The organism is Streptomyces sp. NPDC050085 (genome assembly GCF_044460595.1).
GTDB lineage: Bacteria > Actinomycetota > Actinomycetes > Streptomycetales > Streptomycetaceae > Streptomyces.
Genome location: NZ_JBITJZ010000020.1, coordinates 1 through 115,343, shown reverse-complemented (window position 1 = coordinate 115,343; position 115,343 = coordinate 1). Strand labels below are relative to the sequence as shown.

80 protein-coding genes and 5 pseudogenes (1 of these 85 running past the window's edge) are annotated in these 115,343 nt (G+C 71.3%); 51 read left to right on the top strand and 34 right to left on the bottom strand.

Annotation, left to right across the window (positions count from 1 at the left end):
* Positions 1–117: pseudogene (locus tag ACIBUY_RS39515) on the top strand (VOC family protein) (its annotated part extends 66 nt beyond the left edge of the window); the annotation flags it as partial.
* A 48-nt stretch (positions 118–165) separates the two neighbouring features.
* Here the strand turns inward: ACIBUY_RS39515 and ACIBUY_RS39510 are convergent.
* Positions 166–492, bottom strand: a complete 327-nt coding sequence (locus ACIBUY_RS39510) for a hypothetical protein (protein ID WP_365573472.1) — start codon at positions 490–492, stop codon at positions 166–168.
* Positions 493–628: 136 nt separating this feature from the next.
* Between ACIBUY_RS39510 and ACIBUY_RS39505 the strand changes: the two are divergent.
* Positions 629–1,231 (top strand): annotated as a pseudogene (locus ACIBUY_RS39505) (transposase family protein); the annotation flags it as partial.
* Positions 1,232–1,257: 26 nt separating this feature from the next.
* Here ACIBUY_RS39505 and ACIBUY_RS39500 read toward each other — a convergent pair.
* Positions 1,258–2,316: a DUF6461 domain-containing protein gene (locus tag ACIBUY_RS39500; RefSeq protein ID WP_399155238.1), complete on the bottom strand. Its 1,059-nt coding sequence runs from the start codon at positions 2,314–2,316 to the stop codon at positions 1,258–1,260.
* Between the two features lie 32 nt (positions 2,317–2,348).
* On the opposite strand from ACIBUY_RS39500, the gene ACIBUY_RS39495 reads away from it, so the two are divergent.
* Together ACIBUY_RS39495 and ACIBUY_RS39490 are read left to right on the top strand one after the other, a co-directional pair.
* Complete coding sequence (locus ACIBUY_RS39495; protein ID WP_365573242.1) at positions 2,349–2,804, top strand: helicase associated domain-containing protein; 456 nt, start codon at positions 2,349–2,351, stop codon at positions 2,802–2,804.
* Between the two features lie 296 nt (positions 2,805–3,100).
* The gene (locus ACIBUY_RS39490) at positions 3,101–5,998 is read left to right on the top strand and encodes a SpaA isopeptide-forming pilin-related protein (protein ID WP_399155237.1); all 2,898 of its coding nucleotides are present in this window, start codon (positions 3,101–3,103) and stop codon (positions 5,996–5,998) included.
* Positions 5,999–6,028: 30 nt separating this feature from the next.
* Here ACIBUY_RS39490 and ACIBUY_RS39485 read toward each other — a convergent pair whose 3' ends face one another.
* Positions 6,029–7,081, bottom strand: coding sequence for a Dyp-type peroxidase (locus tag ACIBUY_RS39485; RefSeq protein WP_399155236.1), 1,053 nt, complete (start codon positions 7,079–7,081; stop codon positions 6,029–6,031).
* A 101-nt stretch (positions 7,082–7,182) separates the two neighbouring features.
* Between ACIBUY_RS39485 and ACIBUY_RS39480 the strand changes: the two genes are divergently transcribed.
* Positions 7,183–8,550, top strand: a complete 1,368-nt coding sequence (locus ACIBUY_RS39480; RefSeq protein WP_399155235.1) for a right-handed parallel beta-helix repeat-containing protein — start codon at positions 7,183–7,185, stop codon at positions 8,548–8,550.
* Here the strand turns inward: ACIBUY_RS39480 and ACIBUY_RS39475 are convergent.
* Complete coding sequence (locus ACIBUY_RS39475; RefSeq protein WP_399155234.1) at positions 8,523–9,326, bottom strand: hypothetical protein; 804 nt, start codon at positions 9,324–9,326, stop codon at positions 8,523–8,525. The two genes, ACIBUY_RS39480 and ACIBUY_RS39475, sit on opposite strands and share 28 nt — an antisense overlap.
* A 137-nt stretch (positions 9,327–9,463) precedes the next feature.
* Here ACIBUY_RS39475 and ACIBUY_RS39470 point away from each other — a divergent pair, with 137 nt between their 5' ends.
* Together ACIBUY_RS39470 and ACIBUY_RS39465 are read left to right on the top strand one after the other, a co-directional pair.
* A complete protein-coding gene (locus ACIBUY_RS39470) occupies positions 9,464–10,156 on the top strand; it encodes a L,D-transpeptidase (RefSeq protein ID WP_399155233.1) in 693 nt (230 codons plus the stop codon).
* 151 nt (positions 10,157–10,307) lie between these two features.
* On the top strand, positions 10,308–10,640 hold the full coding sequence (locus ACIBUY_RS39465) for a hypothetical protein (RefSeq protein WP_399155232.1): 333 nt from the start codon (positions 10,308–10,310) through the stop codon (positions 10,638–10,640).
* Between the two features lie 56 nt (positions 10,641–10,696).
* Here the strand turns inward: ACIBUY_RS39465 and ACIBUY_RS39460 are convergent, their stop codons facing one another.
* The 5 genes and pseudogenes from ACIBUY_RS39460 to ACIBUY_RS39440 all read right to left on the bottom strand — a co-directional run bounded on the left by ACIBUY_RS39460 (position 10,697) and on the right by ACIBUY_RS39440 (position 17,930).
* On the bottom strand, positions 10,697–11,680 hold the full coding sequence (locus tag ACIBUY_RS39460; protein WP_399155231.1) for a DUF11 domain-containing protein: 984 nt from the start codon (positions 11,678–11,680) through the stop codon (positions 10,697–10,699).
* Positions 11,681–11,845: 165 nt separating this feature from the next.
* The gene (locus ACIBUY_RS39455) at positions 11,846–13,978 is read right to left on the bottom strand and encodes a hypothetical protein (RefSeq protein WP_399155230.1); all 2,133 of its coding nucleotides are present in this window, start codon (positions 13,976–13,978) and stop codon (positions 11,846–11,848) included.
* Positions 13,979–14,062: 84 nt separating this feature from the next.
* Complete coding sequence (locus ACIBUY_RS39450; protein ID WP_399155229.1) at positions 14,063–16,324, bottom strand: DUF11 domain-containing protein; 2,262 nt, start codon at positions 16,322–16,324, stop codon at positions 14,063–14,065.
* 602 nt (positions 16,325–16,926) lie between these two features.
* Positions 16,927–17,369 (bottom strand): annotated as a pseudogene (locus ACIBUY_RS39445) (nuclear transport factor 2 family protein).
* A gap of 5 nt (positions 17,370–17,374) precedes the next feature.
* A pseudogene (locus ACIBUY_RS39440) lies at positions 17,375–17,930 on the bottom strand (MBL fold metallo-hydrolase).
* A gap of 745 nt (positions 17,931–18,675) precedes the next feature.
* Here ACIBUY_RS39440 and ACIBUY_RS39435 point away from each other — a divergent pair.
* From ACIBUY_RS39435 to ACIBUY_RS39420, 4 genes are read left to right on the top strand one after another with little or no spacing between them, the layout of a single operon-like run.
* Positions 18,676–19,464 (top strand): methyltransferase domain-containing protein, encoded by a 789-nt coding sequence (locus ACIBUY_RS39435; RefSeq protein WP_399155228.1) that lies wholly within the window; start codon positions 18,676–18,678, stop codon positions 19,462–19,464.
* The gene (locus ACIBUY_RS39430) at positions 19,461–20,852 is read left to right on the top strand and encodes a salicylate synthase (RefSeq protein ID WP_399155227.1); all 1,392 of its coding nucleotides are present in this window, start codon (positions 19,461–19,463) and stop codon (positions 20,850–20,852) included. The genes ACIBUY_RS39435 and ACIBUY_RS39430 overlap by 4 nt, the downstream gene beginning before the upstream one ends.
* A 41-nt stretch (positions 20,853–20,893) precedes the next feature.
* The gene (locus ACIBUY_RS39425) at positions 20,894–21,337 is read left to right on the top strand and encodes a nuclear transport factor 2 family protein (RefSeq protein ID WP_399155247.1); all 444 of its coding nucleotides are present in this window, start codon (positions 20,894–20,896) and stop codon (positions 21,335–21,337) included.
* A 19-nt stretch (positions 21,338–21,356) separates the two neighbouring features.
* Complete coding sequence (locus ACIBUY_RS39420) at positions 21,357–22,223, top strand: LysR family transcriptional regulator (RefSeq protein WP_365573278.1); 867 nt, start codon at positions 21,357–21,359, stop codon at positions 22,221–22,223.
* A 79-nt stretch (positions 22,224–22,302) separates the two neighbouring features.
* Here ACIBUY_RS39420 and ACIBUY_RS39415 read toward each other — a convergent pair whose 3' ends face one another.
* From ACIBUY_RS39415 to ACIBUY_RS39400, 4 genes are all read right to left on the bottom strand, one after another.
* Positions 22,303–23,538: an FAD-dependent monooxygenase gene (locus tag ACIBUY_RS39415; protein ID WP_399155226.1), complete on the bottom strand. Its 1,236-nt coding sequence runs from the start codon at positions 23,536–23,538 to the stop codon at positions 22,303–22,305.
* Complete coding sequence (locus ACIBUY_RS39410; RefSeq protein ID WP_365573284.1) at positions 23,535–23,792, bottom strand: hypothetical protein; 258 nt, start codon at positions 23,790–23,792, stop codon at positions 23,535–23,537. The genes ACIBUY_RS39415 and ACIBUY_RS39410 overlap by 4 nt, the downstream gene beginning before the upstream one ends.
* Positions 23,789–24,397, bottom strand: coding sequence for a VOC family protein (locus ACIBUY_RS39405; protein ID WP_365573288.1), 609 nt, complete (start codon positions 24,395–24,397; stop codon positions 23,789–23,791). Before ACIBUY_RS39405 ends, ACIBUY_RS39410 begins: the two co-directional genes overlap by 4 nt.
* Positions 24,398–24,495: 98 nt before the next feature.
* Complete coding sequence (locus tag ACIBUY_RS39400; protein WP_399155225.1) at positions 24,496–25,908, bottom strand: MFS transporter; 1,413 nt, start codon at positions 25,906–25,908, stop codon at positions 24,496–24,498.
* A 233-nt stretch (positions 25,909–26,141) separates the two neighbouring features.
* Between ACIBUY_RS39400 and ACIBUY_RS39395 the strand changes: the two genes are divergently transcribed.
* Positions 26,142–27,017 (top strand): LysR family transcriptional regulator, encoded by an 876-nt coding sequence (locus ACIBUY_RS39395; protein WP_365573294.1) that lies wholly within the window; start codon positions 26,142–26,144, stop codon positions 27,015–27,017.
* Between the two features lie 11 nt (positions 27,018–27,028).
* On the opposite strand, the gene ACIBUY_RS39390 is transcribed toward ACIBUY_RS39395, so the two are convergent.
* The gene (locus ACIBUY_RS39390; protein WP_399155224.1) at positions 27,029–28,660 is read right to left on the bottom strand and encodes a class I adenylate-forming enzyme family protein; all 1,632 of its coding nucleotides are present in this window, start codon (positions 28,658–28,660) and stop codon (positions 27,029–27,031) included.
* Between the two features lie 493 nt (positions 28,661–29,153).
* On the opposite strand from ACIBUY_RS39390, the gene ACIBUY_RS39385 reads away from it, so the two are divergent.
* The 4 genes from ACIBUY_RS39385 to ACIBUY_RS39370 all read left to right on the top strand — a co-directional run bounded on the left by ACIBUY_RS39385 (position 29,154) and on the right by ACIBUY_RS39370 (position 32,661).
* Entirely contained in the window at positions 29,154–29,963 is an 810-nt protein-coding gene (locus tag ACIBUY_RS39385; RefSeq protein ID WP_399155223.1) for a hypothetical protein, read from the top strand.
* A 112-nt stretch (positions 29,964–30,075) separates the two neighbouring features.
* Positions 30,076–30,768, top strand: coding sequence for an O-methyltransferase (locus ACIBUY_RS39380; RefSeq protein WP_365573303.1), 693 nt, complete (start codon positions 30,076–30,078; stop codon positions 30,766–30,768).
* 205 nt (positions 30,769–30,973) lie between these two features.
* On the top strand, positions 30,974–32,137 hold the full coding sequence (locus tag ACIBUY_RS39375) for a 3-deoxy-7-phosphoheptulonate synthase (RefSeq protein WP_365573460.1): 1,164 nt from the start codon (positions 30,974–30,976) through the stop codon (positions 32,135–32,137).
* 107 nt (positions 32,138–32,244) lie between these two features.
* A complete protein-coding gene (locus ACIBUY_RS39370; RefSeq protein WP_365573306.1) occupies positions 32,245–32,661 on the top strand; it encodes an antibiotic biosynthesis monooxygenase family protein in 417 nt (138 codons plus the stop codon).
* Between the two features lie 78 nt (positions 32,662–32,739).
* On the opposite strand, the gene ACIBUY_RS39365 is transcribed toward ACIBUY_RS39370, so the two are convergent.
* Complete coding sequence (locus ACIBUY_RS39365) at positions 32,740–33,762, bottom strand: alpha/beta fold hydrolase (protein ID WP_399155222.1); 1,023 nt, start codon at positions 33,760–33,762, stop codon at positions 32,740–32,742.
* Positions 33,763–34,047: 285 nt separating this feature from the next.
* Here ACIBUY_RS39365 and ACIBUY_RS39360 point away from each other — a divergent pair, with 285 nt between their 5' ends.
* Positions 34,048–36,090 (top strand): histidine kinase, encoded by a 2,043-nt coding sequence (locus ACIBUY_RS39360; RefSeq protein WP_399155221.1) that lies wholly within the window; start codon positions 34,048–34,050, stop codon positions 36,088–36,090.
* Here ACIBUY_RS39360 and ACIBUY_RS39355 read toward each other — a convergent pair.
* Positions 36,087–36,695, bottom strand: a complete 609-nt coding sequence (locus ACIBUY_RS39355; RefSeq protein ID WP_365573315.1) for a response regulator transcription factor — start codon at positions 36,693–36,695, stop codon at positions 36,087–36,089. The two genes, ACIBUY_RS39360 and ACIBUY_RS39355, sit on opposite strands and share 4 nt — an antisense overlap.
* A 122-nt stretch (positions 36,696–36,817) precedes the next feature.
* Between ACIBUY_RS39355 and ACIBUY_RS39350 the strand changes: the two genes are divergently transcribed.
* From ACIBUY_RS39350 to ACIBUY_RS39325, 6 genes are all read left to right on the top strand, one after another.
* Entirely contained in the window at positions 36,818–37,549 is a 732-nt protein-coding gene (locus ACIBUY_RS39350; RefSeq protein WP_399155220.1) for an ABC transporter ATP-binding protein, read from the top strand.
* Positions 37,549–39,981, top strand: a complete 2,433-nt coding sequence (locus ACIBUY_RS39345; protein ID WP_399155219.1) for an FtsX-like permease family protein — start codon at positions 37,549–37,551, stop codon at positions 39,979–39,981. Before ACIBUY_RS39350 ends, ACIBUY_RS39345 begins: the two co-directional genes overlap by 1 nt.
* 243 nt (positions 39,982–40,224) lie before the next feature.
* Positions 40,225–41,274 carry a zinc-binding dehydrogenase gene (locus tag ACIBUY_RS39340; RefSeq protein ID WP_365573324.1) on the top strand — a complete coding sequence of 350 codons (1,050 nt, stop codon included), beginning with the start codon at positions 40,225–40,227 and terminating at the stop codon, positions 41,272–41,274.
* 52 nt (positions 41,275–41,326) lie between these two features.
* Complete coding sequence (locus ACIBUY_RS39335) at positions 41,327–42,292, top strand: hypothetical protein (RefSeq protein ID WP_365573327.1); 966 nt, start codon at positions 41,327–41,329, stop codon at positions 42,290–42,292.
* Between the two features lie 4 nt (positions 42,293–42,296).
* The gene (locus ACIBUY_RS39330; RefSeq protein WP_399155218.1) at positions 42,297–43,589 is read left to right on the top strand and encodes a hypothetical protein; all 1,293 of its coding nucleotides are present in this window, start codon (positions 42,297–42,299) and stop codon (positions 43,587–43,589) included.
* Positions 43,586–44,467: an EamA family transporter gene (locus tag ACIBUY_RS39325; protein ID WP_399155217.1), complete on the top strand. Its 882-nt coding sequence runs from the start codon at positions 43,586–43,588 to the stop codon at positions 44,465–44,467. The genes ACIBUY_RS39330 and ACIBUY_RS39325 overlap by 4 nt, the downstream gene beginning before the upstream one ends.
* 34 nt (positions 44,468–44,501) lie before the next feature.
* Here ACIBUY_RS39325 and ACIBUY_RS39320 read toward each other — a convergent pair whose 3' ends face one another.
* A complete protein-coding gene (locus tag ACIBUY_RS39320) occupies positions 44,502–45,560 on the bottom strand; it encodes an FAD-dependent monooxygenase (protein ID WP_399155216.1) in 1,059 nt (352 codons plus the stop codon).
* An 83-nt stretch (positions 45,561–45,643) separates the two neighbouring features.
* Between ACIBUY_RS39320 and ACIBUY_RS39315 the strand changes: the two genes are divergently transcribed.
* Positions 45,644–46,135 (top strand): TetR/AcrR family transcriptional regulator, encoded by a 492-nt coding sequence (locus ACIBUY_RS39315; protein ID WP_365573338.1) that lies wholly within the window; start codon positions 45,644–45,646, stop codon positions 46,133–46,135.
* Between the two features lie 5 nt (positions 46,136–46,140).
* Here ACIBUY_RS39315 and ACIBUY_RS39310 read toward each other — a convergent pair whose 3' ends face one another.
* Complete coding sequence (locus ACIBUY_RS39310) at positions 46,141–46,782, bottom strand: ScbR family autoregulator-binding transcription factor (protein WP_365573341.1); 642 nt, start codon at positions 46,780–46,782, stop codon at positions 46,141–46,143.
* A gap of 283 nt (positions 46,783–47,065) precedes the next feature.
* Here ACIBUY_RS39310 and ACIBUY_RS39305 point away from each other — a divergent pair, with 283 nt between their 5' ends.
* Positions 47,066–47,710: a JmjC domain-containing protein gene (locus tag ACIBUY_RS39305; protein ID WP_365573344.1), complete on the top strand. Its 645-nt coding sequence runs from the start codon at positions 47,066–47,068 to the stop codon at positions 47,708–47,710.
* A gap of 17 nt (positions 47,711–47,727) precedes the next feature.
* On the opposite strand, the gene ACIBUY_RS39300 is transcribed toward ACIBUY_RS39305, so the two are convergent.
* The 3 genes from ACIBUY_RS39300 to ACIBUY_RS39290 form a co-directional block, all read right to left on the bottom strand.
* Entirely contained in the window at positions 47,728–48,117 is a 390-nt protein-coding gene (locus tag ACIBUY_RS39300; RefSeq protein WP_365573347.1) for a DUF6009 family protein, read from the bottom strand.
* A 148-nt stretch (positions 48,118–48,265) separates the two neighbouring features.
* Positions 48,266–49,849 (bottom strand): phage/plasmid primase, P4 family, encoded by a 1,584-nt coding sequence (locus ACIBUY_RS39295; protein WP_365573350.1) that lies wholly within the window; start codon positions 49,847–49,849, stop codon positions 48,266–48,268.
* Positions 49,846–50,868 (bottom strand): bifunctional DNA primase/polymerase, encoded by a 1,023-nt coding sequence (locus tag ACIBUY_RS39290; RefSeq protein ID WP_365573463.1) that lies wholly within the window; start codon positions 50,866–50,868, stop codon positions 49,846–49,848. The genes ACIBUY_RS39295 and ACIBUY_RS39290 overlap by 4 nt, the downstream gene beginning before the upstream one ends.
* A gap of 902 nt (positions 50,869–51,770) precedes the next feature.
* Between ACIBUY_RS39290 and ACIBUY_RS39285 the strand changes: the two genes are divergently transcribed.
* Positions 51,771–53,276, top strand: a complete 1,506-nt coding sequence (locus ACIBUY_RS39285) for a LuxR C-terminal-related transcriptional regulator (RefSeq protein ID WP_365573352.1) — start codon at positions 51,771–51,773, stop codon at positions 53,274–53,276.
* Positions 53,277–53,321: 45 nt separating this feature from the next.
* On the opposite strand, the gene ACIBUY_RS39280 is transcribed toward ACIBUY_RS39285, so the two are convergent.
* From ACIBUY_RS39280 to ACIBUY_RS39270, 3 genes are all read right to left on the bottom strand, one after another.
* On the bottom strand, positions 53,322–53,942 hold the full coding sequence (locus ACIBUY_RS39280) for a hypothetical protein (RefSeq protein ID WP_399155215.1): 621 nt from the start codon (positions 53,940–53,942) through the stop codon (positions 53,322–53,324).
* A complete protein-coding gene (locus tag ACIBUY_RS39275) occupies positions 53,939–54,865 on the bottom strand; it encodes an AAA family ATPase (protein ID WP_365573357.1) in 927 nt (308 codons plus the stop codon). The genes ACIBUY_RS39280 and ACIBUY_RS39275 overlap by 4 nt, the downstream gene beginning before the upstream one ends.
* A 3,078-nt stretch (positions 54,866–57,943) precedes the next feature.
* Positions 57,944–58,714 (bottom strand): TetR/AcrR family transcriptional regulator, encoded by a 771-nt coding sequence (locus ACIBUY_RS39270; protein ID WP_365573360.1) that lies wholly within the window; start codon positions 58,712–58,714, stop codon positions 57,944–57,946.
* A 116-nt stretch (positions 58,715–58,830) separates the two neighbouring features.
* Between ACIBUY_RS39270 and ACIBUY_RS39265 the strand changes: the two genes are divergently transcribed.
* The 4 genes from ACIBUY_RS39265 to ACIBUY_RS39250 all read left to right on the top strand — a co-directional run bounded on the left by ACIBUY_RS39265 (position 58,831) and on the right by ACIBUY_RS39250 (position 63,433).
* Positions 58,831–59,928: an alpha/beta fold hydrolase gene (locus tag ACIBUY_RS39265; RefSeq protein ID WP_399155214.1), complete on the top strand. Its 1,098-nt coding sequence runs from the start codon at positions 58,831–58,833 to the stop codon at positions 59,926–59,928.
* Between the two features lie 600 nt (positions 59,929–60,528).
* Complete coding sequence (locus tag ACIBUY_RS39260; RefSeq protein WP_399155246.1) at positions 60,529–61,533, top strand: bifunctional DNA primase/polymerase; 1,005 nt, start codon at positions 60,529–60,531, stop codon at positions 61,531–61,533.
* Positions 61,530–63,053, top strand: coding sequence for a phage/plasmid primase, P4 family (locus ACIBUY_RS39255; RefSeq protein ID WP_399155213.1), 1,524 nt, complete (start codon positions 61,530–61,532; stop codon positions 63,051–63,053). The genes ACIBUY_RS39260 and ACIBUY_RS39255 overlap by 4 nt, the downstream gene beginning before the upstream one ends.
* A complete protein-coding gene (locus ACIBUY_RS39250; protein ID WP_365573370.1) occupies positions 63,050–63,433 on the top strand; it encodes a DUF6009 family protein in 384 nt (127 codons plus the stop codon). Before ACIBUY_RS39255 ends, ACIBUY_RS39250 begins: the two co-directional genes overlap by 4 nt.
* Positions 63,434–63,681: 248 nt before the next feature.
* On the opposite strand, the gene ACIBUY_RS39245 is transcribed toward ACIBUY_RS39250, so the two are convergent.
* Positions 63,682–64,668: a ScbA/BarX family gamma-butyrolactone biosynthesis protein gene (locus ACIBUY_RS39245; protein WP_399155212.1), complete on the bottom strand. Its 987-nt coding sequence runs from the start codon at positions 64,666–64,668 to the stop codon at positions 63,682–63,684.
* A 342-nt stretch (positions 64,669–65,010) separates the two neighbouring features.
* Here ACIBUY_RS39245 and ACIBUY_RS39240 point away from each other — a divergent pair, with 342 nt between their 5' ends.
* On the top strand, positions 65,011–66,252 hold the full coding sequence (locus ACIBUY_RS39240; protein ID WP_399155211.1) for a cytochrome P450: 1,242 nt from the start codon (positions 65,011–65,013) through the stop codon (positions 66,250–66,252).
* Here ACIBUY_RS39240 and ACIBUY_RS39235 read toward each other — a convergent pair.
* Positions 66,210–67,169, bottom strand: a complete 960-nt coding sequence (locus tag ACIBUY_RS39235) for an NAD(P)-dependent oxidoreductase (RefSeq protein ID WP_365573379.1) — start codon at positions 67,167–67,169, stop codon at positions 66,210–66,212. The genes ACIBUY_RS39240 and ACIBUY_RS39235 overlap by 43 nt on opposite strands.
* Before the next feature lie 156 nt (positions 67,170–67,325).
* On the opposite strand from ACIBUY_RS39235, the gene ACIBUY_RS39230 reads away from it, so the two are divergent.
* From ACIBUY_RS39230 to ACIBUY_RS39165, 14 genes are all read left to right on the top strand, one after another.
* Positions 67,326–68,009: a ScbR family autoregulator-binding transcription factor gene (locus ACIBUY_RS39230; RefSeq protein ID WP_366078559.1), complete on the top strand. Its 684-nt coding sequence runs from the start codon at positions 67,326–67,328 to the stop codon at positions 68,007–68,009.
* A 315-nt stretch (positions 68,010–68,324) separates the two neighbouring features.
* On the top strand, positions 68,325–68,951 hold the full coding sequence (locus ACIBUY_RS39225; RefSeq protein ID WP_365573385.1) for a ScbR family autoregulator-binding transcription factor: 627 nt from the start codon (positions 68,325–68,327) through the stop codon (positions 68,949–68,951).
* A gap of 190 nt (positions 68,952–69,141) precedes the next feature.
* Positions 69,142–69,999 (top strand): AfsR/SARP family transcriptional regulator, encoded by an 858-nt coding sequence (locus ACIBUY_RS39220; RefSeq protein WP_365573388.1) that lies wholly within the window; start codon positions 69,142–69,144, stop codon positions 69,997–69,999.
* A gap of 24 nt (positions 70,000–70,023) precedes the next feature.
* Positions 70,024–71,019, top strand: a complete 996-nt coding sequence (locus tag ACIBUY_RS39215) for an SRPBCC family protein (RefSeq protein WP_365573391.1) — start codon at positions 70,024–70,026, stop codon at positions 71,017–71,019.
* 44 nt (positions 71,020–71,063) lie between these two features.
* Positions 71,064–72,407, top strand: coding sequence for a hypothetical protein (locus ACIBUY_RS39210; RefSeq protein WP_399155210.1), 1,344 nt, complete (start codon positions 71,064–71,066; stop codon positions 72,405–72,407).
* A 26-nt stretch (positions 72,408–72,433) separates the two neighbouring features.
* Positions 72,434–73,216, top strand: coding sequence for a 4'-phosphopantetheinyl transferase superfamily protein (locus ACIBUY_RS39205; RefSeq protein ID WP_399155209.1), 783 nt, complete (start codon positions 72,434–72,436; stop codon positions 73,214–73,216).
* On the top strand, positions 73,213–75,240 hold the full coding sequence (locus ACIBUY_RS39200) for a condensation domain-containing protein (protein WP_365573400.1): 2,028 nt from the start codon (positions 73,213–73,215) through the stop codon (positions 75,238–75,240). Before ACIBUY_RS39205 ends, ACIBUY_RS39200 begins: the two co-directional genes overlap by 4 nt.
* 1,575 nt (positions 75,241–76,815) lie before the next feature.
* Positions 76,816–77,028: an acyl-CoA carboxylase epsilon subunit gene (locus tag ACIBUY_RS39195; RefSeq protein WP_365573405.1), complete on the top strand. Its 213-nt coding sequence runs from the start codon at positions 76,816–76,818 to the stop codon at positions 77,026–77,028.
* A gap of 42 nt (positions 77,029–77,070) precedes the next feature.
* Positions 77,071–78,663, top strand: a complete 1,593-nt coding sequence (locus ACIBUY_RS39190; RefSeq protein WP_399155208.1) for an acyl-CoA carboxylase subunit beta — start codon at positions 77,071–77,073, stop codon at positions 78,661–78,663.
* 208 nt (positions 78,664–78,871) lie between these two features.
* Entirely contained in the window at positions 78,872–79,717 is an 846-nt protein-coding gene (locus tag ACIBUY_RS39185) for an AfsR/SARP family transcriptional regulator (RefSeq protein WP_365573410.1), read from the top strand.
* A gap of 22 nt (positions 79,718–79,739) precedes the next feature.
* The gene (locus tag ACIBUY_RS39180; RefSeq protein WP_399155207.1) at positions 79,740–80,477 is read left to right on the top strand and encodes a phosphopantetheine-binding protein; all 738 of its coding nucleotides are present in this window, start codon (positions 79,740–79,742) and stop codon (positions 80,475–80,477) included.
* 21 nt (positions 80,478–80,498) lie between these two features.
* Entirely contained in the window at positions 80,499–82,292 is a 1,794-nt protein-coding gene (locus ACIBUY_RS39175; protein ID WP_399155206.1) for a polyketide synthase, read from the top strand.
* Positions 82,289–83,137, top strand: a complete 849-nt coding sequence (locus ACIBUY_RS39170; RefSeq protein ID WP_365573419.1) for a 4'-phosphopantetheinyl transferase superfamily protein — start codon at positions 82,289–82,291, stop codon at positions 83,135–83,137. Before ACIBUY_RS39175 ends, ACIBUY_RS39170 begins: the two co-directional genes overlap by 4 nt.
* 224 nt (positions 83,138–83,361) lie before the next feature.
* Complete coding sequence (locus tag ACIBUY_RS39165) at positions 83,362–84,183, top strand: AfsR/SARP family transcriptional regulator (RefSeq protein ID WP_365573469.1); 822 nt, start codon at positions 83,362–83,364, stop codon at positions 84,181–84,183.
* Between the two features lie 165 nt (positions 84,184–84,348).
* Here the strand turns inward: ACIBUY_RS39165 and ACIBUY_RS39160 are convergent, their stop codons facing one another.
* The gene (locus ACIBUY_RS39160) at positions 84,349–85,191 is read right to left on the bottom strand and encodes a hypothetical protein (protein ID WP_399155205.1); all 843 of its coding nucleotides are present in this window, start codon (positions 85,189–85,191) and stop codon (positions 84,349–84,351) included.
* Positions 85,192–85,547: 356 nt separating this feature from the next.
* Here ACIBUY_RS39160 and ACIBUY_RS39155 point away from each other — a divergent pair, with 356 nt between their 5' ends.
* Genes ACIBUY_RS39155 through ACIBUY_RS39145 form a run of 3 tightly spaced genes read left to right on the top strand, consistent with a single transcriptional unit; the run spans position 85,548 to position 88,491 of the window.
* On the top strand, positions 85,548–86,879 hold the full coding sequence (locus ACIBUY_RS39155) for an MDR family MFS transporter (RefSeq protein ID WP_399155204.1): 1,332 nt from the start codon (positions 85,548–85,550) through the stop codon (positions 86,877–86,879).
* Complete coding sequence (locus ACIBUY_RS39150) at positions 86,876–87,106, top strand: hypothetical protein (RefSeq protein ID WP_399155203.1); 231 nt, start codon at positions 86,876–86,878, stop codon at positions 87,104–87,106. The genes ACIBUY_RS39155 and ACIBUY_RS39150 overlap by 4 nt, the downstream gene beginning before the upstream one ends.
* Entirely contained in the window at positions 87,106–88,491 is a 1,386-nt protein-coding gene (locus ACIBUY_RS39145; RefSeq protein WP_399155202.1) for a YcaO-like family protein, read from the top strand. The genes ACIBUY_RS39150 and ACIBUY_RS39145 overlap by 1 nt, the downstream gene beginning before the upstream one ends.
* Before the next feature lie 47 nt (positions 88,492–88,538).
* Here the strand turns inward: ACIBUY_RS39145 and ACIBUY_RS39140 are convergent, their stop codons facing one another.
* Entirely contained in the window at positions 88,539–89,030 is a 492-nt protein-coding gene (locus ACIBUY_RS39140; RefSeq protein WP_399155201.1) for a hypothetical protein, read from the bottom strand.
* Between the two features lie 172 nt (positions 89,031–89,202).
* On the opposite strand from ACIBUY_RS39140, the gene ACIBUY_RS39135 reads away from it, so the two are divergent.
* Both ACIBUY_RS39135 and ACIBUY_RS39130 read left to right on the top strand, forming a co-directional pair.
* Complete coding sequence (locus ACIBUY_RS39135) at positions 89,203–89,994, top strand: alpha/beta fold hydrolase (protein WP_365573436.1); 792 nt, start codon at positions 89,203–89,205, stop codon at positions 89,992–89,994.
* 135 nt (positions 89,995–90,129) lie between these two features.
* Positions 90,130–92,352, top strand: coding sequence for an MMPL family transporter (locus tag ACIBUY_RS39130; protein ID WP_399155200.1), 2,223 nt, complete (start codon positions 90,130–90,132; stop codon positions 92,350–92,352).
* Positions 92,353–92,618: 266 nt separating this feature from the next.
* On the opposite strand, the gene ACIBUY_RS39125 is transcribed toward ACIBUY_RS39130, so the two are convergent.
* Positions 92,619–93,719 (bottom strand): FAD-dependent oxidoreductase, encoded by a 1,101-nt coding sequence (locus ACIBUY_RS39125; RefSeq protein ID WP_399155199.1) that lies wholly within the window; start codon positions 93,717–93,719, stop codon positions 92,619–92,621.
* Positions 93,720–93,959: 240 nt separating this feature from the next.
* Between ACIBUY_RS39125 and ACIBUY_RS39120 the strand changes: the two genes are divergently transcribed.
* Positions 93,960–95,576, top strand: a complete 1,617-nt coding sequence (locus ACIBUY_RS39120) for an MFS transporter (RefSeq protein WP_365573445.1) — start codon at positions 93,960–93,962, stop codon at positions 95,574–95,576.
* Between the two features lie 65 nt (positions 95,577–95,641).
* On the opposite strand, the gene ACIBUY_RS39115 is transcribed toward ACIBUY_RS39120, so the two are convergent.
* From ACIBUY_RS39115 to ACIBUY_RS39095, 5 genes and pseudogenes are all read right to left on the bottom strand, one after another.
* On the bottom strand, positions 95,642–96,187 hold the full coding sequence (locus ACIBUY_RS39115) for a hypothetical protein (protein WP_365573448.1): 546 nt from the start codon (positions 96,185–96,187) through the stop codon (positions 95,642–95,644).
* A 45-nt stretch (positions 96,188–96,232) separates the two neighbouring features.
* The gene (locus ACIBUY_RS39110; protein ID WP_365573451.1) at positions 96,233–97,666 is read right to left on the bottom strand and encodes an FAD-dependent monooxygenase; all 1,434 of its coding nucleotides are present in this window, start codon (positions 97,664–97,666) and stop codon (positions 96,233–96,235) included.
* A gap of 26 nt (positions 97,667–97,692) precedes the next feature.
* Positions 97,693–100,941: pseudogene (locus ACIBUY_RS39105) on the bottom strand (type I polyketide synthase); the annotation flags it as partial.
* A gap of 8 nt (positions 100,942–100,949) precedes the next feature.
* Entirely contained in the window at positions 100,950–112,505 is an 11,556-nt protein-coding gene (locus ACIBUY_RS39100) for an SDR family NAD(P)-dependent oxidoreductase (RefSeq protein WP_399155198.1), read from the bottom strand.
* A gap of 25 nt (positions 112,506–112,530) precedes the next feature.
* The coding region (locus tag ACIBUY_RS39095) for a type I polyketide synthase (protein ID WP_399155197.1) at positions 112,531–115,343 on the bottom strand (2,813 nt) is incomplete at its 5' end.

Here is a 115,343-nt window from a genome sequence, read left to right as displayed (position 1 = left end):
GCTCCTTCTGGAGCCGCCCGCCACCCGGCCGCCAGGACGTACCGGGACGTGCTCGTCGCGGACGGCATTGCCCTGGCCCAGTTCGCCGTCGACGACGTGCGGGCGGTGCAGGAACAGGCAACTCCATGACGGAGAACGGTTCTTGTGTTAGGGGCTTGCCGGGAATCAACACGTTGGTTTGATCTTGGTTTTGTTGGGGTCGAGGAACCTCGCGACGTCTTCCGGCGTGCGGAAACGGGCTGTTGAGGCCGAGACGTGGACGTCATGGGCTTCAAGGAGGGGGCAGACGTCTTTCGCTGCGCGGCTGACGGTCATGGCGGTGGTGTTGAAGAGCTCGCCCAGGAGGTCCATGGTCGCGAGTTTTCGCAGGTGGAGCACGGTGACCAGGATTCGGTCGGCTGAGGTGAGCTCGGCTTTGGCACCCGCGCCGGGGGCCACCAGGCGCTCGTGGCCACGACGCGTGCGGAGCACTTGCTCGCGTTGGATCTCCATCGCTGGAGTTGACGAGTCGATGAACCCATCTCAACCTGCCGTCGCGGTCCGCCAGTTGGTCGGCTCTGTAACGTGGTGAAGGTCCTGGCAGACGGTGTCACGACCAAGATCCACCGTGCACCACCAGGAGCTTCACGTGCTCGTCCATCCGTCGGCGATCGATCTGTCGACCGCACACCTGCGGCATCTGGCATGCCAACTGGCCAAGCACCGCCGGGAGACCGGTACACGATGGCGGCGGCTGAGCGTCGGCCGTCAGGCCCTGCTCGTTCTGGCGCACCTGCGCTGCGGTGACACTTACGCCCAGCTCGCCGCCGGGTACCGCTACGTTCGCGAGGAAATCGAGGGGCCGGCCGACCTCGCACCGACGCTCGACGAGACGACGGCACCGGCGCGGAAGAAGGCGTATCCGATCCTGGACGGCACCGTTCTGCCGATCGACCGGATCGCCGCCGACCGTCCGTACTGCTCCGGTAAGAAGAAACTCCACGGCAGATACGTGCAGGTCCTGACCGGTCCCTTCGGCCGGCTGCTGTGGGCCTCACCCGCATTGCCCGGCGCGACCCACGATCTCACCGCAGCCCGAGAGCACGGGATCATCAACGCACTCGCCGCGGCCGGTCTTCCCACCTATGCCGACAAGGCGTACCAGGGCGCGGGCCGTCCCGTCCGCGTCCCTTTCCGAGGACGCCACCTCAAGCGGTGGCAGCGCCGACCCAACACTGTCCAGCGGGAGATGCACTGATCTGTGGTGGGCCGTTCCGCTCAAGCCTCTCGCCCTGCTGCGTTGTGCAGATGGTCGACCATCCAGAACTCCTCGACCCGTTCGCTGTCTCCCGTCATCGCCATGACCAGGGAGCTGAGGATGTCGGGGAGGCCGTCCGTGGTGGTGGGCAGGTGTGCCGCAACGCACTGCGCGAGGACACCGAAGACGATGGCCTGCCGATAGGCGAGGTGGGACGGGCGCTCCCACTCGGGTGCGAAGTCATCATCCTCGTCAGCCCGCAGTGCGTGGGACTGGGAGAGAGCCATCTCGTGGGCGACGGTGAGGTCGTCTCGCAGCCGCTCCCGCGCGGCGGCCAGGATCTCATCCGCCGCGAGGGCCGCAAGGGCCAAGGGGTGTGCGCGCAAATCGGCATGAGCCAGGGCCAGGTCCAGAGCGTGGCGCCGCATCTGTCCCACCAGCGCGGGCCCCAAGTCGGCCAGGTAGCTCACGAAGGGCTCCCTCTTGAGCAGCGGAGAGTCGATGAGCCCCTGCCCCAGCAGGTACTGCGGTACCGGCGTGATCGCCACGGCGCGGTGCGGGCCGCGGACCCAGGCGGAGTCGAACCGTGCGCCCGTCGCGCGCTCGACGGCCGCAAGGCCTTCGCCCCAGCCGGAGCCGACCCCGAAGGCAAGACCCTCCAGCAGAGGCTGCCAGGCCTCGGGGCGCGCTCCGAAGGCGTCCTCAGGCATGACCATGTCGAGCATGGACAAGACCAGTCCGTCCTCGGCCAGGCTCAGCTGGGACACCGCGTTGACGTTCCAGAAAGCGCTGGCGCTACGGCCGAGGCGGGAGAGCGGGCGCAGCACCTCCTCGCGGGCGCCCTGATAGTTGTTGTTCTCCACGACGACGACCGCCGGCCCCGACCGGGAGACCAGGATGAGGTCACCGTCGTAGTGCTCACGCAGTTCCTCCAGGTACATGGGGCTGGCCTGCCCAAGGTCACCGCCGAAGAGGCGGATCACCGCGTCCTCGTCGGCACCGCGCACCGCCGTGAACGTGGCCGCCTCCGCCAGCCCTAGGTCGGTGAGGAGGCCATCGAGGTGTTGGGGTGAAGTCATGCCCGGATTGTCACCGCCGCCACTGACAACGGGTGTCCGTCAACCGGGCCGGGACCCTGGAGGCCGAACGCATCGACGAGATCGATCCCGACTGGCGCCCGGCCTGGGACATCGCCTGGCAGCGTGCCCTGCGCCTCGTCCAGATCCACGTACAAGCCGGTGGGATCGTGCCGACGGCAGCGGGTGAACTGCCCGCCCAGCAGGAACTCCTGACCGGCGGGCTCCGGCTCTTGCCGGCCGCCGCCGACGAACGGCCCGTACGCCGCACGCAGGACCACGAATGGGAACTCAACCTCGCCGCCGCGAAGCAGTTCCACACCCGCGAAGGACACCTCAACGTGCCCCGCAAACACATCGAGCACCTGCCCGTCGTAGACGCCGGACCCGCGGCCACCGGACGCGAGACCACCCCCGAGGGCACCGTCCCCACTGCACGACTTTCGCGTCCCGCGCACGTCATGCATTACCACGTGCGCCGAAGTGCTTGACGAATTCCTGGGAAATCCATCTCGTTTTCCCGTTGGGCCATGTGCCGCAATTCTGCACCGCTTTCATGTAGAGGTGCCACTGGGACTGACGTCGCAGGTTGGCGCCGTTCTCCTGCCTGGAGGGTGATGTGAAATCGCCGCAAAGCAAGTAATCCGGATGGGTCGATTAATCGCTTCCCATTTCCCGTATATATCTGCTCGTCACTCTGGGGGAGACGAGGAAGAAGAGACCTTTGAGAAGACGGCTATCGAGACCGGGAGTACGCGGCCCCGCGCTGCTGGCAGCGGGGGTGCTGGTGATCGGCGCGCTGGGATCCGCCCCCGTCGCGGCGCAGGAGTCCGCGCAACCGGGCGACGGGAACGTCAGCGTCCGGGTGGTGCGTGAGGTCGATGCCGACGGCGCCTGGGACCAGGTGCTCGAACCGGGGCTGCCCGGCGTGCGGGTCACGCTCAGGGACGACGCGGGCCGGACGATCAGCGCGGTCACCGGCAGCGACGGGGTGGCCGTGTTCACCCCGTCCACCAGTGCGCTGACCGGGGGCAAGTACCGCATCGCCGTGAGCAATCCGGACCCGGACACGCTCACCCCGGCGATCGCGGGGCTGGGTTCGGGCGCCGACGTGGTGCGCAGCAACACCGGGTTCGTGGACGTCGGCGGCGGCACCGACGCCACGTACACCACCGGCTTCTGGGAACCGGACACGTACTGCCAGCAGAACCCGAAACTGGTCACCTGTGGTCTGGCCCGGGGCGACGCGACAAGCGAGAAGGGGCTGGTCTCCTTCGGCAGCGAGCTGGACACCACCCACCCGGGTGGACCGCTCGAGGACCTGACGGAGAACCAGGAGCAGGGCGCCGTCTTTGGCGTCGGCACCGACCGCGACGGCAACGTGTTCACCGGCACCTACGTCAAGCGGCACACCGAGTACGGCCCGGCCGGCCCGGTCAACGCCGTCTACCGCTACAACGCGACGAGCGACGCGGTCACCACCTTCACCACGCTGCCCGGCGCGCTCACCGCGCACGAGCCAGGACCCACGGACCCGCACTACATCTCGGACGACGCGGTGTACGGCCGCGTGGGCCGCGAGGGCCTCGGCGACGTGGACGTGTCCGGTGACGGCAAGACCCTGTACGCGGTCGACCTCAACGACTCCACCTTCTACACGGTGCCGATCAACGGCTCCGGGGACGGCGTCACCGCCGGCGCCCCCGTCGCCCACCCGATTCCGAAGCCGACGGCGAACTGCGCGGGCCAGTGGCATCCCTTCGGCATCGGGGTGCGCGGCAAGCGGGTCCTGGTGGGCGGCGTGTGCGGGGCCGAGAACACGGTCACCGCGAGCGCCCCGTACGGGGATCCGGCCCAACTGCGCGCCCACGTCCTCACGTTCACCGGATCCGGCTTCACCCCGCTGTTCGACACGGCGCTGAACTTCGAGCGCGGCTGCGTCTACCGCTTCCTCGGGTCTCCCGCCTCGGCGTACCGCTGCGACGACTCGACCACCGTCGGCGAGGTCATGAGCGCCGACTGGGAGGCCTGGAACGAGCGCGTGCCCGGTATGGAGTCGCACGGCTTCGTCAGCGCGCCGCAGCCGATGCTCTCCAACATCGAGATCGCCGACAACGGCGACCTGGTCCTCGGCTTCCGCGACCGCTTCGCCGACATGCAGGGCCAGGCCGCCGAGCAGTTCGGCGGGTCGACCTTCGTCAATGCCGTGGCCGCGGGTGACGTGTTGCGGGCCTGTGCCACCGGCGGCGGCTTCGCGCTGGAGTCGAACGGTACGTGCGGTGCGCTGACCGGGGCGGTGCCGGGCAACCGGCAGGGGCCCGGCGGCGGCGAGTTCTACGACGACGATGTCACCCTGTGGGACGCCAAGCACGAGCAGACCGGCCAAGGAGGAACCGTCCTCCAGCCCTACAGCGGCAAGCTGTGGGGCACGTCCTTCGACCCGTTCGACGGCAACGCCTACGAGCAGGGCGTGCGGCAGTGGGACTCCGAGAACGGGTCCCGCACCGGCAGCCTGTCCATCCACACCACCGACTTCTCCAACACCCGGTTCGGCAAGGGCAACGGCCTCGCCGACCTCGAAATGATCTGTGACAAGGCCCCCGTCCAGGTCGGCAACCGCACCTGGTTCGACACCGACAGGGACGGCATCCAGGACCCGGGCGAGCCGGACCTGCCCGGAGTGAAGGTGACGCTGACGCCGAAGGGTGGCGGCACCCCGATCACCGTCACGACCGATGCCAACGGCGAGTACTACGTGGGCACCGCGCAGGGGCTGCGGCCCGACACGGCGTACGACATGGTCTTCGACTACAGCGGCGTCGACACCTCCACGCTGCCCGGTTCGCCGGACCTGGAGGACCTGCGCTGGACCAAGCAGAAGGCCGGGTCCGACCGGACCATCGACTCGAACGTCGACGCCGACGGGAACACGAGCGTGTCCGTCGGTCCTGCGGGCTACGTCAACCACACCATCGACGCCGGTATCAACGCGCCGCGGGCGAAGCTGACGGTCGCCAAGACGGACAAGGTGACCCACAAGCCGCTGGCGGGCGCGGCGTTCGAGGTGTGGCGCGAGACCAACGGCCGGCCCGGTCTGCAGACGTCGGGCGCGACCCCGGACACCCGGGCGGGCGCCGCGTGCCGCACCGGGGCGAACGGCCGGTGCGTCTTCCAGGAGCTGTCCTTCGGGACGTACTACGTGAAGGAGACCGCGGTGCCCGCCGGCTATGTCCTGCCCCGGAGCACCGTCGTCGGCCCGTACACCCTCACGTCGGCCAACGCCGTGGCAGGCGACGGGAAGCTGGTCTCCCTGTCCAACGCGCCGGATCTGCGGCTGACGCTGCTGAAGAAGGACGGCAAGACGGGCAGGCCGCTGCCGGGCGCGGTGTTCGAGCTGTGGCGTGAGACCAACGGCAAACCGGGCTTGCAGACCTCCGGCTCCGCCAAGGACACCCGGCACGGCCCGGGGTGCGCCACCGACCGCCGCGGACGCTGCACCTTCCGCGGGCTGCCGCCGGGCACGTACTACCTGCGGGAGACGGCGACCCCGGAAGGGTATGTGGCGCCGCGCCGGCCGGTGTCCGGTCCGTACCGGCTCACGTCCGGCGGCGCTGCCACCGGTGACGGCAAGGTGGTGACGCTGACCAACAAGCGCGGCGAGCCGTGCAAGGGCAAGAAGTGCTAGGAGAGTCGGCGATACGGGTGCCCTGCGCGGTCACCGCAGCCCGTCCCCCAACGACGGGCCCGCGCAGGGCAGTACGTAGCCGATGGCGGAGCCGCGGGCCTGGGTGAACGCGGCCATGGCGTCCCCGGCCGCGAGCCGTTCCTGGACGCGCACGAAGAGGCCGGGGTCGCGCATGTACGCCAGGAAGAGCAGGCCCTGGTCCCCGTTCCCGTCGTCGTAGGAGTAGCCGCGGCGCAGCATCCGGGCGCCGCCGTCCAGGCGGGAGTGGGCCAGGCGTACGTGGGCGTCGGCGGGGACGACGTAGCGGCCCTGCGGGGTCTTCGCGTACAGGTCGACGGGGGTGTGTTCGTGGTCGGCGCCGAGCGGGGCGCCGCTCGCGCGGTGCCGGCCGATGATCTCTTCCTGGCGGCTCGCGGGCAGCGCGGTGAAGCGCCGGGTGTCCATGTGGATGCGGCGGTGGACGAGGTAGGTGCCGCCGTCCGCGTCCCAGACCCAGCGCGGCAGTTGGCCCCGGGCCGGGTTCTCGGTGCCGTCCTTGAACCCGAAGAGGTTGCGGGGCGTCTGCCCGGCGCGGTGCGGGGGCAGGAAGCCGTCCTGGCGCCAGCGGGGGGTGAGCACGCCGTCCGCCCGGTCGGTCAGCCGGTGCACGGCGCGGGCGCACCGGCCGGGGTCGTCGGCGCACACCTGGACCAGCAGGTCACCCCCGCTGTAGGCCGGGTCGAGCCGGTCGCCGGGGAAGGCGGGGAGCTCGCGCAGCAGCCGCGGCAGGCGCAGGCCGAGCGTGCGGTAGAGGCCGGGCCCCACCGCGACCGTCACGGTCCGGCCGCCGCTGCGGGTGCCCCATGCGGTCAGCACCCGGCGTACGTCGGCGAGGCGGGGAGTCCGCCCGGCCGCGAGGTCGAAGGCCAGGAGCGTGACGTGTCGCGGCTGCGGTTCGGCGACACCGGCCTGCACGGGGAGCGCGGGCCTGCGGTCCTCGGGGGCGCCGGGGCGGGGCGGCCCGCAGCCCAGGGCCGAGGCGAGCACCGCGGTCGCCGAGGTGAGCAGCGTGCGGCGACGGGCCGGGCGCGGGGCGGCGTTCAACCGGGCCTCCTGGCGGAACGGGCGACGCGGGGCGGAGCGGGGCAGTGTGTCGCGGCGGGACCGAGCAGACGGTACACCTGCCCGCCATGAGATCTCTTGTCATGAAATTCCGGAATCCGGCGGTGAGTTGGTGCGGCGTCGGCCGGGGGCCACGCCTCCCGATGGGGTTGTGCGCCGCGCTGACGGCGTGGGTGGCGTTGGTGGCGCTGGCCGGATGCGGCGTGCTGCCGGGCGCCGACGACCGTCCGGCCCTCAGCGGGCCGCCCACGGTGCTGCGGGTCCCGGCGCGCTATCCGTCCATCCAGGAGGCGGTGGACATCGCACGATCGGGTGACGTGGTACTGGTCTCTCCGGGGGTTTATCGCGAGAGCGTGGCGGTGCGCAGGGCTGGTGTGATCCTGCGCGGCGCGGACCGCAACCGTACGGTGATCGACGGCGAGTTCGTCCGGGCCAACGGCGTCACGGTCACCGGCGCCGGTTCGGTCGTGGAGAACCTGACCGTGCGCAACCACCTCGCCAACGGCGTGCTCTTCACCGGCGTCACCGACGAACGGCTGCAAGGCGCGGGCGCGGGCGGCGGAGCGGGCTACGACCCGCTCGACACCGTCAAGTTCCCTCCGCTGCAAGGGTTCCGGGCCTCGTACGTGACGGCGTACGACAACGCTCTGTACGGCATCTACGCCTTCGACGCCCGCAGCGGTGTCATCGAGCACTCCTACGGTTCGGGGCACGCCGACTCCGGGATCTACGTGGGCCAGTGCGACCCGTGCGACACGGTGGTGCGCCACAACACGCTGGAGCACAACGCGATCGGCGTCGAGGTCACCAACGCCTCGCGCGCGCTGTACTTCCTGGCCAACACGGTGCGCCGCAACCGGGTCGGCATCACCGTCAACTCCAACAACCTCGAAGCGCTCGGCCCGCAACACGAGGCCGTCGTCGTCGGCAACACCGTCGTCGACAACAACGACGCGGGCAGTCCGGAGCAGGCCGACGGCGGCTTCGGCATCGGCATCGGGGTCGGCGGGGGCACCGGCAACCGGTTCGAGCGCAACCGCGTCACGGGCCATCGCGTCGCCGCGTTCGTCCTGCGTGACGTGCAGGGGTATCCGGTGCGCGCGAACCGCGTCACCGCCAACGCGGTCGACGCTCGGGGCACGGCGCTGGTCGTCGTCGCACGCTCGACGGGCGGCAACTGCTTCGCGGACAACGGCACTTCGGGCGCGGCCACCAGTCCCGCGCCGCTGCCCCGCACGCTCGCGACCTGCCCCGGCACCGACGCCCCGCTCACCGCGCCCGGCTCCGTGCGGCCGGTCGAGGCACCCCCGGGCATCTCCTTCAAGGAGGTGCCCGCGCCCGCGCCGCAGCCCCAGCTCCCGCATGCCGGGGACGCTCCCGGCCGGGCGGCGCTGCATCTGCCGGGACCGGTCCGGCTCGCCGACTACCGGCTGCCGGGCGCCGCTTCCTGACGCTGCCAGGGCCGGCCGGGCACCCGGGCCCCGGCCGGCGCGGGAGCGAGGTCGATCCGGGCGGGCCGGTGCAGCGAACCGATCGCGACCTCCACCCGGCCCAGCCGTCCCTTGCCGTCCACCCAGTACGTCAGCGGGGAGTCGCCGACCGCCGGTGCCGCGGCGGCCGCGGCCCGGGGGCGGGGTCCTGAGAAGACGGTGTACGCGGTGCCGTGCAGCGTCTCCCCGCGCAGCCGGCGCGGGCCGGCCTGGGCCAGCAGCTGCGCGTTGTCGGGCCGGTCCGCGCCGAGCGCCGCGACCACGCGCAGCACGCTGTCGAGCGGGTCCGCCGTGTACGCGCGCGGTACCCATGAGGCCGGTGGCACCCCCTGCACGGCGCGGGTCAGGCCCCTGCCGTCGAGCGTCCGCGGCTCGGCGAAGGGGGCCACCGCGAGGCCGGTCGCGTCCCAGGCGATCAGCCCGCCGCTGCGTGCCCCGTCCCGGCCGGCCGTGTAGGAGCCGACTCCGCGGTGGCGACGGTGGTCCATCAGCCCCTGTACGCAGGTGCTCCCGGCCCCGTCGTCCAGGGTCACGGTGACCTGCTCGGGGCTCGTCTCGTACGTGGTGAAGCGGGCCATGGCCAGGCGCTGGGCCTCGGCCAGGGTGACCGCACGTGGCTCGTCGGGGCGGTTCAGCGCCACGGCCGTCAGCCCGCCCGTCACGGCGAGGGCGGCGAGAACCGTGCACGTCAGCACGGCGGAGGTGCGGCGGGAGCGCGGGCGGGAGGGCTTGGCCATACGGGGATGCAAGCGCACGCCCGCCGCCGCGGCTCCGAGCCGGGGGCGAGCGGCGCCGGGCTGTCACCCGATCGCCGGGTACGAGGTTCCGTCCCCCGCGTCTCGCGAGATTCTCACGGCACGACCGAAGGGACGCCATGAACCGACTCCTCGTGACCGTCACCGCACTCGCGGCGCTGATCACCGCCCCCCTGGCCACGACGGAGTCCGTCGCGGCCGCCGGTACCGCGAAGGCCGGGTGCACGGCCGGGACCGGCCCCTACCAGCGCCAGTTGGAGGGCTTTCTGCGGCTGCCCGTCGACGGGGTGCAGTCCGTCCGGGACTGCGAGGCGATCCGCCGCTTCCAGGCGCGGCGCCACGTGCGGCCCGCCGACGGCCGGGCGAACCTGTGGACGTATCGCATGATGCTCGTCGCGCAGGCGGGCAAGGACCCGAACAAGGCCGGTCGCTGCCCGGTGCGTGCCTTCAAGGTGACCTGTGTGGACATGAGCCGGCAGCTGCTGTGGGTGCAGCGGGGCCGCACGGTCCTCTTCGGCCCGGTGCCCATGCGGACCGGGCGTGACGGGCAGGAGACCCGCCCGGGTCCGCACCGCATCTACTACCGGCACCGCGATCACCTCTCCACGCTCTACGCCGACGCCCCCATGCCGTACTCCCAGTTCTTCGACCGGGGCCAGGCGATCCACGGCACCCCGCACGACCTCTACAACGGGGGCGGCTCGGCCGGCTGCGTCAACCTGCGGCTGCCCGACGCGAAACGGCTGTGGTCCCTGCTGAAGGTCGGCGACCAGGTGTACGTGTGGGGGACGAAGCCGGGCACCGCGGGGTGAGAGCCGGTGCGGCGGTCGGTCGCTCCACCAGGTCACTTCACCACGTCACTCCACCAGGTCAGCGCACCGCGCGAACGCACGGCGAGCGGCCCAGGCTGAGGCCATCACGCGTACCTGACGCGGCACCATCCGTACTCGAAGGAGAGCCATCATGCCGAAGCCGAAGCAGTCCGAACCCGGACGGCTGTCCCGCATAGTCGTGGCCGTGGCCTGTGCCGCCGGATTCTCGGTCGTCACGGTTCCCGCGGTGGCCGCCACGCCCGTGGCCGCACCGGCCGACACCGCCGACTGCGCCGGTGTCGCGTACGACACGGACCACGCCTACTGCGCCCTGAACAGGCACGTCGTGCCGATCGGCTACGAGGCGTGTCTCATCGGCAACACGGTCGTGGCCTACGACAAGGACTTTCACGAGTGTGTGGACGGCAACCTCAAGCCGAAGGTGGTCGAGGAGGACGGAAGCGTCCCGGCCGGGCAGGGCTGAGCGCGAGACCCGTGGCGGGTCCGGACCGAAGGCACCGGACCCGCCACGCGACGGGGTCAGGAGGCGGTCTTCGTCACCTCCAGGTCGGCCAGGGGCTCGGCGACGCCGCCGCCGGGCGGGTCGACCGGGTCGCTGCCGCTGTTGCTGAGATCGGGGTCCGTGGCCTCGGAGCTGGAGGAGGCGGTGTTCTTCAGGTCGCTGCCGTCACCGGTGTACGCCGGGTCGAGCCTGACCTTGAAGGTCCACGACTTCGACTCGCCGTTCTTGATGACATCGGCCGTGCAGGTCACCGTCTGGCCCTCTGCCGTACAGGCGTCGGACGAGGACACGAACGTCATCGGCGCCGGCAGGACGTCCTTCGCCTCGGCCTTCGGAGCATCCGACGGGCCCGCGTTCTTCGTGGTGATGGTGTACTCGATCTCCTGACCCGGCGCCACCTTCTCCGAGCCCACCGCGGTCTTCGTCGTGGACAGGTCCGCACTCGCGGTCCCGATGCCACCGCCGCCGGGCAGTTCGGCAGCGGCGGTGTTGTTGCCGCTCACCGGGTCCTTGGTGTCCGAGGCGATGACCGCGTTGTTCTTGAGGTCCCTGCCGTCACCGGTGTAACCGGAGTCGACGCGGGTCTCGAAGGTCCACGTCTTGCTCTCACCGACAGCCAGCTGGGCGACCGGGCCACAGGTGACCGTCTGGCCGGACGCGGTACAGCCGTCCTTGGAGGAGACGAAGGTCAGACCGACCGGGAGGGTGTCGGTGACCTTGGCGTTCTTGGCCACGGAGGGGCCGTTGTTCTTGGTGGTGAGGGTGTAGGTGACGGTCCCGCCGGGCGGGATCGGCGCCTTGCCGCGCGCGACAACCGCGCGGTTCGTCCCTTGGACGCTCATGGCGGCCGTGAGGGAGAGGTCCGCGCCCGCCTTGGTGGGCGCGGGGGCCGTCGTGGCCTGGGCCAGAGCGGTCGGGGCGGCGCACAGGGGCACGGCGCAGGACAGGGCGGCCACCATCGTGGCCGAAGCCAGGTGCCACCGACTCTTGGTCGTCGTCATATCGTTTTCTGCTCTTCCTCGGTCGTGCCACGGCGGTCCGGGACCGCGCACGCGCAGGCGTGAGGGCGGCCCGGAGGCTGTGGCGTGGGGGACACGGCTGCCACGAGGCGGCGGCCGTGGGCCCGGGCCGGGCTGTCCGGGGATGACGGACAGCCCGGCCGGGAGTCAGGAGGTGGTCTTGCCCAGGTCCAGGTCGGCGGCGGATTCGCCGACCGTGCCACCGGGGAGACCAGCGGGCGGGCTGGTGCCCGCGCCCGCGTTGGGGTTCGTCGTGGAGGACTCGGCGGTGACGGTGTTCTTGATGTCGCTGCCGTCGCCGTCGTAGGCGGGGTCGAGCCGGACGGTGAACGTCCAGGTGCGGGAGGCGCCGGCCGCCAGCGGGGCGTCTGCCGGGCAGGTGATCTTCCGGCCGACGGCGGTGCAGCCGTCCACGGAGGAGACGAAGGTCAACTGGTCGGGCAGGTTGTCGATCAGCTTGACGTTCTCGGACGCCGAGGGCCCGTCGTTGATGGCCTTGACCTCGTAGTCGAAGGTTCCGCCCGGCGAGACGGGGGTGGTGGTCGTGGGCTTCTTTTCGGTGTGCAGCGCCGCTTGGGGCTCGGTGCTGCCGCCGGGGATGCCGACCGGGGCGCTGGTGTTGTTCTCCGGCTTGGGGTCGCTGGGCGCGTCCGAGGCGGCGGTGGCGGTGTTCTTGATGTCGCTGCCGTTGCCCCGGTAGTTCGGATCCAGCTTGACCTTGATGGTCCAGGTCTTGGAGCCGCCGACCTCCATCTGGGCGGCGGCGGGGCAGGTGACCTTCTGGCCGGAGGCGGTGCAGCCGTCCGGAGAGGAGACGAAGGACAGCGGGGCGGGCAGGTCGTCGCTGATCCTGACGTTGGTGGTGCCGGCCGGGCCGTAGTTGCGGGCGGTCAGCTTGTAGTCGAAGGTGTCGCCCGGCTTGACCGGGTCGGTGCTGCCCAGTTCCTTCTGTGCCGCCATGTCGGTCGGGCCGTCGGTCACCTTGGTGGTGGCGTCGGCGGAGTCGTCCGCGGGATGGACGTCGGTGACGCTGGCGGACGGCTCGACCGTGGCGGTGTTGGTGATCTCGGTGCCCGGAGTGGCGATGGCGGTGGCGGTGATGGTGTAGGTGGCGGTGCCGCCGCGCTTGAGGTCGGCGGTGGTGTCGACCCTGCCGCTGCTGCCCGATGTCTGACCGCAGGTGCTGCCGGCGGAGGCCGTGCACGTCCAGGACGCATCGGTCAGGCCCGCGGGAAGGAGGTCCTTGACCTTGGTGCCGGGGGCGTCGTTGGTGTCGTCGTTGGCGACCGTGACCTTGTACTCCAGCTTCCCGCCGGACTGCACGGTGGCCGGAGCGGTCTTCTTCACGGACACGTTCACCGGCAGGCTGACCTTCAGGTTGCCGATTTCGTGGTTGTTCGTCGAGCCGCCCGTGCCCGCGGAGAAGCCGAGCTTCAGCGTCTCCGGCAGCGCGGGCTGCTCCGGGAGCCCCACGAGGTCGTAGTCGTTGATGATCTGCTGCATCTCCGTGCCGGGGCCGGTGTTCGAAGCGACCGAGATCAGCAGCTTGCCGTCCTTCGGCACGATGCTGACCTTGGCCGTCCGGAACTCCTTGCGGCCTTCCTTGGTCTGGACGGTGCCCACACCCAGACCGGTCGCGTACCGGTAGCCGACGGCCTTGCCGTCGACCTTGTTGCCGCCGCCGCGCAGGACGATCTGCTCCTCCCTCCTGCCGGGGCCTCCCCACCCGTCGGAGAAGTTGCCGTACTCGTCGAAGCCCACGCCCAGGAACGCCCCGGGCACTCCGATGTAGCCCAGCGCGCCGCCCGTCTGGCCGACGCCGTTGGGAGCGGTGCCGTCGGCGAAGTACATCGTCAGTCCGTCGCCGTACCCGTCGCAGATGACAAAGAAGCAGTGGTTGCCGCCCCAGGTGGCGTAGGTGAACTCCGCGACCACACCGAGGTCGGTGGAGAAGTCGCGGTTCATCTGCCAGCTGCCGGACTGGTTTTTGCCCGCCGTGGTCAGCTGCAGCCAGCCGCCGGTGTCCTTGTCGTCGTACTTGGCGTTGCCGGTCAGGACGGTGTCCGAGGTGGGGCCGGCGAAGCCGTTGACGTAGGGGAAGGCGACCGGCGCCGCCTGCCGGGCGGGTGCGCCCGGGGCCGGCGGGGGCGCGGCCGCGGCCAGCGGCGCGAGCGAGAGCGCGGCGAGCACGGTGGTGATCAGGGCCGCGGCGCGGCGCCCGCGCAGGGCGCGTCCGGGCCGCGGCCGGGAGGGCCGGGGCGGGGTGGGGTGGGTCTGCACTGTTCTGCCGTTTCCTTTCCTGGCGTGCGTCGCGGCACGCTGCCGGACCGCGACGCAGGCGTACGGGGATGCCTGGGGGCGGGGTCAGCTGGGGCGGCGGCGTGCCGCGTACATCAGGCCGGCGCCGCCGGCCAGGAGCAGGCCGGTGGCCCACAGCGTCCACTGCGGTGCCTCGTCACCGGTCTCCGCCAGATGAGGGGGCTTCGGGGGGGTCTCCCCGGGGGGCGGGGTCGGAGCGATGGGATGCGAGGGGGGCCGGGTGACGTGCAGCGGCCCGCCGTCGAGGCCCGAAGTGCCGGCCTGGTTCTGGTTGTTGTCCGGGTTCGGGTCGGGCGTGGTGGACCCGACGGAGGCGATGTTGTCCAGGTCCTCACCGGTGCCCCGGTAGGCGGGAGAGAGCCGCACGACGATGTCGAACTCGACGCTGCGCCCGGCCGCCACGGTTCCGGCTTGGCAGGTGACCGTCTGGCCTTGGACGGTGCAACCGGAGGTGGCGCGCTTGAACAGCAGGCCGTCCGGGAGCCGGTCGGTGACCTTGACGTTCTCCGCGTCGGACGGGCCGTTGTTGGTGACCTTGATGTTGTAGGTCAGGGTGTCGCCGGGGCCGACCTTGGTCTGGCCGGGCGGCAGGATCGCCCTCTTGGTGGTGGCCAGATCGGCGCTGCCCTGCGTCGCGGTGGTCACCGCGAAGGTGTCCGTGTTGTTGTCCGGGGAGCTGTCCTCCGCGCTGGTCACCGTCGCCGTGCCGCCCGACAGCGTGGTGCCCACGGGTGCGTCCGCACCGACCTGTACCGGGTAGGAGACGGTCGCCGACGAGTCGGCCCTGTGGTGGGCGGCGCGGCCGGTGGTCCTGCCGTCCTTGGGGAGTACGGCTTCCAGGCCCGCCTCGATGGTGCAGCGCAGCGCCTTGCCGCCGTTGCGGACGGTGCACCCGGCGGGCAGTCCCGTGTTCCGTACGGTGACGTGCGCGGGCAGGGTGATGTCGATCAGGGCCGGCCGGCGTGTGGTGGAGGGCCCGTGGTTGGTCACCGTGACCCGCCCGCGCGCCGCCGTGCCCGGGACCACCGCGTCGGTGATGTCCTCGTGGACGATCCCCAGGTCGGCCTCGACCGCGCCCGGGGCATGCCCGGCCTCTCCCGGCAGCCCGGACACGGTGAGGGTGTTGTTCTCCGGCTTCGGATCGGCCGTCGTCGCCGTCACCTTGGCGGTGTGGACCACGTCGGTGCCGTCTCCGTCGTACGTGGGGGACAGCCGCACCGTGACCGTGAACGTCCTGGTCTCCCCCGGCTTCAGCTCGGGCAGTTCCGGACAGGTCACCGTGGAGCCGAAGACGCCCTTCTCGCCGGTGCAGCCCTCGGCGGAGGAGACGAACGCCAGCGCCTTGGGCAAGGTGTGGGTGCTCATGACGCCCTTGGCCGTGGACGGTCCGTGGTTGGCCACAGTGATCTGGTAGGCGAACGTGGCCCCCGGCGCGACCGTGGTGCCGCTCTCGGGCACCTTGGTCACCTTGGTCACCGCCACATCGGCGGCCACGGGGGCCGGGCGGCCGCCCCCGGGCAGCCCCGCTCCCCCGGTGGGGCCGGTGTTGTTGCCGTCGTTGGGGTCCTTGGTGGTCGATTCCACCTGGGCGATGTTGGCGATGTCCGAGCCGTCCCCCTCGTAGTCGGGGTCCAGGCGCACGGTGATCACCCAGGACGCCTTCTCGCCGACGGCCAGCGACTCCTTCGGGGTGCACGTCACCATCTGCCCCTGGGCCGTGCAGCCGTCCTTCGACGACACGAACTGAAGCGGCGCGGGCAGCTCGTCTCTCACCCTGACGTTCTTGCCCACCGACGGGCCATGGTTGGTCGCGGTGATGGTGTATTCGAACGTCTCACCCGGCGCGACCGGCCCCCCGGCCCGCTGACGCCTGAGCGACAGGGTGGCGGAGTCGGAGGCCTTGGCCTTCCGCACCGCGGGCCGGACGCCGCCCGCCTTGCGGGCCTTGGCCTCGGACGGCCCGGACTCGGTGCGCCGCTTTGGGGCAGCGGCGGAAGCAGCCCGGCGCGGCGCCTCCGTACCGGTCCGCTGTCGAGCTCCGCCGTCGCCGGTTCCCCCCTTCCCACCGTTCTGCCCGGCGCTGTACTTCCGGTGTGAGACGTCCTCCGTCGTCCGACGGCTCGCACCGTCCTCCCCCACCCCGGCCGGGCTTCCTCGGCCGGCCCCTTCCCTGCTCTTCACCTGCATCTGATGCTGCGTCACATGCCCTTGCGGCTGCGGCAGTTCGTCCTGTTCGGCGGCGTGAGCTCCAGCGGGAGCGGCCAGCAGGGCAGCCGCCGCAAGGGTCGAGGACGTGATCGCGGTCATCAGGTGACGCTGCATCCGTCCGTCCCTGCCCCTGCGCTGGGAAGAGCTGGTCATGTTGAGGCCTTCGTTCCGTGTCCGAGTCGATGAGTCGGCACCCCCGACGAACGCTCGGGGCCTGCGGACAGGCAGACGTGACGGAACGTCATATCTGAGTCAGCCTGATTTGCGCGGATCTCTACAGGTCAGATCCGTGACCGGCAGCCACACCTCTGCCGTGCCACACCTGTTCGAGTACCGAACACGTCGTGGGTGCATCAATATGATCATTGGGATAAATCGCGAAACGCGGCGCGACGCACTCCATGTCACCCTGCTGGCCCATTGCCGTGGCCACGCCACATCTCGCCCAAACAGGCCTTGACACATATGAGTTGACCAGGCGTCAGTCGATGCCGAGGTACAGCGTGTGCTCCGGATCACGCCGAACCGCATCTGGCTGCCGCGCGGCCGTGCGGACCCACGGCCCAGTGCAGTCGGCCCTCATGCCCGGTCGATTGCACCCTGCCGATCGGCGCTGCCGGAGGCGGCCCTCGAGCAGGTCATCGCGCAGTCACGGCAGATCTGAGCGGCGGGCAGGTCCTCGATCTGCTGCCTGGACCCGCCTACGCACCGGTGGGCATCGCGTCGCGGACCAGGGCGGTGTCCACGAACTGTTCGAAGCGGACGATGAGTCCGCCACGGACGGTGAAGGACGGTGAAGGCGTGGGCGACACGCACCTCGATGTCTTTGCCGGTGGCCTTGTTGGTGGCGGTGTAGCGGGCGAGGACGACGACCTTCTCACCGTCGACGACGCAGGTGTCGTCGTGGGCGGTCCAGCCGCCCCACTCCGCGCCGAGCCGTTCCATCACGTGGGAGGTGACGCCTTCGGGGGTGCGGTAGGTCCCGGCCAACGGGAAGCCGACCATCTCGGTCCACTCCACGGCGGGGGCACAGGGTGGCGCGCAGGGCGTTCAGGTCGCCGACGGCGGAGGCCAGGTACTGGCGTCGGACGACATCGGCGGGTGCAGTGGACGTGGCGAAGTCGGTGTCCGCTGTTGTCGCCATGGTGGTCAGCCCCAGCTCATCTCGCCCTTGGCCACCTTCGCGCCGAGCTGGGCGGCGATCAGCCATGCCGTGGTCCGGGTAGCGGGCGACCAGCGCCTCGGTGAGCGTAGCGTCGTCGGGGGCCTTGCCGAGTTCCTCCTCGAAGACGGCCAGGCAGTCGCGGGTGACGGTGATCGCGAAGGCATCGGCGGCGGTGTCGGGCAGGTCGGCCAGGCGGGTGGGCAGGTTGGGGCCGGGCGCTTCCCATGCCTCGTGCTTGCCTTCGTACGACGCCGTGATGTGGTCGATGACGATCGGGGTGGCAACGAACCGGGCCTGCGGGAAGGCGTCGGCGACGGCCTCGGCGCCGAAGGAGAAGTCGGGGTCGGCGTGGCTGACGAAGACGGTGGTCAGCTCCTTGCCGGAGTCCAGGACTGCGGCGACCAGGCGGTGGCCGTCAGCGCGGGTGAAGGCGGCATCCACCAGGAGCGCCTCCTTCTCGCCGGTGACGAGGGGGGCGGTCTTGTTCTTCGAACCGGCGGGTAAGTCGAGGTCGAAGACGGTGAAGTCGAGCGTGGTCACGGGGGCTCCTCAGTGGTGGGGTGTGGGCAGGAGATCGGCGCCGCGGCGAGGGCCGTGAGGCGGGGGGCACTTCCTCGGCGGCGAGCAGTGCGGGAAGCCCGTGACGCCGAGGTACACAGTCGCGGAAGTCCGCTTCCGCCACCGAGACGGGCAGGCTCTGCCCATCGGGAAGAAGGTGTCCTGGAGCGCGGTACCAAGAGCGCGAGCGCCGGTGCCGCAACGCCGACGCCACCGCCCGCGGGGGCCTCTCACCGAGACGCTGCAGAACGCCACGCACTGACCAGGCTTCCCGTACGACCCCTGCCGCGGTCAGAGCCACACAACAGACCCATGACACCCACTGGCCCCAGAGCTCTTTCGACGCCACCGACCAGATCGCCGCCGGGGCACCCCTGGACGACAAACTCTTCACCCGCCTCGTCGAGCGGCTGCCACCCCGCCAGATCGTCGAACGGATGGTCACCATCGGCTACCACCTCATGATCGGCCGCCTGATGACCACCCAGGACATCGCCCCGGCAGGAGACCGGCTGATCGAGAACGCCCCACGCTGGGTCGAGCGGTAGCGAATCACCCCGCCCACGCGCCGGTGCGGCACGCACACGGCACACGCATTCCTCCCCGGCGCATCCCGCGCTTCTGTCGACGACGTGCACGCCTGTCCGTCACGACGCTTTCCAGTCAGAGTCGACCCAGGGCCGCTCGCCGACCCTTCGGCCGCTGGCCCCGTGAAAGGGCACTCCGCATGACCAGCTACTTGTTCGACAACACCGCCACCCAGGCCCCGGATCGTTTCACCGTCCTCGAAACCTGCTACGACCCCGTCTCCCGCCACCACCTCGGGCAGGCGGGGCTGCGCCCCGGACTGCGCTGTCTGGAGGTGGGCGGGGGCGGCGGCTCGCTGGGCACCTGGCTGGCGGACGCCGTCGGGCCCGAGGGGCGCGTCCTGGTGACCGACCTCGTCCCGCCGCCTCCCGACATCGCCCGGCCCCGACCCCAACTGGACCGGGTGCGGCACGACATCGTCCACGACCCCCTGCCAGACGCCGCCTTCGATCTGATCCACGCCCGTCTCGTCCTGCTGCACCTGCCCGAACGCATCGACGTCCTCGACCGGCTGATGGCTGCGCTACGGCCCGGAGGTCATCTGGTCCTGGAGGAATTCGACTGCGGCTGGACCCCGGTCCTGCGCACGCCCGGCCCCGACGCCGCCGATCTGTTCGAGCACATCCACGGCCACGTCCTCGACCTGCTGCGCGAGGCGGGCGCCGACCCGCTGTGGGGACGCCACGTGTACGGGGCCATGGCCCGGGCGGGGTTCGTCGGCCTGACGGCCACCACCCATGCCGAGGCCTGGCCCGGCGGCGACATCGGAACACGACTGCACCGGGCCAACACCCAGCAGTGCGAGGAGAAGCTGCTGGCCCGCGGGGTCACGGCGGACGAGTTGCGCGCGTTCTGGACGCTGCTCGACAACCCCGGCTTCACGGTCAACTCCTATCCGCTCGTGAGTGTGTGCGGGAGGAAGCCGTGACCGACGACGCACTCCGCTACGAGGAAGTACTGCTGCCTGCCTCCCCCGACCCGCTCTCCGCCGTCGCCCGACTGGCCCGCTCCGGACTTTTCCAGCCGTACGTGGCCTACGAGGGCGCTGGTACGTGGTACTTCGCCGGGGGCGACCTGACGAGCCTGCGCCTGACACGCGACCACCTGGTGACGTGGACGAAGGGCAGGGCGGTACGCCAGCAGCCTTGCCCGGGAAGCCCGTTGGACGGCGTACGGGAATTCCTCGCCACGCTGCCCGGGCCCGACTGGCGTGCCTACGGCTGGACCGCGTTCGAGCTGGCGTACCTGCTGGCGGGTGTGCGCGACGGGCTGCCGGACTCGGAGCTGCTGCACCTGATGGTGCCCGAGACCGAGGTGCGGTTCACCCCGCAGGCCACCGTGCTGCGATGCACGGATGCCGGCCTGGCCGGGCCGGTGGCGGACCTCGTCCTGGGCCACACCGGCAGCGACACAGTGCCTGACGACCGGGTCGGCCTGGAGGTGGCTGACGGCCACAACTACCGGGCCGCCGTGGCCGCGGCCGTCCTGGAGATCCGCTCGCACGCCCTGGAGAAGGTGATCCTGTCCCGCACCGTGGAGGCCCCGGCCCCCGTCGACCTCGTCGCCAGCTACGTCGCGGGCCGCCGCACCCACGCCCCGGCCCGCTCCTTCCTCCTTGACCTCGGCCGGATGTGCGCGGCCGGATTCAGTCCCGAGACGGTCGTGGTCGTGTCACCCGACGGGCAGGTCACCACCCAGCCCCTGGCGGGCACGCGCGCCCGCACTGGACACGCGGACACCGACCGGCGACTGCGCGGCGAGCTGCGTACCGATCCGAAGGAGGTCCACGAACACGCGATCTCCGTCCGCCTGGCCTGGGACGAACTGGCCTCGGTCTGCGCGCCCGGCACCGTCCGCGTCGCCCCGTTCATGACCGTACGGGAACGCGGCAGCGTCCAGCATCTCGCCTCCACCGTGAGCGGCACCCTGCACGAGGGAAAGGACCGGTGGGACGCCTTCGCCGCGCTGTTCCCCGCGGTCACCGCGACCGGCATCCCCAAGGCCCCGGCCTACGATCTGATCCGCCAACTGGAGGGTGAGGCCCGGGCGTTGTACTCGGGCACCGTCCTGACCTGCGACAGCCAGGGCGGCCTCGATGCCACGCTGGTGCTGCGCAGCATCTTCCAGCGCGGCGGCCGGACCTGGCTGCGGGCCGGTGCGGGGATCGTCGCGCAGTCGCTGCCGGAGCGCGAACACGAGGAAACCTGCGAGAAGTTGCTCAGCGTGGCCCAGTGTCTGGTGCCGAGCCAGACGGCCGAGCCCGCGCCGTCCGGCTACGCGCCCGACCCGAAGGCCCATACGAGGGCGACGAAGTGATCGAAGCGGTCGTAGTGGATGTTGAGCGAGGTGTCCGGCAGATGGCAGGCGGCCCTGTGCCTCCAGGACGCCGCCCCGGTCGGGTCCGGCCATCAGCAGCAGTAAGGGCCGGGCGTGACCTCGCTTCCTGTCCACGCCGGAACTGGCCCGTCCTCATCAACGAGGGCCGCGGACCGGAATGGGTCCACACGGCAGGGGGACGCTCAGCCGTCGCGACCGCAACCATGACGCTCTCGCACGGCGCAGACACGTTCACCGACATCTTCCTACTGGTCCGCACCGACGACAGCTGGCGCATCGCCAACAAGGCGTATCACCGAAACCCTGAGTACAGCGGCCCTCCATGGGCTCCCGAGCATGGCTCCGCTGCGCCTCGACGCGGCCTTGACATGGTGGAGGAGCCCGCCCGTTCGGGAATCGGTGGGAGCCGCCCGGCGAGGTTGCGTCATCGCAGCTCGCAGGCCGTCCTGAACGGTTACTTCTAGCGAATCGGGTGAGGCACCGGTGCAGCACGACATAGAAGTCAAACTCCTGCGTACTTTGCTGGCGGTCGTCAATGAGGACGGGTTCTCGCGTGCCGCCCGGTCGTTGCATGTGACTCAGCCGACTGTGAGTCAGCAGATCAATCGCCTTGAGGCTGTCATTCATGCGCCGTTGTTCCACAGCACCAGGCGGCCGTTGCGGCTCACTGCGGCTGGGCGGGAGATGGTGGCGCACGCCCGTCGCGTGATCCTGCTCAATAGTCAGGTGCTCGATAAGTTATCGGCGCTGCGCAGCCAGGAAACGTTCTCCATGGGGTGTTCGATCCATTTCACGGACGGGCTGCCGGCGATGATCACCCGGCTTGCCGAGGAGCGGCCGCAGTCGCGGTGTTCGATGGTGACCGGCTTGAGCGCGACGCTTGCCGATCAGGTGAGCAGTGGCGAGTTGGAGGCGGCGATTCTGCTCGGGATCAGGACGGAGCGGTCCGAGATGTTGGGGCGGCTGCGGCTCGGCTGGTTCGGGCAGGTGTCGCAGAGTCCGGATGAGCGGGTGCCCGTGGCGCTGGTGGGTGACAGGTCGGCGTTGAACATGCGGATCGTGGAGACGCTGGCCGAGCATGCCGTGCCGTGGCGTTCGGTGCCCTGGTACGCGGACCCGTTGTCCGTCCGTGCCGCGGTGGGTGCCGGCATGGCGTACACGGCTCTGGCCGAGAACGCCCATCACAGTCATACGTCGTTGCGGCCTGCCGCGCCGGGAGTGCTCGGTCCCGCTCCGGTGCCGCTGCCGGTGTATCTGGCGATCTCCCCGTCGGTGGGGGAAGCGATCGGTGACGCGGTGCACGCCGCGGCCCGCGCGATCGTCGCGGACGCGCCGCTGTCCCCGCCCTGAGAACTCTCGGAGCGGGGCGCGGCCGCACTGCCGGCCGGGGGATGCAGGCGGTGCGGCCGCGGTCTTGGGTGCCGGGCGGTCAGTACGACGTACGCGCCGCTCCTCGTGCCGCCAGCTTCGGCCCGTACGGTGCCGCGTCCAGCCATGCGCCTGCCCGGCGTCCGGCGTCGGCCACCGCCGCCGCCGCGCGCTGGCGCAGCCACATCGAGGGCCGCTGCGCCAGCATGTGCTCCAGGGCCGATGCGGCGCAGGCGCGGTTGTAGGACGCCGCTTCGTGGCGTTGTGCCGCGAACCGGGCCACGGCGGCCGTGGCGGTGTGCGGGCGGGTCGCGTCGAGGGCTTCGGTGATCGCTTCGACGGCGCCGATGGCGTCGGGGATGCTGGAGTTCATGCCGCGCGCGCCGAACGGGGCGAACAGGTGGGCCGCCTCTCCGGTGAGCAGGACGCGGTGGTGGGCGTCGGTGAAGTGGGTCGCGACCTGTTGGGCGAAGCGGTACGTGGACACCCAGCTGACGCGCTCCCCGTAGGCCGCGGGCAGGATCCGAGAGAGCCAGTTGCGCAGTCCCTCGGGGGAGATGTACTTCTCCGGGTCGTCGTCGGCCAGGAGGTTCAGGTCGACGCGCCAGCCGCCCGCGAAGGGCACGGTGAGGACGTTGCGGCCGCCCGCCTTGGGGTGGCGGTAGTGGAAGACCCGCTCGATGGGCATCGGGTGGTCGGGGTCGTCGACGAGGTCGACCACCACGAACGTGTGCTGGGACCGGGGCCCTTCCAGCGGGCTGCCGATCGCGGCTCGCAGCGGCGAGCGCGAGCCGTCCGCGGCGACGACGTAGTCCGCCTCCCAGGTCCTTCCGGCGGAGTCGGTGAGGCGTACTCCGTCGGGGGTGGTCTCGGCCGATGTGATCTCGACGCCCCAGTGGAACTCGGCCCCGGCCTTGCGGCACGCGTCGGCCATCAGGTCTTCGGTGATCACCTGGGGCAGGCTGGTGAACGGCGGCAGTCCGTCGCGGGTCAGGGGTGCGTAGGTGCGGGTGAAGACTTCCTTGCCTGCCCAGTACGAGCGTTTCGTCGCCCACATCTGTCCGCGGCCGGCGATGTCGTGGCCGAGTCCGGGGCTGAGCCGCTCGAGTTCGCGCAGGGACGCTCCGTGGAGGTAGGCGGCTCTGCTGCCGGGCCGGATGCTGTCCTCGGTGCGGCGGTCGAGGAGGACGGCGGGCAGTCCGGCGGCTCGCAGGGCGAGGGCGGCGCTGAGGCCCGCGGGCCCGGCGCCGACGACGAGGACGGGATGGCGGCGGGTGGTCCCGGTGTCGGTGGTCATGCGATCTCCCCTGCGGCCAGGTGCAGTTCGTCGGATGTGTAGGAGACGATGCGGCCGTCGAGGCCGCCGGTGAGGGCCGCGTGCCACAGTGCGGGGCGGGTCGACTTCTCGTCGCGGCGCAGGATCGCCTCGGGTGTGCGGGCAGTGAGTGTCACGTAGTCGCCGACCCGGCCCGCCACCATTCCGGCGGCTTCCGCGGTACGCACGATGGGGGCGAACTCCGGTACGCCCAGGATGTACAGGGTGAGTGTCATGGCCGGGCCACCTCCTCGTTCTTGCGGATCAGTTCGGCCTTGCGCTGCCACAGCGCCTGGGCCGAGGGGTGCGGGTTCTCGGCGACGTCGACGAGGGCCTGGACGGTGATCTCGGCGTCGCGTGCGTCGATGGCGGACATGACGCGCAGCGGCCGGGTGATCTCCAGCTGGATGCCGTTGGGGTCGTCGAAGTAGATCGACTCGATGAGTTCGTGGGCGAGGGGGCGGGTGACCCGTACTCCCGCTTCTTTGAGGCGGTCGCGCCAGGCGAGGAGTTCTTCTTCGGTGTCGACGTGGAAGGCGAGGTGGCGGGAGCGGTGCATGAGGTCGCTGGGTTCGTCTTCCTCGGGCAGGCCGAAGTAGTAGAAGAAGGCGATGCGGTTGCCCCGGCCCATGTCGAAGAAGAAGTGCACGAAGTCGGGGTAGTCCTCGGTGACCCAGCCGGTCGCGGTGATCGCGTGGACCAGGGGCATTCCGAGGGCCTTGGTGTAGAACTCGTAGGTCTCGCGGGGCTTCCAGGTGACGAACGCGAGGTGGTCGACGCCGTCGACGCGCAGGCCCTGCTGGCCGGCCCGAGGGTGGACGGACGGTGGGGCGGTTTCCATGGCTCCTCCTGAGGCGGGGCGGTCTGTCGGGTGCTGCGCGTCGTACGTCGTATCGCGTGGTGGTGCGTGGTGGTGCGTGGTGGGTCGTAACTACGGGGTCAGGATGCGGAGTTGCGGGGGCGTAGGCCGGTGAAGGCGATCAGTCCGCCGATGAGCAGGACCGTGCCGCTGACGATGAGCGTCCAGCGGGTGCCGTCGGCGTTGGTCGAGGCGAGGCCGAGGATCACGCCGAGGACGGCGACGCCGAGTGAAGCGCCCACCTGGCGGGCGGAGTTGAGTGCTCCGGCGCCGATTCCGGCGAACTCCGGCGGTACGGAGCTGGCCATGCCGGCGACGAGGGCGGGCAGGGCGAAGGAGACGCCGCAGCCGAAGGCGAACAGGCCGACGATGGTGGCGGTGAGGGCGAGCGCGGAGTCGCCGGTGAAGGGCGCCTGGAGCAGCGCGCCGATGCCCATCAGTACGAAACCGATGGTGGCGGGGCGGCGCGGGCCGATCCGGCCGACGAGGCGGCCGGTGAACATGGGGTTGAAGGCGGTGGGCAGGGTCAGCGGCAGGAAGGCGAGGCCGGAGGTGAAGGAGGAGTAGCCGCGGCTCTCCTGGAAGTACAGGGCGAGGACGAAGAGCAGGCCGGACAGGCCGAAGTTGGCGAAGAGGCCGACGGTGAGGGAGGTCGAGAAGCCGCGGCTGCGGAACATGCGCAGCGGCAGCATCGCGGCGTCGCCCGCCCGCTTCTCGGCGGCCAGGAAGACGATCGCGCCGATGAGGGTGAGTCCGAAGCCGATGAGGACCGCGGGGGTGCCCCAGCCCTTGTCGGGGCCTTCGATGAGTGCGTACGAGAGCGAGGCGATGGCGACGACGGAGCTGATCTGGCCGGGCACGTCGAGGCTGCTGCGCTGCTTGCGTGCGGTCTCGGGGGCGAGCTTCGCGGTGATGACGAAGCTGACGAGGGCGAGCGGTACGTTGACGAGGAAGATGGCGCGCCAGCCGACGCTGTCGGTGAGTGCGCCGCCGATGAGGGGGCCGGCGGCGAGGGCCGCGCCGGTGATCGCGGCCCAGTTGCCCACGGCGCGGGCGCGTTCGGCGGGGACGGTGTAGGCGTTGGTGATCACGGCGAGTGAGGCGGGGAGCAGCAGGGCGCCTGCGACGCCGAGGGCGAGGCGCAGGGCGACGAGCATGCCGAGGGTGTTCGACGCGGCCGTGATGCCGGAGAGGATGCCGAAGAGGGCGAGTCCCCACAGGAAGACCTTACGTCCGCCGAAGCGGTCGGAGAGCCAGCCGGCGGTGAGCAGCAGCGCGGCGAAGGTGATGGTGTAGCCGTTGGTGACCCACTGCAGGCCGCTGAGGCCGATGTGCAGGTCACTGGAGATCGCGGGCAGTGCAACCGAGACGATCGTCGTGTCCAGCAGGACCATGAAGTAGCCGAGCGAGAGCCCGATCAGCAGGGTCCGGGAGGGCTTGTCGGTACGCGCTGGTGCGACGGAAGCCCGCCGCGGTTCCGTCTGCGTCGACATGTTTTCTCCTTCGTTTCGGATTCGCCGTTTCACGGATTTGCCTCCGTGGGCGGGCGGTTGAGGGCGCACGCCACCGCGGAAAGAAGTGGTGGGGTGGGAGCCGCAATCGCCTGGTCGGTGGCGGCTGCTTCCATTGAAGCGGACCGGAAAGGCGAATTGGTGCCCCTGACGAAGGGAATGCCCTATGGGTAACATCGGCTCAGCCGATCGGACAGCAAGGGGGCTTTGACATCGTGGAATTACGGCATCTTCGGACGTTCGAAGCGGTCGCCCGGACGCTCAGCGTCACGCAGGCGGCCAAGGAGTTGCATTACGCGCAGTCGAGCGTCAGTGACCAGATCCAGGCGCTGGAGCGCGAGCTGGAGGTGGAGTTGCTCGACCGCTCGCAGCGCAAAGTGCGGCTGACTCCGCAGGGCGGGGTGCTGGCGGGGTACACGGAGCAGATCCTCAAGTTGATGGAGGAGGCGCGCTGGGCGGTGTCGCGGCCCAGCGAGGAGGTGGCGGTCGGTGCTTTGGAGACCGTCTCGCTGCATCTGCTGCCGGCGGTCCTGAGTCGTTATCGCGAGATGTATCCGCAGGCCCGGGTGCGGCTGGCGCAGGACAACAGGGGTGAGCTGTACAAGGCGGTGCGGCGCGGCGATCTGGATGTGAGTCTGACGTTCGGGGATCCGCCCGCGGACCTGGGTCTGCACGCGGAGACGCTGGCGGAGGAGCCGTTGGTGGTGATCACGCCGCCGGGGCATGATCTCGCGGGCCGTGGCCAGGTGGATCTGGCGGAGCTGACGCCCGAGCCGTTCCTCGCGACGGAGCGGGGCTGTGGTTTCCGGGAGATGTACGACGGGGTGTTCGCGGGCCCGGGCGGCAAGGAGCCGATCGCGGAGGTGTCCAGCATCGGCACGCTGGGGGCGTGTGTGGCGGCCGGTATGGGATGTGCGCTGCTGCCGGAGCTGGCGGTGCGTCCGCTCGCGGAGCGTGGTGAGGTCGGGCTGGTCAAGGTCGGTGACGCGACGTTGCGTACGAAGGTGACGATGACCTGGCTCGATCGCAACTCCACGAATCCGAATCTGGTGAATCTGCAGCGGGTGCTGCGCCGCCAGCTCGGCGGCTGAGGCCGGTCCGCTCACCGGCCCACTTCCTGTGGTTGCGGTTGCAGCAGCGGCAGTGACGTGAGTCTGGCCCGGGCGATCTTGCCGGTGACGGTGGTGGGCAGCTGGTCCACGACGACGAGTTGCTCGGGCAGTTTGTACGTGGCCAGGCCCTTGCCGGTGAGGTGGGCGACGACGTCGGGCAGGCTCAGCTCGGTGCCCTCGTGCAGCGCGGCGAGCAGGCAGGAGCGCTGGCCGAGGCGCGGGTCGGGGCGGGGGATCACCGCGTGCTGCGCCAACTGCGGGAGGTCGTTGAGGAGTTCCTCCACTTCGAGGGCGCTGAACTTCAGTCCGCCCCGGTTGATCAGCTCGTCCGCGCGGCCCCGGTAGTGGACCGAGCCGTCCGCTCCGATGGCGGCGAGGTCGCCGCAGCGCAGCCAGCCGTCGGCGGTGAGTGCCGCCCGGGTGCGCTCCGGCGCGCGGAAGTATCCACGGAACATGTACGGGCTGCGGTACTGGAGTTCACCGGTCTCGCCGACGGCCGCCACCGCTCCGCTGCGGTCGACGACCCTGACCTGGGCGCCGGTCGCCGGCCTGCCGACGGTGGAGGTCGCCTCGGGCGGGTCGCCGGGCCGGGTGTACGTGCCCGCCCCGATCTCCGTCATGCCCCACTGCACGATGAGGTGGGCGCCCAGGGTGCGCCGGACGCCGTCGGCGAGTTCGTGGGGTACGGGGGCGCCGCCGGTGCGCACTTCGCGCAGCGCGAGCCCGGTCGGCCGCTGCCCCGACAGGCGCAAGAGGTCGCGCAGTTGGGCGGGGACGGCGAACGCCGCGGTGGCCGATGCCGCCGCGAGGGTGTCCGTGAAGCGTGCCGGGTCCCAGCCGTCGAAGAGGCCGACCGCGCCGCCGGTGACGAGGGCGAGATGCACCGAGAGCAGGCCGAAGGCGTGGCTGAGCGGACTCGCGGAGACGATCGTGTCGGTGGCGTCGAACCCGCCGTCCGCGGCGACGGCCGCCGCGTTGCCGAGCAGTCCGCCGTTGCTGTGCACGCACAGTTTCGGGAGCCGGGACGTGGTGCCGGACGAGGCGAGCAGGACGAGCGGGGCGTGCGGGTCCGCGGGCGGCGGCGGCAGCGTCGGCCCCAAGTCCCCTGCGGGGTCCATGAGTTCGGCCGCATCGAGCAGTCCGGCGGCCGCCGGGGGCGACAGCGGCGAGCGGGGTGATGCCTGCGACACCCATATGTCGTGCAGCGTGGCGCAGCGGCCGCGCAGGTCGACGAGTTCGGCGAGGCGGTCGCGGCCCCGGTAGGAGCCCCTGGCCACCAGCCCGACCGCGCCGGACTGCTCGATCAGCGACGCCATCTCGTGCACGCCGTACGCGGAGTGCAGTGGCAGCAGCAGGGCGCCGATCCTGGCGGTGGCCGCGTGCAGGGTCAGCAGCTCCCAGGAGTTGGGGAGTTGGGCGGCGAGTACGTCCCCTGAGCGCAGGCCGTGGCGGTGCAGGGCGGCCGCGGTCCGTTCGGCCTGGAGCAGCAGGTCGCGCCAGCCGCGCCATTGGCCGCCGTCCCACACGCCCTGCGCGTCGCGGCGGTCCGCAGCGCGTTCCAGGGACGCGGTGAACGTAGGAAATTCCGCAGTCGATTTCAGGGCAATTACGGGAGCGGTCACGCGGAAACCTCCGTATAGGGCGGAAGGTGACGGTCTTGTCGATTGACGCCGAGGATTCTGCGCGGATGCCGAAGACCGCGTCCAGAGCGGACCGATAAGGAACCCGGATCGGTCCCGTGTCCGGCGCATCCGATAAGAGATTCCTATACCGGCAGCGTACGGCGGCCGCCCACCCGTCCGGCGCCGGTCCCGTTCGGCAAAGAGTCGGGAAAAACCGCTGGATGAGCTCCTGGGCGTCGTTAAGAACTCTCAATAGCGGGGCCCGTGTTCCACCGTCCATCGATGCCTGGACCCATCGGAAGATTCTGTTCGGCAGCACCGATGACGGCTATCGGCAAGCGTGAACCTTCGGCATCTTCGCAGGTCAACCGCCATGGCATGGCTTGATTTCGCTATTAAATCAAGGAAATGCGATGCCGCCCCACCTGATCGGACTTGCTGTTTCTGCGACGGTTCCCACAGAATTCCAACCGACCCGAGGCAGGAGGTATCCATGCCGTTCGATCCGCTCTCCGGAAAGCCCGCCGCCCAGCGGCGCACGACCGTCTCCGCATTACCGGGCGACGCTTTTTCCCCGACCGACCTGCGCCGCCTGGACGAGGTGGTCCGCGACGCCCGTTCCGCGTCCACCGCACAGCCGTCCGCGCTGCTGTCCCCGCTCGCGACGAACGCCGAGGCCACGGCCCTGACCTCGCGGAACTGCGTCTTCGACCACTGCGCGGTGCTGCTCTTCCCCACCACCATCGAGGCGGGCCTGCACCATCTGGAGCGCCACGGCCTCGCCCCGCGGCCGGCCGTGCCGAGCACCGTGGTGCGCCGCCGGCTGAGCGCGCGGCACGGGGTCCACGAGGACTTGTGCGACGTGCGGATCACCCGGCTCTGCCTGGATCTTCCGACCGGCCGGCGCCACCCCGCGGTCGAGGTGTTCCTCTTCCCGCGGGACAGCCCCAGCTTCACGGAGCGGATCGAGGCCGACGAAGTGGCGTACGGCTACGAGAACCACACGGCGTTCGTGATGGACGCCCCGCGGCCCGCCGTCATCGAGCGGCTGGTCGGCGCCTGGCGCACCGACGCCGGGCTGCTGTGGGAGGGCGGCGGCCACAATCCGCACGAGGGCGGCCCCGACGGCTCGACCGTCCTGTACTTCGTCCGGGCCGCGGGGCACCCCGGCACGCGGCGCCGATTCGAGCTCAACTGCCCTGGAAACGTACGGGAGTTCACGGCTCGCGCCGTCCCGCAGGACGAGGGTGTGCACCGCGCCTATCGGGCGTGGCCGCGCCTTACCGACGACGTGCCTGCCTGATCCCTGCCTCACCTGACAGGCCTGCCTCACCTGCCTCACCCGACAGACCCGTTCCATGGCTCCACGCTTCACCCCCACCTCATCCCCGCACAGCAACCGACGGGAGAACTCCGTGCTGCGCAACGACACGCTCCGGAACATCGCGCTCACCCCCGAGCTGCACGACTACCTCCTCACCCAGGGCAGGATGAACCCCGACCCGCTCTTGGCCGAGCTCGCCGAGCTGACGCAGAGCGCCATACCCGACCAGGCCCACATGGTGGTCGCGCCCGAAGAGGCGGCGCTGCTCACCTTCCTGGTGCGGCTGCTCGGCGCCCGCCGCATCGTCGAGGTGGGCACCTTCACCGGCTCCTCCTCGATGTGCCTGGCGCGCGGGCTGCCTGCCGACGGCTCCCTGATCACCTGCGACATCTCGGCCGAATGGGCCTCCGTGGGCCGGGATTTCTGGAAGCGCGACGGCGTGGACGACCGCATCGAGCTGCGGGTCGGCCCGGCCCTGGACACGCTGCGCGCGATGCCCCGCGAGCCCCACCTGGACCTGGCGTTCATCGACGCCGACAAGCCGGGGTACATCGGCTACTGGGAGGAGTTGGTGCCCCGGATGCTGCCGGGCGCGCTGATCCTCGTCGACAACACGCTGTTCAGCGGTGAGGTCGTCGATCCGCTGCCCGGCGAGAAGGCGACCGCCATCCGCGCGTTCAACGAGCACGCCCGCAAGGACGACCGGGTGCAGCTGGTGATGCTGCCGGTCGCCGACGGACTGACCATGGCGCGGCGCCTGCCGGCCGGCGAGTCCCTGTTCTGATGGCCGGCCCGAAGACCGTTCCGCAGGCCGACCCGCAAGCCGATCCGCAGGCCGAGCCGCAGGCCGATCTGACGGCACGTCCCGCGTATGTGCGCCGAACCCCAGGAGGACTGACGTGACCGCGGTGCCGCCGCCCGGCTACCCGCTGACGACCCTCACCGCCGAGGACCCGCTCGCGGAACTCGACGATGACTACCCCCGCGATCTGGGCGTCGCCCCTCAACAGCCCACGTGGGACGACCCGTTGCAGGTCGCGGCCGTACGCGCCGAACTGGCCCAGCTGCCGGGCCTGGTCACCGGCGAGGAGGTCCGGCTGCTGCGGGCCCTGCTCGCCGAGGCCGCGGCCGGGCACTACCTGGTCGTCCAGGCCGGTGACTGCGCCGAGGACCCGGCCGAGTGCGATCCGCCCGCGGTGCTGCGCAAGGCCGGGCTGCTGGACGCGCTGGCCGGTGTGATGGTGGCCGGCACCGGGCGGCCCGTGATCCGCGTCGGCCGGATCGCGGGGCAGTTCGCCAAGCCCCGCAGTTCCCCGACCGAGACGGTCGACGGCATCGAACTGCCCGTCTACCGCGGCCACTTGGTCAACTCCCCCGAGCCGACCTCATCCGCCCGCCGCCCCGACCCGAAGCGGATGCTGAGCTGCTATTACGCCGCCCACCGCGCGACCACGTATCTGCGTCAGCGCACCAGTGACTGGACCATGGCGTCCGGCGCACCGGTGTGGACCAGCCACGAGGCGCTCGTCCTCGACTACGAACTGCCGCTGCTGCGCAGGACGGTGACCGGCGCCATCCTGCTCGCCTCGACCCATCTGCCCTGGATCGGCGAACGCACCCGCGAGCCGGACGGGCCGCACGTGATGATGCTGGCTCAGGTCACCAACCCGGTTGCCTGCAAGGTCGGCCCCACGACGCGGCCCGAGGATCTGCTCGCGCTGTGTGCCCGGCTCGACCCGAACCGCGAGCCCGGGCGGCTCACGCTCATCTCCCGGATGGGCGCGGACGCGATCGGCGAGGCGCTGCCGCCGCTGGCCGAGGCCGTGCGCCGGGCCGGTCATCCGGTCGCCTGGCTGTGCGACCCGATGCACGGCAACACCGTCAAGTCGCCGTCCGGCGTGAAGGTCCGCTCCGTGCGCACCGTCGTCGCCGAGGTGCACGGTTTCATCAGGGCGATCACCGAGGCGGGCGGCGTCCCCGCGGGCCTGCACCTGGAGACCACTCCGTACGACGTCGACGAGTGCGTCTGGGACGACCCGGCGCAGATCGACACCATGCCCGGCAACTCCCGCACCTCCCACTGCGACCCGCGCCTCAATCCGGCGCAGGCCCTTGAGGTGGCCCGCGCCTGGTCCCGCGACCCGCGCAGGTGACTCGGGCAGCGACTCGGGGAGCGTACGAGCAACTCCCCCTGGATCAGGCCCACTTCAGCAACCACACAGGCCAATCGAAGAGAACACCGAAGAGAGAGCAGACCACCATGTCCGAAGCCACCCTGTCGGAGACCACCCTGTCGGAGACCACCGTGTCCGAGAGCACCGTGTCCGAGACCATCATCCGTACCGACGACGGCACTTTCGCCATGATCAACGTCTTCGAGGTCGACCCGGAGCGCCAGAAGGAACTGGCCGAGGTGCTCAGCGAGGGCGCGGACAAGGCGATCCGGCACCGGCCGGGCTGCATCTCCGTCAACATCATGACCAGCCTCGACGGCAAGCGTCTCGTCTACTACGCGCAGTGGCGCAGCAAGCGCGACATCAAGGCCACGATGAGCGACCCGGACGTGCAGTTCTACCGCGACAAGGCCATCGAGATCGGCAAGCCGGACCCGCACGCGTACACCGTGTACGCGGTGCACCACCCGGACACCGCCCCGGAGACCCTCCCGGAGAGCTGACACCCTTGCGCCCCCGGCCCGCGGTGCCACACCGTCCATCGACGGTGTGGCACCGCGCGCTTGCCGGGCGATCGGACTTCACCGTCCAGGTGCAGCGGCGGGATCCTCGCCGAGGAACCCGGTGACCACGGCTGTGAACCGCTCGGGCTCCTCCACCCATGGCCGGTGCCCGGACTTGTGCATGATCTCCAACCGGCTGTCCGGATGGCACTCGGCCACCGCGCGTGCCGGAGCGGTTCCGATCATGCCGTCCGCCGCGCCCGCGAGCACCAGGACGGGAGTTCGGGCACTCGCCAGTCGGGCAACCCGCTGTCCGCGGGCCTCCGCAGAGGCGGCCCCGGCGTAGAAGGCCGCACGCAGCCAGGGCAGCGCGGTCGCATGCTCAGGCCGATGTTCGCTGCGCCTCTCCTCGGTCCACCGGTGCCAGAAGAACGGGAGGATCTGCCGCTGCAGGTCGGCCAGTTCGGCTCCGGACCAGCCGCCCTTGGCCAGCAGGCGGTCCGCCTCCGCCGCATTGCGGTACCAGGGCTCAGCGGAGCGCGATGCGCGCAGCGCCGCCAGTTCCGCCTCGTCGGGCTCCCGGCCGACGCGGCCGACCGGCGCGACCAGCACGGCCCGGCGCACCCGCCCCGGGAAGGCCGCGAGGTACTCCTGCGCCGTCAGGCAGCCGGCGGAATGGGCAAGCAGGTCGAAGCGGTCAAGGCCCAGGTGGGTCCGGAGTGCTTCCAGATCGCGCGCCTGCTCGACGAAGGAGACCGTCCGCCGGTCGGCGGGCACCGCGGACCGTCCGGCGGCTCGCGCATCGACCAGAACCAGCTGACGCCGCCGGTCAAGCCCGCCGAGGTCCGCCAGGTAGCGGATGTCCATACCCGGCCCGCCTGGAAGGACCACCAACGGCCGGCCCGTGCCGGTCACTTCGAACCAGATGGCTGTGTCGTCGTACGACGCGAAGTGCGGCATGCCGTCACCCTCACACGCCGGGTTGGCCGTGTCACCCGTGGTCCATATTTTGGTATAGACCACACGGTGCCAGCCACAGGAATTGATCTGGCTGAGTCCGAGCGGTCCCAGAAGATCTGCTCGAGGGGCGATCCAGCTCACCTTGGGCCCGGGTAATGTCACCGTCCGTTGTGGCAGGTGCGTTCTCAACGCCTTTGCCTCACGGCTGATCCACCAAATGGGTACCGGAGTGGCCGGAGACCCGGGCCCCGCCCTGGTGGTGGTGCCGAAGCCTCGTGGAGCCGAGCAGAAGACCCGCACCGCCCGAACCCGCAAGGGGACGGGCGCGCGGGCGGCCGGCGGAACACCCCACCAGGGGACGGAAGAGTCGCCGAGACTCGAAGCAACGGGATGGGTGCTGTGATTCGGTCTGCGAGGGTCAGCACTGTGGTGGTGTTGGCTGCGTTCGCCGCGATCTATTTGATCGCCGGTGCCCTGCCCGCCGTCGCGGTGTTCGTGCTCCAACTCTGTTATGTGCTGCCCGCGTTGCAGCGGTTTCGCGGGCCGTGGCTGTTGGTTGCGCAGGCCGTTGCCGGTTATGTGGCGGTGCTGGCCGCTGGTGCGTCCGTGGGGATCCTGGGCTTCCTCGGTGGGTCGCTGTTGCTGTTCCGGTCGTGGTGGCCGTTGCTGGTGTTGCCGGTGGTGGGCAGCGCCATGGTGTTCGGGCCGGTGGATCCGGTGATCAGCATGGTGTTGGTGAGTCTGGTGGTGTACGGGCTGATCCGGCTGACCGAGCGTGCCGAGGAGGCCGAGGCTGCTCGGGTGGGCGGTGTTGTGGCGGCAGTTGCCGAGGAGCGGCTGTTGATCTCCGCGGAGCTCGGTGATGGTCTGGGGCGCGGTCTCGCGCAGATCGGTGCCGGTGCGCGGGCTGCTCTGGCCCGGCCGGATCGGGCGGGTGAGGTGCTTGCCGAGGTGACCCGGTCTGCCCGTACGTGTCTGGCGTCGGCTCGTGCTGCCGCTGCGGCGTACCGCGCGTTGTCGCTGACTCCGGAGTTGACCACCGCGCGCGCCCTGCTGACGGCCGCGGGTATTGAGGCGGAGGTGCGCACCGGGCATGCCGAGCCGCTGGGGCCGGCTGGTGCGCTGCTGGCGCATGTGCTGCGCGAGGCGGTGACCGGGGTGGTCCGTCGGGGTGCCACCAGGTGTCGTATCGAGACGCGTGCCGCTCATGGCCGGGTGTGGCTGCGCGTGGTCAGCGACTCGGCCCGCAGCGCCGATGACGAGAGCCTCGGTGACGTTCCGGCGCGTGTCGTCGAGGCCGGTGGCACGCTGACCACCGGGCTGACGCCCGAGGGGCGGTACTTCACGGAGGCCGTGCTGCCCGGTGCGGTCGCGGTGGCGAAGGAGGAGGAGGCGGCGGCGGATGGCGGACGGGCGTACCGGCTGTCCATCGCTCTGCTTGCCGCTGTGCTCGTGGGCTTCTGCGTAAAAGCGTTGTTGATGTTGGACGGTGCTCAACTGCTGCCCGCCTCGGCCGGGTTCGCGGTGATCGTCTATTTGCAGTTGTCCTCGGTGCACGGTCGGCATCCGTACAAGCTGGGGGTGATGGCGCTGCTCGCCACGCTGCCGGTGTTCGTGTTCGGGCAGGCGTGGCTGGGTGCTGCCGGGTTCCTGGCCGGGCCGTTGTTGTTGGCGCTGCCGTGGCGGATGGCGTGGCCGTTGGTGGGCGTGCTGGTCGGGTGGGTGGCCGGGATGGGCGTGGAGCTCGGGCTGGCTGCCGGGCTGGTCGTCAATCATGCGGTGTCGGCGGTGGTGACCGGGCTGGTGATGTTCGGGCTGTTGCGGCAGGCGCAGATCGTCGGGGACCTGCGTCGTGAGCGGGATCGGCAGGCTCGGGCGGCCGTGGTCGCGGAGCGGTTGCGGGCGGCCCGGGATCTGCACGATCTGCTGGGGCACAGCCTGGCGGCCATCTTGTTGAAGTGTGAGTTGGCGCGTCGGTTGCCGGCGGAGCGGGCTCGTGCCGAGTTGGCCGATGTGCTGGCCATGACGGAGCGCGGTGAGGCGGATCTGCGGGCGGCTTCGGGCGGGGAGCAGGTGCGGATGAGGCTGGCTGCGGAGGCGGAGTCGGCTCGGTCCGTTCTGCTGGCGGCCGGTATCGAGGCGAAGCTGCGCCTCGGGCACGTCGGGTTGCCGTCGGTCGCGGAGACGGCGCTCAGTGCCGGGGTGCGCGAGGCGGTGACGAACGTGCTGCGGCACAGTTCCGCCGCGGTCTGTGAGATCAGTACCGAGTCGGTGTCGGGTGGCACGGTGCTGCGGGTGCGCAATGACGGGGTGTCGGGTCCGTCGGGTCGCCCGGGTTCGGCCGGTATCGGGAATCTGACGACGCGGTTGGCGGCCTTGGGCGGGACGCTGGTTGCTGGGGCGGCGGACGGCTGGTATCAGCTGGAGGCGTGGCTGCCCGCGGTGCCTGCGGCGGGTGAAGTGGCTTAGATCCAGCCCGACTTGGTGGCGATGCGGACCGCGTCGGTGCGGTTGCGGGCGTTGAGTTTCGCGACGATCCCGGTGAGGTAATTGCGTACGGTGCCGGCCGACAGGTAGAGGCGGGTGGCGATCTCGGTGGCCTCCGCGCCTTCGGCCACCAGGCGCAGCACGTCGGTCTCGCGCGGTGTGAGCGGGTTGTCGGCGAGGTCCCAGGCGGTGACGGCGAGGGAGGGGTCGAGGACCCGCCCTCCTGTGGCGATCTTGCGTATGGCGGCGAGGAGTTCGTCGGGGGGCGCGGTCTTGAGCAGGAAGCCGTGCACCTGGGCGTCGAGTGCCCGGCGCAGGTGGCCGGGTTTGCCGTAGGCGGTGAGCATGAGCATCCGGCAGCGCGGCACCTTCTCGGCGATCTTCGCTGCGGCGTCGAGTCCGTCGAGTTCGCCGGGCATGTCGATGTCGAGTACGGCGATGTCGGGCTGGTGGACCAGTGCCTGGGAGAGCGCTGCGGCTCCCGATTCCGCTTCGGCGACGATCTGGAGGTCTTCTTCCAGGCCGAGGAGTGCGGCGAGTGCGCTGCGGATGACGTGCTGGTCCTCGGCGAGCAGTACGCGTATCAAGTCTGTTTGCCCCTTTCCCCCTGGCGCGCAATGTATAGCAGTGTCCGGATCATGACGAGGTCATGGTCATTCCAGGACGACGTCTGTGGGAGGGATCCGTCCAGGTCAGCAGGCTTGGAGACATGACGGATGCAGTGCAGTTGGAAGCAGTGAGCAAGGTGTACGGCAAGGGGCAGGGGGCGGTGGCCGCGCTACGTGAGGTGTCGGTGCGGATTCCGCGCGGCTCCTTCACCGCGGTGATGGGGCCGTCCGGTTCGGGCAAGAGCACGTTTCTGCACTGTGCGGCGGGGCTTGATACGCCGTCGGCGGGGTCGGTGCGGCTCGGTGACACGGAGCTGGCCGGGATGAACGAGACGCGGCTGACGCAACTGCGGCGCCGCCGGGTCGGGTTCGTCTTCCAGTCGTTCAACCTGATTCCGTCGCTCGACGTGCTGGAGAACATCACGCTGCCGTTGCGGCTGGCGGGTGCCCGGGTGGAGCGGGCCTGGCTGGACGAGATCATCGGCCGCGTCGGGCTGACCGGTCGTACGGGGCACCGTCCCGCGCAGTTGTCCGGCGGGCAGCAGCAGCGGGTGGCGATCGCGCGGGCGCTGGCCACGCGTCCGGAGGTGGTCTTCGGCGATGAGCCGACCGGTGCGCTGGACACCGTGACGGCGCGCGAGGTGCTGACGATGCTGCGCGAGGTGGCCGGTGACATGGGGCAGACGGTGGTGATGGTCACGCACGACCCGATGGCGGCGGCGTACGCGGACACCGTGCTGTTCCTGGCCGACGGCCGGATCGTGGATGCGATGGCGGACCCGACGGCCGACAAGGTCGCGGAACGGATGACGCGGCTGGGAGCGTGGAAGTGATGATGGGTTTCGCCATGAAGACGCTGCGGCACCGCAAGGCCGCGTTCCTGGGTGCGTTCGTGACCCTGATGTGTGCGGCGGCGCTGGTGACGGCGTGCGGGATGCTGCTGGAGACCGGGCTGCGCGGGAAGGTGGCCCCGGAGCGGTATGCGGGGGCGCCGGTCGTGGTCGCCGGTGATCAGTACGTGCACCAGACGATCACCAAGTCGAAGGGCAAGAAGAAGCACAAGGCCAAGCAGATGGCCGAGCGGAACTGGGTGCCGGATTCGCTGGTCGACGAGCTGCGGGGTCTGCCGGGTGTGCGCAGGGTCGTGGCGGAGGTGACCTTCCCTGTCTATGGGGTGGACGGGGCGAAGTCGCTTGGGCACGGCTGGAGTTCGGCGGCGCTGACGCCGTTCACGCTGGCTTCGGGGCGGGCGCCGAAGGGTGCGGGCGAGGTGGTGGTCGACGCCGGGGCCGGGCGGGCCGTGGGGGCGCGGCTCGAGGTACTGACCTCGGCCGGACCGGCGGCGTACAAGGTCGTGGGTGTCACCGCGCAGCAGCTGCCGAGCCAGCGCACGCTGTTCTTCTCCGCTGCGGAGGCCGAGCGGTTGGCCGGGCGGCAGGGGCAGGTCACCGCGATCGGCGTGTTCCCGCGGGTGGACGTGTCGAAGGTCGTGAAGTCCGGTGAGGTGGTCGCGTACGCCGGTGAGGATCGCGGCAGGGCGGAGTTCTTCGACGCGGAGCAGGCGCGGATCAAGCTGATCAGTCTGGGGGGTGCGCTGGGCGGTACGGCGCTGCTGGTGGCGGTGCTCGTGGTGGTGGGTACGTTCGCGCTGTCCGTGCAGCAGCGGCAGCGGGAGATCGCGCTGCTGCGGGCGATCGCGGCGACGCCGAAGCAGTTGCGCCGGCTGCTGGGCGGGGAGGCGCTCGTGGTGGCGGCCGCCGCGTCGGTGGTGGGCGCGGGGGCGGGGCTGGGGCTCGGGTTCTGGCTGCGGTCGCGGTTCGTGGCGCTGGGGGCGATGCCGGAGCAACTGGGGCTGGTGGTCAGCCCGTTCCCGGCCGCGGCCGCGGTGCTGGCCACACTGGTGGCGGCCTGGGCGGCGGCGCGGCTGTCGGCCCGGCGGGCGGTGCGGATCAAGCCGGTCGAGGCGCTGGGCGAGGCGGCGGTGCCGACCGCGCGGCTGCCGTGGACCCGGCTGCTGGCCGGGGTGGTGGCCGCGGGTGGTGCGGTGGCGCTGACGCTGGTGCTGTCGACGCTGACGACGGAGGCGGCGTCGGGGCCGCTGACGATGGTCACCGCTCTGCTGTGGACGGTGGTCGTGGCGCTGCTCGGCCCGGTGCTGGTGCGGGGCGCGGCGGCGGTGCTCGGGGTGCCGCTGCGGATGGGGCGGGCGGGTGGCCATCTGGCCGCGGCGAATCTGCGGACCGGGGCGCGTCGGATGGCGTCGGTGGTGGTGCCGCTGACCCTGATGATCGGCGTGACGTGCACGATCCTGTTCGTGCCGACCACGATGGGGCACGCCGCGCAGGCGGAGGCCGAGGCGGGCAACCGGGCCGACTTCGTGCTCGGGCCGCACGTCTCCGCGTCGGCGGCCGAGGAGCTGCGCGGGCGGCGCGGGGTCGAGGCGGTCACGGAGGTGCTGCACACGACGGTCCGTGTGGGGCTGACGAAGTACGGCGTGCAGGGGGTGACGCCGCAGCGCCTGGAGAGGACGTCCGACCTGGGGGTGACGGCCGGGTCGCTGGGCCGGCTGGGGCGGGACACCGTCGCGGTCAGCGAGAACGCGGCCGGGCGGCTGCACGTCGGTGTCGGTGACACGGTGAGGCTGACGCTCGGCGACGGCGAGCGGGCCGGGCTGCGGGTGGTCGCGGTGTACGGGCGCGGCTTGGGCTTCGGCGAACTCACCCTGGATCACGCCCTGGTGGCGGCGCACGTGGACGATCCGATGGGCACGCTGCTCGTCGCCGCGCCGGGCCTGTCCCGTGCGGAGCTGGCGGCCGCGGTGCCGGGTGCCGGGGTGCTGGACCGGTCGCAGGCCGTAAAGGCGGCGGCGCCCGACGCGGAGGTCAACTACGTCGCCATGGGGCTGGTCATCGCGTTCACCGCGATCGCGGTGGTCAACACGCTGGCCATGTCGACGTCGGACCGCACCCGCGAACTGGCCCTGCTGCGCCTGGTCGGCACGACCCGGCGGCAGGTGCTGCGGATGCTGCGCCTGGAGACCCTGGCCGCGCTGACGATCGCCGCGGCCCTGGGCACGGCGCTGTCCTTCGTCACGCTCACGGCCTTCAGCCGGGGCATGACCGGCACTGCCGTCCCGCACATCCCGCTGTCGGCGTATGCGGGGGTGCTGCTGGCGGTGGCCGGGCTGGCGCTGACGGCGACGGCGGTGCCGGCTCGGGTGGCGCTGCGGCAGCGCGCGGCGGAGGCGGTCGCGGGGCGGGAGTGAACCGGCCTGATTCCGGGCGGTGTTGGCATCGGTTCCTTCCCTGTTCGGCCGGGTTCCGGCCGTGCGGGGAAGGAATTGTTTGGCAACACCGCTCTCGTATTGCCAAGGTGGATCATGCCTTTCATCAGTGGTTCCATTCGTAGTTGAGTCGCTCTGGACGTCATCTCCAGGCGGGGTTGCCAATCTTCAGGCAATAACTTGCCAAGCCGGAAGGGCCTCCTTCCCGACCTCCTGGAGCCGATCATGTTCGAGCAGACGCAGATGAAGGTGGCCGCCCTGGACGGGCCGGGGGTCAGCCGGATCATCGAGAAGCCGTTGCCGCGCATTGCCGAGGACTACGTCCTGGTGAAGGTGATCGCGGCGCCGATGTGCAATGAGCATCTGGCGTTCGAGCACTGGGACTTCCGTGATCGCAATCGCCCGGATTCATTGGGGCACGAGGCCGCCGGCGAGGTGGTGGAAGTTGGTTCCGGGAGTTCTTTTCGGCCGGGAGACCGGGTCGTGGTGCTCAGTGGTTATCCGTGCGGGCGTTGTCAGCTGTGCGTCTCGGGGCGGTATGCGCACTGTGCGGACACCGAGGATCCGCTCGCGGTGTGTGCCAGCGAATCGGGTGAGTGCGGTTTCGCGCAGTACATGATCAAGCGGGAGCATTTGCTGGTCCCGATTCCCGATGGAATGTCGTACGAGCATGCGTCGATGGCCTGTTGCGGAATGGGTGCGACGTATACGGCGATGGAGAACATGGAGGTCAAGGCCGGGGATTCGGTGCTGGTCACGGGGCTCGGCCAGGTGGGACTCGGGGCCGTGATCAACGGGCGGGCCCGGGGGGCCCGGGTGATCTGTGCCGGGCGCAGTGAGTATCGGCGGGAGCTGGCGCAGGAGTTGGGTGCGGAGCTGCTCGTGGACCTGGGGGCGCCGGATGCGCTGTCCGCCGTACGGGAATTCACCGGTGGCAAAGGGGTCGATCACGTCATCGACTGTTCGGCGCAGGCGGCCTATCAGCGGTTCGGTCTGGACGCGGTGGGGCGTGGCGGGCGGGTCACGTTCCTCGGGGAGTCCGGTGAATTGACGATCCACGTCGACCGGGATCTGATCCAGAAGGGCGTCACGCTCTACGGCAGTCTCGACCTGTACTTGAGGCATGCTCCGGGATTGCTTGATGTCATCTCCAAGGCGGGCTCAGCGATCGACCGGCTCATCACGCACACCTTTCCGCTCGAAGAGATCGAGCAGGCCTGGAAGCTCCAACTCACCAAGGAATGCGGAAAGATCATTCTGCATCCGTGGGGCTGACGGGTCTCCGTCACCTCCACGACGTCCCGATGGGGCGAAAGGCAGCCACTTCATGTCTGAGAACCAAGGGAATCACGACCCGAACACGCCGCTCTATGTCGGTACCCGGACGTTCCTCGGAAAGCGCGATCTCGTCCTGTCGTTCTACACGACGAAGTGTCAGTTCCAGTGCACGTACTGTGCGTTGCCCACGCGGTCCGCGACGTTCTACGTCTCGGCCGAGCAGATCAACCAGCAGATCGACCACGTCTTCGACGCCAAGGCCGATCAGCTCGGTCAGTTCCGTCAGCTGTCCTTCGGCAACGAGGGCTCCGCGCTCGATCCGCGGCGCTTCCACCGTGAGTCCGTCGACTATCTGCTGCACCGTGCCAGGGAGATGGAGAACCTGGAGGTGCTGTCGATCGAGACCCGTCCCGAGTACGTCAAGCGCGAGTACCTCGAGCACATCGCCAAGGTCACGCATGCTCCGCAGCTCGAGGTGACGGTCGGGTTCGAGACCCAGGACGATCTGATCCGGCAGACCCTCCTGCGGAAGAAGATCTCGCGTCGCGTGATGGAGGACCGTGTGGCGTTGCTGGGTGCCATGGGAGTGCGCCTGACGTCGTACGTACTGATCAAGCCGGCGCCGCGGATGTCGGACGAGCACGGCGTGCGTGAGGCCGTCGCCACGATGGAGTACCTGAAGGAGCTGTGCGACCGTCACGGCGTGGAGCTGACGATCTACCTCACGCCGACCTATGTCGCCGAGGGCTCTCATCTGCAGCAGACCACGCAGCCGGGTGACTGGGTCCCGCCCACCATCCAGGGAATCTTCGAGGTGCTGATGGCCGGCCACGCCATGGGCCTTCCGGTGTACACGGGGCTGTGGAGCGAGGAACTCGCCGACGAGAGCACCGACTTCCGTGGCCGTGAGGGGTACGACCCGGAGCTGCGCAAGGCCATGGTGCGCTTCAACCGCGATCACGACATCAGTCATCTGACGCCGTTCGTGTCCGCGCCGCTCGCGCTGGTGGGCTAGCGGCGTGCGTGCCTACCGCAATCTCCTCAAGCAGCTGTGCGAGGACGCTCCTGAGACGCTGACCCGGCTTCCCGCGGGTTTCCTGGCCGCGCAGGTGCGGTGGCTGGTCGAGAAGGACGAGATCTACGTCCTGGAGCAGGTCAACAAGTACGTCCCCGTCATGGTGCAGCTGCCGGTGGGTGTGGTGGCCCGTGCGGCCGAGCGGGCGCTGGAGCGGGGCGTGGTGGACGACTTCTGTTTCCTCTACGCGCAGCTGCCGCCCGCCGAGCGGACCGGCCCGGCCCGTGTGCGCCGTGCCTGTGCCCGTCTTGCGCGGCGCGGGAACGCCGGGGGCATCGAGCAGATCGTCGCGGCGACGGGGGTGCGTCCCGTTCTCGACGAGGAGACGGTCCTGCGCTCGTACGACGTACTGGTGGCCGCCGGGCGGCTCGGTGCGGTGGACTACATGCGTCAACTCTCCGGTGTTGCCGTGCAGTTCGGCGCCGATGCCGCGGCCACGGGGATCCGCACCCTGCTGGCGAGCGGTCGGCACGGGGCGCTGCGCAGGCTGGCGCGGCTGGCCGATGTGGAGGTGCGCCTCGATGCGCGGGAGGTGCGGCGGGCCGTCGAGGAGGCCGTGGCCGACGGCAGTCTGCAGTCCCTGGCCGGGGCCCTCGCGTGTCTGCGGCCCGCGCCCCGCATCGAGGGGTTCGCGGCCGTCTTCGGGCGGTTGGTGGCGCAGGAGCGGTTCGCCGAACTGCCCGCCCTGTTCTCGGTGTTCGCCGATGCCGACCGGCGGGTTCTGGATGCCGGTGTGTGGCGTCGGCTGGCGGCCTCGGGCAGTGCGCCCGCCGTCCGGTTCGTCTTCGAGTACTGCGACGATGTCGCTCTGCTCGGTCAACAGGCGCCGGAGGGTTATGTGCTGGGGGTGACGGCCGGGGACCGCGAGCTGGTCCGTCTGGTCTGCGTGCGGGGTGGGCTGCGGCTGCGTTCGCGGGACGTCGGGGCGCTGCTCGGCGACGCCCTGGAGGACGGCGACGTACGGTGGGTCGATTTCGCCTTCGCCCAGGGGGCCGCTCAGGGGCGCGCACTGCCCGTCCTCGATCCCGATCTCGTCCAGCTCTATCTGGCCCGGCGGGCGGCCGTGGATCCGCAGCGGGTGCGCGAGGAGGCCGAGGCTCTGGGCGTGGCCCGGGATCCCGAGGTGGGTCAGTGGCTGCTCGCTCTGGCCGAGGGGCGCCCCGTGACGGTCCCCGAGTTCCTGGCGGATCATCAAGTGGCCGGTGTTCTGGCCGGAGTTGGGGCAGTGGCGTCATGATGTCCGCGCCCGCTCTGCGCTATCGGGGCATCGCGCTGGCCCTGGCGGCCATGGCCAGCGTGCAGACCGGGGCCGGTGCGTCCAGCTATCTCTTCGACAGGTTCACTTCCTCCGGTACGGCCTGGCTGCGGCTGACGTGGGCGGCGGTGGTCCTGTGGCTGATCGCCCGGCCGCGCCTGCGGGGTCGCGGCCGCCGTGAGGTGGCGACGGCCCTGCTGCTCGGTGCGGTGAGCGGGCTGCTCACGCTGCTGTACTTCGAGGCGGTGGTGCGCATCCCGCTGGGCACGGCGACGGCACTGGAGTTCCTCGGCCCCCTGGGGGTGGCCGTGGCGGGGCTGCGGCGGCGGGTCGATGTGCTGTGGCCACTGACAGCGGCTGTGGGCGTGCTGGCGCTGACCCGGCCGTGGAGCGGTGCGGTCGATCTGGCCGGGGTCGGCTTCGCGCTCGGTGCGGCGGTGGGCTGGGCCGGGTACATCGTGCTGACCAAGCGGGTCGGTGGCGATTTCACCGGCCTGGACGGGCTGGCCGTGTCCATGGCGGCGGCGTCGCTGGTGACGCTGCCGTTCGCCGGCGTCGGCCACATCGCCGGGCACATGGACCTGTCGGCCTTCGCGCTGTCGGGTCTGGCGGCGCTGCTGCTGCCGATCCTGCCGTACGCCGCCGAGATGGTCGCTCTGCGCGATCTGCCCACGGCCGTGTTCGGCACCTTGATGAGCCTGGAACCTGCCATCGGTACGATCGTCGGCTTCGTGCTCCTGTCCGAACAGCCGTCCTGGGCGCAGGTGTTGGGCATCGTGCTGGTCACCGTCGCGGGGATGGGCGCCGTGCGCAGCGAGGCCCTGCAGGTCCGCTTGCCGACGGCCGGGGTGCCCGGGTGAGCCGGTGCGGGGGCCGTCATTCGCTGCGCGGCCGTCATTCGGTGCGAGCTCCGAAGGCTGCCGCTCCTTCCCGGCCCGTCTGCTGGTTGGCTTCGGCGTAGGGGCGCAGTTCTGCCTCGTACGCGGCGAATGCCGAGGCGTGGTCCCCGGCGGCGGTGAGGTGGCGGGCCAGGGAGCGGGCGCCGATCAGGGCCTGGGAGGTGCCCATGCCCGCGGTCGGTGCCGCGCAGTATCCGGCGTCGCCGACCAGGGCCACGCGGCCGTTGGACCAGGTGTCCAGGTGGACCTGGGCGGAGGAGGAGAAGTAGAAGTCGTCCGCGGCCGCCATCGCGTCCAGGAGCTGGGGCACGATCCACTTGTGGCCGGTGAAGGCGTCGCGTATCGCGTGTTCCTGCTCGCTGCGCGGGCGGCGGTCGAGGGTCGGGGCGTCGGTGGCGAAGGACAGGCTGACCGACATCCGTGCGGGGTCGGCGGCGCTGAAGGCGTACACGGCCGCGCCGTCGGTGGTGCGGAGCACTCCGCGGTGGGTGAGGCCGAGGATGTTGTCCGCGGTGAAGCCGGCGCCTGACATGCCCAGGTGGCGCAGGCACTGCTCGTGGGGGCCGAACGCGAGGCGCCGCACCTTGGAGAACAGGCCGTCCGCTCCGATCACCAGGTCGACGTCGCGCGGTGCGCCGCGCTCGAACTCGACGGTGACGCGGTCCGGGTGCTGGGTGAGCGTGGTGATCGAGTCGTCGAAGACGTAGCGGATGTGCGGCTCGGTGATGCGGTGCAGGATGCGCGTCAACTCCGGCTTGGGGACCTCGAGTTCACCGGCGAAGGCCTCGGCCGGCAGCTGTCCCGCCTCGGTGCCGTCGGCGTCGACGAGGGTGGTGCCGAGCATCTTGGTGTCGTGTGCGCGGATCTCGTCGAGGACGCCCAGCTCGGCGAGGACGTCGAACGCGTCGCCGCGGAAGTCCACCGCGTAGCCGCTGCCGCGCAGGCCGGGGGCGCGCTCGACGACGGTCACGTCGAAGCCGTCACGGTGCAGGAAGTGGGCCAGTGCCGCGCCGGCGACACCGGCGCCCGAGATCAGAACCTTCGTCTGGGTCATGGGCACGACCGTAGCGAGTGTTTGACCAAATGGTCAATCCATTTGGATGAACCGGACGGTCAAGGCCGCGCTATGCTCACGCCATGGGAAACAAGGAGGACCTCCTCGCCGGCGCCAAGCAGTGCCTGACCGAACGCGGTTGGGCCCACACCACCGTGCGCGACATCGCCGCCGCGGCCCAGGTCAGCCACGCCGCCATCGGGTACCACTTCGGCTCCCGCGAGGCGCTGCTGACCCAGGCGCTGGTGGAGGCGGTCGACGAGCTCGACGACGTACTGGCCGCCGATGCACCGGCGCACGGACCGGACCGCTGGCAGGCCCTGATCGACAGTTTCACCACCCACCGGGCGCTGTGGGTGGCGCAGCTCGAGGCCGTCGTCCAGGCCCAGCGCTCCGACGTCGTACGCGAACACCTGGCCAAGGGGCAGCGGCAGGCCCGCGAGGGACTAGGCGGTTCCGTGCCGCTCGCCCTGCTCGGCGGGCTGATGCTGCAGTGGCTCGTCGACCCCGAGCACGCGCCCTCCGCGGCCGAGGTCGCGGACGGCTTGCAGGGGCTCACCGACCTGCGGGCGTAGGGCGACTACTCGGGGACGCTTGGCGCTTCCTGTGCCCCACCGCCCGCGGGTACCAGCCCTTCGAGGACCGCGGGATCGGCGATCCTGGGCAGCAGCAGGTCCCAGAACCGGGTGATCACCGAGCGGGAGAGCCAATGTGGGGCCGTGCCGCCGAGTGTCTCGAATCCGACCGTGGCCGCCACCACGGCGGTCATCGCATGTTCCGGCGCGACCTTCTCGCTCAACTCGCCCTTCATGTCCGCGCGTTCGATGGCCTGCGTGACCCACCACTGCCAACGGCCGCGCAGGTCCTGCTCGGGCGGCCGCACGTTGGTCCCGCTCATGCTGAATCCCGCCCGCAGGACGACGTCCGTGCTCAGTTCGCGCATCAGTCCGTGCGAGGCGTCCACGAGCGACTGGAGCGACCGCAGCTGTGCGGCGCTGGATTGCTCCGTGATGCTGTCCAGGCGCAGCTGCGCCGCCTCCTGGACGGCGTCGGCCAGCATGGCCTTGGTCGCGAAGTGGAAGTGCAGCGCGCCGCTGCTCACCCCGGCGAGCGAGCTGATCGTGGCGAGCGACGCCTCCGCGAAGCCGTCCCGGTCGAAGACCTCGGCTGCGGCCTTGATCAAGGCCTCACGGGTGCGCGCTGCCCGTTCTTGTTTCACCATGCCACTATTTAATAAACCGCATGGGCGGTCTGTAAATAGAGGAATTCTCGCCTCCGGGGAGCCTTGAGCGAGTCCGATCCTGACCCAATCGGCAACTCATGGATTCCCCGTCGACTCCGGCTGGAGCCAGTAAGAGACCGTGCGACTGGTTTTCGTGGTGTGTGGCGCCCCGGCGGTGGCCGGCTCGACCCCCGCTGGAGGGGGTCCCCCGGGCCGTTGAGTCCGGGGTCGGCTGCCGCGTACTTTTCAGGCGGCCCATTCGATCCGATCCTTCGGGGCACCCATGGCGATCGCCTCCGTACACGGGCACGAACAGGCCGCGCAGCAGCCGGTGTTGGGCCTTCAGACGCTCGTGGGGGACGTCGCGGCCTTCCACGGCGCGGTGCGCGGTGTCAGCGCCCACGTCTTCCGCTCGCGCCCGCGGGACAAGGCGCTCACCTGGCAGCTGGTGCGGGCGCGCATCGAGGACGGGCTGGCCGTCGATCCGTGCCCGGACGTGATCGGCGAGCCGGGCACGGCGTCGGACGCGATACGCCGGTCGGCCGCGCGGACGCTGCGCGTGCGGCGGCCGCAGGAGTGGCATCCCTGGATCGACCGGCTGCGTACCGGCCTGAGCGCCGATCTGGGCACGGAGGTCGCCGCTGCCCTGTATCTGAGCCGACCTGTCTGGCACAACCGGTTCGGTGGCTCCGGCGGTGCGGCGGACGTGCCTCGGCCCGAGTGCGCCACCGGGGACCACGACGTGTTCGTCCTGCAGCTGGACGGGCGTACCCACTGGACGACGGAGGACCGCCGGGAGGATCACGGCGACCACCGGTCGGTGTCCCTGGCGCCGGGCGACGTGCTCTATCTGCCGGCGCAGCAGGCGTACGCGTCGGCCGTCCGCGAGAGCGGGTCGCTGCACCTGGTGCTCAGCGCCCCGCTGTGACGTCGGGGACGCAGCGGTCAGGAAGCGGCCGGGACTATCTCCGCCGTGCCCTGGGAACGGGCCGTCTTCTCCCCCACCCTGCCCGGCGCGACCGTGCCCGGGTCGACCGCCTCGAGCGGGGACCCCACGTTGTACGGGCACTCCGGGTCGTCCGGCCGGTTGGGTCGGTCGTGGGGCAGCAGGTAGAACGTACGGCGGGCGAACAGGCCGCTGTCGGCGCTGCGCGGTGCCTTCGGCGCGAGGTTCGAGTAGCCGATGAGCCGGCCGTCGCGCTCGTAACGGGGCTTGCCCCTGCGGGTGTTGACCTTGTCCAGGGCCTGGCGGACGTAGTCGAGGTCCGTCGGGTCCTCGAGCCACACGATCTCGACCTCATGGGCGACATCGCCTTCTTGCGGCAGCGCGCTCATCGGCCCTCCTGCGAGTGGGTGGCCGCGGCTCGGCCTGGCGGTGTGACGGTCATGGGGCTTCCGGTCGGGCCGGCCGTACGGGACAGGCCGGGGCAGCCATGTCTATCGTACGGTCGCCCGCCGCGTACGGGCAGGGCGCCAGGGTCCGTCATCGCGCGCTCCCCTCGCTGTCGTCCGCCAGCAGGGCGAGACCGGGGTACAGCTTCGTCGCGTTGTTCTTGATCATTTCGGCGGGTGAGGCAAGGCCGAGTTCCTGGCGGATGCGGCTGGCGAAGGCGCGCGGGGTGGAGGCGCGGATGCCCTCGTCCGAGCACCAGCGGCCGTAGGCCTCGTAGAGGAGTTTCTGCTCGACGCGCAGGTCGGGGTTGGAGCGTCCGGACTCCCCCGTGGTGCAGCGCTCGGTCAGGAAGCGGCCGATGTGGTCCTCGGTCGTCTCGTACGCGGCCGTGGCCACGCGGACCGAGGCGGGTCCGGTCAGCGGGTCGCGGGAGGCCAGGTAGCCCTGGGCGCCCTCGATGAGCCACTGCAGGATGCCGGGGCCCTCGTCGGCGACGAGTTCGGCGGCCAGGTTGTCGATCTTGCGTTCGTCGGGGACGCGTCGCTCGAAGGGGATGATGCGCATCCGGCGCCAGAAGGCGTGCCCGCCGGTGCCGACCTCGGGGCGGTGGTTGCCGAGCAGCCAGAGCTTGTGGGTCGGGGTGAAGGTGAAGAAGTTCTGTCGCATGCGGCGGGCGGTGATGGTGTCGCCGCCGGTCAGGAGCTTGACGCGGGCCTCGTTGAACTTGTCGTTGGGCTTGAGCTCGCTGCACACGACGATGCGGCGGCCGTGCAGTTCGGTCAGTTCGGTGGAGTGCTCGGTGAACTTGCCCTTCTCCATGAGGAATCCGGGCGGCGCCGCGTTCGCGTAGTCGCCGAGGATCTGCGTCATGACCTCCAGGAGCACGGACTTGCCGTTGGCCCCGGAGCCGTACAGGAACGGCAGGACCTGGGCGCCGACGTCGCCGGTGATGGAGTAGCCGAGCAGCAGGTGCAGGAAGCGGGTGGTCTCGAGGCCCTTGTCGTCGCTGCCGAAGGTGTCGCGCAGGAAGCTGTCCCAGCGCGGGATCGGCATCTTGTGCGGGGCGACCGTGGTGGCGCGCGAGTGCATGTCGGTGAGCGGGTTGGGCTTGCGCAGCTCGCCGTTGCGCAGGTCGACGACGCCGGAGGGGGTGCACAGGGCGTAGATGTCGCCGTCGAGGATGTCGGGGTCGAGGCGCAGGCTCGGGGCGGCCTGGGCCTGGAAGAGGAGGGCCTTGACGCCCGCGGTGGACTCGGAGTGGCGGCGGTGCGCGGCGAGTTGACGGTCGGTGAAGCGGCCGGTCGGGTCGTGGTCGGCGTACTGCTCGGCCATCTCGCCGGCCGCCCAGACCGCGGCCTCGTCGCCGCCCGTGAGTTTCCACCGGTACGTGTCCCAGCAGTGCCAGCCCATGCCGATGACGTAGCGGAACCGGTCGCTGTAGAGGCGGGCGAACAGCTTGGCGTTGCCGCGGTCGGTGAGCGAGTCGGGCAGCAGCGCGGCGGGGTCGGCGGGCCCGGTGAAGGGGCCCTCGCTCTGCTGGGCGGGCAGGCTCGGGTACTGCGGTGACAAGGACTGGTGTGACGCGGACTGCTGTGACAGGGCCAGGTCGAGGCTCTGCTGGTGGATCTGGGCGGCAGCGGCTTCGGCGTCGAAGCGTACGGGCTCGGCGCTCATGAACGTCCTCGGGGGTGGAGCGGGCGTCGCGCGCCGGCGGACAGAGCGGATTCGATGATGGCGCCATTGCGGCGTTCCTGGTGCGGGCGGGCCGAACAGGCGGCGTCCAGCAGCAGGTCCCGTGCTTCGGGATCGGTCAGGTGGCCGCCTTGGACGAGGCCGCCCGCAGTGAAGGCGGCACGGTTGAGCTTCTCGGTGAAGCTCGCGCCCTCGGGGACGGCGGCGCAGGCCGCCACTTCGGCGAGGAGCGGGTCCAGGAGACGCTGGGCGGCCTTGGGCGCGCGCCGACGTGGTCGTACGAGTACGGGTGCGGGCGCGGCTGTTCGGCGTTCGGTGGTCGGGACGTGTCCGGTGCGGGCGAGCTCGACGGCGAGCCAGCCGGGCAGCGGGGCCGGGTGGCGGGCCGCGCCCACGGGCTCGTAACTGCCCGCGAGGGTACGGGTGGTGGGCGCCACGATGTAGCCGTTGTCGGAGCGGACGTCGACCTGCCAGGCGAGTGCGGTGCGCGGGCTGGAGCCCGTGGACGAGCGGTAGCGGGTCGCCGGCTGCGGGTTGGCGTACCAGATGTGCAGTCCGCCGGAGGGGGTGCGCACGCGCAGCGTCGTCTCGTCGTCGGCCGGGTTCGGGGCGCCGCGCAGCGCGGCGAGCAGCGCGAGGGTGTCGAACCCGGTGGCCAGGCCCGCGAGATCGACCTGCGGGCCGATGGGGATCCCGGGCAGCAGCCGGGAGCGCTCGGGGACCTGCGCCGCGTGTGCGTCGACGTCGAGGACGACGAGGTCCGCGGGGCCGCAGGAGACGCCCACTCCGAACCGGGGCTGCGCCTGCCACCAGGCGTCGATCAGGTCCGGGTCCGTCGTCGCCGCGTGGAAGCCGTGGCACCAGCGGCCTGCGCTCCGGCAGGGGCAGTCGGCCGGGGCGTGCGGGTTCTCCTTGCACTGCGGGCAGTTGGCGGGCGGCACCTTCTGCCCGGGAGCCAGGGGGTGCACGGGCCAGCCTGTCCGGGCACACCACCGGGCCATCGCGTGCCCGGAGCCCCCGGGTACGGCCGCGGACGGGTCCGTCGACGACGGCGCTGGCTGGTGGAGCAACGTCTGTCCTTGTCGGGATCTTCGTCCGGCAGCGGGGCCCTGTCCCGAAGCGGCCTCGTGACGGGCCCAACGGGTCTGAAGGGACTGAGGTTTCGGGTTGGCCTGACAGAGCGTAGCCCACCAGGACCCGTCCTGACAGGCGGGGATCGGCGTGTCGGGAAAGTTGAGTCCCGTCAGTCCCGTAGTCCCGTGGACGGGGTGAGGACGTCGCGGCTGGTTCAGTCCCGCGGGGCTTTCAGCCCCTTCAGTCCCGCACAGCAAAACTGCAGGTCAGATGCCCTAAGCCCTCAATCTACGGGACTGACGGGGCTAAAGGTCGTAGTTATCAGCTACGTAAACACTTTTAGAACATGCGCGCGCGTACGTGAACATGCCATTTCTTCTGTAGCTGATAACTACGAGGTCCAGCCCCGTCAGTCCCGTACAGGATCAGGAAAACGCTCTGACCTGCACTTTTGTCGACGGGTCTGAAACGGGGCCGAAGCCGACGGGACTGAACGGTCCCGCGGGAGGAGGGCGGTGTGGGCGTTTTTGCAGTGGCCGGGCGTTCTGCCCTGGTCCGTCCTGAGCGGCCCAGCCCTGTGCGGGACGTGGGCGGGCCACCAGGAGGCACCTGGTGGCCCACCCACCGGAGGGGGGACTCCGCTCTCACGCGTACCGCAGGGGACGCATCTCAGAAGGTGTCAAAGGTGCCTCGAACACCGCCGCATGCCCGATCGAGGACCACTGGAGGGCCACCCGGGCTCTCCCTGCCGTCGACTTGTGCTCCACCCGGCGTAGAGCCCTCCCCGGAATTCTGGAACGGACGTTGGGCCTAGGCGAGGAGGTGGCACATGACGCGGACGACCTCCAGGAACGCTGTCCAGCAGGAGGTACTTGGCGCGTGCGAGGCGGGCCGGTCCGGGGTGGTGCTGGTCGAGGGCGCCGTCGGCTGCGGCAAGAGCACCCTGCTCGACCGGGTGGCGGCACGGGCCGGGACGGCCGGCGCCCTGGTGCTCACCGCCACCGCCACCGGGCGCCACCGCCCGCTGGACGTACTGCTCCAACTGGTGCGCAGCGCACCGGCGTTCGCCCTCAGCGGCGCGGGCAGGGCGGACGACGCGCGGCGGCTCGACACCGCGGGAAACGCCTTCTGCGCCGAGCTGCGCGCCCTGTCCCGCAAGGTCCCGCTGACCCTGTGCGTGGACGACGTGCACAAGGCCGATCCGCAGTCCCTGAGCCACCTCCAGTACGTGGCGCGGTACGCGCATCCCGCCAAGATCACTCTCGCCGTCACGGCAACGGCGTACGGCAGAAGGCGCGACGAAGTCTTTCCGAGCGATGTGCTGCGCCGCCGTCATGTCCAGCAGGTGCGGCTCGACCTGCTCACTCCCGATGACGTCGTCGACGTACTGGCAGCCCTGGGCGGGGCGCCCGTACGCGGCCGCCGTCCCGCCGCGATGCGGCTGCACGGGCTCAGCGGTGGCAATCCGCTGCTCCTGCGCGCGCTGCTCGCCGAGGACGCGGTGGTGCGGCAGCCGACGGCCGACGGTCCGTTCGGCCGGGCCGTCGCCGACTGTCTGCACCGCAGCGGTCCGGCGGCGCTCGAGACCGCCCGTGCCCTGGCCGTCCTGGGCGACAGCCCGGCCGAACGGACCGTGCTCGCCGCCCTGGTGAACGGCGGCGCCTACGAGGCCCTCGCGGGGCTGTCGGCGCTGCGGGCGTGCGGCCTCCTCGACGCCCTGGGGCGCAGGGAGCCGGTGGTGCGGGCCGCGGCGCTCGCGGGCTGCGACGCGGTCACCCTGGCGCAGTTGCGGGTACGTGCCGCGCACGCGCTGCGCGCGGCGGGGGCCCCGGCAACGGCCGTCGCCGCTCCGCTGCTGGCGCTGCGGGACGACGACGAGGCCGGCGCGCCCGTACAGGCGGCGGACCGGGAACTGATGGCACTGACCTCACAGACCTTGCTCGACGAGGGCCGTGCGCTGCGCGAGCGCGGCAGCCTGGCGCAGGGCGACGCACTGCTGCGGGCCGCCGACACCCTGGTCAAGCAGGCCGGTCGTACAGCGCCGCGCCCCGCGGCGACCGCCCGGCCGCTGAGCGCCACGACCCGCTCGGTGGGGCTGCTGAACCGGCGCGAGCAGCGGGTCGCCCAGCTCGCCGCCGAAGGTCTCACCAACCGTCAGATCGCGGCGGGCATGTGCATGGCCGTCAGCACGGTCGAGCACCATCTGACCCGGATCTACCGCAAGCTGCGGGTACGCGGCCGCGACGAACTGACGCTGGGCCTGGTGGGTGTCGCCGGACAGTCGCTGTCCCGCGACACCCACAAGACCCTGGTGGCCGCTTCCGCGCGCGGGTGAGGCCGTAGGTGAGCTCCGGGGTGCCACTCCCCCACTGCGGGCCTGTCAGGCGTCGCGGCGGCCCGGCAGGTACTGGTCCAGGACGATCGCCAGGAACTTGGTGTGGTCCGGCAGCCCGGACTCGGTCACCAGGCCGTCGATGACGCCGCGCTGCGCCCGCGTCGGCTTGTACTGCAGCTGTACGGGGCCCAGGCCCTTCAGGTCCGTGTTGTCCGGCGCCACGGCGAACAGCTTGGACTGGAACTTGGGTGCACGCCGCGCGTCCTCGACGACCTGCGCGAGCCCCTTCTCCACGGCCGCTTCCACGGCCAGGAACACGATCTGCGTGTGCGTCAGGTCGCTCTGCTTGCGCAGCCGCCGGAAGCGGGTGGCGACGTTCGTCGACACGTAGAAGCCGACCGGCTTCGCGGTGTCCGCGTCGTCGACGGCCGGGGCCTGCTCCTCCACGGCCTCGCGGGCGGGCGCGGGGACGACGGCCACGGGACGGGCCGTGACCGGTGCCACGGGGGCCGCAGGGGCGGGCGTGGAGGCCTGCGGGGTGGCCCATCCGGCAAGGGCGTTGGACGGCGCCGCTCCCCCGCTGAACAGGTTGCCGACGCCTTCGTCCGACATGCTCGGCTCGGTGTCCTCGTCGGCGCGGGTCTGCTTGTTCTTCGGCGGTGTCATGCCGTGGCTTCCTTCCTCAGTTCGAGCGCCCTGGCGAACATCTCTTCAGTGAATCCTTCGTAGTCTGCGGCAAGCCCGTGCACGGTCTCGGGAACCGACCGGTCCCCGTCCGCGCGCCGCTCCGCGAGCTCCTGCACGAGCAGGCCGCGCTTGCGGACGAGCCGCGCCACCGACTCGGTGTGCCCGATGAGGTGCTTGAACATGTGGGCCTCTTCGCCCAGCACCTTCTGCACCTGCCTGCGCACGTCGGCGTGGATCCCGGTGTAGGTACGCCCGGTGTCGAAGAGCAGCACGCCGAGCAGTGCCAGGTGCGGATTGATCTGGCTGACGAACTTGACGTAACTGAACTCCAGGCCGATCTGCGCGAGTCCGTCCTCGGCGCCGCCGTCGCTCTTGACCGGGATGACGAGCCAGCGAGCCGTGGAGAGCGCGAGGCGCTGCAGCGACGGGTTCTCGGGCGGGGTGTCGAGCACGATGATCTGGTACCGGTGCGCGATCGGCAGCAGGCACATCAGCAGCCGCAGATACGCGTGCGGCCCTTCCTTCGCGAGCAGCGTGTGGAAGAAGATGCCGAACTCGTCGCCGAGCGCGGGACCGCCGAGGACGACGTCGAGGTTCTCCCGTACGTTCTCCCGCGGCTTCAGCGGTGTGCCGGTGCGCAGGGACTCGAGCAGCCCCGCTCCCCCGTCGTTCCACTCGGCCCGCTTGTACCCGAGCTCGCGCGCGATGTTGCCCTGCGCGTTGCAGTCGATGATGAGCGTCCTCAGGCCGCTGCGTGCGGCCTTGCCCGCGGCGTTCGCCGAGACGGACGACTTGCCGACGCCTCCCTTGCCGTTGCCGAACATGAAGATGTGCGACAGCGACTCCCAGGGAATGCCGGACAGCTGCGGATGAGCGTCAGGCGCCTCGAAGGGACTGGCCATGGGTCCTCTCACTCTGGTTCAGGCCCGAAACGAGGGCGCGATTTGCCCCTTTTGAGCCGGTACGGATGGTCAAAACTTCGCCCAGAACGATCCTGCGGTCCGCAGGGCCTCTACGAGGGGTCTGGGTAGGGTCCGACGCCGCTGTTCGTGCCGCGAAAACGGTCCCTGCGCCGCGTTCCCGCAGCTCACCGGAGCTTGTCGGGATGGGCTGCCGATAAGGGGCACGGCGTTCGCACCAGCACGAGCTCACGCCGATCAGGACGCTTGCTCCCCTGCCGTCGTACGCGCCGACTGTCCGGCGAAGACACCAGCTGACGCCTCCACAAGAACAGCCACCTCCAGAGCAGTTGTGCCACAAGACGGTGCTCACGGTACCAGGCGTGTCGGCTCACCTGTCACTCGACGCGCCGTCATATCCACCCGTCGTCAAGGAGTTGGGCTCGTGCGGGGGCTTGCCCGGCTGTTGGGGTGCCGGGGTGCTCCCGACCGTGCTGACCTGTTGAGGGGTGGTTACACCCGGCTTCCTGTCCGCCTGCGTGTTGCCGAACCGGCCGTGCATCGGACGGGCGGGTCAATGGCGCGGCGCATGGTGCACTTGGCCTGGTGGCTGAGTGGTGAGCGGGCTGACCTGCCTGCGCTGGGGCTTGTTTGTCGGCGTGTTGGGCTGTGTGTTTGCGGTGGGGCGGGCAGTCGGGCGGTGCTGCCTGTGTGCCGGGAGGCGAGCGGGGTTGCCGGGAAACCAACAAGGGGGCTGGCTGGCAGCCGGGCTGTCTGCTTGGCCTGTCGCCTGACACGTGGGCCCGCAGTGAAACCTGCGGGCGGGGGCGTTGACCGGTTCGCTGGTGGTGTGGCTTGCCGCTGGGTAGTGGTGCAGGCCAGCACTCGGGGAGGCGGGCAGGTGTTTCTTCCAGCTCGCTTCCAGGCTGGTCGGTTGGCTAACAGAGGGGCTACCGGGGCTGCCTGGAAGCTGGTTTCTCGTCAGGCTGGGAGGTTGGCCGGGTGGCGTGTGGGCGTACTGGCACTGAGGCTGGCGGTGGAGCACGCCCGGCAGTCGACGTGAGGGCCAGTCGTGATGCTGGCCCGCAGGCAGTCCTTCGAGCTGGTCGGTCTGCCAACCGCCTTGCAGGGCGGGAGGTTGACGTCCGGGCAGGCTGTGTTGCTGGCTCACATGTCGGCCAGCGCGCCGCTGTGCGTGCTTGCTGCTGTGCGTGCTTCCGTACGGGCTCGCGTGCTGGCCGCCGGGGAAGCTGAGCCATGCGCCTTCCGGCTTGCCTGCAAACCGACTGCTCTTAACGCCTCGTGGGAGGCGGAGCTGGCCGCTAGTACGACTGCTGACCTTTTGGCAGTAGCTCACGCCGACTTCGAGGCGAAGTGCAATGTTGATGTCCATGCCTTCCTCCTCAGTTGCGTGCAAGCTTGTATCGATGTTTGCAGTGGTATTTGTTTTGCCTGGTCAGAGGCGGTTTTTTGACGGTAGATCGATGGCCATAGTAGGTCATCCGCTTGAGCAGTTCGAGGGGATAGTGGTGATGTCGTTGGAGTCGTGGCTACTGAACAGGTGGCGGTTTGGGGTGAGGTGAGGGTGTGCCAGCTCGTGGCAGAGGGGGGTGCGAGTGCTGGGATGGTGGCGACAGGGCTCGGGTGCGGACGTGCTTTTGGCGTTGAGGAGGCATGGGGATCCGGGCATTCTTGCAGTGCGTTGTGCACTCGGTGAGGGGCCGCTCCTTGCTCCGTGCCGCTCGGGCTGTCTCTCGTATCGAGTTGGGTTGGTGTGGTTCTGGCGTTGTGTGTGAAGGGGGCGATCTGCTCATGGTCGTACAGCAGGAGAGGTGGGATGCCTCGCGCGATGTGCAGATCGATTGGTGGCAGCGGGATGCGGCAGCGGTGGTCGTGATCGCCGCTGGGGGTGCCGTAGAGGGTGGGGGAGTGCGGGCGGCAACCCGGTGTTGAGGTGGGGGTGTGGCCCCTGGCTGTGCCGCGGGTGGAGGTGGGTGACGTCCTGTTGGGGCGTGGCTTCGGGTGTCGGCGTGGCGCCACAGTTGCCGAGGGCTGTCGGGTGGGGGTTGTGCGTGCGGTGCTATGAGTTCGGTGGTCGTGATGCGGGAGCTGCGGGGGCATCGGTCGTCCCTTGGCGCCGCCGACTTGGCCGATGGGAGGCGCTTGAGGTGTGCCGACTTCATTGCCGTGGATGTCTGGCGCGCGCGGGATCCGGGTGATCCGGTTGGCGGCTGGTGGGCCGTGTCGTGGAGTCGAGTGGTCCCGCGTCATGGCCTTCTGGGCTGGGCCCGTGTGTGTTGCTTCTCGGCGTGGTTGGTGCGCCATGTTCTTGTGCCGGGCTCGCGGCGACGTTCCGTACGGGGGGTCTTGGCCTTGCCGGAATCGGATGCGGCACGGCGTTCTCGGGGGTGAGGAGCGCGGGGGAGTGGTCGGTTCAACGGCCTTGTTGGTCGAGCCGGTTCAGCCGCCGGTGCGTCTCTGGCGGCTGGGCGTCGTGAAGGGCGCACTACCGGTGAGGGAGTTTGTCTCGCTCGACCCTGGCCCAAGGGGGGGGGCGCGGCCGTGGGGCGCCCTCCCCTTGGTGTCGATCAAGGCCGCGTGTGGGACGGATGGCCGGCGTGCGGGCCTGATCGCTGTCGGGCGGTGCGCGCAGCGCCTGGTGGCGGGGGAGAGGCCGGGAGCCGCACGGGCCGTGTTCGCGTCTTGGGCAGCTGCCTGCGGAGGGGCAGGTGGCCCGGAGTGGTGAGGGGGGCGAGGGCTCGGAGCCTTGAGCCGTCGAGGGCCGGCGTTCCGGATTCGGCCCACTGGGCGCGTCAGCCCGTGTCGGTGGGGGAGGCGTCGGCAGGTCCTGGCCGGGGGCGCGGCCGGGCGCCGACGGGCGGTCCGGCGGGCGGGGCGGGGGAGTGGCGGGCGTAAGGCCGCAGCCGGCCGACGGCGGCCACAGGCCCCGCGGGGACGGGTGAGGGCGGGTCAGGCGGCCCGCACCAGCGGAAATCCCGCGGTGCGGGCGGCGCTCACGATGGCTCTCACAGAATTCGTTGAGAGTTGAAGTACTGATCAGGGTTGGGCGTCGTTGTGTTGTTACGCGGTGTCGGCGTTGTCGGCCTCGTCGATCAGCACCTGCACGCCGTCCAGGATGCGTTCCAGGCCGAAGCGGAGCGGGTCCGTGTCCGCGTCGGTGTCCGAGTCGGCGGGGGCGAACGCGCCGTCCGCGAGGGCCCGGGTGAGTGCGGGGAAGCGGTCGGGGTGGCGGGCCAGGAGTTCGCCGGTCAGGCGGCTCCACTGGGCGTCGTGCTCCGCGTCGAAGTCCGCGCGCTGCTGCGCGACGCTGCGCACCTGGCCGATGAGGAGCAGGAAGACCTGATGGCGGTGGGCCGCGCTCAGGCCGGTCGGCTCCATGGCGGCAAGTGCGGCGTCGAGCCAGCCCAGTTGGTGGGGGCCCAGGATCTGGCGGCGCATCGCGGTGGCGGCGAGCAGCCAGGGGTGGTCCCGGTAGACCTCCCAGGAGCTGTTCGCCCAGGCGGTGAGTCGGGAGCGCCAGTCGGGGCCCGCGGGCGTGAGGTCGGGGATGTCCGCGAGGACGGACTCGACCATGAGCTCGACCAGTTCGGACTTTCCGGGGACGTAGCGGTACAGGGCCATGGCCGAGACGCCGAAGGCCGCGGCCACCTTGTTCATCGACACGGCATCCAGGCCCTCCGCGTCGGCGAGGGCCACGGCGGACTCGGCGATCCGCTGCGGGGTGAGGCTGGGTTTGGGACCGCGCGTGGGCCGCTCCTGCTCTCCCCACAGCAGTGCGATGCCGGCCCGCAGGTCTCGCGGCTTCTTCTCGCTGGTCGTGGCCTTGGCCATGGCGGCCTCCTCGTCTCGTGCTCGTCTCGTGTTCCGTCGGGCTGTTGACGCCTGCCGTAACTGTTTATACCTTAAACCCAATCGCGTAAGACATAAACAGTTTACGGAGGTACGTCATGCTGGGCACCGTCATCGCCGCCTCGTCCGCCGCCGTTCTCGCCGGCCCCGCCGCCGGGCTCCTGGGCTACCGGCAGCTCAAGCGGATCTCCCGGGGGAGGCAGCTGCGCATCACCGCGGCGAACGGGATCGAGGAGTCCGGGTTCGTCCGCATCGGCGGGATCGACCAGTGGATCTCGGTGCGCGGCGACGACCGCGACAACCCGGTGATCCTGGAGATCCACGGCGGGCCCAGCGCCGCCAACCACGTCTTCGCCCCGCGCACCCGCACCTGGGAACGGCACTTCACGATCGTGCGGTGGGACATGCGTGGTGCGGGACGGACCTTCGCCGCCCACGGGCCCGACGGGCAGGGGGAGATGAGCCTGGAGCAGGTGTACGACGACGCCCTCGAGGTCACCCAGCACGTGCGCGCCCGGCTCGGCGTCGACACGGTCGTCCTCGTCGCCAACTCCTTCGGCACCGTCACCGGGCTGCGCCTGGCCCGCAACCACCCCGAGTTCTTCTCCGCGTACGTCGGCACCGATCAGAACATCTGTGGCGGCGGGCGGGACGACTCCGTCTACCGGGCGCTGCTCGAGCGGCTGCGCACCTCGGGCAAGCGCAAGGATCTGGCCGCCGCCACCGGGATGGGGCCCGACCGGGCAGCCTGGAGCCCGGAGCAGTGGTCGACGTTCGCCAAGCTCGTCATCACCAGCGACCCGCTCTCGTACGACACGATGAAGACCGTGGTGATCCGCTCCCTGTGGTTCTCGCCGCTGCACACCCTGCGCGGGCTGCGCAGCTATCTGCAGGGGATGACCTTCTCCGAGCGGATCGCGCCCGGGGCGGTGACCATCGACGAGTGGGACGAGGGCACTGAGTTCCGGCTGCCGTTCTTCGTGTTCCAGGGCGCGTGCGACGTGCTCACCCCGCCCGAGGCGGCGCGGCGCTTCTACGACGACGTGCGGGCGCCCGTGAAGGACTTCGCGCTCATCGAGGACGCCAGCCACTTCGCGTCGTTCCGCCGGCCTGAGGTTTTTCTCGACCTGATGCTGACCAAGGTGCGGCCGCTGGTGACCGGCGAACCGATGAAGGATCGCTTCAACGTCGCTTGAGTCGCTCTGGGTGTTCCCGGTTGTTCTCGGACGGGGACGGCGAGTTTCGGTCGCTGTCCCCGCCGGCGCCGGGGGAGGGGCAGCGACCGAACGACAGCGACCCTGAGGAGGGTCGGTCGCTTGCTGGTCGCTCGGCGAAGTGCCAGGTCAGACAGGGTTCTTCAAGAGAACAGCGACTGAAGCGACTCAAGGTCCAGGTATATGAAGACATTGGCGCGTGTGTGTGCGTGCGCGTATTGGCTTCATAGATAGAGACCTTGAGTCGCTTCAGTCGCTTTTTGATGATCCACAACTCTGTGACCTGCAGCTTCGTGAAGCTACTTGGGCAGCTACCGAAATCCCTTCGGTAGCTGCCCAGTTGGGCGTCGGTCGCTGGTGCGCCGTGGCCGATCGAATCTTTGTTTTCCCATGAAGCTCTGAGGCCTCACAGGCTTCGCTACGCTGTCTTCGTCGCTCAGTCGCTTCGGTCGCTGACGGGGGGTGCTGATGGTCTCTGAGCTGCACAATTCACCCAGCTACTCACCCAGCTACTCACCGCAGGACGCTTCTCTTCCGCGAGGTCTCGCGATCGCGCGGTGGTGCGCCGCCCGGGGCTGGCCGGTGCATCCGCTGGCCCCTGGGCGCAAGACGCCCGCGGGCAACTGCGCCGCCTGCCGGGGTTCGGGGCACGGCTACCGGGAATGTCCGTGCGCGGTCGCGGGCCGGTGGTGCCACGGGTTCCACGCGGCCACGCTCGACTTCGCCAGGATCGAGCAGTGGTGGGGCGCCAATCCAGGCTTCGGCGTGGGCGTCGCGTGCGGTGCGGCGGGCCTGCTGGTCGTCGACATCGACGCGCACGCCCGTGAACTCCCGTCACGGGACCGGCTGTTGCCCGGGATAGGCATCTCCGAGAGCGTCGACCTCGCCGGGCTGAGCAACGGATTCCACACCCTCGGTGTGCTGGCCGCCCTGCGCGGCGCGGCCAGCCCCGCGCACGACGCGACCACGCTGCGCGTGCGCACGCCCTCTGGAGGCCTTCACGTGTGGTACCGGATGCACAGTGGGCACCGGTGGCAGTGCTCGACCGGATCGGGCGGCGGCCGCGCACTGGCCTGGCAGGTCGACGTACGCGCGCACGGCGGGTACATCGTCGCCCCGGGCACGGTCACCGAGGCGGGCGCGTACGAACCCGTGGGCACGGTCAGGGAACCCGCTCCGCTGCCCACCTGGCTCACCCGTGAGCTCCAGCGCACCGGACACCTGCCCCAGGCCTGCGCTCCCGCCTCCCCCCAGGCCCCGCCGCGGGCTCGTCAGGCCGTCGTCGCGGCCGGCGGCGGGTGCCGCCCCGCGCTGGCCGCGCTGGCCACCGTGCTGGCCGAGGTGGACGCCTGCGCCGTCGTCGCGGAGGGAGCAGGGTTCTCCGAGAAGCTCAACCGCGCCGCGTACACCGCGGGCGGTCTCGTCGCGGCCGGGCTGCTCGACGCCGACGAGGCGCACGCGATCCTCGCGGCGGCCGCCGCGAGCGCCCGCCCCGGGCAGCAGCGGCGCTGTGCCGCCATCATCCGCGGCGGTCTGCGCGCGGGGCTGCAGCGACCCCTGTCCCCGGGCACGGGGAGCCGCGGATGACCGCCGACGACCGGACCCTGTTCGACTTCGACGCCGAGGCCGTAGCCGCGCAGATCCTCGCCCGACCCGTGCAAACCACCGCCCTGCCACGGCAGTTGGACCGCAGCGAGGGTGCCCGGCAGGACGGGGGAGAGGCGAGCGCCGACGGGCTGCTGCCCGACTCGCTGTCCGACCGGGGCAACGCCAAGCTGTTCGCCAAGCTCTACGCCCAGGACTACCGGCACGTGCCCGGTCTCGGCTGGTGCCGGTGGGACGGCACCCGGTGGCAGATCGACGAGGACGACACCGTGCTGTGGGCCGCCGGTGACCTGGCCGAGGCCATCGCCAGCAGGGACCCGCGCGGCGTCCACAGCGAGAGCGCGCTGCAGCAGCACCGGCGCCGCGCCCTGAGCACCAGCGGCATCAACGCGATGCTCGCCCAGGCCAGGACGGCCCCCGGCATGGTGCTCAACGCGGCACTGCTGGACGCCGATCCCTACGCCCTGTGCACGCCCGGCGGCATCGTCGACCTGCGCACCGGGCTGATCCACGCGCCCGCCCCGGACAAGGACTTCCACTCCCGTTCCACGACGGTCGCCCCCGAGGCGATGTGCACGCCGCGCTGGGACCGGTTCCTCTCGGACACCTTCGGCGAGGGCCCCGACGGCCGGGAGATGATCGGCTTCCTGCATCTGCTGCTCGGGTACTCCATCACCGGTGACGTCGGTGCGCAGGTGCTGCCGTTCCTGTTCGGCTCCGGCAAGAACGGCAAGTCGGTGCTGCTCGACGTGGTGATGCGACTCGTCGGCGACTACGCGGACGCCGCCCCGCCCGGCTTCCTGATGGCCCGCCCCTACGAGGGCCACCCGACAGATCTCGCCGAATTGCACGGCCGCCGGGTCATCGTGTGCAGCGAGGTGAAGCCGGGGGACCGGTTCGACGAGGCACGGATCAAGCACCTGACGGGCGGCGACCGGATCAAGGCGCGGCGCATGCGGCAGGACTTCTTCAGCTTCCAACCCACCCACAAACTCTGGCTGTTGGGCAACCACAGGCCCGAAGTCGGCACCGGTGGCTTCGCGTTCTGGCGCCGGATGCGGCTGATCCCGTTCGAGCGGGTCGTCTCCGACCAGCGCAAGGTCGACAACCTGGCGGACATCCTCGTCAGCGAGGAGGGCCCGGGCATCCTCAACTGGCTTGTCAGCGGGGCCCGTCGCTATCTGGCGGGGGAGAAGAACCTGCTGGGCCCCGAGCGGGTGCGCATCGCCACCACGGCCTACGCGGAGACCGAGGACCACGTGGGGCGGTTTCTGGCCGAGTCCTGCCGCCTCGACCCGGGCCTGAGAGCCGAACAGGCCGGACTCTACGCGGCGTACAGGTCCTGGTGTCACAATGACGGTGCTCCGGCTGTCTCGTCCCGGTCGTTCGCGGCGCGGGTCCGCGAGGCGGTGGGACTGGAGTCTCCGAAGGAGATGATCCTGTCCAATCAGCGCAAGTACTATCCGGGCATCGGGTTGGCCGCCGACGAGGAGACAGCATGAGTGCCCTCATCGCCGAGGACGAGATCGCCCACGAGGCCGACCTGGTCTGGCTCGAGGACATCGACGGCCTGGACTACGTACGCCAGAGCCTGGACCGGCTGCCCACCCGCCGCGGCAAACCCGTCTACCACCGCGACGGCCGCATGGTCGGCTACGCGGTCCTCGGCCCCGGCGCCAAGCCCTCCCGCTCCTCCGGCACCTTCCGGCGCCGCGTCTTCTGGCTGCTCCCGCACGACCGGGACGCCGTTCCGGATGGGCTGTACACCACCGGGGCTCCGGCGGAGGCGGTGGACCCGCGGACGCTGGAGCCCGGGAGCAAGGGACGCAAGACCGAGCGGTCCGAGGGCGTCCCGCGGCGCCCTGCCACTCATTCCGCTTGAGCCGTAGAACGGCTCACCCCCGTCACCGACTGGCCAGTCGGTTTCTTCTTGACGGAAGTTGGTTTCCGCCCCTTGGTAGCGATGGTCCGGCTTCGCTCATCCCCAACGTAAAGGCAACGCCAGGAAAGGGATGAGTAAGGAAAAGAAAAAGTATTGTGTCGGCAAAGCGCCGAGAAATCCCACACCTCTGTGGCAATGCAGGACGACCGTCCGCACTGATCAATTACGCCCGACTCTTGAGTGAATTTCTAGCAGCCGTCGAGCGGGCCGGAGATCCGTGCGGTGAAGACGTCCTGATCGTTCTGCCGGCCGACCACTTGAACGCCCGCGGTGCCCGGCTCCGCGGTGGGTTCGAGCGACGCCTCGATCCAGCACGGAGCGTCGAACTCGGCGTACCGCAGGAACTCCGCGCGCAGGTGGGACGGCGTGAGCCGGAGCGGTTGGGCGAGCGCGCAGGCGGCCTGACGTGCGGCTTCCATCAGGACCATGCCCGGGAGATGGTCGGCGTCGTGGTCGAACAGGATCGGGTGCCGGGGGTCAGGGTCGACCAGCCAGCGTCCGGGCTGCTCGGTGGGTGCGAGCACCACGTCGAAGGGGAGCACCCTGCCGAGCGCCGACGGCGCCTCGGACCCGACGGGATGGAGTCGGCGCGTATGTCGGACTTTTGACATCGAGCCACGCACGCGCTGGTAGGTCGCGGGAGCTATGCAGGTGAAGCTGCTGCGGCCGACGGCGCAGGGAATCCCGTCGCGCTCCATGACGACCTGCAGGGTGAACCCTGAGAGGCGTTCTCCTTTCCACTTGATGTCGGTGCACTCGCCGGTCACGGTCAGCTCGCTGGGAGTCGGGCCGATGACCAGCTGCTCCGTGTAGGTCGTGGCCTCCATGTCCCACAGCAGAAAGTGGTGGCCGAGGGGTACGCCGAACTCCGCGTGAGCCAGGTAGAGCCCGACCTGCCGAATGGTCTCCACCGCCTGCATGTGATCGTGCTGGGTGCCATCGGTGCTGGTGAAGAAGGTGTGGGCGCGAGGCCACTGGCCGGAGAGCGTGAAGCGGGTCTCGTCCAGCCGCTCGCAGCCGCTGAGGAAGACCTCCGCCAGGCTCCAGCGGTGGACGTACTCGCGCGGCACCGTCGTGGTGAGCCGCGGCATATCGGCTATATGTGGCACAACAGGGCGTTTGACCACCTGTGCCTGCGTGGAGCGGTCTTCCTCTGGGAACGTCAGAAGGGTCACCTTTGTCTCCGTTTCGTCGGCGAAATGGAACCGGGGAAAGACCGTGCAGATATCGTAAGATACGAACCTACCGGTTTTCTTTTCAAGCCCCTTCTTCTGTTGGATCTAGTCGTGCACCGTGATGCCGGTGTTGCTCGATTTCGTCAGCGATCTCCGGAGAAACGGCAGTTAGCATTCCGCTCCCGAGGATTACGGAGCGGTGCGCGAGCTCGGTCTTGATCAGCGGGTGGGAAGGGAGGGGCTTCACGGAAGGCGCTCGTCTCTGGTAATAATAAACCGGCTTTGCGGTTTTGTTCGTGCGCGTAAAGGTCCTACTGGCCCACCCCCACCTGGGAGACAGTGATGTCCGCAGCACAGTGTCCGTACGCGATCGATCCGTCCGGAACCGACGTCGGGGCGGAGGCCGACGCCCTCCGGCTGCGCGGACCGGTCACCCCGGTGGAGTTGCCGGGAGGCGTGCGGGCCTGGGCAGCGACGGAGCCGGCGGTGATCAAACAGCTGCTCACCGACCCGCGGATCTCCAAGGACGCCTACCGGCACTGGCCCGCGTGGATCAACGGTGAGATAGCCCAGACCTGGCCGCTGGCCATCTGGGTCTCCGTGCAGAACATGTTCACCGCCTACGGTGACGAGCACCGACGCCTGCGCAGGCTGATGACTTCGGCGTTCACCGCACGCCGGGTCTCCCTGCTGCGTCCGCGGATCGGGCAGATCGTGGCCGCCCTGATCGAGGACCTCGCGGCACAGGCGCCCGGCGTGCCGCAGGATCTGCGCAGCCGGTTCGCCGCACCGCTGCCCAGTGAAGTGGTGGTCGAGCTGTTCGGCGTACCGGAGCCCTTCCTCAAGGACCTGTGGGAGATCGCCGACAAGATGTTCTCCACGGCCCTGTCGCTAGAGGAGGCCCAGCTCAACCAGCAGGCCCTGTACGAGCTCATGGACGAGCTGATCGCCCACAAGCGCCGTACGCCGGACGAGGACCTGACCAGCGCGCTCCTGGCCGCAGCCGATGACGAGAGCGGTACGAGGCTGAGCGACAAGGAGCTGACCGACAGTCTCGTTCTGCTCCTCACTGCGGGGTACGAGACCACGGTCAATGCCTTGTGCAACACGGCAGCCCTGTTGTTGTCCCACCCCGACCAACTCGAGTTGATCCGCAACGGCAAGGCGAGTTGGGGGGACGCCCTCGACGAGTCGCTGAGGCTGATGGCGCCGGGCGCGAACGTGCTGCTGCGCTACGCGATCGAGGACGTGTCCGTCAACGACGTCGTCATCGGGCAGGGCGACCCCGTGGTCATCTCACTGGTGGCGGCCGGACGGGATTCCAAGGGGCACGGGCCCGACGCCGATCGGTTCGACGTCACTCGGGCGAGTCGCGGTGATCATCTCGCTTTCGGCCACGGCCCGCACCGCTGCATGGGGGCGCCGCTGGCGCGGCTCGAGGTGGAGGTGGGCCTCGAGGCACTGTTCACCCGGTTCCCCGACATGTCCCTCGCGGTGAGCCAGGACGCTCTGCGCCCGTTGGAGTCGTTCATCTCCCACAGCTACCGCGAACTGCCGGTGCTGCTCGAGAGGTCTCCGTCCTGATCCGTCAACTTCCGGTACCAGGGCAGGAATTGCGGAAGGTTCCGGGACGGCTCCTGTCCCGGGTCCAAGGACAGTAGGTCCCAGATCGAGTCGCTGAGGAACCAGTGATCGCTCGACAGCATGTCGAGGTGGTGCTGAGCGACAGGCGAACCGGTGGCCCGTTCCCTCGCCTCGTCGTAGGTCAGGGAACGGGCCCCGCGCATGTGAAGAAGCTCCTGGGCGAGGGAGACGAGGGCCGAACCGGACAGGGGGACCGGGTGGTTGACGTGATGGGCGCCGGCCGTGTCCTGCTCGGACAGGGCTGCCTCGACCGCGACGTCCGCCAGCGTGCGGGCGTCGACGGCGGAGTGCATCGACGAGCACAGCACCGGTGCCTGAAGGTGCCGCAGGAGTGCGACGAGCCCGGGAACCACCCAACGGTCGCCCGTGCCGTAGACCAGATGGGGCCGCAGCACCGTGCCACCTGCCGCCAGTACGTGCGCCTCGGCGGCGGCCCGACTGCGACTGGTGGCGGAGGCCGGTCGCAGCGCCAGGGCGGAGACGTCGCTACGGCGGTGGGGGCCACGGCCGTAGACGGCGGCGGTACTCACATAGACGATCCGGCGGACACCGTGGCGCCGGGCGTCCGCCACCAACGCCTCGGTCCCACGGGCGTTGGCTCGATCCAGAGCCTCCGCGTCGCCTCTGATGAGGGAGGCGCAGTGCACCACTGCGTCGACGTCCCTGCACACACCGGACAAGGAGTCGGAACGCGTCAGGTCGGCGTGGACGATGTCGACCTGTGCAGGAGCGGTGAGATTCGGTGGGCGACGGTGGTGAATCAGCCGAATTGGGAACTCCGCTTTCCTGAGGGCAGCGGAGACGACATGGTGGCCGATGAAGCCGCTTGCGCCGGTGACCAGTAGGCGACGTGACATGGGGCACCCCTCCGGACGGTGTGGTGGACACGTAGGAATGAGCTATACGCCCTGTGGTGGATCGTCGGCCGGGCTTGTGAATATACGGACTACCTGGTTTGGTTCTAGAAGTCGCAGAACATTTTGCGACAGACAGGAACGATCTCTGGAGGGTTCGTGGTGCGACAGGAGCGTGCGGTGCGCACCCGGCGCGCGATCTTGGAGGCGGCGGCCGAGGTTTTCGACGAGAACGGCTACCAGGCCGCCACGATCGGTGAAGTCCTGAACCGTGCCGGCGTGACCAAGGGCGCGCTCTACTTTCACTTCCCGTCCAAACAGGCGCTGGCTCAGGGTGTCCTCGACGAGCAGTTCCGGGGCGCGGGGGTGGTGCCCCAGGCGGTCAAGCTGCAGGAACTCGTGGACATGGCACTCGCCCTGGCCCACCGCATGCGACACGACCCCCTCGCGAGTGCGTCGGCCAGACTCGCTCTCGAAATGCAGATGACGGAGATCTTCGGCACCGGGAACACCACCATCTGGCTCAAGGTCGTGGAGGACGTGCTCCGCGAGGCCGCCGAGCAGGGAGAGCTGCTTCCTCATGTCGACCCGGCCGAATCCGCCTGGGTCTTCTCCGCAGCCTGGACCGGCGCCCAGGTCTATTCGCACATGCTGTCGGGTCGGGCTGATCTGGAGTACCGGATCTCGTCGCTCTTCCTGCATCTGCTGCCGAGCATCGCCGTGCCCGCGGTCCTGAACACGCTGGACTGCAGGCCGCAGAGGGCGGCCGAGGTGGCCGAGGCGGGCCAGCGTCTGGCCGCGGAGGAAGCGGAGAGAGCCGAGGCTGCAGCCTCGGCCGTCTGACGCCTGACCAGAAGCGTTCGGGCGTCATCGCGGGTGGCCGCTGCTGCCGTGGGCTTCCGCCGTCCTCGTCGGCATTTCTCCGACGTTCCCGAACCCGGCTGGTCCTGGTCTGTCGTTGGTGCGTCCGCGTGTGGAACTCTCCCCATAGAACAAACCGCCTATGCGGTTTATGTGTATCCTGGAAAAGGTGCACTCCTCGTCTCTCTTGGGCGAACCGAAGCTCTCTCGTCCCCTCCGCCTTTCGGCCGAAGCGCGATGGGACGAATGCGAAGTCTTAAATAAACCGCGCGTGCGGTCTTTTGAGGGGCGGTCTTGATGGTCAAGCAGGTCCGGGCGGCGCGCACGCGCGAGGCCCTGATCCGCGCAGCGGCGGATGTTTTCGCCGAAGACGGATACGCACTCGCCTCGTTGCCGTCGATCAGCAGGCGGGCGGGTGTGAGTACCGGCGCCCTGCACTTCCACTTCGCGAGCAAGGACGTGCTCGCCGGCGAGGTGGAGACCGCGGCCGCCGCGACGGCCGCGCGGTTGGCCGAAAGATTTCGGTCCGACGGTACGCCGTTGCAGTCGCTCCTCGACGTCTGCTCCGGCCTGCTCCACGCCCTCGCGGACGACCCCGTGGTCCGTGCCGGGTTCCGGCTGAGCGCCGATCCGTCCCGCAAGGCCGGAACCGAACTCCTTGACTGGTGGCACCGCCGGGTGAGCGCGCTCGTCGTCGAGGCCCAGCGCGCGGGCGAACTCGATCGGAGCGTCTCGGTGGACGCGGCCACGACGGTGCTCGTGTCCTCCACCGTGGGCTTCGGGCTGCTCGGTGCGGTGGACCGGTCCTGGCTCTCGGCCGGGCGGGTCGAGCCGCTGTGGTCCTTCCTCGTGCCCCATCTCGCGGCGTCGCCCCACCGGGTGCTGGCGCCGGTGGCCACCGGGGCGCAGGGGAGCAGTAAGTAAAACCGCGCGTATGGTTTGTTAATGAGTTGGCCAAGCTTGATCATGGAGGGCTCTGACCTGGTTCTTTTGCTGCGTCGCGGCAGTCGGCCAACGATTGTCCGTCCGCGGTTTCCGTTGACAAACCGCACGCGCTGTTTTTTGCTGGTGGTACGGAGAACTGATACGAGCTTCGCCACCGGCGGGAGACGGTATGGACAGCGACATATTCGGCAGGCTTGCCGTGCGGGTGAACGGGATCTCCATCACGCCGACCGCACCCAAGCCGCGCCAGGTGCTCGCCCTCCTGGTCCTGCACGCCGACCGGTTCGTGCCCGCCGAGATGCTCGTCGAGGAGCTGTGGGGACAGCACCCCCCGTGCAGCTCCCGGCCGACCCTGCAGACGTACATCCTGCAACTGCGCGAACTGATCACCGCCGCCCTGCGCCTCGACCCTCCCGACACCCCGCGCAGGACCGCCAAGGACGTGCTGCTCACCCTGCCCGGTGGCTATCTGCTGAAGACCGAGGGCGGTGTGCACACGGTGCCCGAGTTCAAGCGGCTGATCGGCATGGGGCACCGGGCGATGGACGCCGAGGACCACCAGGCGGCCGGGAAGCTGCTGAGCGAGGCCCTGGCGCTGTGGACCGGGCCGCCGCTGCCGGAGGTCTCGCCCGGCGTGCACCTCGGGCAGGAGATCAAGAAGCTCGAGGAGCACCGGCTGTGCGCCCTGGACCGGCGGGTCGACGTCGACCTGCGGCTCGGCCGGCACCGTGAACTGCTCGCCGAGCTGTCCGTCCTGGTCAGCCGGTACCCGCAGCACGAGAGCCTGTGCGGCCAGTACATGGTGGCGCTGCACAGGTCGGGGCGGCGCAGCGAAGCCCTCGATGCCTACCGGCAGTTGAGGGACACCCTGGTGCGCACCCTCGGCATCGAACCCTCCGCGGACCTGGCCCAGCTGCAGCAGTCCATCCTGCGCGCGGGCACCGGCGTCGTCCCGCGGCCCCGCGCGCACAGGTCGGACCCCCGGGTCGGCCTCAAGCCGGACTCCAGGGGGGCCCCGCATCCTTGACCGGGGTCGGAGAGGGGACCGTTCATGTCGTCACAGCGGGTGCACGCGGCTGAGCACGCGGTAGGCGTAGCGGCCCCGGCAGGTGTCGTGTACGGCCTGCTCGCCGACGCGGTCCGCTGGCCGGTGCTCTTTCCCTCGTACGTCCATGTCGAGCGCATGGACCATGACGGCACCGAGGAACGGCTCCACCTGTGGGATCTGGCGCAGGGCCGGGTACGGCCGCTGCGCGTGCGGCGCCGGCTGCGCCCGCGCACCAGGACCATCGAGACCGAGCGGCTCGACCCGGTCACTCCGGGCGCCACGACCAGCGGACTGTGGCGGGTGACGCCGGACGGCGACCGCTGCGTACTGAGCCTGAGCAGGGAGCACGATCCGCTCCCGCTGTTCGGGGCGTCGCCCGAGACGGACGACAGCGCCCTGGACGCCGAGGTCAGGACCAGGCTCGACGAGGTCAAGGCCGTGGCCGAGCGCTGGACGGCGCTCGATCAACTGCTGGTCGCGTTCGAGGACAGCATCCGTGTGTCGGGGCCGCACGAACTCGTCTACGACTTCTTCCACCGCATCCAGGACTGGCCCGACCTGGTCCCGCACATGGACTGGGCCGAGGTCGAGGAGGACATCCCGGGCGTGCAGGTCGCCCGCCTCGGCAGCTGCGACTGGGACGGCGGCTCGGCGGCCGTCTCGCGGGCCGTGCGGCTGTGCTTCCCGTCCGCGGGGCGCGTCGTCCACAAGGACCTCATCGGGCCGGGCCTCGGCGAGGCGACCGACCGGCCCGATCTGTCCTGGCTGCTCGCCGGACACACCACCGAGTGGTCCGTACTGCCCGCCCCGACGGGGACGACCGTGGTCTGTTCGCACGCCGTGATGCTGAAGGAAGCGGCCGTCGATCCGGTCCTCGGGGCCGGCGCCACCCTCGCCGACGCGCGCCACGAGGTGCGGGCCGGCCTGGGGCAGGCGAGCCGCGAGGTACTCGGCCTGGCCAAGTGGCACGCGGAGAGCGCACTCCGCCGCGTCGGATGACTCGGCCTGCCGTGACGGCGGTGACGACCGGGAGGAACGGCCCGATGGATCGGACCGGGCAGGGCTCGATCCTGCGCCAGGGGGGTGCGGTCCCGACGGCCGGGGCGGCCGGGACCCGGCTGCCCGCCGACGTCGTCGCGCGCGCGTGGCAGCTGGAGGAACTGCTCGGCGACCCGCGCGACCCCGCCAACCACCGTGGATACGAGGCCCTGGCCGGCCCCGGGACCCCGGGGCCCGTGGCGCTGCGCGAGCGGATCGCGGCCGAGTTCCTGCCGCGGTCCAAGGGCGGCCACTTCGCCAGCGCCTATCTGTCGGCGCCGGGGCTGCGGCCCCTGCTGCGCCGCGATCCGGCGCTCGGCCACGCCGTCGCCACCGCGATCCTGTTCTCCTCGGACGGGGCCGACGCCCCGGTGCTGCCGCAGGCCGTGGACCTGGCCCGGCTGCTCGCCCCCGTGGCGCTGAGCGCGGCGGTCGGCACGGCGCTGCGCTGTGCGGTGCGGGCCGTGGTGTGGGGCGAGGAGAACGGGGCGCGCTGGCGGCTTTCCCTCGCGGGCGCCTTCGCCGATCTGCTCGCCTGCGAGAGCCTGTTGACGGTCGCGCTGCGCACCCTGAGCCTGCCGCCCGACACGGGCCGGCTGGTGCGGGCCGCCGCGGGCTACGTCGTACCGGGGCTGCTCGCCGAGGTGCTGGACGAGGTCACCCTCACCCTGTCCGAGTGCGGGCACGGCGTCGGCGATCACGAGATGCAGCTGTGCGCGAAGGCGGTGGGCGACATGGCCTACGTACGGGAGGCGGCGGGGACCGCGACGACGTGCAGGACCGAGTTGACGAGCCACGTGCCCGCGTTCGCCGAAGCAAGTGCCGTGAGCGCGGCGGCCGGTGGCGGCGGTGGCGTGGCGAGCGAGGCCCTGTTCGGCGAGGCCGAGGAGCATGACGCGGCCGTGTCCGTCGACTGCGCGGGCGCTCTGCTCGGCGTGCTCGCCGACACGGCGGCCAGGGTCGGCGAGGGCAGCACCTCGGAGCCGGCCCACGATCTGGCCAGAGTGGCCAGGCGGCTGCTCACCGAGTACCGGCTGCTCGGCCGGCCCGGCAGGGGCGCGGCCCGCACCGGGCTCGCGGCGGGGCCCGCGCTGGTCGACCGGTACGCGCAGATCGTGCTGGCCTGCGCGGTACTCGGCGTGCACCGGGGTGCGGCGGCGCCCGGCGGCAGCGGCTTCCTGGCCCGGCCGGCGTGGGCGCTGCTCGCGCTGTCCCGGACCACTCAGCGGCTCGGCGTCACCTCGGCGGGTCCGGTCCAGGATCCGCGCACGGACGTCGCGGCGGAGCTGGAGGCCCGGGAGTGGCAGAACATCGACTGCGATCTGCACGCCACCCGGATGCCGTGGTGAGCGGGCGGCACGCGATGGGGGCGGACATGACGGAGTCGCTGGAGATGACGGAGCCGCTGTACGTGGCCTGCCCGGACGGTCCGTGGGCCGAGGTGCAGAACCGATTCCGTGCGACGGGGTGGGCCGTGGTGCACACGACGTGGGGTGCCTGGGCGCCCACCGCGCTGCTCGACCCCGCGCTGCCCCGGCTGCTCGACCGCGACTGGCCGCGCTACCGCCAGTACCCCAACGCCGAGCAGCGCCTCGGCTTCGCCGCCTCGCGCTACGTCATGAAGTACACCGCCGCCGCGGCCCTCGAGGTCGGCGTCGACGAGATCGACCTCGTCTACCAGCCCGGCGGGCGGCCCGGGGTGCGCGGCCACGACAGCCTCTCGCTGAGCCTCGCGCACACCGACGAACTCCTGGTGGTCGGGGTGAGCTGCACCGGCCCGGTCGGGGTGGACGCCGAACTGGCCGACCGCGACATCTCGTTCGACCTGATGAGCGGCCACGTGTGCACGCCGGAGGAGTCGGCGGAGCTGTCCGCCCTCCCCGTCTCCGAGCGCCGGTCCCGGCTGCTGCGCCTGTGGACGCTCAAGGAGGCGTACACCAAGGCGCTCGGCTACGGGCTGCGGCGCCGCTTCAGCCAGATCGGCTTCGAGCGCGACGGGACCGGTGCGCCCGCGCTGTCCGGAGCGGTCGCGGACGCCGGGGCCTGGGAGTTCCGTACGCATCGCGTCCAGGACCGGTACCTGGTGAGCGAGGCCCATCGCAGCGATGTGGCAGCCGGGGCGGTCCCGCCGGACGGCGGCGCCTGGAGCGGGTCATGACCAGCCCCCGGTCCTTCGAGGACGACCTGCTGTGCGTGGTGTCCCTGCCCGGCGCCGTGCGGCGGGGCGAGAGCCATGTGCTCGATCTGTGCGGGCCGTTGACGGCGTCCGAGGCAGAGCGGGTGGCGGCGCGGGCCGCGATCCGGCACCGGGCGTTCGGCGTGCAGCTCGAACGGCACGCCGCCGACCACCACACCCTCTCCCTCGTCCCGCACGACACCTCGGGCCCGTCCCACGACCCGGTGCCCGAACTGCTCGCCGAGGTGCTGCTCGTGCCGCCCGGCGGTGAACCGGTGCCCGTCCTCGGGGCGCAGCGGGCCGCCGTGCGCGCGGCCGTGCGCGAGCAGGACGATCCCGGCCGCCACGTCGAACAAGTGGTGTGGCGCTGGGCGGGCCACCTGGACCTGCTGCGCTTCGTCGCCGCCTGGCAGTCGGTCGTCGAGCGCGAGTCCGTCCTGCGCACCAGCCCCGACTGGGTCGCCGTTCCCCGACTGGTGGTGCACCCGCACGCCACGGTCGACGTGACCCGTCACTCCGCGCTCAAGCAGTCCTGGGGCGAACTGCTCGAGCAGGACCGGGACCGCGGCTTCGACCTGCACCGGCCCGCCCTGCTGCGCCTCACGCTGCTCGACGAGCCCCTGCCCGGCGAGGAGGGGGCCCGGCGGTCCACGCGGATCCTGCTGACCTATCACCGGGCGCTGCTCGACGAGCGGTCCGTGCACCTGTTGCTGCGCGCCTTCTACCGCGCCTACCTGTCGGGCGGGGTGCTGCCCGGTGGCGAGCGCAGGCCCGACGTACGCGACCACGCGCGCTGGCTGGCCGCGCGGCCGACCGGGGCCGCGCGGGCGTTCTGGGCCGGTGCGGTGCCGCCGCCGGGCACCGGGCTCAGCCCCGGCAGGCCCGGGAAGGACACCGGGCAGCAGGGCAGTGCCCGGGTGCGGCGCCGGCTGCGTCGGGCGCAGACCGTCCGTCTGCGGGCCTGGGCCGCGGACTGGGGCATCGGCGAGAGCAGCGCACTGCACCTCGTGTGGGCCCTGCTGCTGTACCGGGCGACCGGTGTGAGCGGGCCGGGGCGGGTCGGGTTCGGGGTGCATCTGGCGGGGCGGGACATCGCGCTGCCCGGGGCGGCCGACGCGCCGGGGCTGCTGGGGTGCGTGATGCCGCTGACCGTCACGGTCGACCCGGAGGCGCCCGTACGGGCCCTGGCGCTCCAACTGCGCAACGCCGTACTGGACATGGCGGCCTACCCCTGGGTCGACGACGAGCTCCTGCGGTGGTCCGGCAGCGCCTCGCCCGAGCACAGCGTCGACACCGCGCTCGTCTTCGACAGCGTCCCCGAGCAGCCCAGGGCGCTGCGCGGGGAACTCGCCGCGCAGGGCGTCCGCGTCGACCCGCCGATCCTCGCCGGTGGTGGCACGAGTCATGCGGTCACGCTCGTCGCGCGGCACGAGCCCGACGGGAGCCTCGGTCTTACCGCCCTGTACGACCGTGCGGTGCTCCGCGACATGCACGCGGCGCGCACGCTCGCGCACGTCGTACGGATGCTGTGCGGCCTGGCGGACTTCCCCGACCCGAACACCACGGTCGCCCAGATCCTCGAGGTCCTGGACGGCGCGGACGTGCCCAGCGTCGCGTCCCGGCCGCCCGGGGCGAGCCCGCCGGAACTGACCACGCTGCGCCCCGGGGAGCCCGGCGCGGACGTCATCTGCCTGGTCGCGGACTCGGGCGTGGTGCCGCGCGCCTACGAACGCTTCGCCGGCCGGCACAACGGCCCCGAGCACGTCGTGGAATGGCGCTGCCGGGGCCCCCGGCGCACGCTGCCGCCCGAACTCGTCGAAGTGCTGGGCGGCGCGCGGCTGTTGCTGTGCGGCAGCGGTCCCGGCGCGCTGACGGCGTACGAAATCGCCGCGACCGCCGCACTCGGCCACGACGTCGTGGTCGTGATGACGGGCACGGGGAGCGCGGACGCGGGTGCGAGTGCGTTGGCCGCGGGGCTGAGGTCGGTGTTGGCGGGGAGCGTCTGAGGTTGCCGGGGCTGGGTCATGGGGCGGCTCGTGGGCCGGGTGGTGGGACGGGGCGGGACCTGGGCGGCTGCGAGGGGGACGGCGGGGCGGGTTGTGGGCCGGGCCGCGGTCCCGGACCCGGGGTCGACCCCGGCCTCGGCATCGGCTCCGGCCTCGGCTCCGGCCTCGGCATCGATCGCGAGCCGGTCCAGGGGCCGGGCTCGTGCTGGTCGTGGTCCTGGGCCGTGCATCGGCTGCGTGCTGGGTCGTGAGTCGGGCTGTGCATCGGCCGCGGGTCCCGGACTCGGGCCCAGCATCGAGCATGAACCGGGCCGGGGGCCGGGTTGCGTGCCGGGTTGTGGTCCTGGGCCGTGCATCGGCTGCGCGGTGGGCCGTGAGTTGGACTACGTGTCGGTATTGGGCTGGGCCGTGGTCCCGGACCGGCGTCGAGCACGAACCGGGTCATGACTCGGGCCATGAATCGGCCGCGCGGTGGGCTGCGTACCGGTATTGGGCTGGGCCGTGGTCCCGGGCCATGCACCGGGCGCGTGCTGGGCTGCGTACCGGTATTGGGCTGGGCCGTGGTCCTGGGCCATGCACCGGGCGCGTGCTGGGCTGCGTACCGGTATTGGGCTGGGCCGTGGTCCTGGGCCATGAATCGGCCGCGCGGTGGGCTGCGTACCGGTATTGCGCTGGGCCGTGGTCCCGGACCGGCATCGAGCACGAACCGGGTCACGACTCGGGCCATGAATCGGCCGCGCGCTGGGCGGCTTTCCGGGCACGTACTCGGTCGTGAGCTGGGCGGTGAGCCGGGCCACGTCCCGGGTCGTGTGTCGGCCGTGCGCTGGACCACATTCGGGACCAGGACTCGGGCCAGGACTCGGGCCAGGACTCGGGCCAGGACTCGGGCCAGGACTCGGGCCAGGACTCGGGCCAGGACTCGGGCCAGGACTCGGGCCAGGACTCGGGCCAGGACCCGGACCAAGACTCGGAGCAGGACCCGGGCCAGGACCCGGGCCAGGACCCGGGCCAGGACCCGGACCAGGACCCGGACCAAGACTCGGACCCGGACCCGGACCCGGACCCGGACCAAGACCCGGACCAAGACCCGGACCAAGACCCGGACTCGGGCCAGGACCCGGGCCAGGACCCGGGCCAGGACCCGGGCCAGGACCAGGACTCGGGCCAGGACTCGGGCCAGGACCAGGACCCGGACCCGGACCAAGACCCGGACCAAGACCCGGACCAAGACCCGGACCAAGACCCGGACCAAGACCCGGACCAAGACCCGGACCAAGACCCGGACCAGGACCCGGGCCGCGCAAGTCGGACCACACGCGTCGGACCACCCGTCCGACACGAGTCGGACCACGCATCGCACGCGAGTAGCAAGCGAGTTGGGCGCGAGGTGGGCGCGAGTTGGGCGCGAGTTGGGCCACGGCCGGACCACGGATCCGGCCGTCGTCCGCCCCGCGAATCGGCCATGATCCGCACCCTGAATCAGCCATGCGGCGGGTCGCAACCCAGGTTCGAGCAAGGTGAGAGTGCTTCTCCACCGGGCTGAACGACCGTGGCCGGGAAGCCGGAGGAGGCCCCATGACGGACACGGGCATCGTCGAACCCCTCGCACCGCGCGACGTCATACGCGTCGAGCGCGGCACGGCCAGCGCGGAGGAGCTGGCGGCCCTTCTCGTGGTGCTGCTCGGGCTGCGTGCGCAGTCCGAGCAGGAGCTCGAGGAACAGGCCGGTGCGCACAAGCGGCGGTGGCGAGGGCCCGAGGCGTACCAGGCGCCCGGCAGCTGGAAGTGACGGGGGCTCGGTTCCCCGTCCCAGGAAGGGGATTGGACTGACATGACTGCGATAACTTCCCCCGTGCTTGCCGAGCCGGCGGCGGGCGACATCCGCGGCCGCGTCGCCGAGCTGGACGCGATCCGTGCGGAGGCACTGGCCGGGCCGAGCGAGAGGGCGACGCAGGCGCAGCACGCCAAGGGCAAGCTGACGGCGCGCGAGCGCATCGAACTGCTCCTGGACCCGGGCTCGTTCAACGAGGTCGAGCAGCTGCGCCGGCACCGCGCGGTGGGTTTCGGGCTCGAGGCGAAGAAGCCGTACACCGACGGTGTCATCACCGGGTGGGGCACGGTCGAGGGGCGGACCGTCTTCGTCTACGCGCACGACTTCCGGATCTTCGGTGGTGCGCTGGGTGAGGCCCATGCCACGAAGATCCACAAGATCATGGACATGGCCATCGCGGCCGGTGCGCCGCTGGTCTCCCTCAACGACGGCGCCGGTGCCCGTATTCAGGAGGGCGTCAGCGCGCTCGCGGGCTACGGCGGCATCTTCCAGCGCAACACCAAGGCCAGCGGGGTGATCCCGCAGATCAGCGTGATGCTGGGCCCGTGCGCGGGTGGCGCGGCGTACTCGCCCGCCCTGACGGACTTCGTCTTCATGGTGCGTGAGACCTCGCAGATGTTCATCACCGGCCCGGACGTCGTGAAGACGGTCACCGGCGAGGAGATCACCCAGAACGGCCTCGGCGGCGCCGACGTGCACGCGCAGACCAGTGGCGTCGCGCACTTCGCGTACGACGACGAGGAGACCTGCATCCACGAGGTCCGCTACCTGCTGTCGCTGCTCCCGCAGAACAACCGCGAGAACCCGCCCCGCGTCGAGCCCGACGACCAGCCGGACCGGCGCAGCGACGCGCTCCTGGACCTGGTGCCGCTGGACGGCTCGCGCCCGTACGACATGGCCAAGGTCATCGAGGAGCTCGTCGACGGCGGCGACTACCTCGAGGTCCACGAGCGCTGGGCCCGCAACATCATCTGCGCCCTGGCCCGTCTCGACGGCCAGGTCGTCGGCATCGTCGCCAACCAACCCCAGACCCTGGCCGGGGTGTTGGACATCGAGGCGAGCGAAAAGGCCGCGCGCTTCGTGCAGATGTGCGACGCCTTCAACATCCCGATCCTCACCCTCCTCGACGTCCCGGGCTTCCTGCCGGGTGTCGCCCAGGAGCACGGCGGGATCATCCGGCACGGCGCGAAGCTGCTGTACGCGTACTGCAACGCCACCGTGCCGCGCATCTCGCTCATCCTGCGCAAGGCGTACGGCGGCGCGTACATCGTGATGGACAGTCAGTCCATCGGCGCCGACCTCACCTTCGCCTGGCCGACCAACGAGATCGCCGTGATGGGCGCCGAGGGCGCGGCCAACGTGATCTTCCGCCGGCAGATCGCCGAGGCCGAGGACCCGGAGGCCATGCGGGTGCGCATGGTCAAGGAGTACAAGGCCGAGCTCATGCACCCCTACTATGCGGCCGAGCGCGGCCTCGTCGACGACGTCATCGACCCCGCCGCCACCCGCGAGGTGCTCATCAAGTCGCTGGCGATGCTCCGCACCAAGCACGCCGACCTGCCGTCCCGTAAGCACGGCAATCCCCCGCAGTAAGGAAAGGGTCAAGAAAACAGCCTGCTTGGTTGCTTTCTAGGCGCAGTTGAGGCGAACGGATCGGTCATAGCGACCGATTTGTTCGCCTTTTCCGCGTCGGGAGCCGCTCAGGAGTAGGTAGTGCCGCACTGGAGGGCTGTTGACAAACCGCTCGTGCTGTTTTTTACTCGAGAAGCTTGATACGGCAAGAGCTCGGGGAGGCGGCGGCGTGGACATCGAGGTTCTGGGGGCGTTGGAGGTGCGGGAGAACGGGGTGTCCATCACCCCGACCGCACCCAAACCGCGCAAGGTCCTGGCGCTGCTGGCCCTCCACATCGACCAGGTGGTTCCCCTGTCGGTGATCATCGAGGAGCTGTGGGGCGGCACCCCGCCGCGCAGCGCACGGACGACACTGCAGACCTACGTGCTCCAGCTGCGCGACCTCATCGCCACGGCCCTGTTGAAGGACCCCGAGGACACCCCGCCGCGCACGCCCAAGGACGTACTCGTGACGGCGCCGGGCGGATACATGCTGGTCGGCGGCGAAGGCGTCAACGACGTGCGGGAGTTCGAGCGGCTGGCGGGCACGGGCTACCGGGCCATGGACGCCGGCGACTTCCCCAAGGCCGCCGCCGCGCTGCGCGAGGCGCTCGACCTGTGGACCGGGACCGCCTTCGCGGGCATACAGCTCGGCGCGCAGCTGTCCATGGAGGTCAAGCGGCTCGAGGAGAGCCGGCTGTGCGCCCTGGACCAGCGCATCGAGGCCGACCTGCGCCTCGGGCACCACCGCGAACTCCTCGCCGAACTCACGGTGTTGGTCAGCCGCTACCGCACCCACGAGAACCTGCACGCCCAGTTCATGATCGCCCTCTACCGCTCGGGGCGGCGCGGCGAGGCCCTGGGCATCTACCGCAGGCTGCGCACCACGCTCGTACAGGAGCTCGGTCTCGAACCCTCGGCCCGGCTGATCCGGCTGCACAAGTCCCTGCTGGCCGTCTCCGGCGAGGGCGTGCGCGCGGTGGGGGAGGACCCGGGACTCTCCCCGTCCACCCTGGGCACCGTGCCGATCGGCTGACGGGCGCCGGGAGGAGACACCTGTGACGAAGAGTGATCCGCGCGGGCCCGGGCAGGACGGCCTGCCCGCCACCGAGTCCGCGGCGCTCGCCGCCTGCACGGCGGTCCTGGCCGAGATGCTGGAGCTCGCGCCGGAGGCCGTCGATCCCGAACGGCCCTTCCAGGCCCTCGGGTTCGACTCCATGCTGAACGTCGCGTTCACCTCGGCCCTCAACCAGCGCTACGGCACCCGCATCGGCCCCGCCGACCTGCTCGAGTACACGACCCTGCGGGCGCTCGTACGGCACGTGGTGGGGGAGGGGGACGCCGCCGGGTATCCCGCTGGGTATCCCGCCGGGCCTGCCTCCGGGTACGCCACCGGGGGCATCCCGGGGAACACCGCCTCGCCCGCGGCGCCGTCGCCGTCGCCGCGCTCCACCGTGGGCCGCACCCTCGTCCTCGGCGAACTGCGGCGTCAGCTCGCCGGGTTGCTGCACCACACGCCCGAGGACATCGACGCCGAGCGGGCCTTCGCCGAGCTCGGGCTCGACTCGGTGCTCGCCGCCGAGTTCATCGCGGGCGTCAACCACACCTACGGACTGGCCGAACCGGCCTCCGTCCTCCACGACCACCGAAGCCTGGCCGCCCTGGCCGCCCATCTCGCCTCCCTCGTCCCCGTCGCTCCCCGGACGGCCGGGGACCTGGAGACGCTGCTCGACGCGGTACGCGACGACGTGCTCAGCGTCGAGGAGGCAGTGGCGCTGCTGGGGTCCCGCGCCTGACGGGACGGATAACGCAGCGTCATGGACAACCGGCAGATACTCACCCGCTACAAGGACGGCGTGCTCGAGCGCGAGCACGCGCTCGCGCTGCTGCGCGGAGCGCTGTTCACGGCGCCGCCCGAGTCCGGCGAGCGCACGACAGGCGTGGCCGGGCCGGACCCCCGCCCCGGGGCCGGCCCGGCCCGATCCGCCGTACCCGCCGTACCCGCGTCAACCGCCTTGTCCCCCGCGCCTGTTGAGCCCGTCGCCCCCGTGGTCGCGGACGGTTGCGCCGTCATCGGGGTCGCCGGGCGCTACCCGGGCGCCGAGGACGTGGACGCCTTCTGGCACGGCGTGCTCCAGGCCAGGGACACCGGGTCCGCGGCGCCGGGGCACCTCATCGCGGACCCCGACGCGTTCGACCCGCAGCTCTTCGGCCTCACCGAGGAGGAGGCCGCCGCGGCCGATCCGCGCGAGCGGCTGCTCCTCGAGGCCGCCTGGGACGTACTCGAACGCTGCGGCCACACCGGCGCACGGCTGCGGGAGTTGACCGCGGCCGACGGCGCGGAGCGCAGCCTCGGCGTGTACGTCGCGGCCGGCCGGACCCTGCCCCCCGCCGACGGGGCAGGGCCGGACCGGGACGCGTACGGCAGCCCCTGGCGGATGGCCGACCGGCTCGCGCACCTGCTCGACCTGCGCGGTCCCAGCTGCACCGTCGACACCGCGGAGTCCTCCTTCCTGACCGCCGTGCACCAGGCGCTCGGCGCCCTGGCCGCGGGGGAGTGCGCGGTCGCCCTCGTCGCCGCCGCCGACCTGGGCCCGCGCCCCGCCCGGCGGGCCGGGGACGGCGAGGCGGTCGGCGCCGTCCTGCTCAAACCGCTCGCCGCGGCGCGCGCGGACGGGGACCTGGTGCATGCCGTCATCCGCTCAAGTGCCGTCGTCCAGCGGGGCCGTGGCGGAGCCGAAGCGGCCGAGGACCGGCTGCTGCGTGCCGCCGCGCACCGCACGGGTCTCAGCCCGGGCGACATCTCGCTGTGGGAGACCCCGCAGTCGGTGGCCCGCTGCGTCGGTGACGCCGGTGCGGCCACCGGTGCCGCCGCGCTGACCCGGGCCGTGCTGCAGCTGCACCACGGCACCCTCGCGCCGAACCTGCCCGGGGCCGACGCGATGCCGTGGGTGCCGAGCGGGGACGACGGGGCCCCGGTGTGCCGCCGGGCCGCGGTCACCGTGCACGGCAGCGGCGGGGTGTGCGCGCAACTGATCGTCGAGGAGCCCGGTGAGGGCGCCGCCGCCGACGTCGTGCCGCGGCGTGCCGAGGGCAGGACCCGGGCCGAGGGCGAACAGCTGGTGCTGCTCTCGGCGCCGACCCCGCGTCATCTGACCGCCACCGCCCGGCAGTTGGCCCGGTGGGCGGCCGCGCTGCAGGACGCGGGCAAGACCGGGCCGACGCCCGCCGAGGTCGCCGCGGAGCTGCGCACCGGCCGGGCCGCGGGACCCTGCCGGCTCGCGGTGGCCGTCCGCGACCTCGCCCAACTCACCTCCCTGCTCAAAGAGTTCGGCCGCCAGGAGAAGGAGGGGGCGGACTCCGGTGCGGTGCGCGGCGTCGATCTGCGCGGCCGCGAGGACGAACCCCCGCTGATCGAGGACGTTCCCGAGACCCGCGCCTACGTCCGCGCCCTGTGGCAGGCGGGGCGCAACGAACAACTGGCCCGGCTGTGGCTGGCCGGCGTCGACGTGGGCGCCGAGGCCCCGCCGCCGCCGCGCGTGGTGCGGCTGCCCGGCACGGCCGTACTGCGCCGGCCGCTGGGCCCCTCGGGCGCCGGGAGCGAGCGGTGAGCGCCTCACAGCCCGCCCCACAGCCCGCCGCGGGGCCGGGTGCCGCGCCCGGGGTGAAGCTGTGGCTGTGCGCCAACGAGGACCTGCCGGACGGCATCGCCACGGTGCTCGCCACGCACTGGCTCGACGGGCAGGAGAAGGAGACCGCGGACCGGTTCATGTTCGAGCGCGACCGACGGCAGTACGTGGTGGCGCACACCCTCGTGCGGCGGGCGCTGGCGATGGAGGTCGGCCTCGTCGAACCCGAGCTGCTGATCTGGCGCTCGCCCAAGGGCAGGCCCTCGCTGCAGTACCCGGCGGGCGGACTGCCGCGCGGCGGGCCGGAGTTGGACTTCAACCTGTCGCACGCGGGCGGCTACAACCTGCTCGGCGTCGTGCGCCGCCAGCGCATCGGGGTCGACATCGAGCGGCTCGACCGGGACGCCAAGTCCCTCGAGACCATCGCGCGTACGTACTCGCCCGGGGAGCAGACCTGGATAGGTCAGGCGCGCTCCTCGGGGCCGTGGCAGCGCCGGGTGCTGCGGCTGTGGACGCTGAAGGAGGCGTACACCAAGGCACGCGGTCTCGGCCTCGGCCTGGACTTCGACTCCTTCGCCTTCACCCTCGCCGACGACCAGGGCGTACTCGGCTTCCAGGCGCCCCCTGACGACACCGAGGGCGCCTGGACGTTCGTCGAGCTGGAGCCGGTGCCCGGCGTGCTCGTCGCCGTCGCGATCCAGGCCGACCAGGGTCCGCTGCCGGGCCTCGAACTGTTCCACGGGTTTCCCTGGAAGCGTTCCGCGCCACTGACGCTGACGCTGCCCGAGCCGGTGCGCGACAGCGGAAACGGCCTGCTCGTCTCCTGACACCGGTCCCGTCGGTCCCGCCGACCCCGCCGGTCGAATGGACGCACGAAGAATTGTGGATGAATTCGAAAACAGTTGAGAACCAGCGGAATTAAAGGCGCGCTACAGATCCACTGGAGAAATCTGATCGATTGGTTAACGGTCGGATAGCTTGCTTTTCTGCGCAAACAAAACGGGCCGTGCACGTGGCGGAGAACGGACGAGCGACGGGGAAGGTGCTCGCGTTGAAGATTCAGCTCTTGGGCCCGTTGGGTGCCGAGGTCAACGGAGAATCGATCGTTCCTTCTGCGGGGAAGCCGCGGCAGATCCTGGCGCTGATGGCGCTCTCTCCCGGCCGGGTGATCCCGGTGCCGACTCTGATGGAAGAAATCTGGTCGGTCAACCCTCCACAGAGCGCACTCACCACCTTGCAGACCTACATCCTGCAGTTGCGCCGGCGCATCGGTGTGGCCATGGGTCCCGGGGACGCGGGCAGTGTGAAGGACGTGCTCGCCACCCGGCACGGCGGATATCTGCTGCAGATTCCCAGCACCGATATCGACGTACGACAGTACGAGACGCTGGCGCGTGAGGGTCAGGTCGCTTTCGAGGCCGGCGACAATCAGGTCGCCGCCGATTGTTTTCGTAACGCGCTCGATCTGTGGCGGGGCCGGACGATGGTCGACGTGCGCCTCGGGCCGGTCCTCGAGATCGAGGCGATGCGCCTCGAGGCGAGCCGCCTGGTCACCGTGGAGCGGCGGATCGACGCGGACCTGCGGCTCGGCCGCCATGCCGGACTCATCGCGGAACTCGTCGAGTTGACGGCACGGCACCCCCGCCACGAGGGCCTGCACTCCCAGGTGATGGTCGCGCTGTACCGCTCCGGGCGGCAGAGCTCGGCCCTGGACGTCTACCGCAGGCTGCGCGGCCGCCTCATCGAGGAACTGGGGGTCGAGCCCTCTCCGCAGCTGCAGCGGCTGCACCAGGCGATGCTGGCGGTCGACCCGATGCTCGACGTGCTGGCGGGGCCGCGGCGCAGCTCCACCTTCGACCTGTTCGCGGCGTAAGAGCCTGTGCGCTGACCGGACACGCGGGTCCCGAGCTGTCCCGGCGGGGGATATGAGGCAGCTCGGGAGCCACGCCTTCCGGCGGTCCGGTTCGCCGGAGTTCCATGGTGGCCGGTCGCGATAGGGCGGGCCTCGAGCGCGAACGGCCCGCCCGGTGGACCTGGTTCAGACTCCGTAGGAGTGCAGCAGGTCGGAGGCGGCGCGGGCGACCTGGGTGCTCTTGAAGACGGCCGTGTGGTCGTCGGAGAACACGATCTCCTCCCGTACGAAACCGGCCTCCGGGAGCAGCAGGGCGCTGCGGGCGCGGGCCAGGCCCCGGTCAGGGCTCGACGAACACAGGGCCGTCCGCGTGGACCACAGCGGCAGTACGTCGACCGGTTCGGCGCGGGTGAGGGCGTCGAACCGCCTTGCGGCGAGCGCCAGTTCCGCCTCCTCGACCCCGGGCACGCCGGCCAGCAGGCCGCGCAGGTCGGCGGCGAGCGCCTCGACGTCGTCGAACGCGGCGTCGGCAGCGGTCGCCGCCTTCAGCTCCAGGGTGCCGAGCTCGTCGTAGGCCAGCGGGGTGGACAGCTGGGACAGCACCCGGTGGAACTCGTCGATGATGCTGCCCGCGTCGATCAACTCCGGGTCGAACAGCAGGAGTTCGGGCCCCGCGTCCTGGTGCCTGGCCAGCGCCCGGGCGATCACGCCCGCGTAGATGCCGCCCACCCTGCTGCCCAGGACGGTGTGCACCCGCAGCCCGGTGGCGACGACCCCGGCGATCCACGGCCGGACGTAGGCGTCCAGCCCTTCGCCCTTGAGTCCTTCGCCGTCCGGTCCCTCGTCGTTCGGGGACGGCCCTGACCCGGTGACCGGCAGGGCGCGCCACAGCGCGTGCGGGGTGTCGAGCAGCGGGGCCAGATCGCAGAAGCCCGACGGGAATTCGGCGCCGGGCAGGCCGTCGACGGCGAGGATCACCTGCCCCGTGTCGCCGCTTCGCAACTCTTCCCAGTATTCGAGAGCAGGCACGGCCCCTCCTCGGTGATGGCATCGGTGTGCGGCGTCCGCTCGCACGACGAGGACGAAGACGGAAGGCGAGAAGCGGCGGGCCCTGACCGTGAGCCCCTCGGGGGTCGGGGCTCGCGATAACCCTCGGTGTCCCGCCGCTCTCGCCGCATCGAGCGTAGAGCGGTCCTGAGCGCCTTCAGTACCCCTATCGACCCCTAGGGCCGAACTACGGGTCAGGGGAACGGAAGGGGGTGCGGACGAGCGGCACGCTGCTGCTCCTCCGGCGGGACAGGGGTGAATCTCGAGCGTTTCTCCACCGCGTCTGGTGAGGGTGGGCCGGGCCAGAGGTCCGTCCGTCTGCCCGAGGGAGGTCCGTCATGCCCACGACCACACGGCAGTTGCGCGGTCTGCCCCCGGTGTTCTGGTGGATCTGGGCGAGCCTGCTGGTCAACTGGCTGGGCGCGTTCGCCGGCCCGATGCTGGCCTTCTCCCTGACGGCGGACCGCGGCTACTCGGCCTCGTACACGGGCCTCGTGCTGGCGTTCCTCGGGGTCGGCGCGCTGCTGGGCAACGGCACGGGCGGGGTGTGCGCCGACCGCGTGGGCCGGCGTCCGACGCTGATCGCCGGACACTGCCTGAGCGCGACGAGCATGCTGCTGCTCGGCTTCGCCCAGGGGCGGACGGCCGTCGCCGCGGCCGCGTTCGCGGTGGGCGCGGGCGCCGGGATCGTGCGCCCCGCGGCCGGTGCCGCGCTGGCCGACGTCGTCGCGGCCGAGGACCGGCAGCGGGCGTTCTCCCTCAACTACTGGGCCGTGAACGCCGGGTTGGCCGTCTCCGGCACGCTCGCCGGTCTGCTGGCCGCCCACAGTTACACCGTCCTGTTCGTGGCGGACGCGGCGACCACCGCGCTGTGTGCGCTGCTGGTGTGGGCCAAGGTGCCGGAGACCCGCCCGCACACCGCGCGCGGACCCGGCCCCCGCCCGCTGCCGGGCCGCACGCTCCGTTCCGACCGGCTGTTCCTCGCCTTCGTCGTGCTGACCGTGGTGTTCGCCGTGGCCTTCGAGCAGCGTTCCGGCGCGCTCGCCGTGGTGATGGCCGGGCAGGGGCACTCGCCGCAGCTGTTCGGCGCCGTCAACGCCCTCAACGCGCTGCTCGTCGTCACCCTCCAGGTGCCGCTGACCCGGCTGCTCGCCCGGCGTTCACGGGCCCGGGTGCTGGGTGCCGCGGGGCTGCTGGGCGGTGCGGGCTTCGGCCTGAACGCGTTCGCCCACGGGGCGCCCGTCTATCTCCTCGCCGTCGGCGTGTGGACGCTCGGCGAGATGCTCCAGGCGCCCGCGGGGAGCGCCGTGACGGCCGAGCGCGCCCCGCGCGATCACCGCGGGCGCTATCTGGGGGCGTACGGCGCGGCGTGGTCCGTTGCCGCGTTCATCGGCCCGGCGGCCGGCGGCTGGTGCCTGGACCGCTTCGGCCCCGGGACCTTGTGGGGCGGCTGCGTGGCGCTCGGCGTGCTGGCCGGCTGCGGCTGGCTGCTGATCGTCGGCAGCGAGAGCTTCCGTACGGCGACTGCCGTGCGGGGTGGGGGCGGCACACGGCCGTCCCCTGGCAACACCGAGTACGAGACCGAGCACCACTCCGAGCATCACTTCGAGCACGAGACCGAGCACGAGACCGAGTACGCGACCAACAACCTGAAGGGACACGTCACATGAACCCGATGACCCTCGCCTCCGCCACCCTGCCCGGTGACCAGGACGTGCTGTTGTACAACACCTGCGTCTTCGCGTCCTTCGACGAACAGGGCGTGTTGCCGTACAACACGTGTGTTTCCGCGTCCTTCGAAGACCACGACGTGTTGCCGTACAACACCTGTGTGCGCGCGACCTTCCTCGAGGAGGACTTGGCGCTCAAGGACTGTCTCGCGACGTACGCGGCTTGATGTCCGTGCGTCTCGGTGAGCCCGGCCGGTCCGCGACGACGCGGACCGCGCCGGGCTCCGGCCCGCCCTTCCCGTACGTCACCGGTGTGCGCGCCTTCCGGGGCCTGGACGGCGCCCCGGCCGCCCTGCACCTGGCCGTGGCCGAACTGGACTCCGTGCAGCGGGAGTTGCCGTGGTCCGGCACCCGGCAGACCTTCGGCACCTCCTGGCACTCGGCGCAGGAGGCGGAGGTGTGTGCACGCGGCGAGGCCGTCGAACGGCGCTGCGGCGACCTCGCACCGCCGCCCGGCCGCCTGCTGTACGCCAGTCACGCGCAGCTGCGCCGGCGCGGGGTGCCCGCCCTGGATCCGGCGGACCTGCCGCTGTACACGCCGCGGCAGTACGCCACCGCGGGCTTCCCGTTCCTGCCCTTCACCGCCGACTCGCCCGTCCACTGGGTCGAGGCCCGCTCACTGACCCGCGACGCCCCCGTCCACGTACCGGCGTTCCTGGTGTACTCGGCCTGGCGGCAGATGCCACGGCCGCGCCCCGAACCGCCCCATGTCTTCCCGCCGTTGGGCGGCACGGCCGCCGGGGCCGGTGCCGGGCAGGCGGTGGCCGGTGCGCTGGCGGAGATCGTCGAGCGGGACGCGGCCGCCCTGTGGTGGGCCGCCGCGCAGCCCCTGCCCTCGCTGCCCCTCCCCGAGGACCTGCGGCCCCTGCTGGCGGGCGCACGCCACGAGGTGGACGTGCGCCTGGTCCACGTGCACAGCGAGTTCGGCCTGCCGGTGCTCGCCGCAGGGGTGCGCAGCCGTGCCGAGGGCTGGCTGACGTACGGCTTCTCGGCGCGCTCCGACCCGTACGAGGCGGCCGCGAAGGCGCTCGCCGAGGCCTGGTCGCTGCAGCGCACCTGGCGGCTCCTGGACCGGCCGGACGCGGCGCGGGCGGCGGGCGGCTCCCGATTCCTCAAGCCGTACCGGGCCGACCGGCGGTACCTGGACTCGTACCGCACGCCCACCGGTGAAGTGGGCGGATTCCACGACCAGTTGTGTGGGGCGCAGCTGTACCTGGACCCGCGGGCCGCCGAGCGGGTCGCGCCCTGGGCGTGGGACCTGCCCGAGGGCCGCTGGCCGGCCGGGCCGGGGCCGCGCGGCCCCGAGGCGCTGATCGCGGCGGCCGACGCCGCCGGGTTCGAGGTCATCGACGTCGACCTGACCAGCCCCGAGGCCGCGGCCGCCGGGCTCCACGTGCACCGCGTCATCGTCCCGGGCACGGTCCAGGCGGCGCCCGCGGCCTACCCGATGTGGGGGCCGTCCCGGGTCCGCGAGACTCCGGTGCGGCTCGGATGGCGCGAAACGCCTCTCGTGGAGGGGGAGTTGAACGGGTTTCCGATGCCGCACTGCTGAGGCGGTCCGGGTTCGACCGCGGACCGCCTCACCGCACGCATGCTTCCTCAGCGGTTCGGGCACAGCGTCAAGGACGAGTCGTACACGTCCTCGACGTCGGTCAGGCGGAAGCTGCGGGTGCCGATCCAGCCCTCGTACTTGCCGGTCAGGCCCCAGGCCTTCAGGCTCTCGTCCTTGCCGGCCACCAGGTCGTTGACGTTGGTGACGCCGATCGAGCGGACGACCGAACCGTCGGCCAGCGTGTCCGTGTTGTCCTGGTGGGTCCACAGCACGTCGCCCTGCGCGAACAGCACGTGGCTGTTGCCGGTGACGTCGGCCACGACTCTGCCGCGCGAGTCGGTCAGCTGGTTGTGCCAACTGCCGCTGTCGCCGAGGCTGTAGCCCTTCGGGTCCGCGTCGTCGTACGTCGCGTTGAGCACGGTCTCGGTGAGGTTCTTGAACGTGACACAGCCGTGGTGGTGGGCACGGGCGGTGGACGCGTCGGCCGGCATCGTCACGAGCACGCCCGCGATACCGGCGGCCAGACCAACCGCCACCATTGCCCGTCGTCCCAGTCCCATTCGGAGCATGATCTTCCTCGTCTCTTGGTGAACAGCGTGCCCGTCAGTGTCGGGGCGGCCGCTAAGGCGGTTCTTAACCGGTGGCGCATCTTCCGTGTACCGCGCGCCGCGCTCGAGCGACTGTTGAGCGATGCTCCGCATGCTGAATCGCATGGCGCTGACACGAGTGACGAACGAGAGCGACGACGAGGGGTGGGTACGCCGCTTCCACCCGGCCGACGGGCGGGCCCATCGCCTGGTCCTGCTGCCGCACGCGGGTGGGGCCGCATCCTTCTTCTTCCCGTTCTCCGCGGCGCTGGCCGAGCACGCGGACGTCCTGGCCATCCAGTACCCGGGACGTCAGGACCGCCGCCACGAACGGCTGTTGACCAGCGTCGAGGAGCTCGCGCACGGCACGTACCAGGCGCTGCGCCCCTGGGCGGACCGGCCGCTCGTGCTGTTCGGGCACAGCATGGGAGCCGTCGTCGCGTTCGAGGTGGCGCGGCTGCTCGAGCGGGCGGGCGACCCGCCCGCCGGGCTGATCGTCTCCGGCCGCAGGCCTCCGCACGTACAGCGGGCCGAGCGGGTGCACCTGCTGGACGACGACCGGCTGCTCGAGGAGATCCGCAGGCTCAGCGGGACGGACCCGGGCGTGTTCGCCGACGCGGACGTGCTGCGCATGGTGATGCCCGCGATCCGGGCCGACTACCGGGCCGTCGAGACGTACCGGTACCGGCCGGACGCGGACGGTCCGGCGCTGGCCTGTCCGCTGAGCGTGCTCACCGGCGACAGCGACCCGAGGGTGAGCGTCCAGGAGGCCGCGGGCTGGCGGGAGTTCACCAGCGGCCCGTTCTCTTTCCGCCAATTCCCCGGCGGCCACTTCTACTTGACGCCGCGCCGCGACGACGTGGTGCGCGCGATCACCGAGAACCTCGACAACTTCGCTCTGCCCCTGGCTGGTTGAGCGGCTCGCCCGGATTAGGGGTGGTTAGGGGTATCGAGCTGCTCATGCGGATCTCTAGCGTTTCGGGAGGACGGACCCCCACCACTGCGCGTGCCCTGTGGCAGGGCGACGCGCGCCCTCCAGGAAGTTGAGGTCATGGAGACAATCCTCAGGAAGTTAGGGCGGACCACCGCCCGTCGCCCCCTGCTGACGATCGGCGCGTGGGTGCTGGCCGTCGTGGCGCTCTTCGGCCTGGGACAAGCCGCGGGCGGAGGGTTCGTCAACGAGTTCCGCATTCCGGGCTCCGAGGCGCAGAAGGCGGTCGACCTGGCCACCGAGCACTTCCCCGAGATGGGGGCCGTGAGCGCCGACGTCACCTGGCGGGCCGAGAGCGGCAGTCTCTCCGATCCGGGCAAGGCCGCCGCCATCAAGGACGTCGTCGCCGCGTTCGGCACGCAGCCCGACGTGAACTCCGCGGACAATCCGATGGCCGCCCAGGGCACGCGCAGCGAGGACGGCAAGACCGCCCTCAGCTCCGTCCAGTACGGCAAGCCGATCGGTGACCTGACGGCCGACGCCTTCAAACGCCTGGACAAGGCGGCCGACAAGGCCCGGCAGGCCGGTGTCGACGTCGAGTTCCGCGGCCAGGTCGCCGACCTGGCGTCCGCGCCGGAGACCGGCAGCTCCGAACTGGTCGGTGTCGCCGTCGCTCTGCTCATCCTGCTGCTCGCCTTCGGTTCGGTGGTGGCCGCGGGTCTGCCCGTGCTGGTCGCGCTGGCCGGCCTGGCCGGCGGTACGGCACTGGTGCTCATCGCCGGCACGGGCATGGACATCCCGGCCACCGCACCGATCGTGGCGGTCATGCTGGGGCTCGGCGCCGGGGTGGACTACGCCCTGTTCGTCGTCACCCGGTTCCGGCAGAGCCTCGCGCGGGGCCAGGACAAGATCGAGGCGGTCGGCGAGGCCATGGCCACCGCCGGGCACGCGGTGCTGTTCGCCGGTGCGACGGTGGTCGCGGCCATCCTCGGCCTGCTGCTCACCGGCATTCCCTTCATCGGCGGCATGGGCGTGGCGGCGGCCCTGACCGTGGCGATGACCCTGACCTCGGCGCTGACCCTGCTGCCCGCGGTGCTCGGACTGCTCGGCCACCGGGTCAACGCCCTGCGCGTGGGCCGCCGCAGGCGCCCCGTCACGGATCCGGAGAACAGCTTCTGGGGACGCTGGGTGGGGGCCGTCGTCCGCCGCCGCTACCTGTTCGCCGGTGCGTCCCTGGTGGTCCTGGCCGTCATCAGCATTCCGCTGTTCAGCCTGCGCATGGGCACGCCCGACGACGGCAACAACCCGCAGAGCTTCACCCAGCGCAGGGCCTACGACACGGTCACCGAGGCGTTCGGGCCGGGCAGCAACGCCCAGCTCATGCTCGTCGCCAAGCTGCCCGGCGGCAGCGGTGACGACGCCGTGCTGAAGCGGCTCGGCACCGCGCTCGGCAAGGACAAGGAGGTGGCCAACGCCACCCCGGCCGCGCTCAGCAAGGACAAGGAAGTCGCCCTGGTGACGGTCGTGCCCAAGCACGGTCCGCAGGCCCAGCAGGTCAGCGATCTGCTGCACCGGATCCGGGACGACATCGCGCCCGGGGCGGTGGCCGGCACCGGCGTCAAGGTCTACGTCGGCGGGACCACCGCGTTCGTCACCGACCTGTCCGACGCCGTCGGCAAGCGGCTGCCCTGGATGGTGCTCGCCGTGCTCGGTGTGGCCGTGGTGCTGCTGATCGGCATGTTCCGGGCGCCGTTGATGGCGCTCAAGGCGGCCCTGATGGCGCTGCTGTCGGTGGGTTCCTCGATCGGGGTGCTCGTCGCGGTCTTCCAGTGGGGCTGGGGCCTGTCCCTGATCGGTCTCGACGCGACGGTGCCGATCATCTCCATGGTTCCGATGCTGCTGTTCGCGGTGCTCTTCGGACTCTCCATGGACTACGAGGTGTTCATCCTCTCCGCGATCAAGGAGGAGTACGACCGGACGCGCGATCCGGTGCGTGCCCTGCGCGCGGGCCTGGGCAGCACCGCCCTGGTCGTCGTCGCGGCGGCCGCCATCATGGCGCTGGTCTTCCTGTCCTTCGTCCCGATCAGCGACCCGTCCATCAAGATGATCGGCGTCGGCCTGGCGGCCGCGGTCCTGGTGGACGTCGGCATCGTCCGGATGATCCTGCTGCCCGCGGTGATGGGCATCCTCGGACACACCGCCTGGCTCGGCTCGGGCGTGCGCGGCCGGTCGGCCACCGCCACGAGCACGGTCGAGGTGCCGGCGCCGGTGGGGGCGACCACCGCCGCGGACCTGGCGGACCTGGACGAGGCGCTCCCCGAGGTCGGCGCCGACGTGCGCTGACGCGTCCGCCACGCTTGCGACCCGGTCGGGGGGGGGGGGGGGGGGGGGGCCGGCGCCGCGCGGGCGCCCCCCCCCCCCCGGGGGGGGGGGGGGGGGGGGGGGGGGGGGGGCCCGCCCCCCGCCCCCCCCCCGGGGGGCCGCCCCCCGCGCCCCGGCCCCCCCCCCCCCCCCGCCCCCGGGGGGGGGGGGGCCCGGGGCCCCCCCGGGCCGGGGCGCCCCACGACCACGTGCGGGGGAGGGGAAGCGGACGGGGTTCCGACGGGCCCCTACTTACGGACCGTCAGGTTCCGCAGCCGGATGCCGTAGCGCGTCGCCGGGACCAGCCAGCGCGACGCGAGGCCCGCGAACCGCTGCTTGGGCATGACGAGGCGGCGGTGTGCGGCCTCGTACCGGGCCAGCGCCGCGCTCAGGTCGCCGGAATCGGCCGCCACCTCCTGCGCCAGCGTGCGCGCCCCGGCCATCGCCAGGCTGGAACCGTCGCCGAACAGCGAGATGCAGGACGCCGCGTCGCCGAGCAGCGCCACCCGGCCGTCCCACCAGCGGTCCAGGCGCACCTGGCTGACCGCGTCGAAGTACAGCTCGTCACAGGCCCGGGCCCGCTTCAGCAGCTCCGGCACCCGCCAGCCGGCGTTCGCGTACGCGGCGCTCAACAGCCGCTTGTGCTGCGCCATGTCACGGTGGTCGAACCCCGGCACCGTACGGCTGCGGAACACGAAGAACGCCAGCGCGCCGGTACGGGCCGGTGACACGGCCACCGCCTTGCCCGGGGTGTTGTACATGACCACCCGCTGCGGGTCGTGCTCGAGCGAGGGATCGGCCGGTGTGGTCGCCGCGTACAGGCCCATGCCGCGCACGAACCGCGACTCGGGGCCGAAGACCAGCCGCCGTACGTTCGAGTGCAGTCCGTCCGCGCCGATCACCAGGTCGAAGCGCCGGTCCCCGGCCCGCTCGAAGGTGATGTCCACCCCGTCGGCGTCCTGCGCGAGACCGACGACCGAGTCGTCGAAGAGGAACTCGGTGTCGTCCCGGCAGGCCTCGTACAGAATCGCGGCGAGATCCCCGCGCGGCAGCTCCACCTGCCGGCTGATGTCGGCCTGCGCCAACCCCATCCGGGCCGTCGCGCGCCCCGAGTCGTCGACGAACGTCATGGCGCGCGCCCCGGTCGTCGCCTCCCTGATGCGGTCCAACACCCCCATGTCCCGGGCCACTTGGAAGGCCGGGCCGCGTACGTCCACCGGACTGCCGCTGGAGCGGGCGGTCGCGGCCCGCTCGACCACCGTGACCCGTAAGCCGTGCCGGGCCAGCCAGTACGCCAGGGTGGCCCCGGCGATCCCGCCCCCGGAAATCAACACGCTCCTGCTGCTCATCACGTTCTCCCGTCCCGGCAGTCCCTTGATCTCGCTACGCAGTCTGGTGCCCGCACGGGCGGAGCGCGTTCGGAACTCAAGTGGCGCTCAAGCGTGCCGCGATCGCCGGTGCGCACCCTGGTGGGGTGAGGGACACCCCTGTCGCTCCGCCGTGCCCGCACGTGTGCAGCCTGTCAACTCGGTGCCCCTCCACACCTCTTGAACCGCTCCATCTGTTCACAATCCGCCCTGGAGGCTGCTTTGACAGCACCTGCCCTCTCGACCTCACCACGCCGTTGGTGGGCACTGGCCGCACTGGCCCTCAGCGTGCTGATCATCGGTCTCGACGGCACGATCATCAACGTCGCGCTGCCCACCGTCGCCCGCGACCTGGACGCCAGCAACTCCCAGTTGCAGTGGATCAGCGGCGGATATCTGCTCACGCTCTCCGCCGTCATGCTGCCGGTGGGCATCCTCGGTGACCGCTTCGGCCAGAAACGGCTGCTGCTCACCGGCATCAGCCTGTTCGGCGTCGCCTCCCTGGTCGGGGCGCTGGTCGACTCGACGGGCGCACTGATCACGGTGCGGGCCGTGCTCGGCGTCGGCGCGGCGATGATCATGCCGCTGTCGATGGCGCTCCTGAACCGGATCTTCGCCAAGGAGGAGCTGTCCAAGGCGATCGCCACCTGGACCGCGGCCGCCGCTCTCGGCATGCCGGTCGGCCCCGTGGTCGGCGGCTGGCTGCTCGATCACTTCTGGTGGGGATCGATCTTCCTGTTCAACATCCCCGTCGTCGTCATCGCGCTGGTCGCGGCCGCGTGGCTGCTGCCGAGCGACCGCGACGCCGCAGTGTCGCAGGTGAAGGAGAAGGCCCAGGCCGCCTCCTTCGACGCACTCGGAGCGGTGCTCGGCGGCCTGGCCATCACCGCGCTCGTCTACGGCACCATCCTGGTGCCGGAGGACGGCTGGGGCAGTTCTGGAGTGATCGTCAGCCTGATCGCGGGTGTCGCGCTGGCCGCCGGGTTCGTGGTGCGCGAGCGGACGTACGCCCATCCGCTGGTCGACCTCAAGCTCTTCTCCCACCGGGGTTTCCTGTGGGGCACGCTGGTCGCGATCTTCGGCAACTTCGCCATCATGGGCATCCTGTTCGTGGTGCCGCAGTACCTGCAGGGCGTGCTCGGCAGCGACGCGCTCGGCACCGGCGTCCGCGTCCTGCCGATGATGGGCGGTCTGCTGGTGGCCGCGACGCTGAGCGAGAACCTGATGCCCCGGCTCGGGGCCCGGATCGTCATGCCGGCAGGCCTGGTCCTGCTCGCCGCGGGCGCCCTGCTGGGTGCCCGGACCGACAGCGGCGACGGGTACGGGTTCACCGCGCTGTGGCTCTCCGTGGCCGGACTCGGCTTCGGCATGGTCATGGTGCCCGCCACCAGCATGGCGCTGTCCTCGCTGACCACGGAGAACTCCGGCCAGGGCGCCAGCCTGCTGGAGACCGTGCAGCAACTCGGCGGCGTACTCGGTGTCGCGGGGCTCGGCAGCCTGCTCAGCGCGGGCTTCCTCGACCGGCTCTCGGTGACCGGGCTGCCCGAGCCCGCCGCCGACGCGGCACGCGAGTCGGTGACGGCGTCCAACGCCGTGGCCGACCAGCTGAAGAACCCCGAGCTGCTGGCCTCCGGCCATGCCGCCTTCATCCACGGCGTGAGCCTGGTCCTGATCGCCGTCGCCGTGCTCTCCCTGGTGTCCGCGGTGTTCGCGGCCCTCTTCCTGCCGTCGCGCGGTGCGGTGGCACCGGCCGACGCGGCGGAGACGACCGAGGACAGCGGCTCCGTCCCCGCCCCGGGCGCGCAGACGTCCGAGGCCGGGAAGAGCACGCTGGTCTGACGACACGACAGCAGGCACGGAAAACCCCCGGACACACCCTGTGTCCGGGGGTTTTCCGTGGAGTCTCAGGCCTGGTCGGGGCAGAGGGTGATCGTGGTGCGGGCCGTGTCGCCCGAGGTACGCACCCACTCGCGGGTGCCGTGCCAGCCGAGGTAGCGGCCGCCCGTGCCGCTGAAGCCCTCGACGACCGCCGTGCCCTTCATCAGGTCAGCGATGTCGGTGACGCCGACCGCGGTGCCCTTGCCCCCGTTGACGAACTCGAACTTCTCCGTCCACAGGCCGATGAGGTGTCCGTCGCTCGGCCGGTTGTAGAGCATCCGGGCGCTGCCGTACACGACGGCGACCAGCTTGCCGCCGGCGTCCCTGACCTCGTCGCGGTACACGCCGAGGTCGCCGACGCTCGGCCCGGTGGGCGCCACGTCGTGCTCGTCCATCGTGACCGTGACCTCGGCGAGGTCGGTGAACACCTGACAGCCCGCCGGTGCCGCGGGGGCCGAGGCACCCGCCGTCGACGCCGCGCCGGTGACGGTGGCGGCGATGGCGGCGAGTGCGAAGGTGACGGCCGTGGCCCTGCGCCGGGACGAGGAAAGCCTGCCGAGTGTGCGTGCCATGTTGTTGTCTCCAGACGTTGAACAGTTCTTGCGTGTGGTGCGGGCTCAGGCCGCGGACGGTTCCCCGAACCAGGTGCGCAGCGCGGCGGACAGGCTCTCCGCGTCGTCGCCGGCCCAGACGACCCAGCCGTCGGGGCGCACCAGCAGGGCGGGCGCGGCCAGTTCCTCGGTGGGCTGCGCGCGCACCACGTCGACGCGGTCCTGCCACCCGGACACGTCGCCGAGGCCCGCGCCCAGGTCGAACACGACACCGCGGCCCGCGGACAGGGCCTCGCCGGTGTTCGTCTCGCCGCTCTCGGTCTTCAGCGGTACGTGCAGCACGCGGTGACCGACGACCGGCAGGTCGCCCTCGCCGCGGACCGGGTACTCGATGTCCGTGGACCAGGTCGCCAGCATGCGGTTGACCTCGTCGACCTTGACGACTTCCTCGAAGACCTCACGCAGCGCCTCCACCTTGTCCAGCGGGTGGATCAGCGACATCTGCGCCTGCGCGGCCTGGCAGGCGCGGAAGCCCGCCAGGTGACGCTCCGTGTGGTACGAGTCGAGCAGCCCCTCGGGAGCCCAGCCCTTGATGGCCGCGGCCAGCTTCCAGGCCAGGTTGACCGCGTCGTTGATGCCGGTGTTGAGACCGTGGCTCGCGGTCGGCACGTAGTGGTGGGCCGCTTCACCCGCGAGGAACACCCGGCCCTCCCGGTAGCGGTCGGCGAGCTGGGTGGTCCCCGTGTAGCGCCGGATCCACAGCGGATCGCCGACCTGCATGTCCTTGCCGGTGACCCGCTTGATGTTCTCCATCAGCTCCGCGGAGGTCGGCGGCACCGACTCCGGCGGCGCGTCCCGGTCGAACTCCACGGTCTGCAGGCGCCAGCGGCCGGTGTCCCCCTCCGGCAGCGCACCGAAGACCCCGCCCTCGCGCACACCGGCCTCGAACTCGCCGCTGTACGAAGCGAAGTCGCCGAGGATCCCGTACCAGGACTTGCCCTTGCGGGTCACGCCGATGCCGGCCAGCTCACGCACCAGGCTGTCGCGGCCGTCGGCGCCCACCAGGTACTCGCCGCGCAGCTCGTAGCCGCCGTCGCCGCCGGTCACCTGGACGGTGACACCGGTCGCGTCCTGGCTGTAGCCGGTCACCTTGTGCCCGCGGCGCACATCGGCGCCGACCTTCGCCGCCTCCTCCTCGAGCTTCCGCTCGATCAGGGTCTGCGAGACGAGGAGGTTGTACTCGGACTCCAGCTTGGTCAGGTCGAGCCAGACCATCCCGAAGTGCAGAGCGGGCCACTTGGGCGCCTCGCCGAGCTTCTCCAGCAGACCACGCTCGTTGAAGACGTCCACCAGCCGGGAGTGGAAGGTGCCGACGTGTTCGTCGGCGTGGTGCTCCACGCGCTCCTCGAGGACCACGGAGGGGATGCCCGCGCGTCCGAGATCGAACGCGAGCAGAAGACCGACCGGCCCACCGCCTGCGATGATGACGGGGTGATTCATGGTGTGTGCTCCTAAGGGAATTGACGTCACAGGGCGGTGAGCAGCGCGCCGCGCAGGTGCTCGGCGAGAGCAGCCGGTGTGGGGTGGTCGTAGATCGCGACCGGGTCGAGCTCCAGACCCTCCTCGCTCAGCCGCTTGCTCAGTTCGAGCGCGGTGAACGAGGACATGCCGAGCTCAAGGAAGTCGAGGCGTACGTCGATCAGTTCCGCGTCGCCGAGCCCGAGCACGTCCGCCGTGTACTGGCGCACGGCCTCCAGGAGCGTGGCCTCCACCTCGTCGGCGGGCAGACCGGCCAGCTGGTCCCGCAGGGGCACCGGCGCATCGTCCTGCGGCTCCAGCTGCTCCTGCTGCCCCTGAGCGCCGGGAGCCTGGGCCCGGTGCCAGTCGGCCAGCGCCGGCAGCAGCTCGGACAACGCCGACTGCTGCGCCGGATCGAGCGCGAGCAGCCCCGCCAGGGCGGCCTCGTCACCTGCGGCCACGGCGTCCCACAGCACACCACCGACGGCCGTCCCCGCGCCCGCACCGGCCCCGGATCCGACGTCGGAGCGTGGGTCGAGCCAGTACCGCTGGTGCTGGAAGGCGTAGGTGGGGAGGGGGGTGGTGGTGCCGTGGATGGGCCAGGTGACGGGGTGTCCGTTGACGTGGGCGGTGGCGGTGGCGGTGAGCAGGGTGTGCGGCTCGGTCTGGTCGGGTCGGAGGGTGGGGGTGAGGACGGCGGTGGTGTCGGCGAGGGTGGTGGCGGCCATGGCGGTGAGGGTGCCGTCGGGGCCGAGCTCGACGAACGTCGTCACGCCGGTGTTGTGGAGGGTGGTGATGCCGTGGTGGAAGCGGACGGCTTCGCGGATGTGGCTCGTCCAGTAGGCCGGGTCCTGCAACTGCTCAGGGGTGGCCAGTTGTCCGGTGACGTTGGAGATGACCGGGATGGTCGGTTCGGCGTACGTGAGTGTGGCCGCGACCTGCTGGAACTCCTCCAGGATGCTGTCCATGTGGGGGGAGTGGAAGGCGTGGCTGACGTTGAGGAGCTTGGTCTTGCGCCCGTTCTCCTTCCACCGTCCGGCGATCGCAGTGACCTCGTCGTGGTCGCCTGCGATGACGACGGACTGCGGCCCGTTGATGGCCGCGATCGACACCAACTCGCTCAGATCTGCGGTCAGTTCGTCTTCGGTGGCCTGGATGGCGGCCATGGCGCCGCCTGCTTGGGCGGATTGCATGAGCCGGGCTCGTGCGGCGACGAGGGTGCAGGCGTCGGCGAGGGTGAGTACGCCTGCGCAGTGGGCGGCGGCGAGTTCCCCGATGGAGTGTCCGGCGAGGTAGTCGGGTGTGACGCCCCAGCTTTCCAGGAGCCGGAACAGTGCGACCTCGATGGCGAAGAGCGCGGGCTGCGTGTTCTCCGTGCGCGCCAACTGCTCTGCGTCGTCGCCCCAGATGATGTCGCGGAGTCCGGGTTCGAAGTGGTCCAGGATTGCGTCGAAGGCGGTCGCGAAGGCGGGGTAGGTGGCGTGCAACTCGCGTCCCATGCCCAGGCGTTGAGCCCCCTGCCCCGTGAAGAGGAAGGCGAGCTTGCCGGGCTGGGTCGCATCGCCCGTCACCACCGCGCCGTGGCTGCGGCCCGAGGCCAGGGAGCGGAGGGCGGTCCGCAGTGCGTCCGCGTCCGTGCCCACCACTGCGGCCCGCTGGTCGAAGTGGGTGCGGGAGGTGAGCAGGGAGTGGGCGACGTCGGCCTCGGACGTTCCGGGGCGGCCCTCGAGCCAGGCTTCGAGGCGCTTGGCCTGTTGGCGCAGTGCGCGCTCGGTCTTCGCCGACAGCGGCCAGACGTACGGCCCGGCGTGCGGCCCGGCCTGCGCTGCGGGCTGGGGCGTGGCCGCGGCTTCGGCCTCGTCGTTCTCCTCGGGTTCGGGTGCCTCTTCGAGGATGACGTGGGCGTTGGTGCCGCTGATGCCGAAGGAGGAGACACCCGCGCGGCGCGGGCGGTCCTTGCGCTCCCAGGGCTCGGCCTGCGCCAGCAGCGAGACCGCGCCCGCCTCCCAGTCGACGTGCGGGGAGGGCGCGTCGATGTGCAGGGACCGGGGCAGTACGCCGTTGCGTATCGCCATGACCATCTTGATGACACCGGCGACACCGGCCGCGGCCTGCGTGTGGCCGATGTTGGACTTGACCGAGCCCAGCCGCAACGGCTGGTCGGCCGGGCGGTCCTGCCCGTACGTGGCGAGGATCGCCTGCGCCTCGATCGGGTCGCCCAGGGTGGTGCCGGTGCCGTGCCCCTCGACCACGTCGACGTCCGCGCTGCGCAGCCGGGCGTCCGCGAGGGTCTGCCGGATGAGCCGTTCCTGCGCGGGCCCGTTCGGGGCGGTGAGGCCGTTGCTGGCGCCGTCCTGGTTGATGGCGCTGCCGCGGACGACCGCGAGGACCTCGTGCCCGTTCTTGCGGGCGTCGGAGAGCCGCTCCACCAGGAGCAGGCCCACGCCCTCGGCCCAGCCGGCCCCGTCGGCCTCGGCCGAGAAGGACTTGCACCGGCCCTGCGGCGACTGGCCGCGCTGGCGGCTGAACTCGATGAACACACCCGGTGTCGCCATGACCGTGACGCCGCCCGCGAGCGCCAGGTCGCACTCGCCGCTGCGCAGCGCCTTGACGGCCAGGTGCAGCGCGACCAGGGACGACGAGCACGCCGTGTCGATGCTGACCGCGGGCCCCTCGAAGCCGAAGGTGTAGGCGACGCGGCCGGAGGCGACACTGCCCGCGCTGCCGCTGCCCACCAGGCCCTCGAAGCCGTCGGGCGCGGGGTGCAGCCGGGCCCCGTAGTCGCTGTACATGATCCCGGCGAAGACACCGGTCCGGCTGCCGCGCAGCGCGGTCGGGTCGACCCCGGCGTCCTCGAAGGCCTCCCAGGCGGTCTCCAGAAGGAGCCGCTGCTGCGGGTCGATGGCCTGGGCGTCCCGCGGGGATATCCCGAAGAACCTGGCGTCGAAGTGGGCGGCGTCGTAGAGGAATCCGCCTTCCGCGGACACCGAGGTGCCCAGGTGCTCGGGGTCCGGGTGGTACAGCTCGTCCACCGGCCAGCCGCGGTCCTCGGGGAAGCCGCCGACGGCGTCGGTCTCGCCGGCGACGAGCTGCCAGAGCTCCTGCGGGGAGCGGACCCCGCCCGGGAACCGGCAGCCCATGCCGACGATCGCGATCGGCTCGCTCTGACCGGATTCCAACTCCCGTACGCGTTCCCGCGCTTGGTGCAGATCGGCCGTTACCCACTTGAGGTAGTCGACGAGCTTCTGCTCTTTGTCGGTGGAGCTCATGACTGCTGCACGCTCCTTCCCAGCTCGTTGTCGATGAAGGCGAAGACCTCGTCGGCGCTGGCGTCCTGGATGCGGTCGGCGACCGAGGTGTCGGGGTCCTTGCGCTCGGCGGTCCACTGCGCGAGCACGGTCTGCAGCCTGAGCGCGATCTCCCGGTCCAGTTCCTCGTCCCGGTCGAGACCGGTGAGCGAGGTCTCGAGGCGGTCCAGCTCGTCGAGGATGGGCAGCCGGGCCGGGGCGGGTGCGATCAGGCCCAACAGGTACTGGGCGATGGCGTCCGGAGTGGGATGGTCGAACACGAGGGTGGCCGGCAGCTTGCGGCCCACGGCCGCACCGAGCCGGTTGCGCAGTTCCACCGCAGCCAGTGAGTCGAAGCCGAGGTCCTTGAAGGGACGGTCGGCGCGGACCGCGTCGGCCGAGCTGCTGCCCAGCACGGTCGCGGCCTGCAGTTGTACGACCTCCAGGAGCGCGCCCGCCCGCTCGGGCTCGGGCAGTGCGGCCAGCCGCTGCAGCAGCGCCTGCGCCGCTCCCGCGTCGGACCGGCGGCGCGCCGGAACCCGGGCGAGGCCGCGCAGCAGCGAGGGCACCTCACCGGAGCGCAGGGCCCGCTGGTCGAAGCGGGCCGCGGTGACGACGGGCCTGTCCTGGCCAAGGGCCAGGTCCAGCAGGGCGAGCCCCTGAGCGCTGGAGAGCGGGTGCACGCCGCCGCGGCTGATCCGCGCCAGATCCGCCTCGTCGAGGGAGGCGGTCATCGCGCTCTCCTCCTCCCAGCGGCCCCAGGCGACGGACACCGCCGCGAGACCGGTGGCGCGGCGGCGAGCGGCCAGGGCGTCCAGGAAGACGTTGGCGGCCGCGTAGTTGGCCTGGCCGGGGCTGCCGAGGGTGCCCGCGATCGAGGAGAAGAGCACGAAGTGCCGTACGTCACCGGCGAGTTCGTGCAGGTTCCAGGCCGCGTCCACCTTCGGCCGCATGACGGTGTCGAGGCGCTGCGGGGTCATGGATCCGACGAGCCCGTCGTCGAGGACGCCCGCCGCGTGGAACACGCCGGTGAGCGGCTGGTCGGCGGGGACGGAGGCGAGGAGGGCGGTGAGGGCTTCGCGGTCGGCGGTGTCGCAGGCGGCGAGGGTGACGCGGGCGCCCAACTCCTCGAGTTCCGCGAGCAGTTCGGTGGCGCCCGGGGCGTTCGCGCCGCTGCGGCTGGTGAGCAGCAGGTGGCGGGCGCCGTGCTCGGTGACGAGGTGGCGGGCCAGGAGGCGGCCGAGGGTGCCGGTGCCGCCCGTGATCAGGACCGTCCCGTCCATCGGGGCGCCTGCCGGGTCCGTCGGGTCGAGCCGCGCCAGCCGTGCGAGGTGCACCGTGCCCTCGCGGACGGCCAGCCGTGGCTCGTCCCCGTGGACCAGTGCGCCCATCCAGACGGCCGGATCGACGTCGGGAGCGGCGTCGACGAGCGCGAACCGGTCGGGGTTCTCCGTGAGCGCACTGCCCACCAGGCCCCAAACGGCAGCCGCGGGAAGGGAGTCGACATCCGCCGACGACCCCGCCGGGCCCCCCACCGGGACCGCGCCCTGGGTGACGACCGCGAGGCGCGACTGGGAGAACCGCTCGTCGGCGAGCCAGGCCTGGACGGTCTCAAGGACCTCCGCGGTGACCTGCCGCGCCTGCGCCACCGGATCGTCGCCGTCCGCCGTCGCCCGTACGACGACGACCTCGGGCAGGGGAGCGGACGCGGCGAGCGCGTCGAGGTCGGGGTGCGCCTCCGAGCCGAGTACGGCCCATCGCTCCGGCTCGACCGACGCCGACTGGGGGGCAGGGCTCCAGTCCACCGCGTAGAGCGGGTCCGTGGTGCCCCCGCCGAGCGCCGACAGCTGGTCGGGGTCGATCCGCCGCGAAGTCAGCGACCCGACCGTGGCGACGGGTGCCCCCGCCGGATCGGTCAGTTCCAGCGTGACGCTGTCGGGGCCGGCCTGGCTCAACCGGACGTGCACCGAAGTGGCGCCGGTGGACCGCAGGGTGACGCCCGACCAGGAGAACGGCAGCCGCACCCCGTCGGAGCCCTGCCCCGCCAGGCCCATCGTGTGCAGGGCCGCGTCCAGCAGGGCCGGGTGGATGCCGAAGCCCGACACGTCGGTGTCCTCGGGCAGCGACACCTCCGCGTACAGGACGTCGCCGTCGCGCCAGGCGGACGTGAGCCCCTGGAACAGCGGCCCGTACTCGTAACCGGCCGCGGCCAGATCGGCGTAGAGACTCTCCACGGGGACGGGTTCGGCGTGTGCAGGCCGCGCGGGCACCGGTGTCGGCGCGCCGTCCGAGACGGTGACGGCACCCGTCGCGTGCCGGGTCCAGGGCTCCTGCCCCCCGTCGGGACGCGAGTGCACGCCGACCCTGCGCAGCCCCTGCTCGTCCGGGGCGGCCACGACGACCTGTACCTGCACGCCGCCGCTCTGCGGCACGACCAGCGGTCCCTCCAGGGTCAGTTCGTCGACGGTGTCGCAGTCGACGCTCTCGGCCGCGTGCAGCACCAGCTCGATCAGCGCGGCACCCGGTACCAGGACGGTGCCGAGCACCGCGTGGTCGGCCAGCCACGGCTGGGCCTGGAGCGAGATCCGCCCGGTGAACACGCTGCCGTCCCCGTCGGCCAACTCCACGGCCGCACCGAGCAGCGGATGCCCGGTGGTGCCCAGACCGAGGCTCGTGGCGTCCCCGGTATTGATGGGGGTGTCGAGCCAGTACCGCTCCCTTTGGAAGGCGTACGTGGGCAGGTCGTCGGGGGGTGTGGTGCTCTGTGGCAGGTGCCAGTTGACGGGGAGGCCGTGGGTGTGGGCGTCGGCGAGGGCGTGGGGGAGGTGGTGGCCGTGGTCGCGGCGGAGGGTGGGGTGGATGGTGGCGGGGCGGTCGTCGAAGGTCTGCTGGAGTCCAATGGTGAGGACGGGGTGGGGGCTTGATTCGATGAAGTGGCGGTAGCCGTCCCGGTGCAGGAGTTCCACCGTCTCGTGGAAGCGGACCTGGTTGCGGAGGTTGGTGTACCAGTACTCGGCGGTGAGTGTGCTGGTGTCGATGGGCTGGCCGGTGACGGTGGAGTAGAAGGCGATGTTCGTGGTCTGGGGTTGGATGCCGTCGAGGGCGCTGAGGATCTGCTGGTGGATGGCTTCGACGTGGATGCAGTGGGAGGCGTAGTCGACGGGGATTTTGCGGGCGCGGATCTCCCGGTTCTCGCAGACGGCGACCAGGGCGTCGATGGCGTCGACCGAGCCTGAAACGACGGTGGTGGCGGGTCCGTTGGCGGCGGCGATGTGGACGTCGCCGTCGAGCAGGGGGGTGACTTGGTCTGCGGGCAGGGGGATGGAGGCCATGGTGCCGGTGCCGGCGAGTGCGGTGATGGCTTGGGCGCGCAGGATGACGGTGCGGGCCGCGTCGTCGAGGGACAGGGCTCCGGCGGCGTAGGCGGCGGCGATTTCGCCTTGGGAGTGGCCGATGACGGCGTCGGGTGTGATGCCGTGGTGCTTCCACAGTTCGGCGAGGCCGGTCATGACGGCGAAGAGGACGGGTTGGACGACGTCGACGCGTTCCAGGAGGGTGGCGTCGGCGTCGGTGAGGAGCTGGGTCAGATCCCAGTCGGTGTGCGGGGCGAAGGCTTGGGTGCAGGCGCGTATGTGGTCGGCGAAGACCGGTTCGTGGGCGAGGAGGTACTGGCCCATGGCGGGCCATTGCGAGCCCTGGCCGGGGAAGACGAAGACGGTCTTGCCGTCGAGCGCGGTGCCGGTGGCGAGGTCGGGGTGGGGCTGGCCCTCCGCGAGTGCCGTGAGCGCATCGGGGCTGAGGGCGATGGCGCGGTGCTCGAAGTGCGTACGGCGTTGCAGCGCGTGGGCCACGGCGAGTCGTTCGCCGTCGTAGTCGGCGAGGCGGGTGGCCGTGTCGCGCAGTGCCTGCTCGGTCTTGGCCGACACGAACCAGGGCACAGGACCGCTGCTCGCCGTGGGTTCATCGGCGACAGGCGTGGGCGTGGGCGCGGCGGTCGGGGCCTGTTCCAGGATCAGGTGGGCGTTCGTGCCGCTCAGGCCGAACGAGGAGACCGCGGCCCGGCGGGGCCTGCCCGGCTCGTCCCACAGTTGCCGCTCCGTGAGCAGGGAAACCGCGCCGGCCTCCCAGTCGACGTGCGGGGAGGGCGCGTCGACATGCAGCGTCTTCGGCAGGACGCCGTGACGTATCGCCTGGATCATCTTGATGATGCCGCCGACGCCCGCGGCGGCCTGCGTGTGACCGATGTTGGACTTCAACGAGCCGAGCCACAAAGGCTGTTCGGCCGGACGGTCCTGTCCGTACGTGGCGAGGAGCGCCTGCGCCTCGATCGGGTCGCCCAGTGTCGTGCCGGTGCCGTGCGCCTCGACCACGTCGACGTCGGCCGTGGTGAGTCCGGCGTTGGCCAGGGCCTGCTGGATGACGCGCTGTTGGGCGGGCCCGTTGGGGGCGGTGAGGCCGTTGCTGGCGCCGTCCTGGTTGATGGCGCTGCCGCGGATCAGGCCGAGGACGTGGTGGCCGTTGCGCTCGGCGTCGGAGAGCCGCTCCAGCAGGATCAGGCCGACGCCCTCGCCCCAGCCGGTGCCGTCGGCGGCCGCGGCGAACGCCTTGCAGCGTCCGTCGGCGGACATTCCGCGCTGGCGGCTGAACTCGGTGAACATGGTCGGCGCCGACATGATGGCGGCACCGCCCGCCAGCGACAGCGAGCACTCGCCGCTGCGCAGTGCCTGGGCGGCGAGGTGCACGGCGACCAGGGAGGAGGAGCACGCCGTGTCGACCGTGACGGCCGGGCCTTCCAGGCCGTAGGTGTAGGAGAGCCGGCCGGCGGCGACGCTGGTGGTGTTGCCGGTGCCGATGTAGCCCTCGAACCCGTCGGGAATCCGCGGCAGTCGAGCCACGTAGTCCTGCGCGCTGACCCCGGCGAACACGCCGGTCTGCGTACCGCGCAGCGTGGCCGGGTCGATGCCGGCGCTCTCCAGCGCCTCCCAGGACGTCTCGAGCAGCAGCCGCTGCTGCGGGTCCATCGCGGTGGCCTCGCGCGGGGAGATCCCGAAGAACTCGGCGTCGAACCGGTCGGCGTCGTAGAGGAATCCGCCCGTCTTCGCGTAGGTCTTGCCGGGCTTGCCGGGCTCGGGGTCGTAGATGTCCTCGTCCCAGCCGCGGTTGCCGGGGAGGGCCTCGACGGCGTCCACCCCGTCGTCGACGAGGCGCCACAGGTCGGCCGCGGAGCGCACCCCGCCGGGGAAGCGGCAGGCCATGCCGACGATCGCGATCGGCTCGGCGGCGTCCGTGCTCGTGCGTACCGCCGCTGCGGTCGGCGCTGCGGCGCTCTGTCCGCCCAGCAGCTTCTCGCCGACGTATCCGGCCAGTGCCGCCGGGGTCGGGTAGTCGAAGATCAGGGTGGCGGGAAGCCGCAGACCGGTGGCCGCGGACAGCCGGTTGCGGAACTCGACGGCCGTCAGCGAGTCGAAGCCCAGTTGCTGGAAGGCCTGTTCGGCGCCGATCGCGTCCCCGGTGGCGTGGCCGAGCACCATCGCCGCGTCCGTCCGCACCAGGTCGAGCAGCAGCGCCGCACGGTCGGCCTCGGGCAGGCCGGCGAGCCGCTGGTTGAGGGACGAGGCGTTGGCGCTGCCCTGTGCCGCCTGCCGGACCGGGCGCCGGGCCAGGTCGCGCAGTACCGCGGGCAGCGGGCCCGACGCGTCCACGCCGGACAGGTCGACCCGGGCGGGGACGAGGGCCGGCCAGGCGTCGTTCAGCGCGGCGTCGAACAGTGCGAGCCCCTGTTCGGCGGTGAGCGGGATCAGCCCTCCCCGGCGGCTGACCCGGGCGAGCTCCTCGGCGTCCAGCGTGCCGGCCATGCCACCGGTCGGCTCCCACAGGCCCCAGGCCAGGGAGGTCGCGGGCAGGCCGCGGGCCGCCCGGTGCTGGGCGAGGGAGTCGAGGAACGCGTTGCCCGCCGCGTAGGCGCCCTGTCCCGGGTTGCCCACCGCACCCGCGATGGACGAGAACAGGACGAACGCCCCGAGGTCCCGGTCCGCCGTCAGCTCGTGCAGGAGCTGGGCGCCGTCGACCTTCGGCCGCAGTACGCCGGTCAGGCGCTGCGTGGAGTAGCCGTCGAGGACACCGTCGTCGAGGACACCGGCCGTGTGCACGACCGCGGTCAGGTCGGGGACCTCGGCCAGCAGGGCGGTCACCGCGTCCCGGTCCGTGACGTCGCAGGCCGCGACCCTTACCCGGGCGCCGAGTTCGGTCAGCTCTGCTGTCAACTCCGCTGCTCCTGCTGCCTGTTCACCACGGCGGCTGGTCAACAGCAGCTTCCGGAACCCGCGTTCGGCGACCAGGTGCCGGGCCAACAGTGCGGCGAGCCCGCCGGTACCGCCGGTGATCAGCACGGTGCCTTCGCGGTCGATGCGGGGCGGCAGAGTGAGCACGATCTTGCCGATGTGCTTGGCCTGGCTCAGGTGCCGGAACGCCTCGGGCGAGCGGCGGATGTCCCAGGCCGTCACCGGCAGCGGCCGCAGGGTGCCCGCAGCGAACAGCGTGCCCAGCTCGGTGAGCATCTCCTGGATCCGGTCGAGCCCGGCGTCGAGCATGTCGAACGCCTGGTAGGCGACGCCCGGATGACGTGCGGCCACCTCGTCCGCGTCCCGGATGTCGGTCTTGCCCATCTCCAGGAACCGGCCGCCGCGCGGCAGCAGGCGCAGCGACGCGTCGACGAACTCCCGGGCCAGCGAGTCCAGTACGACGTCGACGCCCGCGCCATCGGTGACCTCGAGGAACTTCTGCTCGAAGTCGAGCGTGCGGGAGTTGCCCAGGTGCGCGTCGTCGAGTCCGGCCGCCCGGACGGCGTCCCACTTGCCGGTGCTCGCCGTGCCGAAGACCTCGACGCCCAGGTGCGGCGCGAGCTGCAGGACGGCACTGCCCACGCCGCCCGCCGCCGAGTGCACGAGCAGCCGTTCGCCCGGCCGCATCCCGGCCAGGTCCACCAGCGCGTAGTACGCGGTGAGGAAGACGATCGGAGCGGCGGCGGCCTGCGCGAACGACCAGCCGGCCGGGATCCGGGTGACCCCGCGGTGGTCGGTCACGACCTGCGGTCCCGTGCCCGCCGTCAGCAGGCCCATCACCGCGTCCCCCGGCGCCAGACCGGTCACGGCGGAGCCGACTTCGAGCACGATGCCGGCGCCCTCGCTGCCGATCTGCGCCTCGGTGGGATACATCCCCAGGCCGATCAGCACGTCGCGGAAGTTCAGGCCCGCGGCCCGCAGTTCGAGCCGGATGTCGTTCGGCCCGAGCTCCGCCCCGGCCTGCGCGTCCGGCAGCAGGGCGAGGTGTTCGAGGGTGCCCTTCTCGGTGATGTCGAGCAGCCAGGGCTCGTCCCCGTCGGGCACGGTCAGCGTGCCCTGCCCCGACTCACGGCGCAGACGCGGTACGTACGCGGTTCCTTCGCGCAGGGCGAGTTGCGGTTCACCGCTCGCGAGGGCCGCCGCCAGCGCGTCCTCGGTGGCGGCGCTCCGGTCGAGGTCGAGCAGCACGAAACGGTCCGGGCTCTCCGACTGCCCGGCCCGGATCAGCCCCCAGACGGTCGCCGCCCACGGGTCGCCGACCGGATCGCCGGGCCGGGCCGCCACGGCGCCCTCGGTGACGAACACCAGGCGCGAGTCGACCGAACGGGCGTCCTGTGTCCACTGCTTGAGGAGATCGAGCGCCGAGGCCGCCACCGCGTGCGCGCGCCCGGCACCCGTGTCGGTGCCTGGGTCGGTGTCCGTGCCGGTGCCCTGCGCCGGCGTGACCAGGACCGCATCGGGCAGCTCGGTCAGGCCGGCCAGGGTGGCCGCCAGGTCGTCCGTGCGCAGCAGGGAAACGGTGCGGTCCGACGGCAGCGGCAGAGTCGACCAGTCAAGGCGGAACAGGGAGTTCTGCGCGGCCGGGCGGGCCCGCAACTGCTCGGCGGCCACGGCACGCAGCACCAGCGAGCCGACGCTCACCACCGGCGACCCGGCCGGATCGGTGACGAGCAGGGACACCGCGTCGGACCCTTGAGAGCCGATCCGTACGCGGACCGTACTGGCATCCGTCGCGTGCAGTGCCACGTCGGTCCAGGAGAAGGGCAGGCTGATGGGCCCCGACTCCTCCTGGTCGAGCGCGGCGAGGGCGGCGAGCGTCAGCGGGTGCAGCGCGGCGTCGAGCAGCGCGGGATGCACCCCGAAGCGCCGGCTGCCGCCGGTGGCGTCGGCCGGCAGGGTCACTTCGCAGTACAGGTCGTCGCCGTCCTGCCAGGCGGCGGTCAACCCCTGGAAGGTGGGACCGTAGTTGAGGCCGAGGTCGGCCAGTCGCTCGTAGAAACCGTCCAGGCCGACCGCCTCGGCCCCGGCGGGCGGCCACGCCGCGTCGTCGGCGGCGGGCTCCTGCGCACCGGACGCGAGTACGCCCTCGGCGTGCCGGACCCAGGACGCGTCGTCCGCGTCGGGCCGGGTGTGGATCCACACCGACCGGCGCCCCGCCTCGTCCGCCGCCCCGACGGTCACCTGCACCTGCACCGCGGTCTGCTCGGTCAGCACCAACGGCGCCTGCAGCGTGAGCTCTTCGACCAGGTCGCACCCCACGTGCTCCCCGGCGTGCAGCGCCATCTCGGCGAAACCGGTGCCCGGCAGGATGACCGTCCCGTGCACGGCGTGGTCGGCGAGCCAGGGATGCGTACGCAGGGAGATCCGCCCGGAGAACACCATGCCCGCCCCGTCGGCCAGCGGCACGGCGGCACTCAGCAGAGGATGCGTCGTGGCCTGCTGCCCCAGCTGGGACGGGTCACCGAACGAGGTACTGGTGTCGAGCCAGAACTCCTCGTGTTGGAAGGCGTAGGTGGGGAGGGGGGTGGTGGTGCCGTGGATGGGCCAGGTGACGGGGTGTCCGTTGACGTGGGCGGTGGCGGTGGCGGTGAGGAGGGTGCGGGGTTCGTTGTGGTCGGGTCGGAGGGTGGGGGTGAGGACGGCGGTGGTGTCGGCGAGGGTGGTGGCGGCCATGGCGGTGAGGGTGCCGTCGGGGCCGAGTTCGATGAAGGTGGTGACGCCGGTGTTGTGGAGGGTGGTGATGCCGTGGTGGAAGCGGACGGCTTCGCGGATGTGGCTCGTCCAGTAGGCGGGGCTGGTGAGTTGTTCGGTGGTGGCGAGGGTGCCGGTGACGTTGGAGATGACGGGGATCCGCGGTTCGGCGTACGTGAGTGTGGCTGCGGCCTGCTGGAACTCCTCCAGGATGCTGTCCATGTGGGGGGAGTGGAAGGCGTGGCTGACGTTGAGGAGCTTGGTCTTGCGCCCGTTCTCCTTCCACCGTCCGGCGATCGCCGTAACCTCGTCGTGGTCGCCTGCGATGACGACGGACTGGGGTCCGTTGATGGCCGCGATGGACACCAACTCGCTGATGTCTGAGGCGAGTTCGTCTTCGGTGGCCTGGATGGCGGCCATGGCACCACCGGCTTGGGCGGATTGCATGAGCCGGGCTCGTGCGGCGACGAGGGTGCAGGCGTCGGCGAGGGTGAGTACGCCTGCGCAGTGGGCGGCGGCGAGTTCGCCGATGGAGTGTCCGGCCAGGTAGTCGGGCGTGACCCCCCAGCTTTCGAGGAGCCGGAAGAGGGCGACCTCGATGGCGAACAGTGCGGGCTGCGTGTTCTCCGTGCGCGCCAGCTGCTCTGCGTCGTCGCCCCAGATGATGTTGCGGAGTTCGGGTTCGAAGTGGTCCAGGATTGCGTCGAAGGCGGTCGCGAAGGCGGGGTAGGTGGCGTGCAACTCGCGTCCCATGCCCAGGCGTTGAGCCCCCTGCCCCGTGAAGAGGAAGGCGAGATCGCCGCCACCGTCGGTGCTGCCGGTGACGGTGGACGGGTGCGGGGCCCCGTTGGCCAGTGCGCGGAGGGCGTCGAGGCGGTCGTCGGTGGTGTCGGCGACGATCACCGCCCGCTGGCTGAAGTGGGTGCGGGTGGTGAGGAGGGAGTGGGCGATGTCTGCGGGCGAGTGGTTCGGGTCGGTGGTGACCAGGTCGAGGAGGCGGTCGGCCTGGGCGTGCAGGGCGGGGAGCGTCTTGGCGGACAGGGCCCAGGGCAGCGGGCCGTTCACCGTGGGGGTGGGCTCGGTGGGCTCCTCTGAGACCTGCTCCTCGGCCTGCTCCTCGACGTGCTCTTCCAGGACCACGTGCGCGTTGGTGCCGCTGATGCCGAACGACGACACGGCGGCCCGGCGCGGATGTCCGTTCGCCTCCCAGGGGCGGGCCTCCGTGAGGAGGGAGACGGACCCCGAGGACCAGTCGACGCGCGGCGTGGGCTCGTCGACGTGCAGGGTCTTGGGCAGGACGCCGTGGCGCATCGCCTGGATCATCTTGATGACACCGGCGACACCGGCGGCGGCCTGCGTGTGCCCGATGTTGGACTTCACGCCACCGAGGAAGACCGGCTGGTCGGAGGGGCGCTCCTGGCCGTACGTCTCGAGGATCGCCCGCGCTTCGATCGGGTCGCCGAGCTGGGTGCCGGTGCCGTGCGCCTCCACCGCGTCGATCTGCTGCGGCGTGAGGCGGGCGTCGGCCAGCGCCTGCTGGATGACGCGCCGCTGGGAGGGCCCGTTGGGCGCGGTCAGGCCGTTGCTCGCGCCGTCCTGGTTGACCGCGCTGCCGCGGACCACCGCGAGCACCTGGTGGCCGTTCTTGCGGGCGTCGGAGAGTCGCTCCACCAGGAGCATTCCGGCGCCTTCGGCGAAGTTCGTGCCGTCGGCCGCCCCGGCGAACGCCTTGGTACGGCCGTCCTTGGCGAGCCCGCGCTGCCGGCTGAACTCGATGAACGGGGCCGGGGTCGCCATCACGGTCACGCCGCCCGCGAGGGCCAGTTCGCACTCGCCCTTGCGCAGCGCCTGCACCGCCAGGTGCAGCGCGACCAGCGACGACGAGCACGCCGTGTCGAGCGTGACGGCCGGGCCCTCGAGCCCGAAGGTGTACGCCACCCGGCCCGAGGCGACGCTGCTCGTCGTGCCCGTGAGCAGAAAGCCCTCCAGGCCCTCGGCCTCGGCGTGGGAGTGCGGCACGTACTCCTGGTGGATCACGCCGGCGAAGACGCCGCCGCGGCGCCCGCGGACGGTCCCCGGGGCGATGCCCGCGTGCTCGAACGCCTCCCAGGAGAGCTCCAGCAGGATGCGCTGCTGCGGGTCCATCGCCAGGGCCTCGCGCGGCGAGATCCCGAAGAACGCCGGGTCGAAGCTGCCCGCCTCGTGCAGGAAGCCGCTCTCGGTGATGTAGCAGGTGCCCGGGTGCTCCGGGTCGGGGTGGTGCAGGGTGTCGAGGTCCCAGCCACGGTTGGTGGGGAACGTGGTCACGGCGTCGGCCCCGTCGGCTATCAACTGCCACAAGGCGTCGGGCGTTTCGGCCCCGCCCGGGTAGCGGCAGCTCATACCGACGACGGCGATGGGCTCGTGCTCACGGTCCTCGGCCTCGGTCAGTCGCCGGTTGGCCTGCCGGAGCTCGGCCGTCGCCCGCTTGAGATAGTCGCGAAGCTTCTGCTCGTTCGACATTCTTCTTCTGCTCCTAGGAGGAAAGTCAGGCCAGGCCGAGTTCGTCGTCGAGGACGCCGAACAGTTCGTCGTCGGTCGCCACCAACAGGTCGCCGGCCTCGTCGGGGCCGTCGTTCCACTTGCGGGCAAGTGCCTGGAGCCGGGCGGCGATCTGTGCGTGACCGTCGGCCTGCGCCCCGGCCGCCTCCAGGGCGGCCTCGATCCGGTCGAGGTCGGCCAGCAGCGCGGTGTGCGCGTCGACCTCGGCAGGAGCGAGAAGTTCGCGCAGGTGATGGGCGAGCGCGGTCGGTGTCGGATAGTCGAAGACCAGCGTCGTGGACAGCTTGCGGCCGACGGCGGCGCCGAGCCGCTGCCCCAGCTGCACCGCGCTGAGCGAGTCGAAGCCCAGCTCCTGGAAAGCCCGTTCGGCCTCGATCTGCTTCACGGAGCGATGCCCGAGCACGGCCGCGGCCTGCGCCCTGACCAGTTCGACGAGGACGGCCAGCTGCTCCGCCTCCGTCCGTCCGGCCAGTTCCTTGTGCAGCTCGGAAGTGTCCACCTGGGCCGCCGCCCGGGCCCGGCGCCGCACCGGCCCCCTGACCAGGGAGTGCAGCATCGGCGGCAGACCGCCCGCCTCCGCCTGTGCGCGCAGCGCCGCCGGGTCGACGCCCGCCGCGACGACCAGGCCGGGCCCTTCGCGCAGTACGGCGTCGAACAGCGAGAGACCCTGCTCGGTCTCCAGCGGGGTCACGCCACCGCGGGCCATCCGGGCCAGGTCCGCCTCCGCGAGATGTCCGGTCATGGCGCTCGCCTGCGCCCACAGGCCCCAGGCGACGGCGGATCCGGGCAGCCCGTGGGCCCTGCGCCGCTGGGCGAGGCCGTCCAACACGGCGTTGGCTGCGGCGTAGTTGCCCTGGCCAGGGGAGCCGAGGACACCGGCGGTGGACGAGAACAGCACGAAGGCGGCCAGATCCAGACCGGCGTCGCGGGTCAGCTCGTCGAGGAGCAGTGCCGCATCGGCCTTGGGCCGCAGGACCTTCTCGAACTGCTCCCGGGTCAGCGTCCCGACGGTCGCATCGTCGAGCACACCCGCGGCATGCACGACCGCGGTCAGCGGATGCGCCGCCGGTACGGACGCCAGCACCTGCCCGAGCGCCGCGCGGTCAGCGCTGTCGCAGGCCGCGAACGTGACCGACGCGCCGGCCGCCTCCAACTCGGCCGCCAGTTCGCCCGCACCGGGCGCATCCGCACCGCGACGTCCGACGAGCAGCAGCCGCCGGGCGCCGTGATCGGCGATCAGACGCCGGGCCACGAGCCCGCCGAGCAGCCCGGTGCCGCCCGTGATCAGCACGGTTCCCTCGGGGTCCAACGGGCGCGCCCCGGCCTCGTCCGGCACCGGCCGGGACACCAGCCGCGGCACCAGTACGGCGCCCTCGCGCAGCGCCAGTTGGGGCTCGCCCAGCGTGAGCGCGTGCCCGAGCGCGGCCTGGGACGCGTCGCTCCCGTCATGGTCGACGAGGACGAACTGGCCGGGGAGCTCGCTCTGCGCGGTCCGGATCAGGCCCCACACCGCGGCCTGCCCGACCTCGGGCACATCGGCCCTGTCGGCCGTCGCGACGGCGCCCGTCGTCACCACCACCAGCGGCCCCGACCCGGATCCGGATCCGGACAGCCGCTCCTGCACCGCGTCCAACACGGGGAAGAGCGCGTCGCGTACGGAGGCACCGGCGTCCAGACGCAGCACGGTCGCATCGGCGGGCACCTCGGCAGCGCCGCCGGAAGAACCGGCCACGCCGGTCCACTCCAGCTCGTACAGGGCCCGCTCGACGGGTGTGTCGTCGGCCGCACGGAAGGCCGCGGGGTCGATGGTCCCCAGGGTGAGCGAACCGACGGAGGCCACCGGGGCGCCCGTCGCGTCCGCCAGGGTCAACGCGTACGAGTCGGCCCCGTTGGCGGTCAGCCGGACCCGTAGCCCCTCCGCCCCGGTGGCCTGCAGGCTCACGCCGTGCCAGGCCAGTGGCAGGCGTGCCTGCGGCTCGTCGACGTCGGCTTCGGTGACGTGCCAGGCCGCCTCCCACAGCGCCGGGTGGAGGCCGTACCCCTCGATGTCGGTGTCCGCCGGCAACGCCACCTCGGCGTAGAGGTGTTCAGCGTCCCGCCACGCCTTCCGTACGCCCTGGAAGGCGGGCCCGAGCACCAGGCCGCCGGTGTCGAGCCGGTCGCCCAACGCCTCGACGTCGAGCTCCTCGGCCCCGGACGGCGGCCAGGAGGTCAACTCGGCACCCGAGGCCACGGCCTCGCTCAGCACACCCTCGGCATGCCGGGTCCACGGGTCCTCGTCGCCCCGACGGGCGTGGATCCGTACGGACCGCCGGCCCGCGTCGTCCCGCGCGCCCAACGCCACCTGGATCCAGACCGGTTCGTCGTCCGCGAGCACCAGCTGCGCCGACACGGCCAGGTCCTCTACGAAGCTCGCACCGGCCCGGTCGCCCGCGGCCAGCGCCAGCTCCAGGAACCCGGCACCGGGCAGCACCACGGACTCGCCCACCACATGATCGACCAGCCACGGAAGATCCGCCGCGGACAACCGGCCGGTCAGCAGCAGCCCGCCGTCGTCGGCCACCCCCAGCGCGGACTCGACCAGCGCATGCCCGACGGCCGCGAGCCCGAACCGGGCGGCGTCCCCGCGCTGCGCCAGGTCGTCGAGCCAGTACCGCTCGTTCTGGAAGGCGTAGGTCGGCAGCGGAGTGGTGGTGCCCTGTACGGGCCAGGTGACGGGGTGTCCGTTGACGTGGGCGGTGGCGGTGGCGGTGAGGAGGGTGCGGGGTTCGTTGTGGTCGGGTCGGAGGGTGGGGGTGA

Coding starts and splice junctions, on each gene's coding strand:
- ACIBUY_RS39510 (WP_365573472.1), bottom strand. CDS start 492: ATGGAGATCCAACGCGAGCAAGTGCTCCGCACGCGTCGTGGCCACGAG.
- ACIBUY_RS39500 (WP_399155238.1), bottom strand. CDS start 2,316: ATGACTTCACCCCAACACCTCGATGGCCTCCTCACCGACCTAGGGCTG.
- ACIBUY_RS39480 (WP_399155235.1), top strand. CDS start 7,183: ATGAAATTCCGGAATCCGGCGGTGAGTTGGTGCGGCGTCGGCCGGGGG.
- ACIBUY_RS39475 (WP_399155234.1), bottom strand. CDS start 9,326: ATGGCCAAGCCCTCCCGCCCGCGCTCCCGCCGCACCTCCGCCGTGCTG.
- ACIBUY_RS39470 (WP_399155233.1), top strand. CDS start 9,464: ATGAACCGACTCCTCGTGACCGTCACCGCACTCGCGGCGCTGATCACC.
- ACIBUY_RS39465 (WP_399155232.1), top strand. CDS start 10,308: ATGCCGAAGCCGAAGCAGTCCGAACCCGGACGGCTGTCCCGCATAGTC.
- ACIBUY_RS39460 (WP_399155231.1), bottom strand. CDS start 11,680: ATGACGACGACCAAGAGTCGGTGGCACCTGGCTTCGGCCACGATGGTG.
- ACIBUY_RS39450 (WP_399155229.1), bottom strand. CDS start 16,324: ATGACCGCGATCACGTCCTCGACCCTTGCGGCGGCTGCCCTGCTGGCC.
- ACIBUY_RS39435 (WP_399155228.1), top strand. CDS start 18,676: ATGACCAGCTACTTGTTCGACAACACCGCCACCCAGGCCCCGGATCGT.
- ACIBUY_RS39425 (WP_399155247.1), top strand. CDS start 20,894: ATGGCAGGCGGCCCTGTGCCTCCAGGACGCCGCCCCGGTCGGGTCCGG.
- ACIBUY_RS39415 (WP_399155226.1), bottom strand. CDS start 23,538: ATGACCACCGACACCGGGACCACCCGCCGCCATCCCGTCCTCGTCGTC.
- ACIBUY_RS39410 (WP_365573284.1), bottom strand. CDS start 23,792: ATGACACTCACCCTGTACATCCTGGGCGTACCGGAGTTCGCCCCCATC.
- ACIBUY_RS39405 (WP_365573288.1), bottom strand. CDS start 24,397: ATGGAAACCGCCCCACCGTCCGTCCACCCTCGGGCCGGCCAGCAGGGC.
- ACIBUY_RS39400 (WP_399155225.1), bottom strand. CDS start 25,908: ATGTCGACGCAGACGGAACCGCGGCGGGCTTCCGTCGCACCAGCGCGT.
- ACIBUY_RS39385 (WP_399155223.1), top strand. CDS start 29,154: ATGCCGTTCGATCCGCTCTCCGGAAAGCCCGCCGCCCAGCGGCGCACG.
- ACIBUY_RS39370 (WP_365573306.1), top strand. CDS start 32,245: ATGTCCGAAGCCACCCTGTCGGAGACCACCCTGTCGGAGACCACCGTG.
- ACIBUY_RS39350 (WP_399155220.1), top strand. CDS start 36,818: ATGACGGATGCAGTGCAGTTGGAAGCAGTGAGCAAGGTGTACGGCAAG.
- ACIBUY_RS39345 (WP_399155219.1), top strand. CDS start 37,549: ATGATGGGTTTCGCCATGAAGACGCTGCGGCACCGCAAGGCCGCGTTC.
- ACIBUY_RS39340 (WP_365573324.1), top strand. CDS start 40,225: ATGTTCGAGCAGACGCAGATGAAGGTGGCCGCCCTGGACGGGCCGGGG.
- ACIBUY_RS39335 (WP_365573327.1), top strand. CDS start 41,327: ATGTCTGAGAACCAAGGGAATCACGACCCGAACACGCCGCTCTATGTC.
- ACIBUY_RS39325 (WP_399155217.1), top strand. CDS start 43,586: ATGATGTCCGCGCCCGCTCTGCGCTATCGGGGCATCGCGCTGGCCCTG.
- ACIBUY_RS39320 (WP_399155216.1), bottom strand. CDS start 45,560: ATGACCCAGACGAAGGTTCTGATCTCGGGCGCCGGTGTCGCCGGCGCG.
- ACIBUY_RS39315 (WP_365573338.1), top strand. CDS start 45,644: ATGGGAAACAAGGAGGACCTCCTCGCCGGCGCCAAGCAGTGCCTGACC.
- ACIBUY_RS39310 (WP_365573341.1), bottom strand. CDS start 46,782: ATGGTGAAACAAGAACGGGCAGCGCGCACCCGTGAGGCCTTGATCAAG.
- ACIBUY_RS39305 (WP_365573344.1), top strand. CDS start 47,066: ATGGCGATCGCCTCCGTACACGGGCACGAACAGGCCGCGCAGCAGCCG.
- ACIBUY_RS39300 (WP_365573347.1), bottom strand. CDS start 48,117: ATGAGCGCGCTGCCGCAAGAAGGCGATGTCGCCCATGAGGTCGAGATC.
- ACIBUY_RS39295 (WP_365573350.1), bottom strand. CDS start 49,849: ATGAGCGCCGAGCCCGTACGCTTCGACGCCGAAGCCGCTGCCGCCCAG.
- ACIBUY_RS39290 (WP_365573463.1), bottom strand. CDS start 50,868: ATGGCCCGGTGGTGTGCCCGGACAGGCTGGCCCGTGCACCCCCTGGCT.
- ACIBUY_RS39285 (WP_365573352.1), top strand. CDS start 51,771: ATGACGCGGACGACCTCCAGGAACGCTGTCCAGCAGGAGGTACTTGGC.
- ACIBUY_RS39280 (WP_399155215.1), bottom strand. CDS start 53,942: ATGACACCGCCGAAGAACAAGCAGACCCGCGCCGACGAGGACACCGAG.
- ACIBUY_RS39275 (WP_365573357.1), bottom strand. CDS start 54,865: ATGGCCAGTCCCTTCGAGGCGCCTGACGCTCATCCGCAGCTGTCCGGC.
- ACIBUY_RS39270 (WP_365573360.1), bottom strand. CDS start 58,714: ATGGCCAAGGCCACGACCAGCGAGAAGAAGCCGCGAGACCTGCGGGCC.
- ACIBUY_RS39265 (WP_399155214.1), top strand. CDS start 58,831: ATGCTGGGCACCGTCATCGCCGCCTCGTCCGCCGCCGTTCTCGCCGGC.
- ACIBUY_RS39255 (WP_399155213.1), top strand. CDS start 61,530: ATGACCGCCGACGACCGGACCCTGTTCGACTTCGACGCCGAGGCCGTA.
- ACIBUY_RS39250 (WP_365573370.1), top strand. CDS start 63,050: ATGAGTGCCCTCATCGCCGAGGACGAGATCGCCCACGAGGCCGACCTG.
- ACIBUY_RS39240 (WP_399155211.1), top strand. CDS start 65,011: ATGTCCGCAGCACAGTGTCCGTACGCGATCGATCCGTCCGGAACCGAC.
- ACIBUY_RS39235 (WP_365573379.1), bottom strand. CDS start 67,169: ATGTCACGTCGCCTACTGGTCACCGGCGCAAGCGGCTTCATCGGCCAC.
- ACIBUY_RS39225 (WP_365573385.1), top strand. CDS start 68,325: ATGGTCAAGCAGGTCCGGGCGGCGCGCACGCGCGAGGCCCTGATCCGC.
- ACIBUY_RS39220 (WP_365573388.1), top strand. CDS start 69,142: ATGGACAGCGACATATTCGGCAGGCTTGCCGTGCGGGTGAACGGGATC.
- ACIBUY_RS39215 (WP_365573391.1), top strand. CDS start 70,024: ATGTCGTCACAGCGGGTGCACGCGGCTGAGCACGCGGTAGGCGTAGCG.
- ACIBUY_RS39210 (WP_399155210.1), top strand. CDS start 71,064: ATGGATCGGACCGGGCAGGGCTCGATCCTGCGCCAGGGGGGTGCGGTC.
- ACIBUY_RS39205 (WP_399155209.1), top strand. CDS start 72,434: ATGACGGAGTCGCTGGAGATGACGGAGCCGCTGTACGTGGCCTGCCCG.
- ACIBUY_RS39200 (WP_365573400.1), top strand. CDS start 73,213: ATGACCAGCCCCCGGTCCTTCGAGGACGACCTGCTGTGCGTGGTGTCC.
- ACIBUY_RS39195 (WP_365573405.1), top strand. CDS start 76,816: ATGACGGACACGGGCATCGTCGAACCCCTCGCACCGCGCGACGTCATA.
- ACIBUY_RS39190 (WP_399155208.1), top strand. CDS start 77,071: ATGACTGCGATAACTTCCCCCGTGCTTGCCGAGCCGGCGGCGGGCGAC.
- ACIBUY_RS39175 (WP_399155206.1), top strand. CDS start 80,499: ATGGACAACCGGCAGATACTCACCCGCTACAAGGACGGCGTGCTCGAG.
- ACIBUY_RS39155 (WP_399155204.1), top strand. CDS start 85,548: ATGCCCACGACCACACGGCAGTTGCGCGGTCTGCCCCCGGTGTTCTGG.
- ACIBUY_RS39150 (WP_399155203.1), top strand. CDS start 86,876: ATGAACCCGATGACCCTCGCCTCCGCCACCCTGCCCGGTGACCAGGAC.
- ACIBUY_RS39145 (WP_399155202.1), top strand. CDS start 87,106: ATGTCCGTGCGTCTCGGTGAGCCCGGCCGGTCCGCGACGACGCGGACC.
- ACIBUY_RS39140 (WP_399155201.1), bottom strand. CDS start 89,030: ATGGTGGCGGTTGGTCTGGCCGCCGGTATCGCGGGCGTGCTCGTGACG.
- ACIBUY_RS39135 (WP_365573436.1), top strand. CDS start 89,203: ATGGCGCTGACACGAGTGACGAACGAGAGCGACGACGAGGGGTGGGTA.
- ACIBUY_RS39130 (WP_399155200.1), top strand. CDS start 90,130: ATGGAGACAATCCTCAGGAAGTTAGGGCGGACCACCGCCCGTCGCCCC.
- ACIBUY_RS39125 (WP_399155199.1), bottom strand. CDS start 93,719: ATGAGCAGCAGGAGCGTGTTGATTTCCGGGGGCGGGATCGCCGGGGCC.
- ACIBUY_RS39115 (WP_365573448.1), bottom strand. CDS start 96,187: ATGGCACGCACACTCGGCAGGCTTTCCTCGTCCCGGCGCAGGGCCACG.
- ACIBUY_RS39110 (WP_365573451.1), bottom strand. CDS start 97,666: ATGAATCACCCCGTCATCATCGCAGGCGGTGGGCCGGTCGGTCTTCTG.
- ACIBUY_RS39100 (WP_399155198.1), bottom strand. CDS start 112,505: ATGTCGAACGAGCAGAAGCTTCGCGACTATCTCAAGCGGGCGACGGCC.